At 69.4% G+C, this 92,479-nt stretch carries 82 protein-coding genes (1 of these 82 cut by a window edge); 32 read left to right on the top strand and 50 right to left on the bottom strand.

Features of this window, described 5'->3' with window-relative positions:
* Positions 1–109: 109 nt before the first annotated feature.
* The 3 genes from opgC (at position 110) to GGD82_RS11700 (ending at position 3,407) form a co-directional block, all read left to right on the top strand.
* The gene (gene opgC, locus GGD82_RS11710) at positions 110–1,345 is read left to right on the top strand and encodes an OpgC domain-containing protein (RefSeq protein WP_150061838.1); all 1,236 of its coding nucleotides are present in this window, start codon (positions 110–112) and stop codon (positions 1,343–1,345) included.
* 188 nt (positions 1,346–1,533) lie between these two features.
* Positions 1,534–2,334, top strand: coding sequence for a DsbA family protein (locus GGD82_RS11705; RefSeq protein ID WP_150061837.1), 801 nt, complete (start codon positions 1,534–1,536; stop codon positions 2,332–2,334).
* A 47-nt stretch (positions 2,335–2,381) separates the two neighbouring features.
* Positions 2,382–3,407, top strand: a complete 1,026-nt coding sequence (locus GGD82_RS11700; protein ID WP_246163784.1) for an alpha/beta fold hydrolase — start codon at positions 2,382–2,384, stop codon at positions 3,405–3,407.
* A gap of 31 nt (positions 3,408–3,438) precedes the next feature.
* Here the strand turns inward: GGD82_RS11700 and trpC are convergent, their stop codons facing one another.
* From trpC to GGD82_RS11650, 10 genes are all read right to left on the bottom strand, one after another.
* Entirely contained in the window at positions 3,439–4,254 is an 816-nt protein-coding gene (trpC, locus tag GGD82_RS11695; RefSeq protein WP_150061836.1) for an indole-3-glycerol phosphate synthase TrpC, read from the bottom strand.
* Positions 4,251–5,300 carry an anthranilate phosphoribosyltransferase gene (gene trpD, locus GGD82_RS11690; protein ID WP_150061835.1) on the bottom strand — a complete coding sequence of 350 codons (1,050 nt, stop codon included), beginning with the start codon at positions 5,298–5,300 and terminating at the stop codon, positions 4,251–4,253. Before trpD ends, trpC begins: the two co-directional genes overlap by 4 nt.
* Entirely contained in the window at positions 5,300–5,917 is a 618-nt protein-coding gene (locus tag GGD82_RS11685) for an anthranilate synthase component II (RefSeq protein WP_150061834.1), read from the bottom strand. The genes trpD and GGD82_RS11685 overlap by 1 nt, the downstream gene beginning before the upstream one ends.
* Before the next feature lie 141 nt (positions 5,918–6,058).
* The gene (locus tag GGD82_RS11680) at positions 6,059–6,997 is read right to left on the bottom strand and encodes a GGDEF domain-containing protein (protein WP_184013273.1); all 939 of its coding nucleotides are present in this window, start codon (positions 6,995–6,997) and stop codon (positions 6,059–6,061) included.
* 164 nt (positions 6,998–7,161) lie between these two features.
* Positions 7,162–7,833: a cob(I)yrinic acid a,c-diamide adenosyltransferase gene (cobO, locus tag GGD82_RS11675; protein WP_150061832.1), complete on the bottom strand. Its 672-nt coding sequence runs from the start codon at positions 7,831–7,833 to the stop codon at positions 7,162–7,164.
* Positions 7,834–7,857: 24 nt separating this feature from the next.
* A complete protein-coding gene (locus GGD82_RS11670) occupies positions 7,858–9,048 on the bottom strand; it encodes an ABC transporter substrate-binding protein (RefSeq protein ID WP_170284228.1) in 1,191 nt (396 codons plus the stop codon).
* Between the two features lie 314 nt (positions 9,049–9,362).
* On the bottom strand, positions 9,363–11,120 hold the full coding sequence (dacB, locus tag GGD82_RS11665; protein WP_170284227.1) for a D-alanyl-D-alanine carboxypeptidase/D-alanyl-D-alanine endopeptidase: 1,758 nt from the start codon (positions 11,118–11,120) through the stop codon (positions 9,363–9,365).
* Positions 11,121–11,233: 113 nt separating this feature from the next.
* Complete coding sequence (rsmD, locus tag GGD82_RS11660; protein ID WP_150061829.1) at positions 11,234–11,827, bottom strand: 16S rRNA (guanine(966)-N(2))-methyltransferase RsmD; 594 nt, start codon at positions 11,825–11,827, stop codon at positions 11,234–11,236.
* Positions 11,828–11,895: 68 nt separating this feature from the next.
* Positions 11,896–12,120, bottom strand: coding sequence for a hypothetical protein (locus tag GGD82_RS11655; RefSeq protein ID WP_150061828.1), 225 nt, complete (start codon positions 12,118–12,120; stop codon positions 11,896–11,898).
* Positions 12,121–12,353: 233 nt separating this feature from the next.
* Positions 12,354–14,546, bottom strand: coding sequence for a sensor histidine kinase (locus GGD82_RS11650; protein WP_170284226.1), 2,193 nt, complete (start codon positions 14,544–14,546; stop codon positions 12,354–12,356).
* 429 nt (positions 14,547–14,975) lie between these two features.
* Here GGD82_RS11650 and GGD82_RS11645 point away from each other — a divergent pair, with 429 nt between their 5' ends.
* From GGD82_RS11645 to GGD82_RS11630, 4 genes are all read left to right on the top strand, one after another.
* On the top strand, positions 14,976–15,722 hold the full coding sequence (locus tag GGD82_RS11645) for a YqaA family protein (protein ID WP_150061826.1): 747 nt from the start codon (positions 14,976–14,978) through the stop codon (positions 15,720–15,722).
* 265 nt (positions 15,723–15,987) lie between these two features.
* Positions 15,988–16,899, top strand: coding sequence for a PRC-barrel domain-containing protein (locus GGD82_RS11640; protein WP_150061825.1), 912 nt, complete (start codon positions 15,988–15,990; stop codon positions 16,897–16,899).
* 225 nt (positions 16,900–17,124) lie between these two features.
* Complete coding sequence (locus tag GGD82_RS11635; RefSeq protein ID WP_170284225.1) at positions 17,125–17,460, top strand: ElaB/YgaM/YqjD family protein; 336 nt, start codon at positions 17,125–17,127, stop codon at positions 17,458–17,460.
* Positions 17,457–17,933: a hypothetical protein gene (locus GGD82_RS11630; RefSeq protein WP_150061823.1), complete on the top strand. Its 477-nt coding sequence runs from the start codon at positions 17,457–17,459 to the stop codon at positions 17,931–17,933. Before GGD82_RS11635 ends, GGD82_RS11630 begins: the two co-directional genes overlap by 4 nt.
* 308 nt (positions 17,934–18,241) lie before the next feature.
* On the opposite strand, the gene mdoH is transcribed toward GGD82_RS11630, so the two are convergent.
* The 5 genes from mdoH to GGD82_RS11605 form a co-directional block, all read right to left on the bottom strand.
* A complete protein-coding gene (mdoH, locus tag GGD82_RS11625; protein ID WP_150061822.1) occupies positions 18,242–20,323 on the bottom strand; it encodes a glucans biosynthesis glucosyltransferase MdoH in 2,082 nt (693 codons plus the stop codon).
* 150 nt (positions 20,324–20,473) lie between these two features.
* Positions 20,474–20,947 (bottom strand): hypothetical protein, encoded by a 474-nt coding sequence (locus tag GGD82_RS11620; protein ID WP_150061821.1) that lies wholly within the window; start codon positions 20,945–20,947, stop codon positions 20,474–20,476.
* Between the two features lie 19 nt (positions 20,948–20,966).
* Positions 20,967–22,565 carry an OpgD/OpgG family glucan biosynthesis protein gene (locus tag GGD82_RS11615; protein ID WP_246163782.1) on the bottom strand — a complete coding sequence of 533 codons (1,599 nt, stop codon included), beginning with the start codon at positions 22,563–22,565 and terminating at the stop codon, positions 20,967–20,969.
* Between the two features lie 203 nt (positions 22,566–22,768).
* Positions 22,769–23,023: a hypothetical protein gene (locus tag GGD82_RS11610; protein ID WP_150061820.1), complete on the bottom strand. Its 255-nt coding sequence runs from the start codon at positions 23,021–23,023 to the stop codon at positions 22,769–22,771.
* A 315-nt stretch (positions 23,024–23,338) separates the two neighbouring features.
* Positions 23,339–25,093 (bottom strand): phospholipase D family protein, encoded by a 1,755-nt coding sequence (locus GGD82_RS11605; protein WP_150061819.1) that lies wholly within the window; start codon positions 25,091–25,093, stop codon positions 23,339–23,341.
* A 163-nt stretch (positions 25,094–25,256) separates the two neighbouring features.
* Here GGD82_RS11605 and GGD82_RS11600 point away from each other — a divergent pair, with 163 nt between their 5' ends.
* The 7 genes from GGD82_RS11600 (at position 25,257) to GGD82_RS11570 (ending at position 28,647) form a co-directional block, all read left to right on the top strand.
* Positions 25,257–25,469, top strand: coding sequence for a YqaE/Pmp3 family membrane protein (locus GGD82_RS11600; RefSeq protein ID WP_150061818.1), 213 nt, complete (start codon positions 25,257–25,259; stop codon positions 25,467–25,469).
* Positions 25,470–25,608: 139 nt separating this feature from the next.
* On the top strand, positions 25,609–25,779 hold the full coding sequence (locus GGD82_RS11595; protein WP_170284224.1) for a hypothetical protein: 171 nt from the start codon (positions 25,609–25,611) through the stop codon (positions 25,777–25,779).
* Positions 25,780–25,947: 168 nt separating this feature from the next.
* Positions 25,948–26,127, top strand: a complete 180-nt coding sequence (locus GGD82_RS11590) for a DUF1328 domain-containing protein (RefSeq protein WP_150061817.1) — start codon at positions 25,948–25,950, stop codon at positions 26,125–26,127.
* A 110-nt stretch (positions 26,128–26,237) separates the two neighbouring features.
* Positions 26,238–26,366 carry an entericidin A/B family lipoprotein gene (locus GGD82_RS11585; RefSeq protein ID WP_150061816.1) on the top strand — a complete coding sequence of 43 codons (129 nt, stop codon included), beginning with the start codon at positions 26,238–26,240 and terminating at the stop codon, positions 26,364–26,366.
* A 56-nt stretch (positions 26,367–26,422) separates the two neighbouring features.
* On the top strand, positions 26,423–26,572 hold the full coding sequence (locus GGD82_RS11580; protein WP_170284223.1) for a hypothetical protein: 150 nt from the start codon (positions 26,423–26,425) through the stop codon (positions 26,570–26,572).
* Between the two features lie 79 nt (positions 26,573–26,651).
* Complete coding sequence (locus GGD82_RS11575; RefSeq protein ID WP_170284222.1) at positions 26,652–27,233, top strand: HdeD family acid-resistance protein; 582 nt, start codon at positions 26,652–26,654, stop codon at positions 27,231–27,233.
* A 781-nt stretch (positions 27,234–28,014) separates the two neighbouring features.
* On the top strand, positions 28,015–28,647 hold the full coding sequence (locus tag GGD82_RS11570) for a sigma-70 family RNA polymerase sigma factor (RefSeq protein WP_150061814.1): 633 nt from the start codon (positions 28,015–28,017) through the stop codon (positions 28,645–28,647).
* A gap of 55 nt (positions 28,648–28,702) precedes the next feature.
* Here the strand turns inward: GGD82_RS11570 and GGD82_RS11565 are convergent, their stop codons facing one another.
* From GGD82_RS11565 to GGD82_RS11485, 17 genes are all read right to left on the bottom strand, one after another.
* The gene (locus GGD82_RS11565) at positions 28,703–29,647 is read right to left on the bottom strand and encodes a carbohydrate kinase family protein (protein ID WP_150061813.1); all 945 of its coding nucleotides are present in this window, start codon (positions 29,645–29,647) and stop codon (positions 28,703–28,705) included.
* 41 nt (positions 29,648–29,688) lie between these two features.
* Positions 29,689–31,281, bottom strand: a complete 1,593-nt coding sequence (locus GGD82_RS11560) for an FGGY-family carbohydrate kinase (RefSeq protein WP_150061812.1) — start codon at positions 31,279–31,281, stop codon at positions 29,689–29,691.
* Positions 31,281–31,979 (bottom strand): HAD family hydrolase, encoded by a 699-nt coding sequence (locus GGD82_RS11555; protein WP_150061811.1) that lies wholly within the window; start codon positions 31,977–31,979, stop codon positions 31,281–31,283. Before GGD82_RS11555 ends, GGD82_RS11560 begins: the two co-directional genes overlap by 1 nt.
* 149 nt (positions 31,980–32,128) lie before the next feature.
* Entirely contained in the window at positions 32,129–32,905 is a 777-nt protein-coding gene (locus tag GGD82_RS11550; RefSeq protein WP_150061810.1) for an SDR family NAD(P)-dependent oxidoreductase, read from the bottom strand.
* Positions 32,906–32,919: 14 nt separating this feature from the next.
* Positions 32,920–33,696, bottom strand: coding sequence for an L-iditol 2-dehydrogenase (locus tag GGD82_RS11545; RefSeq protein ID WP_150061809.1), 777 nt, complete (start codon positions 33,694–33,696; stop codon positions 32,920–32,922).
* Entirely contained in the window at positions 33,693–34,712 is a 1,020-nt protein-coding gene (locus GGD82_RS11540) for an ABC transporter ATP-binding protein (protein ID WP_150061808.1), read from the bottom strand. The genes GGD82_RS11545 and GGD82_RS11540 overlap by 4 nt, the downstream gene beginning before the upstream one ends.
* A gap of 21 nt (positions 34,713–34,733) precedes the next feature.
* A complete protein-coding gene (locus GGD82_RS11535; protein WP_150061807.1) occupies positions 34,734–35,564 on the bottom strand; it encodes a carbohydrate ABC transporter permease in 831 nt (276 codons plus the stop codon).
* A gap of 3 nt (positions 35,565–35,567) precedes the next feature.
* Positions 35,568–36,431, bottom strand: coding sequence for a carbohydrate ABC transporter permease (locus GGD82_RS11530; RefSeq protein ID WP_211364735.1), 864 nt, complete (start codon positions 36,429–36,431; stop codon positions 35,568–35,570).
* Positions 36,432–36,540: 109 nt separating this feature from the next.
* Positions 36,541–37,857 (bottom strand): ABC transporter substrate-binding protein, encoded by a 1,317-nt coding sequence (locus tag GGD82_RS11525; protein WP_150061805.1) that lies wholly within the window; start codon positions 37,855–37,857, stop codon positions 36,541–36,543.
* Between the two features lie 361 nt (positions 37,858–38,218).
* Complete coding sequence (locus tag GGD82_RS11520; RefSeq protein ID WP_150061804.1) at positions 38,219–39,178, bottom strand: sugar-binding transcriptional regulator; 960 nt, start codon at positions 39,176–39,178, stop codon at positions 38,219–38,221.
* A gap of 171 nt (positions 39,179–39,349) precedes the next feature.
* A complete protein-coding gene (gene katG / locus GGD82_RS11515; protein ID WP_150061803.1) occupies positions 39,350–41,545 on the bottom strand; it encodes a catalase/peroxidase HPI in 2,196 nt (731 codons plus the stop codon).
* 437 nt (positions 41,546–41,982) lie between these two features.
* Positions 41,983–42,915 carry a hydrogenase expression/formation protein gene (locus GGD82_RS11510; protein ID WP_150061802.1) on the bottom strand — a complete coding sequence of 311 codons (933 nt, stop codon included), beginning with the start codon at positions 42,913–42,915 and terminating at the stop codon, positions 41,983–41,985.
* Positions 42,916–42,927: 12 nt separating this feature from the next.
* Positions 42,928–43,233 carry a HypC/HybG/HupF family hydrogenase formation chaperone gene (locus GGD82_RS11505; protein ID WP_150061801.1) on the bottom strand — a complete coding sequence of 102 codons (306 nt, stop codon included), beginning with the start codon at positions 43,231–43,233 and terminating at the stop codon, positions 42,928–42,930.
* A 33-nt stretch (positions 43,234–43,266) separates the two neighbouring features.
* Positions 43,267–43,863 (bottom strand): HyaD/HybD family hydrogenase maturation endopeptidase, encoded by a 597-nt coding sequence (locus tag GGD82_RS11500; protein WP_150061800.1) that lies wholly within the window; start codon positions 43,861–43,863, stop codon positions 43,267–43,269.
* Positions 43,856–44,590 carry a Ni/Fe-hydrogenase, b-type cytochrome subunit gene (gene cybH, locus GGD82_RS11495; protein WP_150061799.1) on the bottom strand — a complete coding sequence of 245 codons (735 nt, stop codon included), beginning with the start codon at positions 44,588–44,590 and terminating at the stop codon, positions 43,856–43,858. Before cybH ends, GGD82_RS11500 begins: the two co-directional genes overlap by 8 nt.
* A gap of 93 nt (positions 44,591–44,683) precedes the next feature.
* Complete coding sequence (locus GGD82_RS11490) at positions 44,684–46,480, bottom strand: nickel-dependent hydrogenase large subunit (RefSeq protein ID WP_150061798.1); 1,797 nt, start codon at positions 46,478–46,480, stop codon at positions 44,684–44,686.
* 11 nt (positions 46,481–46,491) lie between these two features.
* On the bottom strand, positions 46,492–47,655 hold the full coding sequence (locus GGD82_RS11485) for a hydrogenase small subunit (RefSeq protein ID WP_150061797.1): 1,164 nt from the start codon (positions 47,653–47,655) through the stop codon (positions 46,492–46,494).
* A 413-nt stretch (positions 47,656–48,068) separates the two neighbouring features.
* On the opposite strand from GGD82_RS11485, the gene GGD82_RS11480 reads away from it, so the two are divergent.
* The 7 genes from GGD82_RS11480 to hypE are packed head-to-tail and all read left to right on the top strand — an operon-like array spanning position 48,069 to position 54,170.
* Complete coding sequence (locus GGD82_RS11480) at positions 48,069–49,340, top strand: hypothetical protein (RefSeq protein ID WP_150061796.1); 1,272 nt, start codon at positions 48,069–48,071, stop codon at positions 49,338–49,340.
* Positions 49,333–49,674 carry a hydrogenase maturation nickel metallochaperone HypA gene (gene hypA / locus GGD82_RS11475; protein ID WP_150061795.1) on the top strand — a complete coding sequence of 114 codons (342 nt, stop codon included), beginning with the start codon at positions 49,333–49,335 and terminating at the stop codon, positions 49,672–49,674. The genes GGD82_RS11480 and hypA overlap by 8 nt, the downstream gene beginning before the upstream one ends.
* Positions 49,674–50,513 carry a hydrogenase nickel incorporation protein HypB gene (gene hypB, locus GGD82_RS11470; RefSeq protein WP_150061794.1) on the top strand — a complete coding sequence of 280 codons (840 nt, stop codon included), beginning with the start codon at positions 49,674–49,676 and terminating at the stop codon, positions 50,511–50,513. Before hypA ends, hypB begins: the two co-directional genes overlap by 1 nt.
* Positions 50,510–51,652, top strand: coding sequence for a Kae1-like domain-containing protein (locus tag GGD82_RS11465; protein ID WP_170284221.1), 1,143 nt, complete (start codon positions 50,510–50,512; stop codon positions 51,650–51,652). The genes hypB and GGD82_RS11465 overlap by 4 nt, the downstream gene beginning before the upstream one ends.
* A 27-nt stretch (positions 51,653–51,679) precedes the next feature.
* A complete protein-coding gene (locus GGD82_RS11460; RefSeq protein ID WP_150061793.1) occupies positions 51,680–51,946 on the top strand; it encodes a HypC/HybG/HupF family hydrogenase formation chaperone in 267 nt (88 codons plus the stop codon).
* Positions 51,943–53,124 (top strand): hydrogenase formation protein HypD, encoded by a 1,182-nt coding sequence (gene hypD / locus GGD82_RS11455; RefSeq protein ID WP_150061792.1) that lies wholly within the window; start codon positions 51,943–51,945, stop codon positions 53,122–53,124. The genes GGD82_RS11460 and hypD overlap by 4 nt, the downstream gene beginning before the upstream one ends.
* Entirely contained in the window at positions 53,121–54,170 is a 1,050-nt protein-coding gene (hypE, locus tag GGD82_RS11450; RefSeq protein ID WP_150061791.1) for a hydrogenase expression/formation protein HypE, read from the top strand. The genes hypD and hypE overlap by 4 nt, the downstream gene beginning before the upstream one ends.
* Before the next feature lie 18 nt (positions 54,171–54,188).
* Here the strand turns inward: hypE and GGD82_RS11445 are convergent, their stop codons facing one another.
* A complete protein-coding gene (locus tag GGD82_RS11445; RefSeq protein ID WP_150061790.1) occupies positions 54,189–55,148 on the bottom strand; it encodes a hypothetical protein in 960 nt (319 codons plus the stop codon).
* Positions 55,149–55,224: 76 nt separating this feature from the next.
* Positions 55,225–56,184: an ABC transporter ATP-binding protein gene (locus GGD82_RS11440; protein ID WP_246163778.1), complete on the bottom strand. Its 960-nt coding sequence runs from the start codon at positions 56,182–56,184 to the stop codon at positions 55,225–55,227.
* Between the two features lie 142 nt (positions 56,185–56,326).
* On the opposite strand from GGD82_RS11440, the gene GGD82_RS11435 reads away from it, so the two are divergent.
* Positions 56,327–56,524 carry a zinc-finger domain-containing protein gene (locus GGD82_RS11435; RefSeq protein ID WP_150061789.1) on the top strand — a complete coding sequence of 66 codons (198 nt, stop codon included), beginning with the start codon at positions 56,327–56,329 and terminating at the stop codon, positions 56,522–56,524.
* A gap of 7 nt (positions 56,525–56,531) precedes the next feature.
* A complete protein-coding gene (gene polA, locus GGD82_RS11430; RefSeq protein ID WP_150061788.1) occupies positions 56,532–59,327 on the top strand; it encodes a DNA polymerase I in 2,796 nt (931 codons plus the stop codon).
* Between the two features lie 60 nt (positions 59,328–59,387).
* Here the strand turns inward: polA and GGD82_RS11425 are convergent, their stop codons facing one another.
* Positions 59,388–60,584 carry an FkbM family methyltransferase gene (locus tag GGD82_RS11425; protein ID WP_170284220.1) on the bottom strand — a complete coding sequence of 399 codons (1,197 nt, stop codon included), beginning with the start codon at positions 60,582–60,584 and terminating at the stop codon, positions 59,388–59,390.
* Positions 60,585–60,964: 380 nt separating this feature from the next.
* Between GGD82_RS11425 and ptsP the strand changes: the two genes are divergently transcribed.
* Genes ptsP through GGD82_RS11410 form a run of 3 tightly spaced genes read left to right on the top strand, consistent with a single transcriptional unit; the run spans position 60,965 to position 66,220 of the window.
* Positions 60,965–63,442 carry a phosphoenolpyruvate--protein phosphotransferase gene (ptsP, locus tag GGD82_RS11420; protein ID WP_150061786.1) on the top strand — a complete coding sequence of 826 codons (2,478 nt, stop codon included), beginning with the start codon at positions 60,965–60,967 and terminating at the stop codon, positions 63,440–63,442.
* An 11-nt stretch (positions 63,443–63,453) separates the two neighbouring features.
* Positions 63,454–64,410 (top strand): 1-phosphofructokinase, encoded by a 957-nt coding sequence (pfkB, locus tag GGD82_RS11415; RefSeq protein WP_150061785.1) that lies wholly within the window; start codon positions 63,454–63,456, stop codon positions 64,408–64,410.
* A 31-nt stretch (positions 64,411–64,441) separates the two neighbouring features.
* The gene (locus GGD82_RS11410; protein ID WP_150061784.1) at positions 64,442–66,220 is read left to right on the top strand and encodes a PTS fructose-like transporter subunit IIB; all 1,779 of its coding nucleotides are present in this window, start codon (positions 64,442–64,444) and stop codon (positions 66,218–66,220) included.
* Between the two features lie 96 nt (positions 66,221–66,316).
* Here the strand turns inward: GGD82_RS11410 and ppa are convergent, their stop codons facing one another.
* Positions 66,317–66,850, bottom strand: a complete 534-nt coding sequence (ppa, locus tag GGD82_RS11405; RefSeq protein WP_150061783.1) for an inorganic diphosphatase — start codon at positions 66,848–66,850, stop codon at positions 66,317–66,319.
* 362 nt (positions 66,851–67,212) lie between these two features.
* Between ppa and GGD82_RS11400 the strand changes: the two genes are divergently transcribed.
* Genes GGD82_RS11400 through GGD82_RS11385 form a run of 4 tightly spaced genes read left to right on the top strand, consistent with a single transcriptional unit; the run spans position 67,213 to position 72,436 of the window.
* Positions 67,213–68,472, top strand: a complete 1,260-nt coding sequence (locus GGD82_RS11400; protein WP_150061782.1) for a sarcosine oxidase subunit beta family protein — start codon at positions 67,213–67,215, stop codon at positions 68,470–68,472.
* Between the two features lie 31 nt (positions 68,473–68,503).
* On the top strand, positions 68,504–68,779 hold the full coding sequence (locus GGD82_RS11395) for a sarcosine oxidase subunit delta (protein WP_150061781.1): 276 nt from the start codon (positions 68,504–68,506) through the stop codon (positions 68,777–68,779).
* Entirely contained in the window at positions 68,776–71,841 is a 3,066-nt protein-coding gene (locus tag GGD82_RS11390; RefSeq protein ID WP_150061780.1) for a sarcosine oxidase subunit alpha family protein, read from the top strand. Before GGD82_RS11395 ends, GGD82_RS11390 begins: the two co-directional genes overlap by 4 nt.
* Positions 71,834–72,436: a sarcosine oxidase subunit gamma gene (locus GGD82_RS11385; protein ID WP_150061779.1), complete on the top strand. Its 603-nt coding sequence runs from the start codon at positions 71,834–71,836 to the stop codon at positions 72,434–72,436. Before GGD82_RS11390 ends, GGD82_RS11385 begins: the two co-directional genes overlap by 8 nt.
* Positions 72,437–72,487: 51 nt before the next feature.
* Here the strand turns inward: GGD82_RS11385 and GGD82_RS11380 are convergent, their stop codons facing one another.
* From GGD82_RS11380 to putA, 6 genes are all read right to left on the bottom strand, one after another.
* Positions 72,488–73,372, bottom strand: a complete 885-nt coding sequence (locus tag GGD82_RS11380) for a UTP--glucose-1-phosphate uridylyltransferase (protein ID WP_150061778.1) — start codon at positions 73,370–73,372, stop codon at positions 72,488–72,490.
* Between the two features lie 130 nt (positions 73,373–73,502).
* Positions 73,503–74,297, bottom strand: a complete 795-nt coding sequence (locus tag GGD82_RS11375) for a J domain-containing protein (RefSeq protein ID WP_150061777.1) — start codon at positions 74,295–74,297, stop codon at positions 73,503–73,505.
* Positions 74,298–74,300: 3 nt separating this feature from the next.
* Positions 74,301–75,080, bottom strand: a complete 780-nt coding sequence (locus GGD82_RS11370; RefSeq protein WP_246163776.1) for a VWA domain-containing protein — start codon at positions 75,078–75,080, stop codon at positions 74,301–74,303.
* Between the two features lie 121 nt (positions 75,081–75,201).
* A complete protein-coding gene (locus GGD82_RS11365; protein ID WP_150061776.1) occupies positions 75,202–76,758 on the bottom strand; it encodes a serine/threonine-protein kinase in 1,557 nt (518 codons plus the stop codon).
* Positions 76,759–76,836: 78 nt separating this feature from the next.
* Complete coding sequence (locus GGD82_RS11360) at positions 76,837–77,712, bottom strand: Tll0287-like domain-containing protein (protein ID WP_150061775.1); 876 nt, start codon at positions 77,710–77,712, stop codon at positions 76,837–76,839.
* Between the two features lie 230 nt (positions 77,713–77,942).
* Positions 77,943–81,734, bottom strand: coding sequence for a bifunctional proline dehydrogenase/L-glutamate gamma-semialdehyde dehydrogenase PutA (gene putA, locus GGD82_RS11355; protein WP_150061774.1), 3,792 nt, complete (start codon positions 81,732–81,734; stop codon positions 77,943–77,945).
* Positions 81,735–81,941: 207 nt separating this feature from the next.
* Here putA and GGD82_RS11350 point away from each other — a divergent pair, with 207 nt between their 5' ends.
* Entirely contained in the window at positions 81,942–82,430 is a 489-nt protein-coding gene (locus tag GGD82_RS11350; protein ID WP_150061773.1) for an Lrp/AsnC ligand binding domain-containing protein, read from the top strand.
* Positions 82,431–82,548: 118 nt separating this feature from the next.
* Here the strand turns inward: GGD82_RS11350 and GGD82_RS11345 are convergent, their stop codons facing one another.
* The 6 genes from GGD82_RS11345 to GGD82_RS11320 form a co-directional block, all read right to left on the bottom strand.
* Complete coding sequence (locus tag GGD82_RS11345) at positions 82,549–83,580, bottom strand: ParB/RepB/Spo0J family partition protein (protein ID WP_150061772.1); 1,032 nt, start codon at positions 83,578–83,580, stop codon at positions 82,549–82,551.
* A gap of 4 nt (positions 83,581–83,584) precedes the next feature.
* Complete coding sequence (locus GGD82_RS11340; RefSeq protein ID WP_150061851.1) at positions 83,585–84,406, bottom strand: ParA family protein; 822 nt, start codon at positions 84,404–84,406, stop codon at positions 83,585–83,587.
* 1 nt (position 84,407) lies between these two features.
* Positions 84,408–85,316, bottom strand: coding sequence for a 16S rRNA (guanine(527)-N(7))-methyltransferase RsmG (locus GGD82_RS21430; RefSeq protein WP_150061771.1), 909 nt, complete (start codon positions 85,314–85,316; stop codon positions 84,408–84,410).
* 125 nt (positions 85,317–85,441) lie between these two features.
* Positions 85,442–87,415: a tRNA uridine-5-carboxymethylaminomethyl(34) synthesis enzyme MnmG gene (gene mnmG, locus GGD82_RS11330; protein ID WP_150061770.1), complete on the bottom strand. Its 1,974-nt coding sequence runs from the start codon at positions 87,413–87,415 to the stop codon at positions 85,442–85,444.
* Positions 87,416–87,653: 238 nt separating this feature from the next.
* Positions 87,654–88,634 carry a quinone oxidoreductase family protein gene (locus GGD82_RS11325; protein WP_150061769.1) on the bottom strand — a complete coding sequence of 327 codons (981 nt, stop codon included), beginning with the start codon at positions 88,632–88,634 and terminating at the stop codon, positions 87,654–87,656.
* Between the two features lie 40 nt (positions 88,635–88,674).
* Positions 88,675–90,741: a thioredoxin domain-containing protein gene (locus GGD82_RS11320; protein WP_150061768.1), complete on the bottom strand. Its 2,067-nt coding sequence runs from the start codon at positions 90,739–90,741 to the stop codon at positions 88,675–88,677.
* Positions 90,742–90,953: 212 nt separating this feature from the next.
* On the opposite strand from GGD82_RS11320, the gene GGD82_RS11315 reads away from it, so the two are divergent.
* A complete protein-coding gene (locus GGD82_RS11315) occupies positions 90,954–91,238 on the top strand; it encodes a DUF6489 family protein (RefSeq protein ID WP_150061767.1) in 285 nt (94 codons plus the stop codon).
* A gap of 66 nt (positions 91,239–91,304) precedes the next feature.
* Here the strand turns inward: GGD82_RS11315 and GGD82_RS11310 are convergent, their stop codons facing one another.
* Positions 91,305–92,066 (bottom strand): TlyA family RNA methyltransferase, encoded by a 762-nt coding sequence (locus tag GGD82_RS11310; RefSeq protein WP_150061766.1) that lies wholly within the window; start codon positions 92,064–92,066, stop codon positions 91,305–91,307.
* Positions 92,059–92,479, bottom strand: the 3' portion of a protein-coding gene (gene dnaQ, locus GGD82_RS11305; RefSeq protein WP_150061765.1) for a DNA polymerase III subunit epsilon. 290 nt of this gene lie beyond the right edge of the window; only the last 421 of its 711 coding nucleotides appear in the window; the start codon falls outside the window, past its right edge; its stop codon occupies positions 92,059–92,061. Before dnaQ ends, GGD82_RS11310 begins: the two co-directional genes overlap by 8 nt.

Here is a 92,479-nt window from a genome sequence, read left to right as displayed (position 1 = left end):
GCGATCCAGACCCGGGTCCAGGCGGTGATCAGAGGCAAAAAGTGTTACCTATGTCATCGGTCCAAAACGTTACCAATGTTTCCGGTTGCTCAGGGGGAGGCTTAATCTCATGCGCAAAACAGGCGGATCGTCGCGTCTGGAAATTCTTGATGGCTTTCGCGGCTACTTTCTCATCTTCATGATGATTGTCCACACCGATATGGACTTCGACACCCTGATCGGGAAGCTCAACCACCACAGTTTTGGGTGGGTGGAAGATGCTCAGGGGTTTGTTTTCATATCCGGTGTGGTGGTCGGGCTCGTGTACGGGGGCCGTTTGCTCCGCCGGGGGTTTCCGACCTGCGTGCGGGCGGTCTTCAAGCGGATCGCGACGATATACTCCCATCAGGCGGGGCTGATTCTGATTTTTCTGGCGTCTACGCTGGCGTTCGTGACCGTCGTCGGCCCCCTGCCGGCCGGCCGCTATCTGGCACCGGTCGCCGCGGATCCGCTCACAACCACGGTCAGTTCCTTGCTGTTGGTTTCCGGCACCGCGAACATGGGCATCCTGCCCATGTATATCTGGTTCATGGTCCTGACGCCCTTCGCCTTGTGGATGATCCATCGCGGCAGAGGGCTGGCGGTGTTGGCGATCATGGTCTGCACGTGGATCCTGGGGCAGACTGGCGTGGCGGGGTACGTGATCGGGTTGGCGGAACAAGCGCTGAGCACGCCCGGCCATGCCGTAACATTCGGCATCTTCTTCAATCTGCTGGGTTGGCAGGTCGTGTACTTCTCGGGGCTTTTTTTCGGGTATCTGTACACGGTGGGCCGCCTCAACCTCGATACCCTTCGGGATCCGCAGTGGTACACCGTGTTCAAGATCGGTGTTGGTATGGTCGTCTTCCTGGGGATTCTCGACCGGCTCGTGTGGGGTCAGTACTTTGGGCCCGAGTTCTCCGCGTGGTTCCTGGAGAAAACATCCCGCCGCGATTTTACGAGCATCTACCTCTTTGCGTTCATGCTTGATGTGTTTCTGATCACGTGGCTTCTGGTGGCCGGCAAGACCTGCACGAATCGTCCCGTGGCCGCGCTCGCAATGTTGGTGGAGTGGATCTTCACGCGACGTTTTCTGGTTTTCCTAGGGCAGCACTCCCTTCATGTATTCAGCATGCATATGCTGCTCCTGTACGCCCTGAACACGTCCGGTCTTGCGGAAACCCTCAGTCCCGCGCTCAAGAATATCGTAGTCGTTTTGAGCCCTCTGCCGCTCTACCTCGCCGCGGCCGGTCACGCCTGGGTACAACAGCAGGACGTGCGCAAAACCCAGCGCAGCCAAGCGATCGGCTCTCAGTCCAGCGCCTGACTCCCCCGGTCCGGCTCGTCATGAGGCCGCCCGATCCCGTCCCGCCCGGTCCCGTCCCGCCCGGTCCCGTCCCGCCCGGTCCCTTGTTGCGTCCGGCGCGAACGCCCATTATTCACGGCATGCGCCTCGCGCCACCTATTGCCCGCCGCGCCGCTGGCCCCGGGCCGTCCAGGGAGACCCGAAGACCGATGACACAGCGTTCGACACACGCGCGATCACGCCGAATCCGGCACGGTGTGGCCACGTTCGCCCTGGTGGGCCTGTTGGCGGGCCTGGCCTGGAGCTCGACCGCCGCCACCGCGCCGGCCCTGGCCGATGAGCCGCTGACCGAGGCGCAGAAGCAGGCCGTGCGGGATCTGGTGCGCGAAACGCTGCTTGATGATCCCGAGATCATCGCCATGGCGCTGGAGGCGCTTCAGGACCGGCAGCGCGCGGACGAGACCGCCAAGGCGCGCGCCGCCATTCAGGAGCACATGGACGCCCTGACCGCCGCCGAGCCCGGAGCCGTGCTCGGCAACCCGGACGGCGACGTGACCGTCGTCGAGTTCTCCGATTATCAGTGCGGCTATTGCAAGCGGGTGTTCCCGGACCTGATGACGGCCGTGGAAACGGACGGCAATGTGCGCCTGGTGATCCGCGAACTGCCGATCCTGGGGCCGGACTCGGTGATGGCCGCGCGCGCGGCCGTGGCCTCCCGCGCCCAGGGCCAGTACCCGGCGTTCCACAAGGCGCTGATGGCCCTGCGCGGTGGGCTGAGCGAGGCGTCGGTCCTGCAGCTTGCCGCCGAGGTCGGCCTGGATGTGGAGCAGTTGCGCGCCGACATGGCGGATCCGGAATTGGATCAGAGGTTTCAGAGCAACGTAACGTTGGCCCGGGCGCTGGGCATCACCGGCACGCCGGCCTTCGTGATCGGCGGCGACCTCGTGCCGGGCGCGGTCTCGCTGGATCGCCTTAAGGAGCTGATCTCCGCGGCCCGCACCGACGGGTGAGGGCGGGGGGACCGGGTCTGAGCCGTCGCGGGCTCGCGCGAGTCGGCGTGGGCTCCGTTCTGCTGCTGGCCGGCTGCGCGACCCGCCGCCCGATGACGGCACGCCCGCACGTCACGCCAGCGGCGGGTCCGCGCCTGGACGAGGACGCCGTGGTCGCCGACGACGGGGCCCGGCTGCCCTTGACCCGCTGGTGCCGGGTGGACGAGCCCACCGCCGTCGTGCTCGCCCTGCACGGTTTCAACGACTACGCCAACGCCTTTCAGGAGGTCGGCCCGTTCCTGGCCAACCGGGGCCTGGAGGTCTGGGCCATCGACCAGCGCGGCTTCGGCCGGGGGGCTGGGCGCGGCCTGTGGGCCGGCCTGGGCCGACTGACCCAGGACCTGCGCCTGCTGGTCGCGCTGGCCCGCCGCGCGCGGCCCGGCCGGCGCGTCCTGGTGCTGGGGGAGAGCATGGGCGGCGCCGTGGCGATGGTCGCGGCGGCGGACCCGGCCCGGCCGCTGAACGCGGACGGCCTCGTGCTGAGCGCGCCGGCGGTATGGGGCCGCGATGCCATGCCCTGGCTGTACCGCGCCACCCTCGACGTGACGGCGGCGCTTCTGCCCGGCCTCCACGTCACGGGCGAGGGCCTGGACATCTGGCCATCGGACAACATCGAAATGCTGCGCCAGCTCGGCCAGGATCCCTTGATGATCCGGGAGACGCGGGCCGACACCATCCAGGGGCTGGTCGACCTGATGGACGCGGCGATGCACGCCGCCGCGCGGGTGCCGCCGCCGTTCCTGGTGCTGACCGGCCTAAACGATCAGATCATTCCGGCCGAGCCGACCCGCACCGCGCTCTCCGTAATGGTCGGCGCGGGGGACGATCCGGCGCGCCGGGCCGCGCTGTATCCGGACGGGTGGCACATGCTGTTGCGCGACCTGGGCGGGGTGGTGCCACTGGAAGACATCATCGCGTGGATCGGCGATCCGGGCGCACCGCTGCCCTCCGGCGCGGACGCCCGCGCGCGGGCGTGGCTGGCGGGCCGACTGGACCGGAGCCCGCGCACCCGCCCCGCCTATCCGGCGTATTGACGGCGATCCGCCGGGTTCCGAGAGGGGGGCGTCAGGCCCCGGTCGCGTTGGCGGGGGACGGCGACAGCAGCGCGCCCACCGCCGCCGCGACGTCGGGCTGGCGCATGAACGACTCGCCGATCAGGAAGCGCCGGGCGCCCACGGCGGCCATGCGGTCCAGGTCCGCGCGGGTCTTCAGGCCGCTTTCGCACACCAGATGACGGTCCGCCGGCACATGATTCGCCAACGCCTCCGTGGTGGCCAGATCGGTCACCAGGGTCTTGAGGTTGCGGTTGTTGACCCCGATCAACGGGCAGGGCAGGGCAAGCGCCCGGTCCAGCTCCTCCGCGTTGTGGACCTCGACCAGCGCATCCATGCCCCAGTCGGCGGCGGCGGCGGCCAAGTCTCCCGCCAGCGCGTCGTCCACGGCAGCCATGATGATGAGGATGGCGTCCGCGCCCATGGCGCGGGCCTCCGGCACCATCCAGGGATCGACCATGAAATCCTTGCGCAACACAGGCAGGGCACAGGCGGCGCGCGCGGCCTGCAGATAGGCCGGATCGCCCTGGAAGAACGGTGCGTCGGTCAGCACCGACAGGCAGGCCGCCCCCCCGGCCTCGTAGGCGCGGGCCAACGCCGCCGGATCGAAATCCGGCCGGATCAGCCCGGCGGAGGGCGAGGCCTTCTTGATCTCGCAGATCAGGCCGAACGAGCCAGCGTCGGCCCGCGCGGTCAGGGCGTCCGCGAACCCGCGCACCGGCGACGCGGCGCGCGCGGCGGCGTCCAGATCGGCCCCGGAGCGCGCCGCCTTGCGGATGACCAGATCGTCGCGGGTGCGGGCGCAGATGCGCTCCAGGACGTCGCTCACGCCTCCACCCCCTCGGGTTCGGGCCGGTGGGTGACGACGACCAACTGCTCCAGCGTCCGCCGGGCCGCACCGCTGTCGATGGCCTCCGCCGCCAGGGCCGCGCCGGCCTTCAGATCGGCGGCCTTGCCCGCGACCACCAGCGAGGCGGCGGCGTTCAGCACCACGATGTCCCGGTAGGGACCGGCCGCGCCGTCCAGCATGGCGTGGATCACGGCGGCGTTCTCCTCGGGGGTGCCGCCCTTCAGATCCTCCGGCCGGGCGCGCGGCAGGCCGGCGTCCTCCGGCTGGATGGTGAAGGTCTCGACGGTGTGGCCGTCCCAGGACGCCACATGGGTCACGTCCGTCGTGGTGACCTCGTCCAGGCCGTCGGCGCCATGGACGACCCAGGCCCGATCCGCACCCAGGCGGGCGAACACATGGGCCAGCGGCTCCACCCACGCCTTCGAGAACACGCCCAGCAGTTCTTTGCGGGCGCCGGCCGGGTTGGACAGGGGGCCGAGCAGGTTGAAGATCGTGCGCGTGCCCATCTCCACCCGCACCGGCGCCACATGCTTCATGGCGCCATGGTGACGCTGGGCGAACATGAAGCCGATGCCGGCCTCCCGGATGGCGGCCTCGATGACCGACATGGGCGCGTCCAGATTCACGCCCAACGCCCCCAACACGTCGGCCGAACCGGACTTGGACGACGCCGCGCGGTTGCCGTGCTTGGCGACCGGCACGCCGCAGGCCGCCACCACCAGCGCCGCGCCGGTGGACACGTTGTAGGTCCCGGCCGCGTCGCCACCGGTGCCGACGATGTCGATGGCATCGTCGGGCGCGCTGATCCGGGTCGCCTTGGACCGCATGGCGCGGGCCGCGCCGGTGATTTCCGCCACGGTCTCACCGCGCACGCGCAGGCCCATCAACAGGGCGCCCATCTGGGCCGGCGTGGCCTCCCCCGCCATCAGGGTGTCGAAGACCTGGGTCGCCTGCTCCTCATCCAGCGAGCGGCCCTCGGCCACCACCGCCAGGAGCGCACGGAAGGAAAGGGGATCGGTGGTCATCAGGCGGCCCTCCCGGCCAAAACCGAGTCGAGCGAACGCAAGTCGGCGATGCCCGCCATCTCCAGGAAGTTCCGCAGCATCTGGTGCCCGCCGTCGGACGCGATGCTTTCCGGATGGAACTGGACCCCGTGCAGCGGCAGCGTCTTGTGCGACAGCGCCATGATGAGCCCGTCTTCGGTCCAGGCCGTGACCTCCAGGGTGTCGGGCAGGCTGTCGCGCTCCACGATCAGCGAGTGGTAGCGGGTCGCGGTGATCGGGCTCGACAGCCCCGCGAACAGCCCGGTCCCGGTGTGGTGGATCTGATCGACCTTGCCATGCATCACGGCAGGCGCGCGCAGCACCCGACCGCCCATGGCCTGCCCGATGGACTGGTGGCCGAGGCAGACGCCCAGCACCGGCACGCGGCCGGCGGCGGCGCGAATCAAGTCCAGGCAGATGCCGGCCCGGTCCGGATCGCAGGGGCCGGGCGACAGGACAATCGCCTCCGGCGCGAGCGCCAGCGCCTCATCGACGGTCAGGGCGTCGTTGCGCCGCACCAGCACCTCGGGCCCGAGCTCGCCCAGGTAGTGCCACAGGTTGTATGTGAAGCTGTCGTAGTTATCGATAAGCAGCAGCATATCCGCGCACGCCCCTCTGCCGGCCGGAAGTGCGCAAGAATTGCAGGGGCCGGGGACAGGGTCAAGGCCAGGGTCTTGGGCCCCCGTCTTGGGCCCCGTCTTGGGCCCCGTCGGGGACGGGGCAAGAGGGTAGGGCACGCGCTACGAGGGCGCGAGCAGCTGCGGGGCGTCGGCCGCCCCCCAACAGACCCGGTTGCGCCCCTGACGCTTGGCGGCGTACAGGCGCTCGTCGGCCAGGGCCAGAAGGCGGTCGGCCACGCCCTCCACCTCCGAGGCCCGCGCCAGCCCGACCGAAGCGGTCAGGGACACGGTGCGGCCCTGGCTCACCAGCGGCGTCTCGGCGATGGTCTGCCGCACGCGCTCCGCGATGCGCAGCGCCTCCTCTCCGCGCACATCGGAGACCAGCATGATGAACTCCTCGCCGCCGTACCGGCAGAGCGTGTCGTTGTCCCGGCATTCCTGGCGCAGCACGGCGGCGACATGGCACAGCGCCAGATCGCCGAAGGGGTGTCCGAAGGTGTCGTTGATGCTCTTGAAGTGATCGAGGTCCACCATCAGAAGGGCGACCGAGTCGAGCCGCCGCCGCGCCCATGCCAGACGCCGCTCCAGCACCCCCATCAGATAGCGCATGTTATAGAGCTTGGTCAGCGCGTCGTGGACCGCGTTATCGAACAGGCGATCGAAGGAGAGCTTTTCCGCCGCCGTCACCATGGCGAACTTGAACGCCACACTCAGACCCAGCCCGACCACGTCCTGGTTGGACAGACCATGGCGTCGGACCCGCTGGCCGTTGACGAACAGGCCGTTGGAGGAGCGCAGATCGAAAATCTCCACGCCGTCCGGCGCGCGGACGCAGCGGGCATGGTGGCGGCTGACCGTCGATTCGAGAAACCGTATGTCGCACTCGTCGGCCCGGCCGATCAGCGTCTCGCCCCCATCGAGCACATGAAGCCGCCCAGCCTCGTGCCCAGCCAATACGATCAGACAGGGCACCAACGGGCCGATGTCAACCGTGTTCGCGATCCCCCGTTCCAACTGGGTGATCACGCTGTCGGTCATATCGTCAGTGGAGGAGATCACGTCACAAAACCCACCCTACCGCGTGGTCAATGAGACGCGACCGGCGGACACACCCCCAGCCATAATCCCACGGCCATCCCCGAGTCTATTCGTCTAGCATTCTATCTCGTCTAGCATTCCATCGCTTCGGTTTGAAAAGCGGCAGCCGTCGGCCCCGGCGACGGTTAAAATTCCACACCCTTTTGCCCCTTCACGCCGCTGCGAAAAGGGTGCTTGATCAGCTTCATCTCGGTGACGAGGTCGGCGGCCTCGATCAGCGGTTCGCCCGCGTGGCGGCCGGTCATCACAACGTGCTGCAAGGGCGGACGAGCGGCGATGGTGTCCAGGACCGGATCCATCTCCAGATAGCCATAGCGGAGGACCACGTTGATCTCGTCCAGCACCACCATGGCATAGGCCGGATCGGCCAGCATTTCCGCCGCCAGTCCCCAGGCCCGTTCGGCGGCCGCCACGTCACGGGCGCGGTCCTGGGTTTCCCAGGTGAAGCCCTCGCCCATGGCGCGGATGGTCACGAGATCGGGATAGGTCTCCAGCACGGTCCGCTCGGCGGTGTCCATGGCGCCCTTGATGAACTGCACCACGCCGACCCGCATGCCGTGGCCGAGGCAGCGCAGCACCATCCCGAAGGCGGCCGAGCTTTTGCCCTTGCCGGTGCCGGTGTGGACGATGAGCAGGCCCTTCTCGCCGCTCTTGGCGGCCATCATGCGGTCCCGCGCGGCCTTTTTCTTGCGCATCTTGGCGCTATGGCGCGCGTCGTCCTCGCCCTCCGGCGACGCGGTATCCGGCGCGTCGGGCTCCGGGGTCTCGGCGGGGGCGGCGGGAACATCCTCGGTCATGGGCGCGGTCCGGTGTGGTGGGGATCAGGGTCGCCCCAAGCCTAGCGGGTCGACCGGGCGCGCGTCCAGGAACTGACCGCCCCCCGTTCGCCCCGACCACAGGGGCAGGTTCGCCTGATGGGTGTCCGGGGCAAACCGCATCTCCCCTAACGGCGTGGAGAGGGTCAGGTCCGCGAGAGCCTCGGCGATGCGCGCCGGCTTCTCGGACCACGCACTGTCGATGGCGGTGGCGGCCGTGGTCATGGCGACGTAGCCGTACAGCGCCCCGAGCGTCGGGGTACGCCCTTGCGGGTCGGCCTTCTGATAGGCCTCGGCGAAGGCCCGGTGCGGCTGCCCACCGGTCGTGCAGCAGACGTAACCGGTGGTCAGCCAGCCGTCCGGCAGGTCGGCGCCCAGCGCCCCCAGAATCTCCGGCGAGCCCATGTGCGGCACCGCCACCGTCAAACGGTCGAGAATGCCCGTGCCACGCGCCGAGCGCACGAACGCCACCAGATCGCCGTCCCGCAGACCGACCAGCAACCCCTCGGCTTCGCTGTTGGCGACGGCCGCAAGGGCCGGGGCCACATCGCCCGACAGCGTCGGGACGTATTTCTCCACGGCCAGTTCGATCTCCGGCCGGCGCGCCCGCAGCGCGTTCCAGAAGGCGTGCGCCAACGCCCGACCGAAATAGTCGTCGCGCGCCACCACGCCCCACCGCACCGCCGGCGTCTCGGCCGCCTGCGCGGCCAGGACGCGCCCCAGCACCTCCGCCGACGGGCCGATCTGATACAGGTTCGGAACGTCGGAAACCACCGCAGCCGGCAGGCGGGCGTCGGCCGCCAGGACCGGAATGTCCCCGACGGCGCGGGCCACGGCCAGCGTGGTGTCCGACAGCAGCCCCCCGAGGAACAGAACGGCGCCCCGTTTGCGCAGATCCTCGGCCGCGCGGGCGGCGGCGGACGGATCGCCGCCGGGATCGATCGAGACGATCTCAATGCGCTTGTTGCCCATGACACCGCCGGCCATGGCGATGTAGTCGGCGGCCAGATCCCGCCCCCGCTGGTAGGACAGGGCGGGCTCGCCGATCCGCTCCACCGTGGTCAGGTCCCCGATCAGGACGGTTTCCTCGCCGCTCCGGCCCTGGGCTTTGGCCTCGCTTTGGGCCAGGACCGGCAGGGCCCCGGCCATCGTCAGCAGGACGAACAGACGGACGAGCAGACGCCGGGAGCACGGCATGGCGTGAGGACCCCTTGAGACGGACACACAGACAGGCACGGGCGCCGGCATCCTAGGGCCGAACGCGCGGGAACGGAATGGCCGGCCGAGCGCAGCCGCGCGCCCGGAAGGCCGTGAAAAACAAGATCAGGCCCCCCGAAAAGGAGGCCGGTGGGGATGGCGCCTGTCCGCGGTCGGAGGGAACACCGCAGCCCGTGACCGGAGAGGGTTGGGCCGGGAGCCGCCGCGTGCGGACGCAACGCACGCGGACACAACGGCTGAGCCGGGCCGCGGGTTCCCCGCACCGAACGCATCCGGTGGAGGGACCGACGGCCTCAGTGCTCCCGGCTCCACTTCAGCAGCAGGGCGTGTTCCAGGTCGCGGGCCCGCGTAAGCTCCCGCTTGGCGTCGCGCACGGCCCCGCGCGTATAGTGCAGGTATTCACCGTCGAAGGCGGCCCGAGCCTCCAGATCGGAGGTGAACACGGCGAACACGAGCCGGTTGCCGCTGGCCGCGCGCGCCACACCGGCCAGGCCGCGGCCATGGTACATGGTTCCGCTCTTGGCCCAAACGGCGGGCTCGAACCCACCGGCCCGGACCCGCGACGCCACCGGCTGTGCCTCCGCCTTCGGGAAGTGCCGGGCCGGCATCAGCGCCAGATAATCGACCGCGCGGGGATGTTGATCCACGGCATAGCGCAAGATGGAGACGATCTGTTCCGGGCTGGCGCGGCTGTCCGGGGACAGGCCGGAGTGGTTGGCCATGTGGAAGCCCGTCCAATCCACCCACGGGAACGTTTCGGCCAGCCAGCCTTCCAGGCGCGCCGCCGAGTCCGCGATGGGGAGCGGCCGGCCCTCCAGATGACGGGTGGTGGCGAGCCCAAGCAGCTCCGCCACCAAGTTGTTGCTGTGCTTCAGCCCGGCGGCCACGATGCTGTCGAGCCGGGGGCTGAGGTGCTGGGCGACGATGGGCCCCCGCGCCGGGGCCAGGGCCGGCGCGGGCTCGGGCAGGGCGATGTCGGCCTCATCGGCCAACGCCCGGAACACCGCCGCGACGAACGGCGCGGGCGCTTTCACGGGCAGCCACATGGCGCCCCGCGGCGGGGCCAAGGGGGCCATCGACCAGCGTTCGGTCACCGGGCCCTGCGCGTCGCGCGTGCCGGGCGGCGCGAAGGTGTGACGCAACATCGCCCCACCGGCCGGCCAGCGCACCGCCGGATTGTAGTCCCGCTCCAGCCGGATCGGCGCCACCGGGGGCGTCCCATGGGTCTCGACGAACCGGACGATGTCGCCGTCCCACTGCACCCGCACGCGGTTGAAATCGAGCGACAGCGCCGACAGACCGGGATTGTAGCTGAACTCCGCCGGCTGCGTCGGCTCCAGCGATGTGGCCGCGATCAGGGCCGAATCATCGTACACGAAGGCGCCGTCGAGCCGCTCCAGCCCGGCCGCCTTCAGGGTGGCGACCAACTCGCGCAAATCGTCGGAATCGAGCACCGGATCGCCACCGCCGACCAGGGTCAGGGTGCCGCGCCAGGTTCCGCCCTGCTGGACGCCATCGAAGCGAACCAACGTCGGGAAGGCATGGTCCGGCCCCAGCACCGACAGCGCGGCGACGGTGGTCGGCACCTTCATCACGGACGCGGGCAGGAAGTTGGCCCGGGTGGCGTTGTGCCCGGCCAGATACTCCCCGGTGTCGAGGTCATAGACCAGATACCCCACCTCATCCGGATCGAACCCGGCGGCGGCGATCAGGTCGGCCTCGGTCGCGCGCGGCACCGCTGGCTTGGCGCCCGGCGGCAACGGCAGCGCCGCCACGGGACGCATGGCCAGCGCGACATCGGTGATGGCGCCCGACACCAGAACGCGGGCCGTGCCGCTCGTGTCGCCGCTCTCAATGCCAGCGGCGGTCAGCGCCACATGCGTCACGTTGGGCTTGGCTGGCGGCGGCAACGGCGGATCGGCAACCTGCGCCGCCGCGGCCCCGGCCGCCAGCGCCACGGTCAGCGCCACGATCGGGGCGAGCGCGGCGCCCGGAATCGAGCGTCGCCAAACCCGAATCAACGCCGCCTGGGGGGGCCAGGGGGCCGGCATGGGTGTTCTCCTGCGTCTCCGAGGGCATGGCGGCCGAACATCGGCCGTGGGACGCTCGATTTCGATACGCCCTTGCATCCAATATGGCGGAAACGGGGCGCGGTTCCAAGAGATCATGCCACGATTTCGCCATTCTGACCCGCACGGCCCAGAAAACGCAGGCGGGCCCGGCCGTGGATCCGGGTGTCGTGCTCCTCGAACCCGGCGGGACCGTCGAAGGCTTCGTCCCGACCTGTCTCGACGACGCACAGCACCTTCGGCGCCAACCAGCCGGCGGCGTCCAGCGCCGCCAGGGTCGGACCGGCAAGCCCCTGGCCATAAGGCGGATCGAGAAACACCAGGCCGCACGGCGCCATATCCGCTGGGCATGGCGGCGGCCGGGTCGCGTCGGCGCGCCGCGCCCGTACGACGTCGGCCACCCCCCACTCGGCCGCCCGCCGGTCGAGGGCGCGGACCAGCGCAGGGTCGCGGTCCAGGAAGACCGCCTGCGCCGCGCCGCGCGACAGCGCCTCGAACCCCAGCGCGCCGGTGCCGGCGAAGGCATCCAGCACGCCGATCCCCGCCAGGGCGAAGCGGCCGTCGCGCTGGAACCGGTGGGTGAGAACGTCGAACAGAGCCGCGCGGACGCGCTCCGACGTGGGACGGACCGCATGGCCGGGCGGGGCATCAAGGCGGCGGCCGCGCAGATGCCCGCTGACGATTCGCATGAACAGACCTCTTGAACCGGGAACGACCGGACCCCGCCAGCAGGGGAGGGGACCCTCAGCGGGGACCCTCAGGGGGCCGTGGAGGAGTCGGGTGCAGCGCCCCGATCCAGCACGCGGTCGGCGGGAAACAGCCGGGTCACCGTCGTCCCGACGCCCACCGTGCTGGTCAGGCCCAGCGCGCTACCATGCCGCTCGATGATCCCCTTGACCAGATCCAACCGCACGGCGAGCAAAGCGGCCGGCGCCGAGACCCCACGGATGACGTTGAGCCGCGTGCGCAGGTCATAGCTCATGGTGGACAGAACGCGGGACGTGGAGGGGTTCGGGTCCTCCGCACGGTGGCGCGAGAAAACGGGGTTTTACGATACCCCGTCGCGCGCCCCATCCGCCGGAGCGCACGGCGCGATCCTCCGCGTCTGCGGTCTGCCCTCACCGTGGGGCCAGCCAAAATCAAGCCGCCCCCCAGATGAGGTCCAGGCGACGCATACCGGTGTCGCGGGCGGGTGTCGCGGGCCCATAGACGAGCCTAATCGCCAAACGAGCTTTCCGGCGCAGCACCGGGTGCAGCACGCTGGGCCCCTGCCATCTCGGGCGACGGTCCGGTTGACGTCCCGGGCACCACGCCGGATGCCATAGCGGGTGTCGGGTCCGGCACGCCCGGCGGCGTATTCGGGATGCGCACGGTGAACCGGCTGCCGACGCCCGGCGTACCGTCGGCCGTGATGGAGCCGCCGTGGCGCTCGACGATCCGTTTGGTGACCGCCAGACCGATCCCGGTGCCGGGAAACGCATCCAGGGCGTGCAACCGCTTGAAGGCCTCGAAGATGTGGTCCTTGAACTGGGGATCGAAGCCGATCCCGTTGTCCGCGACGGACAGCTCCCAAGCCTCGGGCCCCGACCGCACCGTGATGTCGACGGTGGGCACCACACCCGGGCGGCGGAACTTGATGGCATTGGCGACCATATTCTGGATCAGGGACGTGATCTGCGGTTCGTCGCCCACCACGACGGGGCAGGCGCCGACGGTGATGCGCGCCCCGGCATCCTTGATGGCCTGATCCAGGTTTCCGAGCGCCCCCGCCACGACGGCGTTCAGGTCCACCGCCGTGAAGGGATGGGCGCGGCTGGACACGCGCGAGTATTCCAGCAGGTCCAGGACCAGGGACCGCATACGCTTGGCGCTGGCGATGATGAACCCCAGGAACTCCCGTGCGTCCGAATCCAAGTGATCGCCGTACCGCCGCCCGAGGAGCTGGGAGTAGGCCACCAAATTCCGGATCGGCTCCTGCAAGTCGTGCGACGCCACATAGGCGAACCGCTCCAGATCGGCGTTGGAGCGCCGCAGCGCCATCACCATGGTCTGAAGGTCGGTAATGTCCTGCGTGGTGCCGGATATGTGGGTCGGCCCCTGGGAATCCCGCGCGGTCACCCGGCCCAGGCTGCGCAGCCAGCGCACCGTTCCGTCCGGACCCCGTACCCGAAACGTGTGGGCGTATTCATCGCCCGTGTCCAGCACACTCTGGATTTTCGAGGCTATCGGCTCGAGATCCTCGGGGAGGATGCGATCCGTGATGTCGCCGGTGAGAGGCCCCCCCTCCGTTATGCCTTCGGCAAGGCCGAACATTTGCGCATAGTCCCCCGACCGGATGATCCGGTTGGCGCGGATGTCCCAATCCCAGACGCCAATGGCGCTGGCTTTCACGGCCATGTCGAAGTTGCGCTTCTGCTCTTCGAGGTCGGCCTGAATCCGGTAGGCCTCGCTCACGTCGCGGAACACGATCACCACGCCGCGGGCCGGGCCGAATGCCCCGTCGGCCCCCATGTCCCGGATGGGCGCCGCGCTGTCGGCGATGTGAAATTCGCGGCCGTCGCGGGCAATCAGCGTGGTGTGCCGGTCCAGGCCAACCGTCGTACCCTCCGCCAAGGCCTGGGGAAGCGGCGCGTGGACCGGCGCGCGCGTCAGACTGTGGACCAGGCGCAGCACCTCCGCGAGCGGCCGGCCCCGCGCCTCCTCGGGCGTCCAGCCGGTCAGGCGCGCCGCCTCGGTGTTGACGCGCCGAACCACGCCGTCCGCATCCGTGACGATGACCGCGTCGCCGATAGACCGCAGCGTCACCTCCAGTTCGCGGCGCTCCCGGACGACGAGTTCATAGCTCCGCAGCATGGTCAGTCCCGCGGCGGAGATCGCGGCCACCAGCGCGGACTCCACCAGGAGGGTCTGGGCCAGCAGAAAGGTTTGGACGGACTCTTCCAGGGGAACACCCGACCGCACGGACTCAACGACACCGATGGCCACCATGACGATTTGGTAGTACAGCATTACGGTGGCGATCCAGAGAACCCCGAAGATCAGGGTGTTCTCCAAGCGCTCCAAAAGATGGCGGTACACCACCCGCAGGAGCACCATCAACGGCCCGTTGATGAGCATGTTGAGCGTCCAGGCCAAGGCCAGCGGCAAGGCGTGTTCGCCGACGGCCGCCAGCAGGGCGGTCAGCAGAAACGCCGTCCACCAGCGGCGCACCAGCACCATCCCCATGAGACCGAACGCATACCGCCCGGACAGGAAAATCTCGGTGTCCGGGACGTTGACGGTGACGTAGGCCGCGGCGGTACCGAGTCCGCCAAAGACCAGGAAGATCAGCAGTTCGCGCAACGCCGGCCTGGTCTCGGCCAGTCGACCGTGTGTCGACAGCATCTCCAGGATGCGTGCGTTGGTCATGGCATGGCTCCGACAGTGCCAAGCGTCGCCGTTCAAACGTGTCTGGCCAAGCATCCCTGGGCTGTGATCCGTATTTGTCGCGGGTCCGGAACGGCGGGGCCCAACGCGCCACGTGAACCCAAGGTATGCTCCGAAAAAAGCCTACTCGATTTTTGTGTTTTTCTACAGGTGTATTCGTGGGTTCATCTGCCGCAACGCGATCCTTGAGCCAACACGGACCATGACATAACTCCAGACTGTGTTGCCATATTTTTACCCGCAACGAAAAATGGTTGGGACGCACCCGGGAACGGGGGCCGCCCGTCAAACGATAGTGTGGGCACGTGGCGTCGGTGTCGGGCCGCCGCCGCGCCCTCGCGACCGGGTCACGCGAACGGACGCTCGTTGGCCACGGTCGGCGGGTCGCCTTCTGGTTCTGGAGATGCTGCCATGGCGGAGAAGCCGGCGCGAACGCCATCCGAGAGCACGCCGGAACGCACGGCGGACGGGCCTCAGTCCCCGTCCGAACACGCCCCGTCGGAACATACCCCGTCTGGCGACGCGCCGTCCGAAAAGCGCCCGCCACAACGGGGTCGGCGCGCCCGGGCGGCCGCCCTGCTGGACCGGCTCAAGACCAGTCGCCGTGCCAACGCGCTGCTGTTCACGGCATCCCTGCTGGAATCCATCATCGTCCCGATCCCGATCGAATTGGTCCTGATCCCCTACATGATGGCCCGACCGACCCGGGCGTGGCGCATCGCGACGGTGGCCCTGGCCGGCTGCCTGGTCGGCGCCGCCGTGGGGTACGGCGTGGGGCAGCTCGTGCTGGAGACTCTGGGCCGGTCAGTGATGGAGTGGGCCGGCTGGACCGAGGCCTACGCCACCTTCCACGACGTGTTCTCCACGTACGGGTTCTGGGCCATCGTCGCGGTCGGGGTTCTGCCGATCCCGTTCCAGGTGGCCATGCTGGCGGCGGGCGCGGCCGGCTACCCGTTCCTCTGGTTCCTGGTCGCGTCGGCGCTGGCGCGCGGTGTGCGCTACCACGGCCTGGCTCTTCTGGTGCGGCTGTACGGCCGGAAGGCGCTGGCGCTGTGGGACCGCCACCGGGGCGTGGCCATGGCCCTGGCCGCGCTGATCCTGGTGGCGCTGTGGGGGGTGACCCAGCTCCTCGCCCGGGTGATCGGGACGGCCCCCTGAATCGGGCCGTCTCCACCCCCCGTAAGATATTCGTAAACGAACGCCCGACATGGCGATGCCGTGGTCTGTGCATGGCAATATTATGGCCGCGATATAACACAGACATCATGCGAGAGCAGTCTTCTGAAACGTGAACGTCACGTCATTCTTTTTTAATCTGATCGTTTCTTTTTTTGGAAACGCGCGGCGGGGCCGTGCGTTGTTTAGGCAGGGGCCGACGGAGGCCCAGTGAAACCTTAGCGAAAACAGTGCGAGGAGACTATCCATGAGACGCCTGCTTGCGACGACCGCGATCGTCACGTTCGCCGCCTTTCCGCTGACTGCGACCGCCGCATCCATGAACGATGGCGCGCACAGCGACACCGGCACGGCCGAGAGCCCGACGCAGCACACCGCCACGCTCGGCCAGAGCATTCCGACGAGCGCGCTGATCGGCATGGCCGTCTACACCAACACCGCGACGGATCAGGGAGAGTCCGGCCCGGACCGCGACGCCACCGGTCAGGAAACCGTCGGGCCCGGTCTGGCCGACGTGCCCGAGACCTGGGAGGCCGTCGGTGACGTCGACGATGTGCTGATCGACAGCGACGGCACGGTGTCCGGTCTGGTCGTTGATGCCAGCGGGTTCTTCGAGTTGGATGAAAAGCTGATCCGCGTGGATATGGACACGCTGCGCTTCATCCCGGACAGCGACGACGAGGGCGACTTCTTCGTCTACTACACGGGGGATCGCGCGGTTCTCCAGGACCAGGACTATGAGCGGTCCGACGCCGGGACCTCCGCCGAGACGTCCGATGGCATGACCGCCAGCGAGATGATGGGCACGGAGGGTACGGCCAACGACACCGGGAACGAGCGCATGGGCGCGCTGGACCGGCCGGCCATGACGGACTCCGCGGTCCGCAACCTGAGCGCCGAAACGCTGGGGGCCGCTCGGGTCTACAGTCGGAACGGGGAATGGATCGGTGATATCGGCGATGTGCTGATCGACGAGAGCGGTCAGGTGACCAACGTGGTCGTCGACGTCGGCGGTTTCCTCGGCATCGGTGAGAAGCCGGTGGCGCTCGGCTTCGACCAGATCAAGGTCGTGCCCGGGGCGGACGGCGAGGATGACCTCTCCGTGCAGGTGATGCAGACCGAGGACGAACTGAAGAGTATGCAGACCTACAGCGAGTAACACCGTCGCGCTGGTCATCATGACCGGCGGGATCCGGCAGGAAGGGCCGCCCCGTGCGGCCCTTCCGTGCTGTCCCGCGATGGACACGCCACCCCCCCCGCCGGAACCCCCGTATCCGTCATGCGTTGGAAGGACAGGGGAACCGCGTTGGACCGGCCGCACGTCGGTCCCGATCCGGCGCGGCCCGCATCGCCACTCGTCACCCACAGGCAGGAGAACACCACCATGGCTGAGACCGACGCCCAGTTGCGCAAGGACCTCGACCAGCTTCGGAACGACATGACGCAGATCATGTCCGACGTCCGGACCCTGGCTCAGGAGCGCCGCGAACAGGCCACCAGCAGCGCGCGCGCCTACAAGGATCGCGTCAATGACACCGTCCGGGACTACAGTGAAAAGGCCGGTGACACCGTGCGGCACTACGGCGAGCAGGCCAGCGCCCAGGGCGCCCGCGCCGCCGACTACGCCAGCCGCCAGATCGAATCCCAGCCCTTCACCAGCGTGATCGCCGCGTTCGGCATCGGTGTGCTGGCCGGTCGGCTGCTGGACGGTCGCCGGTGAGCGGTCCCGTCCCACGCATCGCCGACAGCTTGGCCGTCGCGCTAATCCGAACCCTGCTGGGGGCGATCGCGTTGCTGATCGCCCTGGTGGGGCTGGGTGTGCTGACGTGGGGCGGTTACGTGGCCTTGACGCTGGTTGTGCACCCAGCGTGGGCCGCGGTGCTGACCGGTGTGGGCCTGCTGCTGGTGGCCGCCCTGATCTGTCTGGTGGCGCTGAGCCTGGGCGGATCGCGTCGGCGGACCGGCGCGTCCTCCGATCCGGCGGCGGCGCACGGTTCGGCGCGCGGGACCCGTGCGCCTGGTGGCGGCGCGTCCGGAACGCTGTCGCGGGAGATGGCCCTGGCCGCCGGGGAGACGACCATGGACGCCATCCGTCGCAACCCGAAGTCCGCTAGCCTTGCCGCGCTCGCCGCGGGGCTGGTGCTGGGCCTCAGCCCGGAACTGCGCCGCGCGGTCCGCGACGCCCTCGGCTGAGGCGCTTCCTCGGCCGAGGGCGCGCCCGGGTCCGACCTCCCCTCCCCGTCCCTCCCCTCGCCGTCCCCAAAACGCCACGCCGCCCGTGCTCCATCCGAGACGGGCGGCGTTCGTATGTCTGGGTGATGGGCCTGCGATTGGGTTTCGCATCTGGGATCGGGGGCGTGATCCCTCCCCTCGCCTCGTGCGGTCCTTCGGCCGGACGACATCCAAGAGGGACGGCGATGCCGGCCCCGCCACAGGGGACGCCGTTTTGGGGACGCGGCGTAGACCCGCGCCCAGCATCCACGACGGTTCGGCCGCGACGGTCAGTCGGCCGCGGCCACCGCCATGGGCGGCGGACCGGCGGCTTCCGCCTTCTCCAGCGCCTTGCCGGCCCAGAGCGCATCGTGCGCCTGCTCTAGGATCCCAGGGCGCTCCAGCAGCGCCCGGCGCTCGTCCCGCGTCAGCAGCTCCGGCCCCAGATGGACGGCCGTCACCTCGGCCCGCAGCGCCAGAGTCTCCGACAGGGTCGACTCGCTGCCATCCTCGGCGATCAGGGCGCGGTGCAGCGCGTTGGCGCGCGGGTCGCGCAGCACGGTCTCGAAGCGCGCCTCGGGACCCTCCGCCAACACCCCCGCGAACCGCGCCTCGTGCGGATCCAGGCGGGCGAGCACCGGCGGCGGCACCTGATCCTCGGGGATCCCCAGCGGCGCCCAGCGATTCACGGCGTCGTCGCTGCTGCCGTCGTCGAGCTTCAGGCTCAACAGCGGCGCGCCGATCAGGCCCGCCACCACCGGCACCAGCCACCAGCCCAGGCCGGGCGCGTACATCACCACCGCCACGCTCGCCGCCAGTCCCAGGATCAGAACGTCGAGGTTGCCCTTGACCGCCTCGACCAGGGTCAGCCGGCCGGCAATGCGCCGCTGCGGGGACCAGTCGACCTTGGAGCCGGTCAGGATCGCGACCACGAACCGGGAATGGCGCACCATCATGATGGGCGCGATCAGCGCCGACAGCACGGTCTCCACCAGCACGCCGGACACCAGCCGGCCGGCCCCGCCGCGCGCGGTCCGGCTCTCGGTGTCGGCCAGGGCCAGAAGCAGCCCCCACACTTTAGGCAGGAACAGCAGGCCCATCATGCCGGCCAGCAGCAGCGCGGCCTCGTCCTCGCGCGACACCGGCCAGGTCGCCCAGGGCGTGCCGTCGCGGAAGTACACCGGTTCGGCCACCGACAGCGTCCAGGCCTGCAAGCCCGCGAGGATCAGGAACACCAGCCACAGCGGCGAGGTCAGGTAGCCCATGATCCCGGTCAGCAGATGGATACGGCTCACCCAATGCAGCCGCCGCGCCATCAGAATCCGTCCGTGCTGCAGGTTGCCCTGGCACCAGCGCCGGTCCCGAACCACGAAGTCGGACAGGGTCGGCGGCGGCTCCTCATAGCTGCCGGAGAGATCCCAGGCCATTTCGATGCGCCACCCGGCGCGGCGCAGCAGGGCGGCCTCGACGAAATCGTGGCTCAGGATCTCGCCGCCCAGGGGCTCGCGCCCCGGCAGCCGGGGCAGACCGCAGCAGTCAGCGAACGCGCTCAGCCGGATGATGGCGTTGTGGCCCCAGTAGTTGCCCTCGCCGCCGGCCCAGAAGGCGATGCCGGCCGCGCTCAGCGGGCCATAAACATCGCCGGCGAACTGCAGCATGCGGGCGAACAGCGTCTTGCCGCGCACCAGCTTGGGCGCGGCCTGGATCAGGGCCGTTTTCGGATGGGCATCGAGGCGCCGGGTCATGTGCCAGATGGTGCGACCGTCGAGGATGCTGTCCGCATCCAGCGTGACCATGGCGCCATAGGCGCCGCCCCACCGCTCCACGAAGTCCTCGATGTTGCCGGTCTTGCGGCGCGTGTTGGCCAGCCGGCGGCGGTAGAACACCTGGGGTAGGCCGGTGCCCGGCTCGCGCGCCCGCTCCGCCTGCCACGCCACCGTTTCCGCCAGCCAGACGTCCGGATCCGTGGTGTCCGAGATCACGAACACGTCGAAACGCGCGCCCACGCCGACCGCCGCCAGATCGTCGCGCATGGCGGCCACCCCGGCGAAGACGCGCGCGGTGTCCTCGTTGTAGATCGGCATGATGAGGGCGACGCGGGGCAGCGACGGGTCCAGCCCGGCGGCGCGATCCTCCGCGTCCACCTTCATGGTGTTGCCGTACCGCAGCCGCCCCCACGCCAGCAGCAGCGCGCCGGCGGTCAGGGTGCAGAACGACTGCGCCAGCCAGGCGGCCAGGGGCAGGAACACGACGATCAGCGCCACATCCAGCGGCGACAGACCATTCGAGGCGACCACTCTCAGGAAGGACTGCGTGGCCAGAAGCGTGATCCCGAGCACGCACAGCAAAAACAGGCGACGTCGCATCACCATGACGAAGGGTCCTTATATTGATCGGTCATGAAACGGACGCGTCCGTTTCGTCGCCTCCGCCACGTCGCGGCACCGGGAGGGGACAGCAGGGGGCCGAGACCCGACCCACGCGTCGGGATCTCAGCCGGCCGGCCTCAGGATCCGCCCGCCTCAAACGACGATGCGCGGCATCGCCAGCAGGGAGAACGCCAGAATCGCGCCGCCGAAGGCCAGCGAGCGCGGCGCCGGAACCCGCCCCGCGAGCCGGCGCCCGCGACGGCGGGCGTGGATCCGCAGTTCGGTCAGGCTGTAGGGATCGAGCGGCTGGCGCCGCATGCTGCGGCGGTTGGCCGCCGGGATCATGTCGGCAAACGCGGCGGTCCCGGCGCATGCGGGCGCCGCAGCAATCCCCACGCCAACGGCGCCGGTCTCGGGCGCCATGACCAGGGTGCGCGCCATGCGGATGACCGACGGCGCGACCTGATCCATCTGGCGCGGCAGCGAGTCCTGCACGACATCCCGGACCGCTTGCGCGGCCAGGGCCTCGGCCGACTCGGCATCGATCCCATGCGCCTCGATCAGGTAGGCCCGCGCGCGTTTCACCAGCAGACGCTCAAGAATCCGGGGCGGAAGCAGCGGTGTCATGATGGGGGAGCCCTTCCGTCTATGCGACCGCGGGGGGTCGCCATTGCATGGTCCAGGTTTCCGAAACGGGGGTGTTCTCCCGCTCCAGATGACAGCGCAGATTGATCGGCGCATCGCCCTCGGCCACGGTGTCCAGGTAGACGCGCAGGCCGCCGGTCTGGGGATTGATGACGTGCGCGCGCGTGTCGATTCGCCCAGCGTCGGCGGACGCGACGACCGTCACGTCGTCCGGTGAGTTCAGACCGCGCAGCGGACCCTCGACGAATTCGATCACCCATTTCCGGCCGCGCCGGCGTATCCCGTCGTCCAAGGGGGCCCCAGGGACGCCATAGTGCCCGGCCCGGGTTTCCAGAATCCAGGCAACCTCGGTCGCGGGGCCGTCCAGGGTCCAGTCGATGTCGTAGTCGAGCGCCAGCGGCAGGCCGGGCTCGAACGGCACGGCGGGCTTCCAGAACGCGACGATGTTATCGTTGGTTTCGTCGGGTGTCGGAATCTCGACCAGGATGACCTCGCCCTCGCCCCAGTTGCCCCGGGGCGTCACCCAGGCGCTGGGGCGGCGGTGATACATCGTCTCCAGGTCCTGGTAGCGATCAAACTGACGCACCCGCTGCATCAGACCGAACCCGACCGGATTGGCCTGGCTGAAGACGTTCATCTCCACCTGACCCGGATTGCACAGCGGCCGCCACAGGCGCTCCCCGTTCTGGGTTCGCATGCACAGACCCTGCGAGTCGTGCACGCGCGGGCGGAAATCGTCGACGCCGACCCGGTCGGCGGGCCCGAAGTCGAACATGCTCGTCAGTGCCCCCACGCCCAGCTGGGCCACCGGACGGCGGGCAAACAGCCGCGCGCCGACCGAGGTCCGGGTGGTGGTGCCGGGCGTCACCTCGAACCGGTAGGCGCCGGCCAGGGACGGCCCGTCGAGCAGGCCGTACATCACGATGGACTGGGCGCCGGGCGTCGGCCGAACGACATACAGCTCGACGAACGCCGGGAATTCCTCGCCCTCGGAATGTGCGGTGTTGACCGCCACGCCCCGCGCGGACAGGCCATAGACCGCCCCCGCGCACAGAGCGCGGAAGTAGCTGGCCCCCTGGATCACCATCACCTCGTCCATCACGGCGGGATCGTTCAGGGGGTAGTGCACCCGCAGGCCCGAGAACCCAAGAGCATCGAACCCGGACGGGTCGACGTCGGCCTGGCTGAAGTCGAACAGGCTCGGACGATAGTTGAACGGCGTCTCGCGCCCGTTCTCCACCGTGTAGGCCCGGACCGGGGTCCGCAGATAGCCGCCCAGATGCAGGAGTTGTACGCTGAACGGCGCCTCGCCCTGCCACAACGCCATGTCCTTGCGAAACCGGATATGGCGGTACTCGTCGTAGGACAGCCCGCGCAGGCTGTCGGGCAGCGTATCGGCCGGCGGTTCATACGCCCGGCCAGCGCGCCCGGCGGCCTTGGTCACCAGACGGGAATACAGGCTTTCGGCCTCTTGGGCCTGAACGGCGCGAATCGGCGGCAGGCCGGTGGCCGCCATACCCGCCGCGCCGGCCAAACCGGCGAGAATGGCCCGGCGGCTCGGCTGCGCTAGGTGACCTGGGGTCTTGAACATATGGGCCATGTGCGGACGGTCTCTGTTTGTTTTGTGTAAGGGTTGGGTCGCGGAGAAAACGAGTACGCCTCATCACGGGATGTCACACAGACCCTCCACAGACCGGAGAGCATGGGGCCGAAACGCACGTGGCCGAACAGCACTTGGATGGGGCCCGCTCCCGCCGCGACCCGGAGACCGTCCGGGCCGGCCGACCGAACGGCCCACCTCCATCAATTCAGGCTGGACTCGGCATCGTCCGCCGCGTCCTCGGCATCGTCGGCCGCGTCCTCGACAGAGTCAGCGGCGTCACCCAGCGCGTCATTCACGGCGTCGCCGGCGTCCTCGACGGCGTCGCCCATTTCCTCAATGGCGTTCTCGATGTGGCTGCCGGCCTGCTCGCTGTCCGAAGGGATCACCTCGGACCCGATCAACACCGCGGCACCAATGGCCAAAAGAACGCCCACGCCGATCAGAAACGCTTTCATATCAACCTCCTTGTCGTCATCCGTATAAAGCTCGGGGTTTGCTGCACAGGCCCATACAACACCTGCACACACAACGCCGACGCCGGCCCCCGTGTTCCCTCATCCGGACCAAAACGCGCACCGCCACGGGATCCGACCGCGCACGTCCCACCCCCGACCGACGCAAACCGGCGCCCATCAGGGGAACGACACCGTTCGTCTAATCGGTGGATAAGGCAGTCTTGTGGCGAACTGTGACAAACCCGGACAAAGGATGACGATCCGGCGGTCGCGCCGGGGGATGACGATCCGGCGGGCGCGCCGGGGCGGGCGCCGTCAGACCATGCGGTCCGGCACCAGCCACGAGCGGCGGGCGTGCACCGTGGCGCGCTCGATACTCATGGGCACCACGAACCCGGTGCGCGCCTCCGGCGCGCGGCGGGCGTCGGCCCGGGCGTGTTCGTGCCAGAGGTCGAACGGATCGGCAGACCCTGTGATGGAGCGGCCAAGATGACGGCGCCACAAGGCCTTACGGAAATCCACGACACCCTCGGGATCGGTCCAGACCACGCTGGTCTCGGTGTCCACGCTCAGACTGCGGCCGTTCAGGTTGGCCGAGCCGATCATGGCGACGCGGTCGTCGGCAATCATGACCTTGGCGTGGACATAGATGCCGTCGCTGCCCCGTGCCGTGTCCTCCGCCCCCAGATCCGCGCGCAGAGGATGGTCGTTATCCGGGGGGGCGTGCCGGGTCAATAGGGTATAGAGACCGAATCGGGGACCGAAAGCCGCGCTCAGGCGCCGCAGCGCCTGCCGCTGGAGGTACTGGCCGTGGCGGTTGGCGGCGTTCCAGCCGCCGCCGAGTCGCTCCGGCGCCAGCGGCAGCACCACGATCAAGCGAAGATCGGGGCAGCGTTGCCCCTGTTCCGCGAGCCAGCCTGCCACACGGCCGGAGCGGAGGAACTGGTTCTCAATATACAAGTGCTCCCGGGCCTGGCGGATGATCGTCTCGACCGCCTCGGCGGTTCCCGACACCCGGCGTTTCGGCCCCAGGGCGAACAGACTGCGGCGATGGCCGGACACGGTGCGCACGATTCGGCCCTGCGCGGCCCGTCCCGGCACGGCCGGCGGGTCGATCGCCGACGTCAGCGGCTCCGCCTCCGGCAGGAGCACGCCAACCGGTCGGTGCGCGGCCGCCTCAGCGTGCCTCCGCCGGAACGCCGCGACCTCGTTGCTCCAGCGTTCGGCGAAATGCACCGCCAAATCGGCCACCATGGGGCCTTCGAGCCGAACCGCCACATCGTGCCAGGGTCGCAGCGATGTGTGCCGGCGCGTATCGAAGCGCACCCGGTCGATGTCCAGCCCCCCGACGAACCCGACCGCACCGTCAATGATGCAACTCTTTTCGTGATGCACCGCCGGATAGGCCGACAGAAAGGACGCAAATCGAGGCCGGGACGGCCCCCCGGCCGTGCGAGGGGGCTTCAGATGCGGCCACAGCATGGCGGCGTCGGCGAGCCGGTCCGGCCGCTCCGGATCCTCTTCAGGCCCCAGAGCCTTTACGGCACGCCGCAACCGCGCGTGCAGCAGCGGCTGGCCCAGAAGGCGCGGCACCGGCCCGACCGCCGCCGAATGGCGCGAGCACATGATCTGGAAGTTGGCGCGCCGATCCGCCGGCAAGGCATCCCGAATCTCGCAAAAGCGCCGATAGCTGTGCCAGGCCCGCCGGTGCTCCGACGGCACCAGGATGGGGTCGAAGTCGCTCAGAATCATGCGCACGACCACACCGCGCCGCGCCGCGTCGGCGAGCAGTTCGGCCCACGCGGGGCAATCCCGGTCGGGGGCATCGCTCTCCCCGCACACCGGGTTGGAATCGGGCCGGCCGGGCGGGCCGGGCTCATCCCGAACGGTATGCCCGTCCAGGGACAGATCCGGTTGTACCGACCAGTACGCCATATGAACGGTCTCGCGGGCCTCCGCCACCGCGTCGGCGAGGCACCGATAGGTCTCCGCCGCCTCGAACAGCGGTGTGACCGATGCGGGGCGATCGTCGACGGAACGCGCAGCGGATCCGGTGGCCGTGGGTGCCATCGTACAGCCTTTCACAGTGGGCCTTCAGAATGAGTCGGGGCGTTCCCTTGGAACTCTTCCAATCGCCGAACGTTCCAAATCCATGCGCCCAGGGCCCCGCCCCCCGTCTGCGGTGGCGGAGGTCCGGGCGTCCGCAGTGGATCGTTGGAAGGAGGCCCTACCGATGACAGCCCACAGTTCCCGGCTTGAACACCGGTCGCAGGACAGTCTCTTCGGCGACCTGATTCGCATCGCCCTGGCGGTCGTGCTGCCGCCCCTCGGCGTGCTCCTGGAGGTCGGCCCGGCCAACAAACATTTCTGGATCAACATCGTGCTGACGCTTCTGGGCGTCCTGCCGGGCATTATTCACGCGGTCTGGGTCATCGCCCGCTACTGAGCGCGAGCGTCCGCGGACCGGGGAACCAATTCTCACGGGAGACGTTTGGTCCACAGGAACCCATCGGTTTCATGGGCAATGACGCTCACGGACTGGCCGTGAAACTTTGAATGTTGCCGAACCGAAACAGGAGGTTATCATGACCGAGCAGACCGAAAACACGAGCACCACCAAGGATGTCAGCCAGAAGTACGACGAGGCCACGCGCCAGTTCCAGGACGGTGCTGCGGTGGCCACCCAGAAGGTCAACACCGGCGTCCAGTCCGCCTGGGGTGCGCTCCAGAAGGTGTTCAACGCCTCGCTGCGGTAACGGGCGGCGCTGAGCCCGGAAACGGATGGCGGGCCTTCGGAAGGGGTTCCGGGATCGCCCCCAGGCGGTCGTCGGGACCCCATCCTCGCTTTGTCTCGCCTTTCCACGCCGACACGGCCTAATCCGCGCCATGCGGCATGTCACGACAACAAAAAGGAGAAGGTTGCCATGCTGAGTTGGGCCGCCCTGTTCTTCATTGTCGCGCTGGTCGCGGCGGTGTTCGGGTTCGGGGGCATCGCCGGAGCGGCGGCTGGAATCGCCAAGATTCTGTTCGTCATCTTCCTGGTCTTGTTCGCCCTGTCCCTGATCGGGTCCGTCATGTCGGGCCGTCGTCCGCCGATACCGTGACGCGAGGCGGGCACGACACGGACCGTTGACCGCCCCCGGCAAGACGCGCCTAAGACGCTCGGCCCCACCACAGTCGGGACGAAGCAAAACCAAACGAAAGGAGTCCCCTGATGAAAAAGCTGCTGACGCTGTTCTCCATGCTCGGGGTCCTGGCCGTCGCGGCCTGCAACACCGCCGAAGGTGTGGGCGAGGACATGCAGGACGCCGGCGAGGCCATTGAGGACGAAGCCAACGACTAAGCCCGCGCCCCAACGCGGACCGGAGTCCACCCCACCCCTCGCGAGGGAGACGAACCATGGCCTTGACCCAAGAGACACAGACCGCGCACGCGGCGCATGAGGCCATGCGGGACACCGGCGACACCGCCTCGCGGGAGTTGCAAGACCGTTACGAGGCTACACGGGACCGGTTCCAGTCGCTCGTCGAGTCCCAAAGGCGGACGTGATCGTCCGCCGAACCGCCAGACGCCCCGCCGGCATGGACCGTGCGGGGCCACATGGTCGAAACCGACGGAGGAGCATCCCATGGGCTATTATCGCACGTACACGGCGGAACCCGCCCCATCCTATCGCGATGCCGAGGCGCGCGGCGCCTGGGGCGTGGATCCCGGTGATCTGACGCGAATCGGCGTCGTCTCCATGATTGCCGGGGCGGTGGCCCTGATCCTGCCCGGCTTTGTCACCACCACCATCGAATGGCTCGTCGGCCTCGCGCTGGTTCTGCTTGGCGCGTTCGAGGCCATGCACGCGCTGCCGTTCAACCGGGATCGCGGCTCCGTGTGGCATCTGACCCTCGGCGTCGTCGGCCTGGCGGCCGGGGTCCTGTTCATTGCGTCGCCGCTGACCGGCGCGCTGACTCTGACCATGATCGTGGGCCTGCTGTTCACCGCGTCGGGCCTGCTGAAGACGCTGTTCGCCTTCGCGATCCGGCGACTCGACGGGTGGACCTGGACGCTGGGCAGCGGCCTGCTCACCCTCGGCGTCGGCCTGATGATCCTGTTCATGCTGCCGGTGATTTCGCCCTGGTTCCTGGGCATCCTCGTGGCCATAGAACTGCTGCTCAATGGCGCCTGGATGGTGCTACTCGGGCGCCGGGGCGCCGTGTAGGAACCCGGTATCCGGGCCTGTCGTGCGGAACGGAACCAAGCCGCGATGAGGCCGCCTCATCGCGGCTTTGGTGTGCGCATCCGCCAGCCCCGATGGGCCCCAGCCCGGCAGGCGGATAAGGCCGACCGGCCGTCGCGCCGCCTGGCGTGAAAACGGGGCGGCGTTGAGTTCGGGTCGTCGCCGCCTGCTATTCCGCCGAATCTCCGATGTGCATGCGAATAGACCCAGGATCCATGCTGGCACTCGGCAGCCGCGTGTAATTCCTGTCACACTACCAATCTAAACGGGCACCCCGGCCGGGGTGCCTTTTTCTTGTCCAGATTCCGCCCCTGGATGCCCCCGATTGCGCCCTTCTTTTCCCCCGTTCCCGGCCTCCAATAAGAACTGCGGGGCCGACACAGCCGCGCGATGCCTGACCCACGCAGGCACCGCCTTCCCCGCCGGCAGACCCGGACCCGGGTTGGACACACCGACGCAACGGACCGCGTCGGACCCCGGGTTTCCCCGGTTCACGCGATCGTGAGGAGCCGTGAGCCAGGGGCGACATCCTGTCGCCTGGTGCAGAAGAAGAACGAGGGAGGACGCCGCTATCGCGACCCGCACGCCGTCACCGGTCTCCAAGACCCCCGCTCCGCGGGACGAGACCACGGCGCCCGCCGGATCGCGACGCAGACCGATCGGCCGGTTCAACGACCGGATCCCGGCTCCAGACCCGGTCCCCGGGCGGACATCCGATCGACTCCGCGAGGCGTCCCCTGCACGACACGAAAGGAGATCGCGCATGCCTCGCTTTGAAGACCTGCTCGTCGAAGCCTTGCCCCACATGCGAGCCTTCGCCCGCTCCCTGACCACCGACCACGCCCTGGCCGATGATCTGGTTCAGGAAGCCGCGACCCGCGCCCTTGCGAATCGGGACAGCTACGAGCCCGGAACCAACTTCCGGGGTTGGGTGTTCACCATTCTGCGCAACACCTTCTACTCCGAGCAGCGCCGCAAGTGGCGCAAGTCGGAAACCAACGACGACGTGGCCATGGAAGCCCACGCCGACATCGGCGGGCAGCAGGCCGGCCTGGAGATGGACGACTTCAAGCGCGCCTTCGCGCGCCTTCCCCCCGAACAGCGCGAGGCCCTGATCCTGGTTGGCGCCTGCGGATTCGAATACGAGCAGGCGGCGGCGGTCATCGGCTGCGCCCCGGGCACGGTGAAAAGCCGCGTCTCGCGCGCCCGCCGCGACCTGCGGGCCATGCTGGACCGGGACGACGTCGGCTCGCGCCGTGGCACGCCGCCGGCCGGCGCCAACGACACGATGGCGGAAATCGAACGCCAGATCAGCTATGCCTTCAAAAGCTCCTGCCCCGAGCCGGGCGAGACGCCCCCGGCCGAGACCCGTCGCGCCCGCGCCGTGGCCTCGTGAGCCCGGACGCAGGGCTCCGGCCGTCTCAGGCCGAAACCACGGTTTCGGGGTGTTCTCAGGCCGAAACCACGGTTTCTGGCAGGGCGTCGCGGCGCGGCAGATCGGCGCCGCGACGGGAACAGGTCAGAGCCGCGGCCCGGCCCGCGAAGGTCAGGGCCGCCTCCAGGGCCGGCGCATCCAGCCCGGCCACCCCGGCGGGCCACAGCCGGTCCATCTCCGCCAGCGCCGCCAGAAGGCCGGCCTGAAAGCTATCCCCCGCCCCCACCGTATCGACCACGGTGACGGGATGGGGCGGACAGGTCACGGATCCGGCGCGCGTCCAGCCCGCCACGCCGTTGCCGCCGTCCGTCACCACGACCAGCCCCGTGCCCGCCGCCAGCCAGCGCGCCGCCGCATCGGCCGGGCTCAGACCGGGATACAGCAGGTCGAGATCCTCCCGCGAAATCTTCACCACATGGGCCAGCCCCACCAGATCGGCCAGGGACTGGCGCCAGACCGCCAGCGAGGGCTCGACGGTGGGCCGCACGTTCGGATCGTAGCTGATGAGGCGCGCCCCCGACTCGCGTCGGGCCAACGCCTTCAGGGCCGAGGCCACCGGCTCCAGCACCGTCGCGATGGAGCCCATGTGCACCGCCCGGATATCCGGCGCCAACGGCGGCAGCGTGTCCGGCGTCAACGCCCGGTCCGCCGTATCCGTTCCGCTGAAGGAGTAGGTCGGCACACCGTTCGCGTCGAGGGCGACAACGACCAGCGTGGTCGGCTTCGGCGTGGTCATGGCATACGCCGCCCCCACCCCCTCGCGCGCCATGAAGCCGCGCAGATATCCACCAAACGTGTCGGTGGATAGCCCGGTCAGCAGCTCCGCCCGCTGCCCCAGCCGGGCCAGCCCAAACGCGACGTTGAAGGGCGAGCCGCCGGGCCGGGCGTCCAGGGCGACACCATCCGCCCGCTCCTCGGTCACGAAGACATCGAACAGGGCTTCGCCGCAGATCAGGAACATGGCGTCGGGCTCCCCGTCGTCTGGTTGATCCGGACCCGGCGTCAGGCCGTGCCGGACGCGATCCGGTCCAGCTCCCGCCGATGCTCGTGCATACGCAGGAACACGGCGTAGTCCCGATCAAACCTCGCCCGCGCGGCCGGGTTCGGGGCCCGCGTCCGCGCGCCCGCCTGCATCGCCTGCGCCGCCGCCGCCAGGGTCGGGAACAGGCCCGCCGCCTTGGCCGCGACCATCGCCGTGCCCAACAGCACCGCGTCATCCGTCTGCGGCTCGATCACCGTGCAGCCGGTGGCGTCGGCGTACAGCTCCATCAGCACCGGGTTCTTCAGGTGGCCGCCGGTCACATGCAGCGTATCGATGCTGTAGCCGCAGGCGTTCAGCGCCTCCAGGATATGGCGCACCCCCAGCGCGATGGCGACGGCGGTGCGCCAGTACAGCCGGCACAGGCTGTCGAACGAACTGTCCAGGTCCAGGCCGCTGATGACGCCCAGGGCATGCGGATCGGCCAGGGGCGAACGGTTGCCGTGGAAGTCCGGCAGCACATGCAGCCGCGCCGCGAGATCCGGGCCACCCGACTCCCGCAACGCCGCGATGCGCTCACAGATTCGAGCATGCAACGCGCCGTTCGGCTCGCCCCCGGCGCCGTGCAGCCGGATGACATGGTCGAGCAGCGCGCCGGTGACCGACTGACCGCCCTCGTTCAGCCAGCGGCCCGGCACCACCGCACCGTCGTACGGCCCCCAAACACCGGGCGTCGGCCGGGGGTGCGGCGACAGCGCCATCAGGCAACTCGACGTTCCGGCGATCAGGGCGAGGTGGTGGTCGATGCTGTCCTCGCCGGCGGACGCCCCCATGACGCCAAGCGCCCCGGCGTGCGCGTCGATCAGGCCGGCGCCGACCCGGCAGGCCGTGCTCAGGCCCATCGCCGCAGCGGCCTCCGGCGTCAGCGGGCCCAGGTCATCGCCGATCGGCGTGGCCCGGTCGGGCAGCCGGCCGCGCTCCAACAGGTCCCCGACGCCCACCTGCTCCAGAAAATCGGCCTGCCAGCCCGGATCCTCATGCGCCAGATAGGTCCACTTGCAGGTCACGGTGCACTGGGAGCGCGCCAGCGAGCCCGACGCCTTCCAGGTCAGGAAGTCGGTCAAATCAAAGACATAGCCGGTGTCGGCCCAGCGGTCGGAAAACTGCCGCTTCAGCCACATCAGCTTGGGGATTTCCATCTCCGGCGACATCACCCCGCCGATATAACCCAACACCTTATGCCCGGTGTCGGTGCAGACCTGGGCCTCAGCGATCGCGCGATGGTCGAGCCAAACGACGGTGTCCCACCGGGTCTCTCCGGTCGTCGAGACGCACCACGGGCCGCCGTCGCGGTTCCGCACCACCAGGGAACAGGTCGCGTCGAAGCTGATGCCGGCGACCCGGTCGCCAGGCACGTTCGCGGTATCCAGCACCGCGCGGACCGCCTCGCAGACCGCCGTCCAAATCTGTTCGGAGTCGTATTCGGCGTGGTTGGGCCGCGGTTGGCCCATCTCGATCGGGCGCTCCGCCCGGCCCAGCAGCGCCCCAGAGGTATCCAGCACGCCCGCGCGAGCGCTGCCCGTGCCCACATCCACACCGATTATCAGGTCTTGCATCACACCACCCTCGTCGCTCCGTGCTCCGCCAGCCGAGCGGGCAGGTCCGCCATATCCTCGAACATCAGGGTCGGGTGCCGCGCCGCCAGCGTCGCGCGATGCCGCGCCAAACGAGCGTGCGTTCCGCCGACGAATCCGAACACGCGCATCCCTGCGCTCTGCCCGGCCGTGACTCCCGCCTCGCTGTCCTCGACCACGACGCAGCGGTCGGGCGCCACACCCATCTGCTCCGCCGCATACAGGAACAGGTCCGGCGCGGGCTTGCCGCGCGTGACCATGGAGGCGCTGAACAGCCGGCCCTCAAACGCCGACAACAGACCGGTGACCTCCAGCGCCAACCGCATCCGCTCCACCAGACTGGAGGACGCGACGCAGAACGGCACCGGCAGGCGCGCCAACGTCTCGGCCATGCCGGCCATGGGGCGCAGCTCCTCGCGAAACGCCGCGAACAGCCGGGCGCGCATCCGGTCCAGCATCCCCGCGTCCACACGCAGACCGTGGTCCCGCCGCAGGATCGCCGTGATGCTGGCGAGGCTCTTGCCGAGGAATCGGCTGTAGATCTCGTCTGGCGTCAGCTCCAGCCCCGCCTCGGTCAGGCTCTCCAACAGAATGCGGGTGGAAATCGGTTCGCTGTCCACCAGCACGCCGTCGCAGTCGAAGATGACCAGATCCACCGGTTCCGCTTGCTGTTGAGACATGGCTGTCACGTCACCACCTGACCGTTGCTATGGGGTTTGCGCTCATGGGGTCCGTGTGCCCGGCTCGGTCCCGGCCCCCCGTGCCATATATGCCCCCTCCCCCGCATGGGGAGGGGGCGGAGCGCACAACGCCAAACGGGCCGCGCTCCCTACCAGCAGGTGTACCCGCCGTCGGTGCTCAGGATCGCGCCGGTGATCAGGCTGGCCGCGTCGGAGGCCAGGAAGTGCACGGCGGAGGCCACCTCGTCCGGCTGCCCAACCCGGCCCATGGGGGTCATGTCGAGCCACACCTTGTACATCTCAGGATTCTCCTTGATGCCGAAGGCGGTCAGGGGCGTTTCGATGTAGGTGGGGGCCACGCTGTTGACGCGCACACCCCGCGCCGCCCATTCCGCCGCCAGCGACTTGGTGAGCTGGTGCACCGCCGCCTTGGAGGCGTTGTAGAAGGACTGCGGCTGGGGCTTGTTGACGATCAGGCCGGACATGGAGCCGATGTTGACGATGGAGCCCTTGCCCTGCGCCAGCATGATGCGACCGAACGCCCGGCAGCACCAGAACAGGCCGTCCACGTTCACATCCATATGAAAGCGCCAGTGTTCGTCCGACGTCTCCTCCGCCGGCACGTCGCTTTTGGCCACGCCGGCGTTGTTCACCAGGATGTCGATGCGGCCGTGCTCCGCCTTGATGGCGGCGGCGGCGGCGTCCACCTCGGCCGACTTGGTCACGTCAACGGTCACGCCCTGCGCCTTCAGACCTCGCCCTTTCAGCGCGGCGACGGCGGCCTCGGCCCGGTCCGCCAGCATATCGGCGACGATCACGGTCGCGCCGGCCTCGCCCAGCGCCTCCGCGCAGGCGGCCCCGATGCCCTGCCCGCCCCCCGTGACCACGGCAACCTGCCCGGCGAGGCTCAGCTTCTCCATATACATGACGTGTTTTCCTTTCAACTCAACACGTTACCGCCATCGACGTTGTAGGTCTGGCCGACGACGTAATCGCTGTCAGCACTGGCCAGGAACACCGCCATGCCGGTGAGGTCTTCGGCCCGCCCCATGCGGCCATGGGGCACGGCCTGGCCGACCAGGCGCTTCTTCTCGCCGATCGGCCGAGTCTCGTAGCGCGCGAACAGGGCATCGACGCCGTCCCAGTGCTCGCCGTCGACGACCCCGGGCGCGATGGCGTTCACGTTGATGCCGTGCTCGATCAGCGCCAGCCCGGCGGACTGGGTCAGGCTGATCACCGCCGCCTTGGAGGCGCAGTAGACCGCCACCAGGGCCTCGCCCCGGCGTCCGGCCTGACTGGCCATATTGATGATCTTGCCGCCCCGCCCCTGGGCGATCATGACCCGGGCGGCGGCCTGGAGGGTGAACAGCGCCCCGGCCACGTTGATGGAAAACACGCGGTCATAGCTCTCCCGCGTGATGTCCGGGATCGGCGCCATGTCGAAGATGGCGGCGTTGTTCACCAGGATGTCGAGCCCGCCCAGTTCGGCGCAGGTCATCTCGAACGCGCCCGCGATCGAGAGCTGATCCGTGACGTCCATGGGCACGGCGCGCGCCGAGGCCGCCCCGATCTCGGATGCGGTCTGGCGGGCGCGCGCGATGTCGATATCCGCGATGGCGACGCGCGCCCCTTCCGCCACGAAGGCTTCGGCGAAGGCGCGGCCGATGCCCCGGGCGGCGCCCGTGATCAGGGCGACCTTTCCCTCCAGCCGGGTCACGACACGGCCCCGGACGCCGAAACGATTTCGCCGTTCTGACCGAACAGGTGCATCTTGCCCGGCTCCGGCGACAGGAAGATCTTCTCCCCGTGGCGCAGGTCGATCTCGCCCGGCGCCCGCGCGGTGATCTGGCCGATACCGTCCACCTTCACATGCAGGAACGTGTCGGAGCCCAGATGCTCGGCCACGCCGACCTCGCCGCACCAGCGGCCGTCGTCGGGTGACATGGTCATGTGCTCCGGCCGCACCCCGATGACCGAGGCCCCGACCTTGGCCGCCTCGTTGCCGTTGATGAAGTTCATGCGCGGCGAGCCGATGAACCCGGCGACGAACAGGTTGGCGGGCGTGCGGTACAGCTCCATCGGGCTGCCCACCTGCTCCACCACGCCCTTGTTCAGCACCACGATCTTGTCGGCCATGGTCATGGCCTCGATCTGGTCGTGGGTGACGTAGATCATGGTGGTGCCAAGCTGCTGGTGCAGCTCGCTGATCTCCAGGCGCATGTTCACGCGCAGGGCGGCGTCCAGGTTGGACAGCGGCTCGTCGAACAGGAACGCCGTGGGCTCGCGCACGATGGCGCGGCCGATGGCGACGCGCTGGCGCTGGCCGCCCGACAACTGGCGCGGCTTGCGGGTCAGGTAGTCGGTCAGGTTCAGGACCCGCGCCGCCTCCGCCACCTTGCGATCGATGGCCGCCTTGTCCAGCCCGGCCATGCGCAGCGGAAACGCGATGTTGGAGCGCACCGACATGTGCGGGTACAGCGCGTAGGACTGGAACACCATCGACAGCCCGCGCCGGGCCGGGGCCAGGTCGGTGACGTCCGCGCCGTTGATCTCGATGCGGCCGTCGGACACGTCCTCCAGCCCGGCGATCAGCCGCAGCAGCGTGGACTTGCCGCAGCCGGAGGGACCGACGAAGACGACGAACTCCCCGTCCTCGATGTTCAGGTTGAGGTCTCGAATGACCTCTTGGGTCCCGAATGTCTTGCTGACATTGCTCAAACGGATGTTACCCATCTTTGGAGTCCTCCCCGCGTGTTACTTCACGGCACCAAAGGTCAGGCCGCGCACCAGTTGGCGCTGCGAGAACCAGCCGAGGATGAGAATCGGCGCGATCGCCATGGTCGAAGCCGCCGACAGCTTGGCCCAGAACAGCCCCTCGGGACTGGAGTAAGAGGCGATGAACGCGGTCAGCGGCGCCGCGTCGGCGGCCGTCAGGTTCAGCGTCCAGAACGCCTCGTTCCAGGCCAGGATGATGTTCAGCAGGCAGGTGGACGCGATGCCCGGCACGGCCATGGGGGCCAGCACGTATAGGATCTCCTGGCCCAGCTGGGCGCCGTCCATGCGGGCGGCCTCCAGGATGTCGCCGGGGATCTCCTTGAAGTAGGTGTAGAGCATCCAGACCATGATCGGCAGGTTGACCATGGTCATGACGATGGTCAGACCCAGCAACGTGTCGAGCAGCCCCAGATCCCGGAAGATCAGGTAGATCGGCATCATGACGCCGACCGCCGGCAGCATCTTGGTGGACAGCATCCACATCAGGATGCCCTTGGTCCGCTTGGTCGGCGAGAATGCCATGGCCCAGGCGGCCGGCACCGCGATCAGCAGGCCGATGGCCGTGGAGCCGAACGAGATCACCACCGAGTTGATGACGTGCCGCAGGTAGTTCGAGCGCTCCTGAACCTCGGTGTAGTTCTCCAGCGTCCAGTCGAAGAACAGGAACGACGGCGGGTTGGCGATGGCCTCGCCCTCGGTCTTGAAGCTGGTCAGCACCGTCCACAGGATCGGGAAGAAGATCAGCAGACCCAGAACCCAGGCCAGGACCGTAAACGCCACCTTCCGTTTGGGTGTGAGTGTGCGCGCCATGGCTCAGGTCTCCAGATTCTTGCCGATCAGGCGGATCAGGAAGATGGCGACGATGTTGGCCAGGATGACGGCGATGATGCCGCCGGCCGACGCGCCACCCACGTCGAACTGGAGCAAGGCCTGCGTGTAGATCAGGTAGCTCAGGTTCGTGCTGTCGTAGCCGGGGCCGCCCGAGGTGGTGACCAGGATCTCGGCGAACACGGACAGCAGGAAGATGGTCTCGATCAGGATCACAACCGTGATGGCCCGCGCCAAATGCGGCAGCGTGATATGCGCGAACCGGCGCACGGCGCTGGCGCCGTCCATCTCGGCGGCCTCCATCTGCTCCTCGTCGAGCGATTGCAGCGCGGTCAGCAGGATCAGCGCGGCGAACGGCAGCCACTGCCACGACACGATCAGGATGATCGACAGCAACGGCGCCGAGGACAGCCAGTCGATGGCCGGCAGCCCCAGGCCGTGCGCGAGGGAGGCGAACAGTCCATACACCGGGTGCATGAACATGTTCTTCCACACGAGCGCGGAGACGGTCGGCATGACGAAGAACGGCGCGATGACCAGCAGCCGCACGATGCCCTGGCCGAAAATCGGCTGATTCAGAAGCAACGCCATCAACAGCCCGCCGCCGACGCTGATGACCAGAACGCTGCCCACCAGGACCAGCGTGTTGACCAGCGCGGTGACGAACGCGGGATCGGTGACGAAATACTCGTAATTAAAGACTCCGGCCCAGTCCTCCATCCCCGGCATCAGCAGGTTGTAGCGGAGGAAGGAAAAATACAGGGTCATCGACAGGGGGATGAGCATCCACCCCAGCAGCAGGATGACGCTGGGCGCCATCATCAGCCGCGCGATGGAGCGCGTGTGCATCGTCGCCACGGCGGGCCTCACCTCGATCGAGCAGCGGGAGAGGGCGAAGGCACGGCGGGCCGGTCGGCGCACACCGGGATCGGGCGCGCCGCCGGGCCGTGCGGACCGGCTACTGGATGTAGCCGCCCTTCGTCATCTCGCGCTCGGTGAAGCGCTGGGCGTTCTGCAGCGCCTGATCGACGGTGATGTTGCCCGCCAGCGCGGCCGAGAACTGCTGGCCGACGGCGGTGCCGATGCCCTGGAACTCCGGAATGCCGACCCACTGGCCGCCCACATAGGGCACGGGCTCGACGGCGGGGTTCTCCGGATCGGCCGCGTTGATGGCCTTCAGGGTGACGTCGGCGAAGGCCGCCGCCTCCTGGTACTTCGGGTTCTCATACAGCGAGGTCCGGGTGCCCGGGGGCACATTGGCCCAGCCGTCCTTTTCGGCGACCATCTCGGTGTAGGCCTTGCTGGTCGCCCAGGCGATGAACGCCTTGGCCGCATCCACCTTCTCCGAGCCCGCCGGAATGCCCAGGTTCCAGGTCCACAGCCAACTGCCGTGCTTGTCGATGCCCTCGCCGTGCGGGGTCAGCGCGAAGCCGACATCCTCGGCGACCTTGGACTCGGCGGGGTTGGTCACGAACGAGGCGGCGACCGTCGCGTCGATCCACATGCCGCACTTGCCGGACTGGAACAGGGCGAGGTTCTCGTTGAATCCGTTGGTCGAGGCCCCGGGCGGGCCGGCGTCCTCCATAAGGTCGACGTAGTACTGAAGGGCCGCCTTCCATTCCGGCTGATCGAACTGCGGATGCCAGTCCATGTCGAACCAGCGCGCGCCCATGGAGTTGGCGAGGGTGGTGATGAACGCCATGTTCTCACCCCAGCCGGCCTTGCCGCGCAGGCAGATGCCGTAGACCCCGTCGTTGGTGTCTGTGATTTTGCGCGCCGCCTCGCCGATGAAGCTCCAGGTCGGGTCGTCGGGCATGGTCAGCCCCGCCTTCTCGAACAGGTCGGTGCGGTACATCAGCATGGAGCTTTCGCCGTAGAACGGCGCCGCGTAAAGCGTGCCCTCGTAGGTCAGGCCCTGGCGGATGGCGGGCATGATGTCGTCGGCGTCGTAATCGTCGCCCAGATCGTCCAGCGGCAGCAGCCAGCCCTGCTTGGCCCAGATGCGGACCTCATAGTTGCCGATGGTCATCACGTCGTACTGGCCGCCCTTGGTCGCAATGTCGGTCGTGACCTTCTGGCGCAGCGTGTTCTCTTCCATCGTCACCCATTCCAGGGCGATGCCCGGATTCTTCGCCTCGAAATCACCGGACAGCTTCTGCATGCGGATCATATCGCCGTTGTTGACGGTGGCGATGGTCAGCGTGGTGTCCGCCAGCGCCGGCGCCGTCAGGGCCACCGCCGCGCACGTTCCGAGCAAGAGTCGCGAAAGCTTCATGGATCCATCCTCCCGAGCGCCCGTTTTCGGGCAATTGCCGCGTTATCGGGCAATTACCCGCTTAAAATGCGACAGAGTCAAGAAGCTTCGATGCTGCGCCGCAACCAACGCATTGCATCCCGACCGCCGTACGCCGCCCGCCCGGGGGCCCCAGGATCCGCACGGAAGAGCGGTCGTGCGGGGGCCCCTCGCGCGTCGGACGAGACGCCCGCACGGATCTTTTCTTCTTTGACCTGAGTGTGTTAAGGGAGCTGCGGGATCGGATTGCGGGGCCTGCGGGGCCGCTGCAAAGGGCGGACATGCCGCCCCAGTCGGCGCCCGGCTTTCTGCGTCTTAAGAACGGAGGCAACCACCTTTCGGTTTATTCCTCGCCCAAAAGGGCGATAGCCGTTCCTTCATCCGTAATCAGTCCATTGACGAGCTTGCCCCGGATCACCGCGTGCAGGCCCGGCACCTTACGTTCGCCCTTGGCCATCGCAATGACGAGCGTCTCGTCCGGCCAATCCAGCGCCGCGCTAACCACGCGGGCGTTGCTGTCGCAGGCGATCAGGCGGCCGTCGCCATCGAAGGCCCAGCCGATGATCTCGCCCACCGCGCCGGCATCCCGCAGCGCCTGAAGGTCCCGGGGCGTGATGAACCCATCCACGAACAGCGGCGCCTCCGGCCCCAGGTCGCCCAGGCCGACGAACACCACATCGGCGTGCCGCGCCAGGGAGAGCGAGGCGCGGATCACCGGCTGATCCCGCAGCCGGTCGCGCTCCTCCACCGAGGCCGCCACCACCGGACAGGGCATCAGGTAGTGCCGGGCCGTGACCAGCTCCGCCATCGAGAAAATGGCGCTGTAGAACGCCAGCGACCCGTCCGGCGCGATGTTGCCGGTCAGCGAGACGACCTGCTTGTCCGGCGCGGTGATCGGCGGCAGCAGCCCGATGGCCGCCTTCAGCGTGCGGCCGGTGCCGATCGCGATGACCCGGCTGTCCGGCGACAGCAGATGACGCTCGATCTCGGTCGCGCCGGCCTCGGCCACCCCCAGCGTGGACGATTCGGTGTCCGGGTCGGTCGGCACGACCTCGCAGAAGCGCAAACCGCAGCGGTCCTTGACCCGGGCCGCCAAGTCAAGACAGCGGGCGATCGGGTGATCGAGCCGAACTTTCACCAGCCCTTCGGAGACGGACAGAGAGACCAAGCGCTGGACCGCCTGACGGGACATACCCATTTTCTCGGCGATGTCTTCCTGGGTATTGCCGGCGACATAGTACAGCCACCCGGCGCGCGCGGCGTCGTCCAGGCGGGTGCCATTGCTGGCCTTCTTTCGACTCATCGCCCCTGTCTCAACACGGGAAGGGTGAAGTTGGATACCCCCACAGTGTGACGGAGCACGCCAGCCGGGCCTAGCGGAATCGGGACGGCCCAGCGCTTCACCCCACGACGGGCGGCGAAGGGCCGGAGCCCCCGCCGCCTCGCCCCGCCTTGCCCCAGGCGTCCCCGCCGATCAGACCAGATCGAACCGGTCGGCGTTCATCACCTTGGTCCAGGCGGCCACGAAGTCCGTGACGAACTTCGTCTGCGACGGGTCCTCGGCATAGACCTCCGACAGCGCGCGAAGCTGGGAGTTGGAGCCGAACACCAGATCGACCCGGGTGCCCGTCCACTTGATTTTCCCGGTCTTGCGGTCGCGCCCCTGGAACTCGTCTTCCGCCTCCGAGGTCGGCACCCACACCGTCCCCATGTCGAGCAGGTTGACGAAGAAATCGTTGGTCAGCGTCTCCGGCCGGTCCGTGAAGACCCCGTGCGGCGACCGGCCGACGTTGGCGTTCAACGCCCGCATGCCGCCGACCAGGACCGTCATTTCCGGCGCCGTCAGGGTGAGAAGCTGGGCCTTGTCGATCAGCAGGTGCTCCGGCGGCACGGTGTACGCGGTTTTCTCGTAGTTCCGGAAGCCATCGGCCATCGGCTCCAGCACGGCGAAGGAGTCGACGTCGGTCTGCTCCGCCGTGGCGTCGGTGCGGCCCGGCGTGAACGGCACCGTGACGTCGTGACCGGCCGCCTTGGCCGCCTTCTCGATGGCCGCGCCACCGCCCAGGACGATCAGATCGGCCAGCGAGACCTTCTTGCCGCCCGAGGCGCCGCCATTGAACGCGGCCTGGAGGCCCTCGTAGACGCCCAGAACCTTTTGAAGCGGCTCCGGCTCGGCGGACGCCCAGTCCTTTTGCGGCGCCAGACGGATACGCGCCCCGTTGGCCCCACCGCGCTTGTCCGAGCCCCGGAACGTGGCGGCCGAGGCCCAGGCCGTGGACACCAGTTCCGGGATGGTCAGGCCGGACGCCAGGATTTTCGCCTTCAGGTCCGCGATGTCCGCCGCGTCGATCAGCGCATGATCGACGGCCGGCACCGGGTCCTGCCAGATCAGGTCCTCGTCCGGCACCTCGGGGCCGAGGTAGCGGGCGATGGGTCCCATATCGCGATGGGTCAACTTGAACCACGCGCGGGCGAAGGCATCGGCGAACGCCGCCGGGTCCTTGTGGAACCGGCGCGCGATCGGCTCGTAGATCGGGTCCATGCGCATCGCCATGTCGGCGGTGGTCATCATGGTCGGCACCCGCTTCGACGGATCGTGCGCGGCCGGCGCCAGATCCGCCTCGGCGACGTCCTTCGGCGCCCACTGCCAGGCTCCGGCGGGGCTCTTGGTCAGCTCCCACTCGTAGCCGAACAGCATGTCGAAGTAGCCGTTGTCCCACTGGATCGGATTCGGCGTCCACGATCCCTCGATCCCGCTGGTGATCGCGTCACCGCCGTGGCCGCTGCCATGGGTGCTGATCCAGCCAAGCCCCATGTGCTGCATTCCGGCCCCTTCCGGTTCGGCGCCGACCAGCGCCGCATCGCCCGCGCCGTGGCACTTGCCGAAGGTATGGCCGCCGGCGGTCAGCGCGACGGTTTCCTCGTCGTTCATGGCCATGCGGGCGAAGGTCTCGCGAATGTCACGGCCGGAGCGGACCGGATCCGGTTCCCCGTCCGGACCTTCCGGGTTCACGTAGATCAGGCCCATCTGCACGGCGGCGAGGGGGTTCTCCAGCTCCCGGTCGCCGCTGTAGCGCTTGGCGCCCAGCCACTCGGTTTCAGCCCCCCAGTAGATATCCTCCTCCGGCGCCCACACGTCCTCGCGGCCACCGCCGAACCCGAAGGTTTTCAGGCCCATCGACTCGAGCGCGCAGTTGCCGGCCAGGATGATCAGATCGGCCCAGGAGAGCGCGTCGCCGTACTTCTTCTTGATCGGCCACAGCAGCCGGCGCGCCTTGTCCAGGTTAGCGTTGTCGGGCCAACTGTTGAGCGGCGCGAAGCGTTGCGTGCCGGTGGCGCCACCACCCCGGCCGTCGGCCGTGCGGTAGGTGCCGGCGCTGTGCCACGCCATACGGATAAACAGGCCGCCGTAATGGCCGTAGTCCGCCGGCCACCACTCCTGAGAGTCGGTCATCAACGCATGCAAGTCTCGCTTGACCGCCGCCAGATCGAGGGTCTTGAACGCCTCGGCGTAGTTGAAGTCCGGGCCCAGAGGGTTGGACAAAGACGAATGTTGATGCAAAATCTTCAAGTTAAGTTGATTGGGCCACCAATCCGCATTTGACAGGGCTCCGGCCGAAACGTGACTATGAGCCCCACCCGACATCGGGCATTTGCTTTCACCGTCCATTTCTTCTCCAATCGCTCTGTGGGGTTCCGTGGATTTGCTTCTGATCGTGGGGCGATTGTTCGTTTTGGTTGCGTCGCCCGCTCTCTTACTCTTTGGAACCATAGACCGGGTTCGGAGACCTGGCTACATTGGAGTCGTTCTAGGATGTGGCGTGGGCGCCGGAGTCCCGTTCGGTTCGACGGTCCACCGCGGCCCCGGTCGCCCATACGGCGCGACACCGGACCCGACCGCGCATCCCCGTTCACCCACCCGGGCGCGGCTTCTATAGAGTTGATATAAATTAATAAAAACGCTGACGGGCCGAGGGTCGGGCGGCCGGCGGCCCCCAGACAGATCCGCTCCGGCCCCAACCCCACGCCCCTCGATCAATCGTTAAATCCGATGATTTGGCGCAAAATTATTCGTCGATGTCGGGGAGAAGCCTGGAACCGGGATGCCTACAGATAGGCGTCCCGGATGTCCGCCAGACGGACGGCCGCGTCCGCGAAGTCCTCCGACGCGGCCCGGGCGGCATCCGGGACCCCGCCGATCTCCAGGGTATCCAGGATGACGACCCCGGATGCGTTGAGGAACCGCACCGACCACACGTTCGCGACTCCGGTCGCGTCGATGTCGCAGGTGCCATAGCCGCGCGAGTGCAGCGCCACCGGCCCCGGTCCCAGAGTCTCGCGCAGGCACGCAAGGTCGGCAGCCGTCACCGGCAGGTTCGTGAGCGCGATGACGTGGTTGGGTTTGTTGGACCTGCGCGCATCGGGGGTGCGCGCATCGGGCCGATAGCGCCGCGCCCGGTCCAGGATCTCCACCAACAGCGAGGGCGCGACCCGCAGGCCCGCCGACCCGGGTTCGGGCTCCACGGTGCGCGCCGGACGCGCGGTGGCGGCGGCCCGGACGACGGCGTCCGGCACCGCGCTCACCTCGATCCAGCGTCCCCGACACATCCCATCGGTGCCCCGCCGTTGCAGCCGCCAGACCCCGGTCAGGACCGACTCCTGCACCATCACGGTGGCGCCGTCCGCCTCCCGCACCAGCCCGGACACCTCACCGTGGCCGAGAATCTGGTCCAGCAGGGTGGCCCCGGCTGAGCCGACCCCTTCCAGGCTGAAGATGGCGGGCGGCGTCTTGGGATCGGCCGTCGCGCGGGCACGCAGCGTGATCTCCAGGGCATCGACCAACGCCAGGGCCTCGGGCGCCGCCGCGACCAGGGCCTCCGCGCCGATCAGGGCGCGGCGGCGGTCCCCAGGCGAGGGGATGTCGAGGTCCGCATCCTCCGGCCCACCCCCCACCGCAGGCACGGCCGGACCGGCGGCCCAGGTGGCGGAGTCCGTCCCGACGGGGGGCTGCGGACGGCGGTGCGGATCGAGGTCCCTCATGAACGGTGCTCCCTACCCGGTCCCAGGCGACCGCAGATGCGGGGGCAGCGTGGGCTCCCGCTCGACCAGGTCGGCGAACAGAGGATCGACCGACCCGCCCCGGCGCGCCGCCTCGACCCCGTCCAGGGCGAGGTCGATCAGCCGCGCCTCGTCCGCCGTCAGGGTCATATGCGCGGTGTCGCGGTGCACCAGCACCCAACTGCCGAGCGGCGGCGGGTCGATCAGGGCGAGGGAGACCGCCCGCCGGCCTTCCCGGCTGCTACAGGACGCAACGGACCCGTGGATCTCGACAACACGCATCGGAAGCCCAAGGCACATAAGCCATAGCCCTTCACACACATCCAGGTTGGGTCAGGAGCCCATGCCCCGATGGCCCTCGAACCCGGCGATATCGAGGCCATGGCGCAGCAGGCCCGACCCCGTATCGGCCAACGGCGGATCCCGGGCCTCGACCGCGATGCCCCAGGCCTTCAGTTCGGTTACCGCCCGCTCCACGACATCGTCGAGACGGTCGCGCACCGGGGCGCTGAGGGGCCCGCCCCAGGTGCTCAGGTCGGCCGCCTGCACCCCGATCAGGGTGAGCCGCGTGGGGCCGCCGCCCAGCAGGTCGGCGGCGGACAGAACGTCCTGAAAGCCGGTCTGGTGCAGGCTCATGGCCTTAGCCCCGGTGAAGCGCGGCACGTCCGCGCCGCGCACGATCACGACCTCGCCCGGCTCCCGACCGAAGTCCACGGCGTCCAGCACGAGCAGGCTGCCGGCGGCGCGCACGTCCTGCACGAGATACAGGCCCTGGGTGCCGCCATCCATGATGTCGACGCCCTCGGGCAGGGCATAGCGGCGGTGCAGGGCCTCGACGGCCCGCACACCGAAGGCTTCGTCGGCCCACAGGATGTTGCCGATCCCGAGGACCAGAGTCCGCCCGGACTCCGTCCGTCCACCCCTAGTCATCGCGGTTATCCTTGAACATGCGCTCCCCCGAAATCATGGTCGAGATCATGGACTGTCGAGACAGGATATCCTCGCGCACGACGGCGTAGATGTGCGTCATGCTATAGATTACAAGTGCCCACATCCCAAGATGGTGCCACGTGTGGACGGACTGGCTGTTGGGAAAGACAGCGAAGACCCAGCCGAACAGCGCGTAAAGCAGGCTGTCGGTGCCCTCGCCTTCCGCGTACAGGGCGAAGCCGGTGGCAATCATGAAAACCATCCCGAGCATGAAGACCCAGAACATGACGAACTGAGCCAGCGGGTTATGCCCGACGTACTTCTTCGGCTCGGCGCGGCGGAAGGCGTACCAGTTCGCTTCCCAGATCACGCCGCGCCAGTAGCTGCGGCGCCAGAACGGGAAGGTGAAGAGCTGGCGGGCGTGGTGGTTGCCGACGAAGGCCCAGTAGATACGCCCCAGCCATCCCACCGCCAGCACGTAGCCGGCGGCGAAGTGGATGAACCGCACGGTGCCCATGACGAACGACTCGGAGGCCTCGCCGGGCACGCTGGGCAAGGGGCTGGCGATCAGGTAGCCGGTCACGGCCAGCACGGTCAGCGTCAGGGCGTTGACCCAGTGCCAGACCCGCAACGGGGCCTCGTAGACATAGATGGACGTGCGATCCACCGAGGCATCCCCGGCGGTCGCGTCGGCGGCATGAATGCCGGTCCCGATGTGCATGGACATGGTTCCATCTTCCTCCCTGTTCCTCCGGACCGTCCGGCCGGGCTCTTGATGGCCCGATCCGGAGAGTCCGGTTCCCATGTGCCGGGCGACGCCTTACCGGACGACCACGCTCGCCCGCTCCTGGCCGTCCGGGCTCATGACGTGCGTTGAGCAGGCTAGGCAGGGGTCGAACGAATGAATGGTCCGCAGCACCTCCAACGGCTGCTCCGGATCGTGCATCGGCGTATCCAGCAGCGCGGCCTCGAACGCGCCGATGTTGCCGGCCGGATCGCGGGGCGAGCCGTTCCAGGTGGTCGGAACCACACATTGGTAGTTGTGGATTTTGCCGTCCCGGATCTCGACCCAGTGGCCGAGCGCACCACGCGGCGCCTCGGTGAAGCCGACCCCGCGCGCCGTGGTCGGCCAAGCCGAGGGCTCCCACAGGTCCGTGTTCGCGGTGGCGGTGTCGCCGGCCTTCAGGGTGGCAATCAGCCGGGCGAACTCGCCCTTCAGCGCACGGGCGGCCCACTGGCATTCCAGCCCACGCGCCGCCGTCCGGCCCAGGGTGGAGAACAGCGCGCCGATCGGCACGTCCAGGTGGCGCAGGGTGGCATCCACCGGTTCCTTGAACTCCGGACGCCCCAAGGCGTAGCCGATCACGAAGCGAGCCAGCGGACCCACCTCCATGGCATGGCCGCGCCAGCGCGGCGCCTTCAGCCAGGAGTACTTCGCCGATTCGTCCAGCGCCTCGATCCGGGTGGCGGGATCGCCCTTGGTGTTCGGCCCGACGGCGAAGGCGGGCTCCGTCACGCCGTCAAAGGGATGCAGGCCCCGGCTTTCGTCCTCGTAGGTGTACCAGGAGTGGGTCACGAACTCCTGGATCTGCTCCGGGTCGGTCAGGTCCACCTCGTGCACCGTGGACAGATCGCCGCCGACGATGGCGCCGCGCGGCAGCATCAGGCTGTCGTTGGTGTGGACGTTGGCGCGCACCGGCATGTCGCCGTAGGAAAGCAGGTTCTGCGACGACAGGCCGCCGCCGTGCATCCAGTCCTTGTAGAACGACGCGATGGCCAGCAGGTCCGGGATGTACACCTGCTCCACGAACGTCACGCTGCGGTCGATGATGGAGCCGACGAGGTTCAGCCGCTCCATGTTCACCGCGCCGACGGCACCGGTGCCGTCCAGGTTGATGGCGCAAGGCACGCCGCCGACCAGCCAGTTCGGGTGCGGGTTCTTGCCGCCGAAGACGGTGTGGATCTTCACGATCTCCTTTTGGAAATCGAGCGCCTCCAGATAGTGCGCCACGGCCATCAGATTGGCCTCCGGCGGCAGCCGGTAGGCCGGATGCCCCCAGTAGGCGTTGCGGAACGGCCCGAGCTGGCCGGACTCGACGAACGCCTTCAGCCGGCCCTGGACGTCCCGGAAGTAGCCGGGCGAGGACAGCGGCCAGGACGAAATGGACTGCGCCAACGCCGACGTCGCCTTGGGGTCGGCGTTCAGCGCCGACACCACGTCCACCCAATCCAGCGCGTGCAGGTGATAGAAGTGCACGAGGTGATCCTGCACATACAGCGTGAGCTGCATGATGTTGCGGATCGTGTTGGCGTTGGCCGGAATCGCGATGCCCAACGCATCCTCGACCGCCCGCACCGAGGTCAGGGCATGGGTGCCGGTGCAGACACCGCAGATGCGCTGCGTGAAGGCCCAGGCGTCGCGCGGATCGCGGCCGCGCAAGATCAGCTCCAGCCCGCGCCACATGGTGCCGGTGGACACCGCGTTGCGCACCACGTTGTCAGCGTCGACGTTCAGTTCCAGCCGCAAATGCCCTTCGATCCGGGTGACGGGGTCCACCACCACCCGGCGCCCGCCGGAGTCCAGGGAAAAGCCGTTCGGAGTGCTCATCGTGGTCATGAAAGCCGTCCTTATCCGCGCGTCGCCGAGTCGCCGGTGTCGGAATGTCCGGGTCCCTGGCCTTTGCCGGTGCCGGTGCCGGTGCCGTTGCCGGTGCCGTTGCCGTTCCGCCGCTGGGCGGTGCGGCGGGCGATGCTGACGCCGGCGTGCGCGGCGATGGCCCCGCCGGCGACGAGCGCGGCGGTGCCGCCGACGGTGTCGGCGTCGGCCTCCACGAACAGCGGATCGAGCGTGGTCAGACGCTCATAGAACGGTCCCTTGTCCCAGAAGTCCTTTTCGGAGCAGCCCAGGCAGCCGTGCCCGGACTGGATCGGGAACGACACGCCGTCGTTCCAGCGCACGGTGGAGCAGGCGTTGTAGGTGGTGGGGCCCTTGCAGCCCATCTTGTAGAGGCAGTAGCCCTTGCGGGCGCCCTCATCGTCCCAGCGTTCGACGAACTGGCCGGCATCGAAGTGCGGCCGACGGTAGCACTTGTCGTGGATGCGCTGGGAATAGAACATCTTCGGTCGGCCATGCCGGTCCAGCTCCGGCAGGGTGCCGAAGGTGACCATGTAGCTCAGCACGCCCGTCATCACCTCGGCGATGGGCGGACAGCCCGGCACCTTGATGACCGGCGTTCCGGTGACGACCTCGTGCACCGGCGTGGCCTGCGTCGGGTTCGGGTGCGCCGCCTGCACGCAGCCCCACGACGCGCAGGAGCCCCAGGCGATCACCGCCTTGGCGTCCGCCGCCATGGTGGTCAGCGTGTCCTTGAACGGCCGCCCACCCGGCAGGCAGTAGACGCCGCCGTCCTTCAGCGGCGGGTTGCCCTCGACCGCCAGGATGTACTCGCCCCGGTGCGTCTCCCGCACCTCGTCCAGGATGGCCTCGGCCTGATGCCCGGCCGCTGCCATGATGGTGTCGTCGTAGTCCAGCGAGATCATCGACAGGACCACGTCCTTCACCAGCGGATGCGCGGAGCGGATGAAGCTCTCCGTGCAGCAGGTGCATTCCAGCCCGTGCAGCCAGATCACCGGAATGCGCGGCTGGGTCTCCAGCGCCTCGGCGACCTTCGGCGCCCAGGCCGGCCCGAGCCCGAGGGCGGCCGACGTCAACCCGCAAAACTTCAGGAAGCTGCGCCGGGAAATCCCCTGACGCCGCATCACGTCATAGAATGTTTCGGTTCGCGACGCCATGGCCGGACCCCTCCCTGTTCGATCGGCCTCTCCCGCCACGAACCGGATCCCCAGCGCACGGATGGCGTCCTTCGCCGCCACCACGCCGGCCTCCGCCATCCCCGGTTCGCCACGTACGCTTTTTTCGCGCTTAGATCGCAGAAACCTCGCCTTTGCCGTGCTACTCCCCGTGAGACCGCGGGATATGAGCAAGACAATTGCGTGAAGATGGAATTTTCCGCAACAGGATTGACAATCCTCAATTGCTCAGAGAAAACCATATTACGTGTAGGGTCCACAAGAGGCATCTTAACCGCTTGGGATGGTTCAGCGCCAGGACCCTGTTTTTTCAAGACGGAGGCCCGGCTTGCCAGGGTTCTGGCACCGGGGATCCGTCTTCAGCCCTGCTGCGGTGCAACAGAACAATGGGCAATATGATTCAGTCTGGTCTTGCATACGCGGCGGAGACCGACACCCTTCGATTGAGCATTGTGCGGCGGGCCGGCCGAGTCGACGCCGTGCGCCTGTCGCCGTCCGTCCGGACCGGCGCCACCGCCGCCCTGGTCGGGCGCCCGGTGCCGGACGCTCTGCGGCTGACGCAGGTGCTGTTTGCTCTGTGTGGCCGGTCCCATGTCGTCGCCGCGCTGCACGCGATCGAGGCCGCGACCGCCCGCCCGGCCCCCGCCTCCGTCCAGGCCGCCCGCCGGATGCTTGTTCTGGTCGAAGCGGTGGAGCAGATGGCCCGCACGCTGCTTTTGGAGGCCACGGCCACGGCGGCCGGATCCCCCGATGTGGAGACTCTTCGAGCTGTGCGTCGCGATGTCGCGGCGATCATGGCGTGTGTGGCCGCGACGGGATGGGATCAGGTCGGGGGTGGCGTCAGGGATAACGGCGGGGGTGACGGCGGGGGTGACGATGGGCCCGGAACGGCGTGGCCCGCGCCGGGCCTCGCCGCGCGGGTGGCCGCGCTGGTGGCGCGCTTTGACGCGCTGCGCGCCTGGACCAAGACCCTGCCGGACCGGGCGGAGTTCCTGCCCGCGGCGGTCTGGACCGGGCCGGCGCCCGTCGGCCGTCTGGTCGGCACGGCGCTCGCCCACCGCTGGCCCGATCCTGGTCCCCCGCGTCCCCTTGCCGAGTGGACGCTGGGCGCGTTCCGCGGTCCGCTCGGGGCGGCCGATGCCGACGCCTTCGCCACGCGCCCGTCCTGGCACGGCGCGCCGGCCGTGACCGGGGCCCTGGCCCGATTCGCGGGGCACCCGCTGGTCAGCGACCTGTGGCGCCGAGGGCTGGTGGCCGCGGCGGGATTCGTGGCCCGCACGCTCGACCTGGCGCAGGCGCTCGACCAGGTGACCGAGTCGGTTCGGGGCGGCGCACAGGGGACCGCGCCCGACCGTGGAGCCGCACCCGGCGCCCTTGGCACCGGGCACGGTCTGGCCGATGGCCCGGGAATCGGGCTCGGCGCCGTCGAAACCGCGCGCGGGCTGCTGCTGCACCGGGTCGTCCTGGCGGGCGGCCGCGTGGCGGCCTGGCGCCTCGTGGCGCCGACCGAGTGGACGTTTCATCCGGACGGCGTGGTACCGCGCGCCATCCTCGGCGCGGCGGCCCCGAACCGGGACACGCTGGCCCGGCGGGTCCGGCTGCTCCTGGCCGCCCTCGATCCCTGCGTGGCCTGCGATCTAAGAATCGAGGACGCCGCCCATGCATGAACTGGCGCTGACGGAAAGCATCCTGCGCATTGTGGAAACGGAAGCCGAGCGCCAGGGCTTTTCCAGCGTGCGCGCGGTGTGGCTGGAGTTGGGGGCGCTGTCGCACGCCGATCCGGATGCGATCCGCTTCTGCTTCGATACCGTGACCCGGGGATCGCTGGCCGAAGGGGCCCGCCTGACCATCGAGCGCCCGCCCGGACAGGGCTGGTGCATGATCTGTTCCGTCACCGTGCCGCTGGCGCGGCGGTTCGACCCCTGCCCGCACTGCGGGGGGCATCAGGTTCAGGTGACGGACGGCGACGACATGCGACTCACAGAACTGGAGGTGGCGTGATGTGTGGCATCTGCGGCTGCGGCTCGACGACCATCGCGGGAGGGATCGTGCCCCGGGACTCCCAGTCTCATGGTCATGATCATCATCACCACGACCATCATCACCATCACGAGAGCGGCGCCGTCGGCTCCGCCGCCGAGGACGCGACACGCCGCCTGAGGGTGGAGCGCGACATCCTGGAGGACAACAACCGCGCGGCGGGGGCCAACCGCGTCTGGTTCACCGAACGCGGCGTGCTGGCGCTGAACCTGCTGTCCGCGCCGGGCTCCGGCAAGACCACGCTGCTCGTGCGCACCATCACCGACCTGATGACCGCTGGAACCGCGGCCGACCGCCCGATCACGGTGATCGAGGGCGACCAGCAGACCGACCTGGACGCCGCGCGCATCCGGGCCACGGGCGTTCCGGCGATCCAGATCAACACCGGCAAGGGCTGCCACCTCGACGCCGCGATGGTGACCCGCGCCGCCACGTCGCTGGCCCTGGCCCAGGGAAGCGTGCTGTTCATCGAAAACGTCGGCAACCTTGTGTGCCCGGCCGCCTTCGACCTGGGCGAGACGCATCGGGTGGTGGTCGTCTCCGTCACCGAGGGCGAGGACAAACCCCTGAAGTACCCCGACATGTTCCACTCGGCCGACCTGATGCTCATCAACAAGGTCGATCTGCTGCCCCACGTCGCGTTCGACGTGGAGCGTTGCGTGGCACTGGCCCGCACGGTCAACCCAAGCCTCGTGGCCCTGCCTGTCTCGGCCACCACCGGCGAAGGACTGGACGCCTGGTACGGCTGGCTCCGGGCGCATCATCCCGCCCCGCGTCTGGCCCACGCGAAGCCGATATGAGCCCCCTGGGGACCGCCCTCGCGGCGGAGGACGGGTTCGCCTGGCGGGGCACGCTGCGCACCGCCCCGCCCGCTCCGGTCATGGGTCTGGGCGCCTATCTGAAGGCCACCGTGGCGACCATGAGCCACGGTCGGGCCACGCTGTCCACGTCCACCGGCGACCTGGGCGACGTGGAGACGCGGCGCGCCTATGACGCCGTCGTGCGGGCGATGCGGACCCATCTGGGCGCCGCGCCCCGCGTGGTGGCGCACGACCTGCACCCGGACTTCCACTCCACCCACGCCGCGCGGGCCCTGGCGGCGGAGACCGGCGCCGTCGCCCTGCCCGTGCAGCACCACCATGCCCATATCGCCGCCGTGGCCGCAGAGCATGGTCATACGGGGCCCGTGTTGGGGTTGGCTCTGGATGGCTTCGGGCTCGGCCCCGGTGGCGCGTCCTGGGGCGGGGAGCTGCTGCGGGTGGAGGGCGCGGCGTTCACGCGCCTCGGCCATCTGCGTCGCCTGCGCCAGCCCGGCGGCGACGTCGCGGCCCGCGAGCCCTGGCGCATGGCGGCGGCGGCGCTGCACGCACTGGGCCGGACGGACACCATTGCCGACCGATTCGCCGGCCAGACCCACGCCCGCATGCTCGGCCCGATCCTGGAGCGCGGCCTGAACTGCCCGGAGACCAGCTCCGCCGGGCGCCTGTTCGACGCCGCCTGCGGCCTGCTGGGCGTACATCCGGTGGCCGACTTCGAGGGGCAGGCGCCGATGGCGCTGGAGGCCCTGGTCACGACCCCCCGGGTGCTGCCGGACGGCTGGATCCTGAGGGACGACGGCGTGCTTGACCCGATGCCCCTGCTGGATGCGCTCAGCGCCCCGGGGCGGACGCCGGAGGACGGCGCCGACCTGTTCCACGGCACCCTGGCCGCCGCCCTGGTGACCTGGGCCGCCGACGCGGCGGCGCGCACCCGGGTGCGGACGGTCGGCCTGTCCGGCGGCTGCTTCTTCAACCGCGTGCTGACCCGTCTGGTGGCGGATGGCCTGCGCGGGCACGGCCTGACGGTCTTGACGCACCGCGCGGTCTCCCCCGGCGACCCGGGCCTGAGCCTGGGGCAAGCCTGGATCGCGGCCCATCACGCCGAAACCCTTCCGGCCTGACCCGCCCCCGTCTCAAGGATCCGTTTCATGTGCCTAGCCGTGCCCGCCCGTGTCCTCGACCTGCTGCCCGACGCCATGGCCCGCGTGGACATCGGCGGCGTGGGCAAGACGATCTCCGTCGCGCTGGTCGAGGACCTGTCGGTGGGGGACTACGTCATCCTGCATGTGGGCTACGCCCTGGCCCGCCTCGACCCGGAGGAGGCGGAGACCACCCTGGCCCTGATCCGCGACATGGCCGCCCTGGCTGCGACCGACACCACCAATACCCCCGACCCCGCCGGCCCCGCGTCATGAGGTTCATCGACGAGTACCGCGACCCCGCTCTCGGGCGCGGGCTGACGCGGGCGATTGCGGACGCCGTGCAACCCGGTCGGCGCTATCACCTGATGGAGTTCTGCGGCGGCCACACCCACGCCATCGCCCAGCACGGGCTGGCCGACCTGCTGCCGGAGGCGGTGCGGCTGATCCATGGCCCCGGCTGCCCCGTGTGCGTGCTGCCGGTGGGGCGGCTCGACATGGCGCTGGCCCTGGCCCGCAGCCGCCCGGACGTGATCCTGTGCACCTACGGTGACCTCATGCGCGTGCCGGCCAGCGGCGGCGACAGCCTGTACACGGCCCGCGCGGCCGGCGCCGACGTGCGCATGGTGTATTCGACCCTCGACGCCCTGGCCGTCGCCCGCGCCAACCCGCACCGCGAGGTGGTGTTCCTGGCCATCGGGTTCGAAACCACCACCCCGCCGACCGCGCTGGCCCTGGTGCAGGCGGAGAGGGAGGGGCTGCGGAACCTCTCCGTCTTCTGCAACCACGTCCTGACCCCGCCGGCCATTGTGGCGATCCTGGCCGACACGGCGGACGCGCCGCCGCTGGACGGCATCATTGGGCCGGCGCATGTCTCCACCGTGATCGGCAGCGACGCCTACGCACCCTGCGCCGCGCGCTTCGGCGTCCCCGTGGTGATCGCCGGGTTCGAGCCGCTGGACGTGCTGCGCGCCATCGTCATGCTGATGGCGCAGATCAACGCCGGCCGTGCGACGGTGGAGACCGAGTACACCCGTGCCGTAACCGCGACCGGCAACCGCACGGCGCAGGCGCTGATGGAGCAGGTGTTCACGGTGCGCGAGTCGTTCGAGTGGCGCGGCCTGGGGGCCCTGCCCGCCTCCGCCCTGCGGATCCGCGACGCCTACGCGGCGTGGGATGCCGAGGCGCGGTTCAGCATGCCGCCCCGGACCGGCCGGGAGCATCCCGCCTGCGCCTGCGGGTCCGTGCTGCGCGGCGCGCTCGCCCCGCACGACTGCCGCCTGTTCGGCCGCGCCTGCACGCCCGAGCGGCCGCAAGGCGCCTGCATGGTTTCCTCCGAGGGCGCCTGCGCGGCCGCCTGGACCCGCCGCCCCCGTCTTAAAGACGCCCGGCCCAAAGACACCCGGCCCAAAGCCCAGCCCGCCGCCGTCGGTTCCGGAGGAGGAGACTCATGAACAGTCCTGTCCGGCCCTTCCCGCCCCTTGATCACACCCATGGCTTGGTGGAAATGGTCCACGGCGCCGGCGGGCGCGCGATGACCCAGTTGGTGCGGGAGATCTTCGTAACGGCCTTCGACACGCCGGCGCTGCGCCGGGGCGACGACACCGCCCGGGTGCCGATTCCCCCGGGGCGGCTGGTCCTGACGACGGACAGCTACGTCATCACGCCGCGCATCTTCCCGGGCGGGGACATCGGGTCCATGGCCGTCCACGGCACCGTCAACGACGTCGCCATGTCCGGCGCCCAGCCGCTGTATCTGTCGGCGGGCTTCATTCTGGAGGAAGGCCTGCCCCTGTCCGAACTGGCCTGGATCGCCGGCACCATGGCGCGGGCGGCGCACGAGGCGGGCGTGGCCATCGTCACCGGGGACACCAAGGTGGTGGAGCGCGGCGGCTGCGACGGCCTGTTCATCACCACCACGGGCGTCGGGGTCCTGACCGACGACCGGGTGGACATCGCGGGCGACCGCGCCCGGCCGGGCGACGCCATCCTGATCAGCGGCACGCTGGGCGATCACGGCATCGCGGTCATGTCCCAGCGGGAAAACCTGTCGTTCGACACGCCGATCCTGTCCGATTCGGCCGCGCTCAACGGGCTGGTCGAACGCATGGTGGCGGCGGTGCCGGACATCCATGTGCTGCGCGACCCCACGCGGGGCGGGCTCGCGGCGACCCTGAACGAGCTGGCGGACCAGTCCGGCGTGGGCATGGTCGTGCGCGAGACCGCCCTGCCCGTCCGGCCGGAGGTGCGCGGCGCCTGCGAGCTGCTCGGTCTTGATCCGCTGTCGGTCGCCAACGAGGGCAAGCTGATCGCCATCGTGCCGGCGGAGCACACGGACACCCTGCTGGCCGTCATGCGCGACCATCCGCGCGGCCACCACGCGGCCCTCATCGGGGAGGTGATCGCGGATCCGGATCACATCGTGCAACTTGAAACGGCGCTGGGCGGGCGACGCATCATCGACTGGTTGGCCGGCGATCCCCTGCCGCGCATTTGCTGAGCACGGGCGAAGGGGATATCAGCCGGCGCGCCCACCATGCCCCAGGGCGTGGCCCCGCGTCTGGTCCGTGACGCCGGACGCTGCGGGGGCGAGATCGGCCGGGGTTTCCTCCGGCACGGCATAGCCGCGCAGCCAGCCGCCGACCACGCGATGGCGCACGTCGTGGCGCCAGCTTTCCTCCGGACGCGGCGCGATGCGCCACCACCACGCCGGCCCGTCCACCTCGGGCTCGACCCCGTGCAGCAGGTCCTCGGCGGCGGTCGGGCGGTCGCCGGTCATCTCCTGACGCTCGGTGTCCGTGACCAGACAGACCGGGCACGGCACCGCCGCCAGCGCCCGCAGGTGATCCGCCACCAAAGCGCGGCGGAAGGCCTCCAGCTCCTCGGGCGCGCGGCCGTGCTGGCGCTCCAGCCAGCGGCACGGCAACAGCGGAAGCTGGGACAGCACGTTGCAGGAGACCACCAGATCGGCGGACTCGATCGCCGGGATCGCCGCGTTCGGGGTCGGCAAAGCGGCGCCCCGGGGCAGGGTCCGCACGGCCTCCACCACGCCGGTGACGTCACAGGGCATCAGTTCGACCGGCCCCATGCGCAGGCCGGAGACGCGGACCGACGGCATGAACAGCAGGTCGACCAGCACGACCCGGCGGAACAGCAGCGCCAGCGGCTCCAGCGGGACATCGCTGGCGAGCCCGGCCCCGATCACCACCACCGTGTCCCAGCGGTCCAGGCGCACCGCGCGGTCCAGAATGATATGGTGGGTGGCGCGCAGGTGTGGCGCCCAGGCGCGCCGGTTGCGGCGTCGCCGCGCGTCCGTGGCGATCAGCTCGCGCAGATAGCCCATCTGCCGCAGCGACCGAGGGGCTGGGGTAAGGCGGTGGCGAATCCACTCGACGATCATGACCGCTGCGTACTCTTCGACCGGAGTCCGATGGAACGCGGCCGGCGTTCCGCCCGTACCCTTAGAACCGATCGGCACAAATTGAAACCATGTCTGTTTCGGGGTGGTTCCCGACCTGACTCCCGGCGCGGGACCGGAGCGGGATCCACCGCCCTTAGGCCGCCTTGCGGGTAAGCTGAAGGAAGATGTCCTCCAGGTCGGTTTCCTCGGTGACCAGATCGCGAATGTCCAGGTCGGCGGTGTGCAGCGCCTCCAGGATGGTCCCGATGGAGGTCACGCTGGGTTGATAGCGGATCACGATCTGATCGCCGCCGCGCGCGCAGGCGCCCACAGCCGCCAGCCCGGCCGGCAGCGGATCGGGCACGCCCCCGCCCAGGGTCACGATCACCGCCTTGGAATCGAGCCGACGCAGCAGATTTCGGGTGGAGTCGCAGGCCGCCACCGTTCCGTTGTTGATGATCGCGGTCTGATCGCAGAGGGTTTCCGCCTCTTCCAGATAGTGTGTCGTCAACAGGATCGTGGTGCCGCGCGCGTTCAGCTCCTTCACATAGCGCCAGAGCTGCTGGCGCAGTTCGATGTCCACGCCGGCCGTCGGCTCGTCCAGCACCAGAATGGGCGGCTGGTGCACCATCGCCTTGGCCACCAGCAGCCGGCGGCGCATGCCGCCCGACAGGGTGCGGGCGTAGGCATCGGCCTTGTCCGCCAAACCGACCGCGTCCAGGATCTCCAGCGTGCGCCGTTCGCGCCGGGGCACGCCATAGAGGCCGGCCTGCACCTCCAACAGCTCGCGCGGGGTGAAGAACGGATCCAGGTTCAGCTCCTGCGGCACGATGCCGATGGCCGCGCGCGCCTGCCGGTCATCGCGGTCGATGTCGGTGCCCCAAACGCGCACCGTGCCGCTCGTCTTCATAACGAGCCCGGCCATGATGTTGATGAGCGTGGACTTGCCCGCCCCGTTCGGCCCCAGCAACGCGAAGAAGCCGCCGCGCGGAATGGTCAGGGACACCCCGTCCAGCGCCGTCTTGGCCGGCTGGCCGTTGCGGGCCTTGTAGACCTTGGTCAGATTTTCGATCTCGATGGCGTTGGCCGGAACGGGAAGCGGAGCGGGGGTCACGGGAACCTCGGCGTGCAGGGAAGACAGGCCGGATCCGGCATTCGGATCTGGAATGCGCCGGGGCCGGGCGGGTATGATCCGGATCCCGTTCGGGCGCCCCCCCAACATAGGGCGCCGCCGCCAGAAGTCGAGGACCGCCCGCATGGCTCATACGCCCACGTATCCCGTCACCGAGACGGTGGAAACCACCAACCCCGAGGTCGCCTGCGACGGCATCGGCACCGCCTTGGGTCACCCGCGCGTGTTCCTGCACATCAAGCCGGGCGAGACCGACGTGGTCTGCCCGTATTGCTCCCGCCGGTTCGTGCTGACGGCCGGTGCCACGGCGGCGGCGCACTGACGCCCTCATGACCGATACACACACCGCCACCGCCCCCGACCGCCTCTATCTGGTGGACGGGTCGGGCTATATTTTCCGCGCCTACCACAGCCTGCCGCCGATGACGCGGCCGGACGGGACGCCGGTCAACGCCGTGCTCGGCTTCACCAACATGCTGATGAAGCTGCTGGCTGACATGGACGCGGAGCGGGTCGCCGTCATCTTCGACAAAGGCCGCAAGACCTTCCGCAACGAGATCCACCCGGACTACAAGGGCCACCGCCCGGACGCGCCGGAGGATCTGATCCCGCAGTTCCCGCTGATCCGCGACGCCGTGCGCGCCTTTAACGTCGCCTGCGTGGAGATGGAGGGGTTCGAGGCCGATGACCTGATCGCGACCTACGCCAAGCAGGCCGCCGCCCAGGGCATCGCGGTGACCGTGGTGTCGTCGGACAAGGACCTGATGCAGCTCGTCCGCGACGGTGTGGCGCTGTTCGACCCGATGAAGAACAAGCCTATCGGGCCGGAGCAGGTGCGCGAGAAGTTCGGCGTCGGCCCGGACAAGGTGGTGGACGTGCAGGCGCTGGCCGGGGATTCCTCCGACAACGTGCCGGGCGTGCCGGGCATCGGGATCAAGACCGCCGCGCAGTTGATCGACCAGTACGGCGACCTTGAAACGTTGCTGGACCGCGCCGAGGAGATCAAACAGCCCAAACGGCGCCAGAACCTGCTGGAGTTCGCCGATCAGGCCCGGATGTCACGCGACCTCGTGCTGTTGCGCGACGATGTGGACGTGCCGGAGCCGCTGGAAACCTTTGGCGTCAAGGCCCCCGAAAGCGAGGCCCTGCGCGCCTTCCTGACCGAAAACGGCTTCAAGTCCGTGCTGGCCAAGGTGGAGGGCGACCTGATCGCCAAACCCGACGATGGTGCCGGCGCGGCCGCCGATCCGGTCGCCGAGGCCACAACGGCCGACGCGGACTACACCCTGATCCAGGACGTCGAGACCCTGCGCGCCTGGGTGGCGGAGGCCCGGAACGTCGGCGTGGTGGCCATCGACACGGAAACCGACGCCCTATCCGCCATGCGCGGCGGGCTGGTGGGTATCTCGTTGGCGACGGCCCCGGGCCGCGCCGCCTACATCCCGCTCGCCCACCGCAGCGGCGGCGAGGGCCAGCTGGACCTGGGCGGCGCCGGACCGGAGGCCCCACCGCAGATCCCGCTGGAAGACGCCGTCGCGGAACTGAAGGACCTGCTTCTCAACCCGGGGGTGCTGAAGGTCGGGCACAACATCAAGTACGACCTGCATGTGCTCGCCCGCGTCGGGCTGGAGGTGGCACCCGTCGACGACACCATGGTGCTGTCCTACGTGCTGGACGGCACCCGCCTCGGCCAAGGCACGCATGGGCTCGACGATCTGGCGAAGCGCCACTTCGACCACACCATGATCACGTTCAAGGACGTCTGCGGCTCCGGCAAAACCCAGATCACATTCGATCAGGTGACGCTCGACCGCGCGCTGGATTATGCCGCCGAGGATGCAGACTACACCCTGCGCCTGCACCGGCTGCTGAAGCCCCGGCTGGTCGAGGAGCGCATGGTCGCGGTCTACGAGACCCTCGACCGCCCCATGGTGCCCCTGCTGGCGGATATGGAGCGGGCCGGCATCGCGGTCGATCCGGCGGTGCTGAAGGACCTGTCCAAGACCTTCGCCGCCCGCATCGGGGATCTGGAAGACGAGGTGCACCGCCTCGCCGGGCACGCCTTCAACATCGGCTCGCCCAAGCAGCTCGGCGAGGTGCTGTTCGACGAAATGGGCCTGCAGTCCGGCCGCAAGAGCAGCAAGACGGGCGCAAAATCCACCGGCGCCGACGTGCTGGAGGATCTGGCCGCCCAGGGCCACGACCTGCCGGCCCGCGTGCTGGACTGGCGCCAGTTCTCCAAGCTGAAGAGCACCTACACCGATGCGCTGGTGGAGGACATCAACCCCGACACCGGCCGGGTTCACACCACCTTCGGCCTGACGGGCACATCCACGGGCCGGCTGTCGTCCAACGACCCGAACCTGCAGAACATCCCGATCCGCACCGAGGAGGGCCGGCGCATCCGCGAGGCCTTCGTTGCCGCGCCGGGGCACGTGCTGCTGTCGGCGGACTATTCGCAGATCGAGCTGCGACTGGTGGCCCATGTGGCGGACATCAAGGCGCTGAAGGAAGCCTTCCACCACGGCGCCGACATTCACGCCCTGACCGCCAGCCGCATGTTCGGCCAGCCCATCGAGGGCATGGACCCGATGCTGCGCCGCCGGGCCAAGGCCATCAACTTCGGCATCATCTACGGCATTTCGGCGTTCGGGCTGGCCCGCCAACTGTCGATCGGCCGGGGCGACGCGCAGTCGTTCATCGACGCCTATTTCAAGGAGTTCCCGGAGATCCTGGACTACATGGAGCGCACCAAGGCGGAGGCGCGCCAGTATGGCTTTGTCCGCACCCTGTTCGGCCGCAAGTGCTGGACGCCCGGGATCACCGACAAGAACCCGAACATGAAGGGGCTGGCCGAACGCGCCGCCATCAACGCCCCGATCCAGGGCGGGGCCGCCGACATCATCAAGCGCGCCATGATCCAGGTCCCCGACGCCCTCGCCGAGGCCGGATTGGCGGCGCGCCTGCTGCTCCAGGTGCACGACGAACTGATCCTGGAGGTGCCGGAGGCGGAAACGGACGCGACCACGGCCCTGGTGAAGCGGGTGATGGAGGGGGCGGCGTCCCTGTCCGTGCCGCTGGTCGTCGACGCGGGTACGGCGTCCACCTGGGCGGCGGCGCACTGAGGCGCTGCGCCGTGGGCGCGGCAACGTCACCCCATCCGCCCATTTTGCGCGCCTGGTGGCTTACACGACGCGGATGCCGCCGGTCACGCGCAGGCTGTCCGGACTCGGACGCCCCTTCCAAGGCGTGGGGGCACGGCCGTCACGCTTGGGGACGCAGTACAGAACCGTGCTCATACACATCAGAGAGTGGACCCGAAGGTACATATCGTAGTTCTTCTGCATGCTGTGTATCAGTATGGGAATCTCCCACAAATGTTCCGGCTCGTGATATAGGCAGATCGCGAGAATGGGCGCCGTTTCTGAAATAATAGACGACGCTCCTTTCAGGGCTTCGATTTCAGCCCCCTCAATGTCCATTTTGATCATGGTGGGTGGCGTGTCTTGAAACACGGCATCCAACGGCATTGCCGGGACACGGATCTGAGTCGGTGAGGCCGTCGGCTCCGCCGCTGAGGCGCCACCTTCGGCGCCCTCGGCGCCCGGCACGACCGAACTGCCCATGCCCATGGATCCATCAAACGTCAACGTCGTGTTCGAAGACCATGTGGCCATCGGACACAGGTAAAAGTGCGTCTCGGGTGTCTTGGATGCGTGCTCTGTCAGGCAGGCTTCCAGATTTTCGCGTTCGAAACGGTTCGCCTCGAAACAGCACACGGCCTGCTTCGGGCCTTTCCAGTTCTCAAGAGCGGCCGCCACGGTTTCGCCCCGGAACGCGCCGCAATCCGCAAAGATCAACGGTATGTTTTCATTGTGAAATGGCACATCGCTTGGAAAGTATTCAACCTCGTTGTCGGATTCAACGTAGTTCATATGATGAAAATTACTCCGGAATCGAATGATACGATTCAGAAGCATCTGACTTTTTGGATCCTTCAGAAGAGAACGCAGCGCCTTAATACCGCTCGTATCGACGCGGCCATCCGCGCTGCCTTTGTACCATACGACGGGTTTTTCGGAAAAATTAAGAAAGACGGCTTCATAGTTTCTTAAAATATAATCGATATCATATATTTCACGGAATCCGGCGGATCGCAGGACCCCATCAATGCTCTGGCCATATGTTACATTGTCCGAAATCGCCACGAACACCTGAACACTATCCGGGTTTGGGACATCCTTTATTCTGTATACTTTGAGTCCGCTGACTTCTGTGTTCGGTGTATAGGAATCAATGAAAAAATCGGCGTCGAGTCCGTGCTTGCGCAGCCCTTCAAGACAAAACTGGCCCTGCCGGCCGGCACCATAAATAGCCCGCATAGCGCGTGTTCTCCTCGCCCTCATCGAAAACCGTTTGCCGACCGCCCCCGCTCCTATCGTTCTCTACACCTCAAAAAACTAATAATCTGTGAATCGCGACCATTTGAGATAGGCCCTGCTTATCTTTTAATAACAGACCGCTAGCGCCACTTGCATATCTAGTTTTTGGTGAGTCTGAATCCTCAGGACGTGCGTCGCGCGCTGTCTCATGATACCCCAGTCGTGACGAGGTCGTAAGGACCCGCGGCGCCCCCGGCGCACCGGCGCGGGCGCCGCATCGGCTGGGGTCTTGGGGCACCGGCCGCGAGCGCAACACGACCAACGCCCGTCGGACAGGACCCAGGCAGGACCCTGATAGGTTTAGGACCGGGAGGACACCGATGGCTCTGTTGACCCCGGCACTGGTGAAGACCGGTGCCACCGCCGCCAGCAAGGCAGAGGCGATCCGCGCCGTCGTCGCGCTGCTGGCCAAGGCCGGCAAAGTCGATCCGCGCTACGCCGACAGCATGCTCGGCCGGGAGAAGGTCGCGAACACCTATCTGGGCAACGGAATCGCCATCCCGCATGGCCTGCCGAAGGATCGCGGCCTGATCCACGACACCGCCATTGCCGTGCTCCAGCTTCCGGACGGGGTGGAGTGGGGCCCCGGCGACCGCGTCCATCTCGTCGTCGGCATTGCCGCGCGCAACGACGAGCATCTGGGCATCCTGACCAATCTGACCGACGTCCTGGGCGAGGAGGCGGACGCCCGCCGGCTGGCCACCACCCCGAACGCCGCCGAGATCGTCGCCCGCCTGACCGGCGCGCCGGCCCCGACGGCGCCGCCCCGGTCCGCTACGCTGACAGAGTTCGCCGACGGATTCGAGATCACCGTCCCCGGCGTCCACGGCCTGCACGCGCGCCCAGCCACCGCCCTGGTGGACCTCGCCAAAGGGTTTCCCGCCGCCATCCGGGTCGCACACGGCAACCGGATCGCCGACGCCAAGAGCCTCGTCAGCCTGCTGCGCCTGGGCGCCGGTCCGGGCGCCCGTGTCCGCGTCACCGCCGAGGGACCGGACGCCGACATAGCCTTGATCACCCTGCGCAACGCCATCGCCGACGGCCTTGGCGAGGACGGCCGCGGCGAACCGGGCCCTCGCGACGGGCCGCCGACCTCGACGGGGCCGTCCGCCGACTACGAGGGGCGCACCATCGCGGGCGTCGCCGCCTCACCCGGCTGCGCCGTGGGAGCGCTGTTTCCATTCGCCCGCGACCGGATCGTTTACGCCCCCACCGCCAAGGACCCACAGCGCGAGCTGGCGGCCCTGGACCAGGCGCTGCACACGGCCGGGCGCCAGCTCAACACCCTGTACATGGATGTCTGGAAGACCTCGGGAGCCGCCCGCGCGGGCATTTTCCGCGCCCACGAGGAGTTCCTCAACGACCCGGAGATGCTCGACGCCGCCCGCGTTCTGATCCGCAAGGGGCGCAGCGCCCCGGCCGCCTGGGAAGAGGCGTACGAAGAGCGCGTGGGCTTCCTCGCCGGCCTGAAGGACGCCGTGCTAGCCGGGCGGGCCGTGGACCTGCGCGACGCCGGCCGACGGGTGCTCAGGCTGCTGGCCGACACCGTCGAGGACGAGTCCAGCCTGCCGACCGAACCCTGCATCCTGGTCGCGGAGGATCTGACCCCGTCCGACACGGCGCGCTTGGATCCCACGCTCGTGCTGGGCCTGTGCACGGCCGGAGGCGGACCGACCTCGCACACCTCGATCATCGCGCGTTCGCTGGATATCCCCGCGGTGGTCGGGGCCGGCAACTCGGTTCTCGATCTGGCCCCGGGCACGCCGGTCCTGCTGGACGGGGGCAGCGGCCTGCTGGTGGTCCAGCCGACCGACACCGACCGCGCCCGGGCCCAGACCCTCTGCCAGGCCGTGGATACCCGGCGCGCGGCGGAGCGCCAGGACTGCTTCAAACCCGCCCTGACGACGGACGGCCACCGGATCGAAGTCGTAGCCAACATCAGCGATGGGGCCGAAGCGGTTCACGCCGTCGACGCCGGCGGCGAGGGCGTCGGCCTGCTGCGCACCGAATTCCTGTTCGTGAACCGCGACGCCGCGCCGACCGAGGACGAACAGGCCGAGGCCTACACCGCGATGGTGCAGGCCATGAACGGCCTGCCGATGATCCTGCGCACCCTCGACGTGGGCGGGGACAAGGCGATCCCCTATCTGTCCATGCCGGCGGAACAGAATCCCTTCCTCGGCGAACGCGGGATCCGGTTCTGCTTCGCCCACGAAGACCTGTTCCGCACCCAGCTCCGCGCCATGTTCCGGGCCTCGGCCCGGGGACCGGTCCGCATCATGTTCCCGATGATCGCCCTGCTGGAGGAGTTGCACCGCGCCCGCGCCATCGCCGAGGCGGTGCGTCTGGAGATCGGCGCCGGCCCGGTCGAGATCGGCATGATGATCGAGGTTCCCTCCGCCGTCGTGATGGCCCCCGAGTTCGCCCGCGCGGTGGACTTTTTCTCCATCGGGACCAACGATCTGACCCAGTACACCCTGGCGATGGACCGGATGAATCCGGTGCTCGCCCGGCAGGCCGACGGTCTGCATCCGGCGGTGCTGCGCCTGATCGACCAGACCGTGAAGGCCGCCGACGCCGCCGGGATCTGGGTGGGCGCCTGCGGCGGCATCGCCGGGGACCCCCGGGGCGTCACCATCCTGACCGGGCTGGGTGTGCGGGAACTCAGCGTCTCCATTCCCAGCATCGCCGCCGTGAAAGCCCAGATCCGAGACCAATCCCTGGCCGCCAACCGCGCCCTCGCGACGCGCGCGCTGGCCTGTACCGACGCCGCCGCTGTCCGCGCGCTGGTGTCCTGAGGAGCCCAAGCATGGCTACTGCCCCCCGTATCATTACCCTGTCGCTCAATTCCGCCATCGATCAGACGATCACGGTCCCGGGCTTCGCGCTCGATTCCGTGAACCGGGTCGTCGCCACCCAGACGGACGCCGGCGGCAAGGGCGTCAACGTCGCCTGCTTCCTGGCCCATGTCGGCCATGCCGTGGCGCTGGCCGGACTGCTCGGCCGGGACACCTCCGCGCTGTTCACCCGCCACTTCGCCGCCACCGGCGTGACGGACATCACGGTGCATGTGCACGGCGCCACCCGCACCAACCTGAAGATCATCGACCCCGACGGCGGCAGCATCACGGACCTGAACTTCCCCGGCCCGGGCGTGTCCACCGCCGACGTCGACGCCGTGCTGCGGTCGATGGAGCGCGCGGCCTCGGGCGGGCTCGACTGGCTGGTCCTGTCCGGCAGCCTGCCGGCCGGCCTGCCCTCCTCGATCTATGCCGAGCTGACCACCTGGGGCCAGAAGCAGGGCGCGCGAGTGGTGCTGGACACCAGCGGCGCCCCGCTGGCCGACGCCCTGGCGGCGCGACCGGACATCATCAAGCCGAACCAGGACGAGTTGGAGGCGCTGGTCGGCAGCCCGATGTCCGACCAGGACGCGGTCGCGGCGGCGGCGGGCCGGCTGGTGGCGGACGGAATCGGGTTGGTGGTGGTCTCGCGCGGGCCGGAGGGCGCCATTCTGCGCGACCGTCACAGCGCCTGGCTCGCCGTGCCGCCCGACGTGCCGGTCGCCAGCACGGTCGGCGCCGGGGACGCCATGGTGGCCGGACTGGTCCACGCCGCCATCCGGGGGCTCCCCCTCAACGAGACCGCCCGGCAGGCCACGGGCTTCGCCCTGGGGGCGCTGGGCGAGATCGGCCCCCGCCTGCCCGACCCGGACCGCATCGAGGCCCTGGCGCGTCAGGTGACCGTGACGCCGCTGGATGTCGGCTGATCCAAAAAACCACGCAACCGGAGGACATGTCTTGGCCACGATCGTCGCCATCACGGCTTGCCCCACGGGGATCGCGCACACCCACCTCGCGGCGGAGGCCCTGGAGGCCACCGCCCGGCGCAAGGGCCACGCCATCCGGGTTGAACGTCAGAGCGCCCAGGGCGTCGAGCACACGCTGACCGAGGCCGAGATCGCCGCCGCCGACCTTGTCCTCATCGCCGCCGACGTGCGGGTGGATGAGTCGCGCTTTGTCGGCAAGCCGATCTACGGCTGCTCCAGCAGCGAGGCGATCCGCCGCACCGAGGCCATCCTGGCCGACGCCCTCGGCCCGCTGTGGGCGCCAACGGCGGAGCCGGCCCCCGCACCGCCGTTACCGACCGGCGAAGAGGCGGCCACCGGCCTCAAGATCGTCGCCATCACCGCCTGCCCCACCGGCATCGCCCACACCTTCATGGCCGCCGACGCCCTGAAGAAGGCCGCCACCGCCGCCGGGCACAGCCTGCACGTGGAAACGCAAGGCTCGGTCGGGGCCAAGACCCCGCTCGACCCGGCGGAGATCGCGGCGGCCGATCTCGTCATCATCGCCGCCGACACCCATGTGGACGACAGCCGATTCATCGGCCGCAAGGTCTACAAGACCTCCGTCGGCGCGGCGGTGAAACACCCCGCCGACGTGCTGCACACCGCCATCGCCGAGGGCGCCGTGCTGGGCGGAACCGGCAGCGCCGGTGCTTCGGGTGGCGCGGGCGGCTATCAGGAGTCCGTGCAGGCGGCCAAGGCCGCGCAACGACGCAGCCGTAGCGGTCCCTACAAGCACCTGCTGACCGGCGTGTCCTACATGCTGCCGATCGTCGTGGCCGGCGGTCTGCTGATCGCGCTGTCGTTCGTGTTCGGCATCAACGCCTTCGAGGAGGAGGGCACGCTGGCCGCCGCGCTGATGAGCATCGGCGGCGGTGCCGCGTTCCAGATCATGGTGCCGGTGCTGGCCGGCTTCATCGCCTATTCCATCGCCGACCGGCCGGGGCTGGCGCCGGGTCTGATCGGCGGCATGCTGGCGGTCAATCTGAACGCCGGGTTCCTGGGCGGCATCGTCGCCGGGTTCCTCGCCGGCTACCTCGCGCGCTGGATGAGGGACCAAATCAAGCTGCCGCGCAATCTGGAGGGCCTGAAGCCGGTCCTCATCATCCCGCTGCTGTCCACGCTGGTGGTGGGTCTGCTGATGGTCTACGTGATCGGCGCGCCCGTGGCCTACATCCTGGAAACGCTGCGCGCGTTCCTGTCCAACCTCGGCACCACCAATGCCGTCGTCCTGGGCCTGATCCTGGGCGGCATGATGGCCGTGGACATGGGCGGGCCGGTCAACAAGGCGGCCTATACCTTCGCCGTCGGCTTGCTGACCAGCGAGACCTACGCGCCCATGGCCGCCGTCATGGCCGCCGGCATGACCCCGCCCCTGGGCGTGGCGCTGGCGACCATCGTGGCCCGCAACCGGTTCACCCGCGACGAGCGGGACGCCGGCAAGGCCGCCGCCGTGCTGGGCCTCGCGTTCATCACCGAGGGCGCCATCCCCTTCGCCGCCCGGGATCCGGCACGCGTGATTCCGTCCTTCATCGTCGGCTCGGCGGTGGCCGGCGCGCTGTCCATGGCGCTGGGCTGCACGCTGTTGACGCCGCACGGCGGCATCTTCGTGCTCGCGATTCCCAACGCGGTCGGCCATCTGGCCTTTTACGCGCTGTCGATCGTGATCGGGACTCTGGTCACCACGGCCCTGCTGGTGGGGCTCAAGAAACCGGTGCCCGAAACGGCGTGAGACCGACGGCCTCCCCCGAACACACCACGGGCGGACGAAGGTGTCCCCTCGCCCGCCCGCTGTATCGTCGACGTCGGAGCGCCGAATCCCGCCGTGTTATTTGGCGGTCTTTTCGGCCTCGATCGATTTCATGATGATCTCGGCCGCCTCATCCGGATCGCCCCAGCCCAGGATCTTGGTCCACTTGCCTTCTTCCAGATCCTTGTAGTGGGTGAAGAAGTGCTCGATGCGGTGCAGCTCGGTCGGGCGCACATCCTTATAGTGGTTCACGTTGTCGTGATAGGGATGCAGCTTGGAGTGCGGCACGCCCAGGATCTTCTCATCCATGCCGCTTTCGTCTTCCATCTTCATCACGCCGATGGGACGACAGCGCAGCACCGACCCGACCGCGACCGGAATACGGCCCAGGACCATCACGTCCGCCGGGTCGCCGTCCGCCGCCAGCGTGTGCGGGATGAAGCCGTAGTTCAACGGGTAGTGCATGGCCGTGTGAAGGAACCGGTCCACGTACATGGCCCCCGATTCCTTATCGACCTCGTACTTCACCGGGTCCGCGCGCATCGGAATTTCGATGATGACGTTGATGTCTGTCGGCGGATTCTTGCCGACGGGAATCTTGCTCAGATCCATGGTGTGTCCCGCGCCCCTCGTTTTGGGTGAACCAGGTAAAGTGGGCGCACTTTACCCGGTTTGGCACCAGGGTCAATCGCCCGTCCCGATACGGTCGCGAGGAACGGAGACGCGTTTAACGGAGGCGACCGACCGACCCGACGCGGAGGTCGGCGCGCGGGCCGGCTTGATTTCGGCGCGCAATTTGCTACGGTTCAATAGTTTTTCTTTACAGGAAATCCTTCTTCGTCGTCCGGCGCAAAACCCCCGTGGGAGCACCCATGAATGTTGTGTGACTTTCCAGCGCCATCGCGTCATGATGGTGCGGTGCCGAACCCGGCGTAGCACGGCACATCCGCGTTCCAAAAACCCGGACCTGCCCGATGACCCGATATTCCGCGCTGTCCCTCATCCGTCAGGGCTTCGCCGGCCACAATGGCTGGCCCCGCGTCTGGCGCGACGCGACGCCCCGTTCCGGCTATGACATCGTCATCATCGGCGGCGGCGGCCACGGCCTCGCCACCGCCTACTATCTCGCCCGCAATCACGGCCTGACGAACATCGCCGTCCTGGAAAAGGGCGGACTGGGCGGCGGCAACGTCGGGCGCAACACCACCATCGTGCGCTCGAACTACCTGCTGGACGAAAACGCCGCCTTCTATGAGCACGGCATGAAGCTGTGGACCCGGCTGTCCCGGGACCTCAACTTCAACGTGATGCTCAGCCAGCGCGGCGTGCTGAACCTCGCCCACACCGATGCGCAGATGGAAGCGTTCGCCCGCCGGGGCAACGCCATGCGGCTGAACGGTATCGACGCGGAGCTTCTGGACGTCGCGGCGGTGCAGCAGGCCGCCCCGCTGCTCGATACGTCGCCGGACGCGCGCTTCCCCATCGTCGGCGGCCTGATCCAGCCGCGCGCCGGCACCGCCCGCCACGACGCGGTCGCCTGGGGCTACGCCCGCGCCGCCGACGCCCTGGGCGTGGACATCATCCAGAACTGCGAGGTCACCGCCATCCGCCGCGACCGCTCCGGCGCGGTGCTCGGGGTGGAGACCACGCGCGGCCTGATCGGCGCGGAGAAGATCGGCCTGTGCGTCGCCGGGCACACCAGCCAACTGGCGGCGATGGTGGACCTGCCGCTGCCGCTCGAAAGCCACCTGTTGCAGGCCATGGTGACCGAGCCGGTCAAGCCCTGCCTGGACACCGTGGTGACCTCGGGCGCGGCGCACTGCTACATCAGCCAGACCGACAAGGGCGAGCTGGTGTTCGGCGGCGACCTGGACGGCTACCCCAGCTTCGCCCAGCGCGGCGAAACCCCGCGGATCGAGCACATCTGCGCCAGCGCCGTGGCGCTGTTCCCGGCGTTCTCCCGCCTGCGCCTGATGCGCACCTGGGGCGGGGTGGTCGACATGTCGATGGACGGCAGCCCGATCATCGACCGAACCCCGGTGCCGGGCCTGTACCTGAACGGCGGCTGGAACTACGGCGGCTTCAAGGCCACCCCGGCCGCCGGCTGGTGTTTCGCCCACACCATCGCCCACGACGCGCCCCACCCGCTGGTGCGGCCGTTCGCGCTCGACCGCTTCGCCCGGGGCGCGACCCTGGACGAGAAGGGGGCCGGCCCGACCCCCGCGCTTCACTGATCCGACCCGGCCCGCGAGGACGCCTGTTGCCATGATGCTGATCCCCTGCCCCTGGTGTGGCCCCCGCCCGCGCGTTGAGTTCACCTATGGCGGCCCCGACCCCTCCACCCATCCCCGTCCCGCCGACACCGCACCCTTGGACGTCTGGACCCGCTACGTCTACGAGCGCGACAACCCCAAGGGGGAGGCGCGCGAACTGTGGCGCCACGGCGCCGGCTGCCGCCAGTGGTTCGTGGTGGAGCGCGACACGGTCACCCACGCCGTTGCCGCCAGCGAGCCCCTGCCAGGCGTGGAGGATCCGCGATGACCAAAGCACCGGATGAAACCGGGATCGCGCCCCAAGCGTGCCGCCTGGAGACCGGCGGCCATATCGACCGCGACCGCACCCTGCGCTTCCGCTTCGACGGCCGGACCCTGACCGGCCACCCGGGGGATACCCTGGCCTCCGCGCTGCTGGCGAACGGGGTGCGGCTGGTGGCGCGCTCCTTCAAATACCACACGCCGCGCGGCATTCTCGCCGAGGGGGCGGAGGATCCGTCCGGGCTGGTCGCACTCGGCCGGGGCGCCCGGCACGAGCCGAACACCCGCGCCACGATGACCACCCTGACCGACGGCCTGGAGGCCCGGTCCCAGAACGCCTGGCCCAGCCTGCGCTGGGACGCGGCGGCCCTGATGCGACCGTTGAGCGCATTCATGCCGGTGGGGTTCTACTACAAGACGTTCCAGTGGCCGCCGCAGGTCTGGCCGCTGGCGGAGCCCGTGCTGCGCCGCATGGCCGGTCTGGGGACCAGCCCCCGGCAACCCGACCCCGACACCTACGAACACCGCACCGCCCATTGCGACGTGCTGGTGGTCGGCGCCGGTCCCGCCGGCCTCATGGCGGCCTGGGCCGCCCTGGCGGCGGGCGCGCGGGTCATCCTGGCCGACGAGCGCGCGAGCCTGGGCGGTTGCCTGCTGAAGGAACGCACGGTCCTCAACGACGCCCCGGCGGCCGACTGGGTCCAGACGGTGCTCGGCGAGCTGACCAGCGACTCCCGGGTCACCGTGCTGCCCGCCACCACCGTGACCGGCCAACACGATCACGGCTTTTGGCTGGCAGCGGAGCGCATCTATGACCGCCCCGACACGGATCCCGCCGCCGCGGGCCCGCGCCAGCGGCTGTGGCACATCCGCGCCAAGCAAACCGTACTGGCCACCGGCGCCATCGAGCGCCCGCTGGTGTTCGCCGGCAACGACCGGCCGGGCGTGATGCTGGCGGGCTCGGTGCGTGCCTATCTGAACCAGTACGCCGTGGCGCCCGGCCACAAGGCCGTGGTGTTCGCCAGCCACGACGAGGGCTATCGCACCGCCCTGGACCTCGTCGCGGCCGGCATCCCCGTGGCCGCCGTGGTCGATCCGCGCGCCGACGTGCGCGGCCCCCTGCCCGACCGTGTCCGCGCCCTGGGCGTGCCGGTGCGCGACGGCTATGTGATCGGCGACACGCGGGGCACCGCCTCCGGCGGCCTGTCCGCCGTCTCGGTCCACCGCTACCGCACCGGCGGCGACATGGTCTCGGTCGGCGAGTGGCTGGACATCGATCTGCTGGCCACCTCCGGCGGCTGGAACCCGACCCTGCACCTGCACGCCCACACCGGCGCACGGCCGATCTGGGACGCCGAGACGCTGGCCTTCCAGCCCGACCCCGACCGGGGACCGGCATGGCTGGCGGGGGCCTGCGGGGGCCTGAAGCCGCTGGATGCCGTGCTGCTCAGCGGGCGGGAGGCCGGACGCGGCGCCGCCGAGGCCGCCGGCTTGCGGCTGCCCGAAGGGGGATCGCCCTGCCCCACGGTCGCCCCCGACGATCCGGCGCAGGCCACCGCCGGCACGCGGCGCGCCGCCTTGTGGGCGGTGCCGAAGCCCGCCGTCGCCAACGGCAAGCGCTTCGTCGACCTGCAAAGCGACGTGACGGTGGAAGACGTCGCCCTCGCCCACCGCGAGGGCCTGGAGAGCGTCGAGCACCTGAAGCGCTACACCGCCCTCGGCATGGGCACCGACCAGGGCAAGACCAGCAACGTGACCGGCCTCACCCTGTTGGCGGCGGCCCGCCACCAGCCCATCCCCGAGGTCGGCACCACCACCTTCCGCGCCCCCTACACCCCGATCACCCTGGGCGCCCTGGCCGGCACCGCCACCGGTGAGCAGTTCGCGCCCGTCCGACGCTCCCCCCTGCACGACGTCCAGGCGGAGGCCGGCGCCGTGTTCCAGGCCACCGGCCTGTGGCTGCGCCCGCGCTTCTTCCCGCGCGACGGCGAAACGCTGGCGGAGGCGGTGCAGCGCGAGGTGCGGACCACGCGCGAGCGCGTGGGCATGGTGGACGTGTCCTTCCTGGGCAAGATCGACATCCAGGGCCCGGACGCCGCTGAATTCCTCAACCGCGTCTACGTCAACGGCTGGACCGGCCTGCCCGTGGGCAAGGTCCGCTATGGCCTGATGCTGCGCGAGGACGGCATGGTGTTGGACGATGGCACCACCGCGCGGCTGGCCGAGGATCATTTCGCCATGACCACCACCACGGCCAACGCCGGCCGGGTCATGGAGCACCTGGAGCACGCCCTTCAGGTCTATTGGCCGGAGCTTGACGTGCGGCTGGTGTCCACCACCGACGCCTGGGCCGCCATCGCCCTGGCCGGGCCGCGCAGCCGCCAATTGCTCACCTTCGTGACCGACCTGGACGTCTCCAACGACGCCCTGCCGTTCATGGGCGTGGCGACCGGGGACGTGTGCGGGATTCCGGCGCGCGTGTTCCGCATCAGCTTCTCGGGCGAACTGGCCTACGAGATCAACGTCCCCGCCGGGTATGGCGAAACCCTGTGGCGGCGCCTGAGTCAGGCGGGCTCGGCACTGGGGCTGACGCCCTATGGCTCCGAGGCGCTGGGCGTCATGCGGATCGAAAAGGGCCACGTTGCCGGGCCGGAACTGGACGGCCGCACCACGCCCCACGACCTGGGGCTCGGCCGCATGGTCTCGACGAAGAAGAGCTTCATCGGCCACCGCCTGCTGGAACGCCCGGCCTTGACCGATCCCGACCGGCCGCGCCTGGTCGGGCTGGTGCCGGAGGATGGGCGCACGCGCCTGCTGGCCGGCAGCCAGATCATCGCGGTCGAGCACGCCGGGGCGCCGCCTCCGATCCCGCGCCTCGGTCATATCTCGTCGGCGTGTTCAGGGCCGTCCGTGGGCCATCCGGTCGCGCTGGGGTTCCTGACCGGCGGCCTGGAGCAGTGGGCCGATCAGACCGTGCTGGTCACCTACCCGCTGAAGGGCACGCAGGTGCGCGCCCGCGTCGTGCCGCCCCAGTTCTACGATCCGGAGGGGAGCCGCCAGAATGCCTAAGCCCGCCGCGAATCCCGCCCCGCTGTTCGACCGCCCGGCGCCGGTCTCCCCCTTGGCGGGGTGTGCGCAGCCCGCCCACCTTCCCGACGCCCTCCTGACGGAACGGCACGGCCTGACGCTGTGGCATGTGGATGCAGGACGCGCCTCGGCACCAGAAACACTCGCCGGCCTAAACCTGCCGCGCACACCCAACACGGTAGACGCGCCGAAGGGCCCCAAAGGTCCCGCCGCGCTGTGGCTGGGGCCGGGCCGGTGGCTCCTGGCGCTGTCGGCTTCGGGACCCACCCCCGACGACGCCCCGGAGCTCACGCTCGTGGATCAAACGCACGCCCGTTGCGCGCTGCGCCTGGTCGGCGCGGGCGCGCGCACCGAACTCGCCAAGGGCTGCGCACTCGACCTAAGCGAAGCCACGTTCGAGGAGGATCAGTGCGCCCAAACCCTGCTGCACGACATTCCCGTGCTGCTGCATGCGGCGGACGACGACGTCATCGACCTGTACGTCGCCCGCAGTTTCGCCCGGGCCCTCTGGGAGACCTTGGCCCATCTCCCTTCCGGCAAGGGCGTTCGGGCGGCTCCCACCGCCCGAACCGGATGACCGAACACCGCAAGGACCTCATCCTCCGGAGACCGGATCAGAGATCCGGTCTCAGAGCCCGGCGGCCATCTCCTTGACGAAGCCGGCGACCTGCTCGCCCATATCGGGGCGTTGCAGGGCAAAGGCGATGTTGGCCTTCAGGAAGCCGACCTTGTCGCCGCAGTCGAAGCGCGTACCCTCGAACCGCAGGCCGTGGAACGGCACACCATCCTGGATGGTCGCCGCCATGCCGTCGGTGAGCTGGATTTCGCCGCCCGAGCCCTTGCCGATGCTGCCCAGCTTGTCCATGACCGTGGAATCCAGCACATAGCGGCCGATGATCGATAGCGTCGAGGGCGCGTCCTCCGGCTTCGGCTTTTCGACCAGCCCGTCGGCGCGGGCCAGACGGCCATCATCGGATTGGACCTTCAGGATGCCGTACTTGTTGGTCTGGTCGCGCGGGACCTCCTCGCTCGCGACGACGTTGCCCCCGACCTGGGCGTGCGCCTCGATCAGCTGGCCGATCGCAGGGGTCTCCGACAGGATCAGGTCGTCCGGCAGGATGACCGCGAACGGCTCACCCTCGGAAATGAAGGAGCGGGCACACCACACCGCATGTCCCAGGCCGAGAGGGTTGTGCTGGCGGGTGGCAATGACACGACCCGGCTCCGGGATCGCCTTGCGCAACTCCTCCAGAACGTCGGTCTTGCCGCGCTGGCTCAAAAGCTGTTCCAGCTCGAACGCATGGTCGAAATGCTCGACCAGCACATGCTTGCCGCGCCCGGTGACGAAAATGAAGTACTCGATGCCGGCGGCGGCGGCTTCTTCGACCGCGTACTGAATCAGCGGTTTGTCGACCACCGGCAGCATTTCCTTGGCCATCGTCTTGGTCGCGGGCAGGAACCGCGTGCCCAGACCAGCGACAGGGAAGATGGCTTTCTTGACGGGTTTGGTCATCTGACGTGCTCTCCCTTTGCGCCGTCGCGCGTCGGTGTGCGATGCGGCACGCTGGGTTGTGCCACGCGGTGACGGCGTCCGGCAACCGGCATCGCCGGTCTCTCATGAACCCAAAACGGGCGCGCGGCCTTCAGCGCGAAGCCCGCCGCCCCAACAGAATGTCGCGCGCCTGATTGAGGCGCGCGGCCAGATACGGGGTACCGCCTCGGTCCGGATGGACCAGGACGATCAGGCGCCGGTGGGCGGCCTTCACCGCCTCGGCATCGGCGCCGTCGTCCAGACCGAGAACGGCCAGCGCCTCCGCCCGGCTCATGGCCCCCGATATGGGACCGGAGCCCGCCGAACCGGCGGACGTGCCTTCCGAGTGAAACGCCTCATCGGCCTCCGCCGTTCCGTCCGGGCGCCAGTCCGGGTGGACCCGATCCAGCCAGGCATCGAGGAGACGCGCGCTTTCCGGATCCTCTTGCACAGAATGCCACAGGAGGGCGATGTCGTCCCGGCTCAGATCGTCCAGGGCGCGACCGGCAAACGGCCCCTCGCGCACGGTGCCGGTCATGCGGCCGGTGGCATGGGACAAAGTCATGGCGAGGAAGCGGGTGGCGACATCGGACCGATCGTCCGGGTCTGGATCGGCGCGCGAACCGCGCCCGCCCCCGCCCCCGCCCCCGCCAACGGACCGGAAGCGCCGCCCCTGCGCCAGGGTCCGGCGCAGCGTCACGACCCACGGCGCCAGCGTCAACAGGACACCCAAGGCCCAGGTCAGACGGCTGGTGACCACCAGAAGCACGAACACGACCACCAGCACACCGCCCAGCGTCCAGCCTAGCACGCGCAGCAACTGGCCGGTGGGCGCCGCCGCGACGCCGCGCAGCAGCAGCACGACCAACAGGGCCAGGATCACGCCGAGGATCAGCAGGGGCAGCATGGTTCAGAGGCCCTCCGCCCCGCCGCCCATCTGGTGGGTCAGGCGGAGCACCGCCCCGCCCGCCCGACGGGCGTGGTCCTCCAGGGCGGGCCGGCCCCCGGCGGCGTAGACCGCGACCGCGCCCAACAGACGGCGCAGTTCGTCCGGCCCATGGGCGTCGAACGCGCAGCAAGCCCCGCCGCTCAGGCGCGCCATATGGGTCAGGACACGGGCCGCCACGGGTTCGTGCCCTTCATGAAAGATGAACGCCGGCAGCTTGCGGAGCCCCATCTCGCCGGCCAGGGCGTACAGATCGTCCGGCTCCTCCTCCACGCAGTCGCCAATGAAGACCAGCGCCGCGACCGGGGCGGTGTCGTGGACCGACAGGGCGTGACGGAGCACGCGGGCGATCTGGGTCCGGCCCGCGCGGCAGGTGACCCGCGTCATGTGCCCGATCATGGCGTCCGCCCGGGTCACGAACGGGCCGGCCTTGCACTCGCCCACCCCGCGATAGAACACGAGCTGCACGGCCAGATCGCCGACGCCGGTGGCGGTCGCGAACATGGCCGCCTGGGTGTCCATGGCAAGGTCCCAGGTCGGCTGTCGGCTGGCGGTGGCGTCGAGGGCGAAGATCAGCCGGCCGCGCCCGGCGGACGGCGTGGCCCGAACCTGCTCCAGGAAGGCATCGACGGCGCCGGCCTCCGGGCCGGACGGCGCGGCGGGCACGGCGCGGGCACGGTCCAGAAAGGCCGCGACATCGCGCGACGGCGGTCGGTTCGGCGGCGGATCCTTGGACGACGTCACACCCCTGTCCCTGTTCCGTGACCTCTCGCGTCGGTGTGGATCAGAGATAAGGGCGACCGCCCGCCCGCGAAAGGGATAACCGGGCCGCCGCCGAGCGCCCCCCCCGGCCGGACGGAAGACGTTAGCCCCGCATCTGGGACAGAAACGTCGCGCGGATGACCGGATCGTCGATGTGCTCCGCCAGCAGGGCGGCAAACTGATCTGTGGTGTCCACCTTGGCCGCCGCCTTCTTGACCAGCACCCCGGCGATCGGCCCAAGGTGCTCGGCCAGCAGGCCGCGGGCGCGGGTCTGATCGGCCTCCGTCAACGCCGGAGCGCGTCGGGCGCCACTTCCCTCGCCCCCCACGGAGCCCGATCCGGCCCGCGTGCCCGCGCGCGCCCCGGCGCGGGTCCCGCCCGCCTGGGTGCCCCCCGCCTGGGGTCCACTGGCCTGGGTCCCACTGGCCTGGGTGCCGCCGCCGGCCTGGCTGGGCAGGCCGAGGGCGCGGCGCGCCACCTTGCCAAGGAAGGCAGCCCGTTGTTTCTCGTCCGGGATGTGCGTGGCGAGCACGTCGTAGAGGTCGCGAATCCCGCTGGCGTGGCGGGCCGCGTCGCGCACGATCACCGAGGCGACCGGCCCCAGATAACTCGCCAGATGCGCGCTCGCCTGCTTCAGGGCTACGCCGTCCAGTTCGCCGCGCTCCCCGGCCTCCGCCTGCGCGTCGGCCGCCGCGGCCATGGACGGCGACAGGACCCGCGTTCCCTCCGCGTCGTCGGACCCCAGCTCCGGGGCCTCCAGCATCGTTTCGCCGGGACCGGCGTCGGCGGACGGCAGGGCCGCGAGCCCGCCCTTCAGCGCGTCGCGGAACGCCGCCGCATCCGGGAACCGCTCGTCCGGGCGCCGTGCCAGGGCGGTCTGGAGGATCGACACCAGACCCCGGGGCAACGGATCGCCCCGGCCGACGGGCGGCGGCGGGTCCTCGTTCAGCACCTTGTACATGGCCTCCGGCACACTTTTCGCCGCGAACGGCCGGGTGCCGGTCACCAACTCGTAGAGCATCACCCCGACCGCGAACAGGTCGGTGCGGCCGTCGATCGCGCCGCCCGTGAACTGCTCCGGCGCCATGTAGCCCGGCGTGCCGACCATGGTGCCGTGCCGCGACAGGCTGACCGAGTCCAGCCGCGCGATGCCGAAATCGGTCACCTTCACGGTGCCCGAGTCCAGGATGATGATGTTGCTGGGCTTGATGTCGCGGTGGACGATACCGGCGGCGTGGGCCGCGCCCAGGCCCGCCAGCACCTGCATCACGATGCGCACCGACACCCGCAGGCCGAAATCGACGCCATGCGCTAGGAAGGACTGCAACGCCCGCCCGCGCACATATTCCATCGCGATGAAGGTCAGGCCTGCGTCCTCGCCGTATTCATAGACGGTGACGATGTTGGCGTGGGAACAGCGCGCGGCGGCGCGGGCCTCCTGCCGGAAGCGTTCCAGCCAATCCACGCCGTCGTCGGTGTCGAGCAAATCCGCCCGCACCGTCTTGAGCGCCACCGGCCGGTCGATGGTCTCGTCAAAGCCCTGGTAGACGACGCCCATAGCCCCCCGGCCGAGCTCGCCGTCCACACGATAGCGTCCGATGCGCGCCGGACATGCGGGGTCGGTCCGCCCCCCCGCTCCGATGTCCTGATCATCTGTCACGGTCCCGCGATCCTCGCCGTCCTGGCTGTCCGAGAGAAAATCCCGCGCGATCCGGTCCCGGACCGCGCAGGCGGCGCGCTAGTCGTTCAGCATGCGCAGCGCCGTCTCCAGACTGCGCCGCATGCGGTTGAACGCCGCCGACAGCGCCCCGATCTCGTCCTTGCTGTCGATCGTCACCTCGGGCACGTCCATGTTGCCCAGGCTGACGTCGCTGGCCGTGCGGGCGATCCGCACCACGGGCCGGATGACCATCGCGGACAGCAGCACGTTCAGCACCAGCGCAATGGCCACGAACACAGCCGCCAAAGTGCCGATGAACACCAGGAAGGTGGTCCAGGCCCGGTCCAGCGGCACCGACATCGGCACGCTGACCACCTGGGCGCCGATGGTCTCGTTCAACTGCCAGCCGAAGCCGTTGCCCGGCCCGTACAGCGCCAGCATGGCCTCCGGCGCCTGATCGACCGCGCTGTGGCAGGTCAGACAGCTTTCGTCGCTGACCACCAGCGGACGCGCGAGAACCAGGGTCTGCCCGGTCGGACTTTCACGCACGGTCACCAGTTCCGACAGGCCATCGCTGCGCCGGAAGGCGTTGATGATATCCGCCTCCCAGTCGGTGGCGCGGTCCGTCGGGTTGGTCGGGTTGAGCGCCGCCTCCTTGTAGGCGTAGTTCGGATAGGACTCCGCCATCATGCGAAAGTTCGTCTGGGCCGCGAACGAGGGCACGATATGGGGAAGAAAGACGTCGTTGCTGGTGCCGGCGTTCAGCAGCGGCCGGATCTCGCTGGTGGTGTAGTTCCGGACCGCCAGCGCGTTGGCCATCATCAGGCGCGCCTTGGCGAGGACTTCCTCGCGCGCGTTGTCCTGAAGGATTTGATAGGAAAACACACCCGCGACCGCCAGACCGACCGCAAAGGCCCCCGCCAGCACCAGATTGAATTTCAGTCCCAGCCCCATCGCCGTCTCCCCTGCCCCATTCCAGACCCCATCGCTGGGTCTTTTATGGCATGGTAGCCGGGCCGGGCCCTTCCTGAAATTGAAAAGAATCTAAAAAAGCGTCCGCCCACGTCCTATTGGGCGGGACCCCCTGAGTATTTAGGGCGCGCCCGCCTCTTTTATTCGACGGGCCCCCCGCGCCTTTCCTAGGTGGGCGCCCCCATGCCCTATTCGGTGGGCGCCCCCATGCCCTATTCGGTGGGCGCCCCCACCTGGGCCAACAGGCTGGCGTTGCCGCCCGACGCCGTGGTGTCGATGCTGAGCGCGCGCTCGTGCACGAACAGGGCAGCGTCATCCGGATCGTCGGAGAGCGGCACCAAGGGGCCCGCCCGCTCCGCCAGGGCCGCGCGGACCGCCCGGGCGCTTTCCGCCGTCGCGCCGGTCAAGGCGACCCCCGCCAGCGCCGCGTGCTCGGGCCCACCGCGCGCGCCCAGCGCCTCGGGCGCCGGCCAGCCATCGAGCGTCGCCAGCGGGGCATCGACCCCCCGCAGCGCGGCCCGCAACGGCCGCAGCGGTGCCAACGGTCCGACCACCGCGCATCCGCAGGCCAGGGCACACACCGCCTGTTGGACCGCCGGCGCGGCGGCGTCGGATCCATCGCCCAGGCAGAGCACCGCACCGCGCGGAGACAGCGAAAGCTGGTTCGACTCCCCCGTCGGCCCCGGAAGCGTCACCGGCCCCGGCTCCAGCCGTGCGGCCGCCGCCAGACCGGCCCGCGCCGCCGCCGCCAGCTCGGCGTCCTCCGCCGCCAGCCGCTCCACCACCGGCGCCAGCCGCGCCGCCCGATCCGTCCGCGTGGCCCAGCCCACGGCCGCCTGGGCGCAGGCCGCCAACGCGCCGGCCAGCACATCGGCCGATTCCGTGCCCTGCGCCAGAACCGGCTCCGACCGCGGTGCGGTCAGAGCACCGGCCGCGCGGGTGAAGCGCATCAGATAGTGCGGACCGCCCGCCTTCGGACCGGTGCCCGACAGGCCCTCGCCCCCGAACGGCTGCACACCCACGATGGCGCCGATCTGGTTGCGGTTGACGTACTGGTTGCCGATGTGGGCCGATTCCGTCACCCGCCGCACCCGGGCCTCGATCCGGCTATGCAGGCCGAGCGTCAGGCCGTAGCCGAGGGCGTTGATCCGCCGCACCAGCTCCGCCAGGCCCTCGTCCGGCCCGGCTTTCCCGCCGGATCCGTCCACCGACCACGTGACCACATGCAGAACGGGGCCGAACACCTCGCGCGTCAGGTCCTCCAACCGGTCCAGATGCAGCGCCACCGGTGCCACCACATGCCCGTCGGCGTCGTCCGGCACCCGTGTGCGGTGGATCAGGTGGCCCTCCGCCTCCAGCGCCGCCACATGGGCGTCGATCCCGGCCTTGGCCTCGGCGTCGATCACCGGCCCGACGTCGGTCGCCAGCGACCAGGGGTCGCCCACGGCCAGCAGGTCCATGGCCCCTTTCAGCATAGTCAGGGTGCGCGCCGCGATGTCCTCCTGCAAACAGAGCACGCGCAGCGCCGAACAGCGCTGCCCGGCGCTCTGGAACGCGCTGGCGAGGATGTCGCGCACCGCCTGCTCCGGCAGCGCCGTGGAGTCCACGATCATGGCGTTGAGGCCGCCGGTCTCGGCGATCAGGGGCGCGGCGGCGTTGCCGGTGCGGGCCAGCGTGGTCTGGATGGCGCGCGCGGTCTCCAGCGAGCCGGTGAAGCATACCCCCCCGACGCGCGGATCGGCCGTCAGGGCGCCGCCGACCACCGCGCCGTCGCCGGGCAGCAGGGCCAACACGTCCGGCGGCACACCGGCCTCGCGCAGCAGATCGACCGCGCGGGCCGCCATCAGCGCCGTCTGTTCGGCCGGCTTGGCGATCACCGTGTTGCCGGTGACCAGGGCGGCGGCGATCTGTCCGGTAAAGATGGCCAGCGGGAAGTTCCAGGGCGAGATGCACACGAACACACCGCGCGCGGCGCGGTCCTGCGGCAGCGCCCGTGCCTGAGCCGCGTAGTAGCGCAGGAAGTCCACGGCCTCCCGCACCTCACCCACGCCGTCGAGCGGCGTCTTGCCCGCCTCGCGCGTCGCCAGAGCCATCAGCTCCGGCATATGGGCCTCGTACAGGTCGGCGGCGCGTTCCAGGCAGGCCGCGCGCTCCGCCACCGGCCGCGCGGACCAGTCCGGCAGCGCCGCCAGGGCGCCGTCGACCGCCAGTCCGGCCAGATCGGGCCCGGCCTCCACCACCGTGCCCACCGTTTCCGACGGGCGGGCCGGGTTGGTCACCGTCCGGGTCGGGCCGTCGAACACCCCGGCGCCGATGCGCGGTCGGGCCTCCCAGGTGTAGGGCGGGCGGAACGGGGCGCGCGCCGCCTCCAGCGCCGCCACGGCCTCCGGGTCGGTCAGATCCAAGCCCCGGCTGTTGCGCCGTTCGGCCCCATACAGCGCCGGGGGCGCCGGGATCGACGGATGCGGCACCGGGTCGAGCCGATCCACCATCGCCACCGGATCGCGAACCAAGGTATCCACCGGGATGCTCGTATCGAGGATCTGGTTGACGAAGCTGCTGTTGGCGCCGTTCTCCAGAATGCGGCGGACCAGATACGCCAACAGGTCCTCATGCACGCCCACCGGCGCGTAGATGCGGCACGGCCGGCCGTGTCGCACCCGCACCTGCTCGTGCAGGGCTTCCCCCATGCCGTGCAGGCGCTGGACCTCGAACCGGGCATCCGGCCCGGCCAACTCCAGCACGGTCGCCAGCGTTCGGGCGTTGTGGGTGGCGAACTGCGGAAAGACGCGGTCCGTGCGCGCCAGCAAGCGCTTCGCCCCGGCCACATAGGACACGTCCGTGGACACCTTGCGGGTGAACACGGGGTACGCCTCGAGCCCCAGCACCTGCGCGCGCTTGATCTCCGCGTCCCAATAGGCCCCCTTGACCAGCCGCACCGTAATGCGCCGGTCCAGCCGGTCGGCGAGCGCGATCAGGGCGTCGATCATCGCCCCGCTGCGGGGCCCATAGCTCTGCACCACGACGCCGAAGCCGTCCCAGCCGGCCAGGGCGGGGTCGGACAGCACGCCCTCGATCACATCCAGCGACAGGTCGAGGCGCTCCTGCTCCTCGGCGTCGATGGTCAGGCCGATGGTGGCGGCCTTGGCCTGGGCGCTCAGGCGCCGCACGCGCTCGACCAGCGCCGGCACGCAGCGCGCCGCCTGTTGGGGTTCGTACCGGGGATGGAGCGACGACAGCTTGATGGAGATGCCCGGGTTGCGCACAACGTCCGGCGAACCCGCCGCGCCCGCAATGGCCGCGATGGCGCGGGCATAGCTGTCGAAATAACGCCGCGCGTCGGCGGCGGTGCGGGCCGCCTCGCCCAGCATGTCGTAGGAGTAGGTGTAGCCCTTGGCTTCCAACGTCCGCGCGCGCTCCATCGCCGCGTCGATGTCGCGGCCCAACACGAACTGGCGGCCCATGCGCTTCATGGCCTCGCCCACGGCCCGGCGGATGACCGGCTCGCCCAGGCGCCGCACGGAGCCGCGCACCGTTTCCAGCACGTCCCAGCCCGCGCCGCCCTCGCGCAACACCCGGCCGGTCAGCATCAGCCCCCAGGTGGAGGCGTTCACCAGCGCGGACTGCGATTGTCCCAGGTGGCGACTCCAGGCCGCCGGGGCCAGCTTGTCGCGGATCAGGGCGTCGATGCTGCGGGTGTCGGGCACGCGCAGCAGAGCCTCGGCCAGGCACATCAGCGCCACGCCTTCCTGATTGCTCAGCCCGTATTCGGCCAGCAGCGATTCCATCAGGCCCGGCGTGTGCTCGTCGCGCAGGGTCTGGACCAGGGCGCGGGCCTCGGCCGTCACCCGGCCTTGGGCGCCGGGGTCAAGGCGCGCGACGTCGGCCAGACCGCGGACCGTCGCGGTCTCGTCGGTCAGCCGTGTGGCCGCGCGCAGGGCCGCGCGGGCGTCCGACCAGACGGTCGAGGGATCAGGGGCGGCGGCGACTTTGGCGGGCTCCATGGCGCGATCCTCCTGCGGGCGATCTGGCGGCGGGTACCGTGTTGTGGGGTGGACGCCCAATGTGGAGCCTCGAGGTCTCGGGCATCGGCGTCCAGACGTCTACCCTAGCGGGTCCGAAGCCGTCTTTGGGACTGAAATTTACCTCGCGGACAGACGGATCGTCTGCCATGCTGAGCGATCCTGATCGTCTGGACGGAGGCGCGGCCCGTGACCCGAACGCTCGACCGGATCGACCGGCGCATTTTGGCGGAGCTGCAGGCCGACGCCCGCCTGACGCTGGTGGACGTGGCGCGCCGCGTCGGCCTGAGCAAGACCCCCTGCCTGGATCGGGTGCGCCGTCTGGCCGAGACGGGCTACATCACCGGCTACACCGCCGTCCTGGACCCGGACCGTCTGGGGGTCGGCCATCTCGCCTTTGTGCAGGTCACCCTGGGGGCCACGACGTCGGAAGCGCTGGCGACCTTCAACCGGGCGGTGACGGCGATTCCAGAGATCCAGGGCTGCTACATGATCGCCGGGGGATTCGATTATCTGCTGAAGGTGCGGACGGCGGACGTGCGGGCGTTCCGCGTGCTGCTCGGCGACCGCATCGCCACCCTGCCCCATCTGGTGCAAACCAGCAGCTTCGTCGTCATGGAGACGGTCAAGGACAGCCTGACGGTGCCGATCGAGGACGTGTTTACAGATCGGCCATAGGCCGGACGTGTCCGCTCTATGGCCTCCGCCGCTTCGCGGCGCCGGCGCGGTCGCGCCGGTGGGGCACGGAAGGACGGTCCTTCGGAAGAACAGTCCGTGATAAGCGGTCGCGGTGGGCTCAATCGGCCGCCGAGGGTCCCGCCGACAGCCGGGCCAGGATCTCGTCGAGCTGGGCCAGCGACTGCCACGCGATGGTCACCGCGCCACCGCCGTTCGGCTTCGGGTCGATGGACACCGCCATGCCGAGCTGGGCGCCCAGGTCGCGCTCCAACGCCAGGGTGTCGGCGTCCTTGTCCGCCGCGTCGGCGCCGGACCCGCGCGCCTTGCGCGGCCGGGTCTGGGCCGGCCGGCTGGCGGCCTGCCGCGCCAGCGCCTCGGTCTGGCGCACGCTCAGGCCCTTGCGGACCACCTCCTCCGCGAACACGGTCGGATTGTCGAGCGTCAGCAGGGCGCGGGCGTGGCCGGCGCTCAAGGCCCCTTCCGACACCATGTCCCGCACTCCGCTGGGCAACTGGAGCAGACGCAGCGTGTTGGCGACGTGGCTGCGGCTCTTGCCGACGACCTCGGCCAGAATCTCCTGGCTGTGCTCGAACTCCTCGATCAGGCGGCGATAGCCGTCCGCCTCTTCGATCGGGTTGAGATCCTGACGCTGGAGGTTTTCGACCAGCGCGACCTCCAGGGTCTCGCGGTCGGTCAGGTCGCGCGTCAGGACCGGCACCTCGTGCAGGCCGGCGCGCTGCGCCGCCCGCCACCGACGTTCGCCGGCGACGATCTCGAAGTGCCCGGGGTGCGACGCCGACGGGCGCGCCAACAGGGGCTGCAACACACCGCGCGCGCGCACGCTCTCCGCCAGTTCCTCCAGGCCGGCCTCGTCGAAGGTCCGGCGCGGCTGGTAGGGGCTGGGGGCCAGGCGGTCAACGGCGATCAGGCGCACACCGCGTCCGGCCGGTGCCCCGGCCGCCCCGGTTTCGCCGTCGGCCAGCGCACCCGCATCCGGCCCGTCGTCCGATGAACGGGGGTCCGACGAATGGGGGCCCGACGAATGGGGGCCTGCCGAAGGAGTGGCCGGCACATCATGCGCCACGCCGGGGCCGTCGTCCTCGCCGAACAGGGCGGACAGGCCGCGCCCCAGGGTCTGTCGTTTCGCCATCGGGTTACGCCGCCAAAGTCTTGTGCTGGCGGAGCAGCTCGCCCGCCAATTGGATGTAGGCCTTAGACCCGGCACAGCTGGTGTCGTACAGCAGCACCGGCTTGCCATGCGAGGGCGCTTCCGACACCCGCACATTGCGGGGAATCACCGTGCGGTAGACCTTATCGCCGAAATAGCCGCGCACATCCTCGGCCACGGTCTCGGACAGGTTGTTCCGCCGGTCGAACATGGTCAGGACGATCCCCTGGATGGTCAAGCCCGGATTAAAGCGCGCCCGCACGCGCTCGATGGTCTTGGTCAGATGGCTGATGCCTTCCAGGGCGAAGAACTCGCATTGCAGCGGGATCAGCACCGCGTGGGCGGCCACCAACCCGTTGATGGTCAGCAGGCCGAGCGCGGGCGGGCAATCGATCAGGATATAGTCGACGTCCGCGTCCCCGACCCCCGGGGCCAGCGCGTCGGCCAAGCGGTGCTCCCGGCGTTCCGAATCCACCAGCTCCACCTCCGCGCCCGCCAGATCCGGACCGGCGGGCACCAAGGTCAGGCCCGGGACCTCGGTGGTCAGGGCGGCGCGCGCCAAGGGGATTTCTCCCGCCAGCAGGCGGTAGGTGCTCTGGCGGCGGCCTTCGTGCGGAATGCCGAAGCCGGTCGATGCGTTGCCTTGGGGGTCCAGATCGATGACCATCACGCGCTTGCGCGTGGCGGCCAGCGCGGTGGCGAGGTTGATCGCGGTGGTCGTCTTGCCGACGCCTCCCTTCTGGTTGGCGATGGCCAGGATGTGGGGGCGGCTCCCGGGACGGCCGGCGGATGCAACATCAGATGGGATATTAGGTGTCTGGGACGACACGACGGATCTCCCGAAGGATAAGGATGGGGCCGGAGCCGAGCGTTTCGTCCGCCGCCTCGTTCCCCGCCGCGTTCGATGCGGCGGCGGAGGGCGAGGACGGAGCAGACGACTCGGGCGGGACAGAACGTGGGCACCGATCGACGCGCATGATCCACTGATCCGCGCAGGCGGTCAATTCGTCCGCCGCGGTGCGGCCCTTCGGCAGCAGCGCGACCCCCTCCGGTGTGAGGTGACGGGTGACCAACGGCAGCAGATCCGGCAACGGTGCCAACGCCCGCGCGGTCACCACGGCGGCCTCAAGGGGGGCGACGGCCTCGATCCGCTGGGCGTGCAGGGTAACGGGGGTGTCGGTCACCCGCGCGGCCTCGCGCAGGAACGCGACCTTGCGCTGATCCGACTCGACCAGATGCACATCAAGGGGTGCGCCGTCCGACACGCCGTCCGACGCCCCCAGAATCGCCAGCACCAGACCGGGAAAGCCGGCCCCGGAGCCCAGGTCGGCCAGCCGGGTGGTCCCGGGCGGGATCAGCGGCACGAGGCGGGCCGAGTCCAGCACATGCCGCGCCCAGGCGTCCGGTACGGTGGCCGGCCCGACCAGATTGATCCGCCGGGTCCAGGTCTCCAGCAGCTCCAGCAGCGTGGTCAGCCGATCCAGAGCCGTCTCCGGGATGGTCTCGGGCGACCGGCCCAGCACCGCCGCGAGACCGGCGCGGCGCGCCTCCGGCGCGGGCAGAGCCAGCGCGGGCGCCGACCGTCGGGCGGGAGGCCGGGACGGGCTCTCAGCCGACGCGCGGTCGCGGCCGGCGCGGGTATGCGGTTCGCGGGGCGGCGCCGATCCGCGACGCCCGCGCGGGGCACCCGGGCCGGGGGGTCGGGAACGAGAGGCCATGCGCGCCGGGATCCTTCGCTTAAACCAAACGGGTGGGGAGCAGCCCTCGGGGAACCGTGCCCCGTCTTACCCCAGACGAACGCCGCTGTCGCCCCTTTCGCCCCACGCGCTGTGCGACGGCGCCGTCACGACGCGCGGCGGCGGGCGTGCGCCAGCAGCGCGGTGACCGCCGCCGGAGTCATGCCGGGCAGCCGCGCGGCCGCGCCCACCGTTGCCGGACGGGCCCGGGCGAGAAGCTGGCGGACCTCCGTCGACAGACTGCCGATGGCGTCCAGATCCAGGTCTGGCGGCAGGCTCAGGTCCTCGTCGCGGCGATAGGCGGCAATGTCCCGCTCCATGCGGGCGAGGTAGCGGTCGTAGCGGGCGGCGACCTCGACCTGTGCGGCGGAGGCCGGGTCGATGGCGGCCAGCTCCGGCCAGAGCGTCACCAGCCGCGCCACGGTCACGTCGGGCTGGGCCAGCAGGTCAAACGCCGTGCGCCGCTGACCGTCCTGGGTGACCGTCCAGCCGGCCCGGCCCAGCTCCGCCGGGGTCATGGACAGGCGGCGGGTCAACGCCTCGGCCTCGGCCCGGCGGGCACGCGCGTCTGCCCAGGCGGCGGCACGCGGGGATCCCACGACGCCGATCGCGACGCCCCGATCGGTCAAGCGCGCATCCGCGTTGTCCGCGCGCAGGCGCAGGCGGTACTCCGCGCGGCTGGTGAACATGCGATACGGCTCGGCGACCCCCCGGGTTACCAGGTCGTCGACCATGACGCCGAGATAGCCCTCGGCCCGGTCCAGGGTGAACGTCGGCGGCGCGGCCGCGCAACCCGGGTCGGCGGCCGTCGTCGCGCCCCCCTGCCCCGCCGTCAGCGCCGCGTTGATCCCGGCCAGCAGGCCCAGCGCCCCGGCCTCCTCATAGCCGGTGGTGCCGTTGATCTGCCCGGCCAGGAACAGCCCCGGCACGTCCGCCACCGCCAGCGTCGGCGTCAGCACGCACGGGTCCACATAGTCGTATTCGATGGCGTAGCCCGGCTGACGGATCACCGCCCGCTCCAGGCCCGGCAGCGTCGCCACCAGCGCCGCCTGGACGTCGGCCGGCAGGCTGGTCGAAATGCCGTTGGGGTAGACTGTGGGATCGTCCAGGCCCTCCGGCTCCAGGAAGATTTGATGGTGATCGCGATCCGCGAAGCGGACCACTTTGTCCTCGATGCTCGGGCAATAGCGGGGCCCAACGCTGTCGATGCGGCCCCCGTACAGGGCGGAGCGGGACAGGTTGGCGCGGATCAGGGCATGGGTCTCGGGCGTCGTGGTGGTGATATGACACGACACCTGGGGCGTGGTGATGCGGTCCGTGAGGGTCGAGAACGGCTCCGGCGGATCGTCGCCCAGCTGCTCCTGGAGCACAGCCCAGTCAATCGTCCGGCCGTCCAGGCGGGGCGGCGTACCGGTCTTCAGGCGGCCCAGGGGCAGCCCCAACCCGGCCAGCGCGCCGGACAAGCCCACGGCCGGAGGGCAGCCCAGGCGCCCCCCTGGCTCCGTCTCATGCCCGCGATGGATCTGGCCGCGCAGAAACGTGCCGGTCGTCAGCACGACGGCGCCGGCCCGCAACACCTGCCCGTCCGCCAGCACGACGCCCGCCACGCGCCGGGCGGCGGGGCCTGTTGCGGTGGGCGCCGGCTCGGTCCACAGATCCGCGACCGCACCCTCGACGATGGTCAGGGTGGGCGTCTCGGCCAACAGGGTCTGGATCGCGAGGCGATACAGCCGCCGGTCCGCTTGGGCCCGGGGCCCCCGCACCGCCGGCCCCTTCGACCGATTCAGCACCCGGAACTGAATGCCGCCGCGATCGATCGCCCGCGCCATCAGGCCGTCCAGCGCATCGATCTCGCGCGCGAGGTGGCCCTTGCCGAGCCCGCCGATCGCCGGGTTGCAGGACATGACACCGATGGCCTGCCGGTCGTGGGTGACCAGAACCGTGCGCGCACCCATACGGGCCGCCGCGGCGGCGGCTTCGGTGCCGGCGTGCCCGCCCCCGACCACCAGCACATCGGCCGTCCGGGCGGCGGCCTCGGCCGAGGACAGCGTACGGTCACGAAGGGGATCGGGATCGGTCATGGCGGCGCCGTGCGGTCGGTTGGGGGATGTGTCGGATGAGGCGGACAGGACCCTGGTTCGGGGCGGCCGTCAACCCCCCTCTCCTCTCGTGTTTCACGTGAAACAGCGCACCGTCGGGACTCCGGCCGCATCCTTGTTTCACGTGAAACAGATCCATCGGCCCCCCACCCCTGTTTCACGTGACACATCCCCAGCCACCTTGGCGGCTCCGTTTCACGTGAAACAGCGTTGGCCGTCCTTACGGCAACAGGACCGTCGAGCCGGTCGTCTTGCGGCCCTCCAGGTCACGCTGCGCCTGGGCGGCCTCCGCCAGCGGATAGGTCTGATTGACCCCGATCTTGACGATCCCCCGGCCCACCACATCGAACAGATCCTCGGCCGCCGCCACCAGTTCGGTACGCGTTGCGGTGTAATCCTGCAGCTTCGGCCGCGTCAGGAACAGCGAGCCCTTCTGGTTCAGGAGCAGCGGCGAGATCTCCGGCACCGGCCCGGACGCATTCCCATACGTCACCATCATGCCCCGCCGGCTCAGGCAATCGAGCGAGCCGTCGAACACATCCTTGCCCACGCCGTCGTAGACCACGGGCACCCCGGCCCCCTTGGTGATCTCCTGGACCCGAGCTACGAAGTCCTCGTCCCGATACAGGATCGTGTGCTCGCAGCCGTGCGCCCGCGCCAGCTCCGCCTTTTCCGGCGAGCCCACCGTGCCGATCACGGTCGCCCCCAGGTGCTTCAGCCACTGGCAGGCGATCAGGCCGACGCCCCCGGCGGCGGCATGGAACAGCACCGTCATGCCCGGCTGCACCGGGAACAGCCGCCGAATCAGATACTGCACCGTCATACCCTGGAGCATCATGGCGGCGGCCGTCTGATCCTCGACCGTCTCTGGCAGCGGCACCAACGTGTCCGCCGCCATCACCCGGGCCTCGCTGTACGCCCCGATCGGGCCGGTGCCGTAGGCCACCCGGTCGCCCACGGACAGGCCCCGGACCCCCTCGCCCACCGCCTCGATCATCCCGGCGGCTTCCAGGCCGATCCCGGACGGCAGCGGCATCGGATACAGGCCACTGCGGTGATAGGTGTCGATGAAGTTCAGGCCGATCGCGGTGTGCCGCACCCGCACCTGCCCCGCGCCGGGATCGCCGATCTCGACCGGCTCATAGCGCAGCACTTCAGGGCCGCCGGTCTCGTGGAAGCGGATGGCGTGTACGGTCGTCATGAATCGGGTTCTCCTCGGACTCAGGGACAGCAACCGCCGGCTACGCCACCAACCGGGCGGCCAGCGTTTCGGCATCGGTCACGGGCGCGGAACACACCGCGCCCCGACAGACATAGGCCGTCGCCCGGCCCGCGACCATGCCCTTTCCGTGGGCCGGGTGCCCCGCTGGCACCGGCGTGTCCGGATCGTGCCGTGCCAGAACGATCCCATCGGCCGGGCTTTCCACCACGGAGCGCACCAGCGCCTGCACATCGGCATCGTCCGAGGCCCCGACCAGCACCACGTGCTGGCCGCGCTCCAGCAGCTCCAGCGCCTCCAGCAGCGTGGCGGTGTGGGGGAACAGCCGGGTGAGCACCCCCGCGAAGGCTCGCACGGTCCCTTCGGCCAAATCCCGATACCGGGCTTCCCCGGTCAGCAAATACAGCCGGGCCAGCGCCACGGCGAGGGTCCCGTTGCCTGACGGCGTCGGGTTGTCGACCGCCGTCTTGCTGCGCACAATCAAATCATCCGCATCGGCGGCGGTGAGGTAGAACCCACCCGCCTCCGCGTCGTGATACAGCGCCACGGCCGTCTCGACCCATGTTTCCGCCCAGGTGCGATAGCGCGCCTCGCCCGTGGCCTCCTCCAGCGTCAGCGCCGCCTGCGTCATATGGGCGTAGTCGTCCAGCACGGCGGCCCGCTTCAGCTTGTCCAACCGCCAGGCATGGCCGAGCCGCGATCGCCCCTCGGCATCCGTCCAGGTCATGGTGTCGGTCACACCCTGGAACGCCTCCGCGGCGCGGGCCACCCAGTCCGGCCGGTCGAACGCCAGCCCCGCGCGCACCAGCGCCGTGATGGTCAGCCCGGTCCAGTCCGCCAGAACCTTATCGTCGCGAGAGGGGTGCACGCGCGTCTCCCGCCGCTGCCACAGCACGGCCCGCGCCGCCGCGAGCCGGGCCTCCACCGCGTCTTCGGTCTCGTCCACCGCCGGCGTCGGTTGCGACCCCGAGCGGTTGAGGATCACCTTGCCCTCCCAGTTGCCGCCGGGCGCCACATCGTAGGCCTGCTTGAACAGCGCGAGCGTCGCGGGATCGTCGCCCAGAACGGCGTCAATCTCGGCCTCGCGCCAAACGTAGAACCGACCCTCCTCGCCCTCGCTGTCCGCATCCAGCGCCGCCGCGAAGGCCCCGTTTGCGGCCCGCATTTCCCGGTCCAGCCACGCCACCGTTTCCTCGACACGAGTGCGGAACAGCGGCGTCCGGTCGGCCGTCCACAGCCGGGTCAGCAGGTCGATGTGCTGGGCGTTGTCGTAGAGCATCTTCTCGAAGTGCGGCGCCAGCCAGCGGTCGTCGGTGGAATAGCGCGCCAGCCCGCCGCCCAGGTGATCCCAGATGCCACCCTGGCACATCCGCTCCAGGGTGCGGCGCACGGCGTCGCCCAGCATCGCCTCCCCCGTCCGGCGATGCGCCCGCCACAGAAAGGCAAAGGCGTAGGCCATGGGGAACTTCGGCGCCCCGCTCAATCCGCCATGGTCCGGGTCGACATGCCCGGCCAGCGACCGCGCCCAACCATCCAGATCGGCCACCGTCGGCACGGGAGCCGACCCACCGTCGGCCCCCACCCGAGCGTTGGCGGCCAGCCCATCGCGCAGGCTGGCGGCGGCGGAGTCTACCCGGCCGTCCCCGGCGTGGAAGATCGCCGCCACCCGGTCCAGAACCTCGGGGAATCCGGGGCGCCCGAACCGCGCCGTCGGCGGAAAGTAGGTGCCACCCGTGAACGGCGTCCCGTCCGGCGTCAGGAACATGGTCATCGGCCAGCCGCCCTGCTCCCCCATCAGGCCCAGGGCCGCCATGTACAGGGCATCGACGTCCGGGCGCTCCTCCCGGTCCACCTTGATGTTGACGAACATCGCGTTCATGCGCGCCGCGATCTCGGGATGTTCGAAACTCTCGTGCGCCATGACGTGGCACCAGTGGCAGGCCGCGTAGCCGATCGACAGCAGCACCGGCACGTTGCGGGCGCGCGCCTCCGCGAAGGCCTCGTCCCCCCAGGGCCACCAGTGCACCGGGTTGTCCTTGTGCTGCAAAAGATAAGGACTCGTTTCCGTTCCCAGACGATTGTGACTCATGTCGATCCGACCTCGCAGGCTGCGACGGTCCCCGTGCTCCATCGCCCGGACGCCAGGTTCCGCCCCAAAAGGAAAGCGTGAGCGGTCTTTGACTCCCGCCCCGTGTTGGCTAAGGTTGGGTGATGGCCGGATGGATACAACCGCTCCGCCCGCCGGACCCAGGATCCGCCTCACGGAGTCGTTCGCATGAGGCGTAAGGGAGGCGTTTGCCCATGAAGCTGCATATCGACGTGGATTGCACCCCGGAGGAGGCCCGGACCTTTCTCGGCCTGCCCGACGTCCAGCCAATGCAAAGTGCCTTGATGACCCAGCTTCAGGATCGACTGGAAGCCAATCTCGCGGCCACCGACCCTGAGGTGTTGTTCAAGACCTGGCTGCCGCATCAGATCGGCAATCTGGAGCAGTTGCAAAAATTCTTCTGGCAGCAGTTCGCCCAGGCCGCCAGCCGGGCCACCGGAGGCCCCGGCTCCGGGAGCGCGGGCGGCGATCGCAGCTGAGAGAGCGGCGCCCAAGGACCGGCACGGCACCGGCCCGTCACTGGCCCGGGGGCGATCCGGCAGTGATCAGACGGTGCGGCGTCCGCCGATCAGGAATTCGACATTGCCCTCGGGGCCCGTGATCGGGCTCTCGGTGACCCCGAGCACGGTCCACCCCGGGCGTTCCGTCAGCCATGCGGCGATCGTGTCGCAGACCTCGGCGTGCAAGGCGGGATCGCGCACCACACCGCCCTTCCCCACCCGCTCCTTACCGACCTCGAACTGCGGCTTGATGAGCGCGACCAGCGCCCCGCCGTCCCGCACCCGATCCAGCGCCGCCGGCAGTACGGTGCGCAGGCCGATGAAACTGGCATCGCAGACCACCAGATCGACCGGCTCCGGAATCTGTTCAGCCGTCAGATGGCGCGCGTTGGTCCGTTCCAGCACCACGACGCGGTCGTCGGTGCGCAGTTTGTGGGCGAGCTGGCCATAGCCGACATCGACGGCGTACACCCGCGCCGCGCCCCGGCTCAGCAGCACGTCGGTGAACCCGCCGGTCGAGGCCCCGACGTCGAGGCCGATACAGCCGGTCGGGTCCAGCCCGAACGCATCGAGCCCGGCGACCAGTTTCAGGCCGCCGCGCGAGACCCAGGGGTGATCCTGCCCCTTCAGGGTCAACGGCATGTCGGGGCGCACCCGCTGCCCCGGCTTGTCCAGACGTCGCGTCTCCGTGAACACCAGCCCGGCCATCACCAGGGCCTGAGCCCGGGTGCGGCTGTCCACCAGCCCGCGGTCGACGAGAAGCTGATCCAGACGCGGCCGGTCTGCCTTTGCCGAACCCTCAGCCATGCTCGTCGCGGGTCCAGATCGGATTTTTAAGGGTCGCGATAAACGCCGCGTGCGCCGCGCGCTCGGCCTCCGTCTCGCTGTGCGGGCGCGGCTCCCGGTATGGCCGATCGGTGCGGATCAACGGGCGGGCGGAGCGGTCCTCATCCGACCCGCTGCCGTCGCCCTCGCCAGCCAGATGAAGCCCGGGTTCGCGACCGCCGATCAGCTCCAGATACACCTCGGCCAGCAGTTCACTGTCGAGGAGTGCGCCATGCAGCGTTCGATGCGCATTCTCGATCCCGAACCGCCGGCACAACGCATCCAGCGACGCGGGCGCGCCCGGATATTTGCGCCGCGCCATCTGCACGGTGTCGATAGCCCGGTCCATGGCCAACGGCGGATACCCGGCGCGGGACAGTTCGGCGTTTAGGAAC

Origin of the sequence: Roseospira marina (assembly GCF_014197855.1) — a bacterium.
GTDB classification, from domain to species: Bacteria; Pseudomonadota; Alphaproteobacteria; order Rhodospirillales; family Rhodospirillaceae; genus Rhodospira; species Rhodospira marina.
Note: the sequence above shows the minus strand (reverse complement) of the source record. Positions and strands in the feature narration are given on the sequence as shown.

What these genes read in the sequence shown, in the direction of transcription:
- GGD82_RS11375 (WP_150061777.1), bottom strand. Translation starts at nt 74,297, where the DNA reads ATGCTGCCCCTGCTGATCCTCGGCGTGATCCTGGCCCTGTTGGTCGTG.
- GGD82_RS11510 (WP_150061802.1), bottom strand. Translation starts at nt 42,915, where the DNA reads ATGAGGGACCTCGATCCGCACCGCCGTCCGCAGCCCCCCGTCGGGACG.
- GGD82_RS11505 (WP_150061801.1), bottom strand. Translation starts at nt 43,233, where the DNA reads ATGTGCCTTGGGCTTCCGATGCGTGTTGTCGAGATCCACGGGTCCGTT.
- GGD82_RS11570 (WP_150061814.1), top strand. Translation starts at nt 28,015, where the DNA reads ATGCCTCGCTTTGAAGACCTGCTCGTCGAAGCCTTGCCCCACATGCGA.
- GGD82_RS11640 (WP_150061825.1), top strand. Translation starts at nt 15,988, where the DNA reads ATGAGACGCCTGCTTGCGACGACCGCGATCGTCACGTTCGCCGCCTTT.
- GGD82_RS11705 (WP_150061837.1), top strand. Translation starts at nt 1,534, where the DNA reads ATGACACAGCGTTCGACACACGCGCGATCACGCCGAATCCGGCACGGT.
- GGD82_RS11550 (WP_150061810.1), bottom strand. Translation starts at nt 32,905, where the DNA reads ATGTATATGGAGAAGCTGAGCCTCGCCGGGCAGGTTGCCGTGGTCACG.
- GGD82_RS11580 (WP_170284223.1), top strand. Translation starts at nt 26,423, where the DNA reads ATGGCCTTGACCCAAGAGACACAGACCGCGCACGCGGCGCATGAGGCC.
- GGD82_RS11585 (WP_150061816.1), top strand. Translation starts at nt 26,238, where the DNA reads ATGAAAAAGCTGCTGACGCTGTTCTCCATGCTCGGGGTCCTGGCCGTC.
- putA (WP_150061774.1), bottom strand. Translation starts at nt 81,734, where the DNA reads ATGGAGCCCGCCAAAGTCGCCGCCGCCCCTGATCCCTCGACCGTCTGG.
- GGD82_RS11635 (WP_170284225.1), top strand. Translation starts at nt 17,125, where the DNA reads ATGGCTGAGACCGACGCCCAGTTGCGCAAGGACCTCGACCAGCTTCGG.
- GGD82_RS21430 (WP_150061771.1), bottom strand. Translation starts at nt 85,316, where the DNA reads ATGGCCTCTCGTTCCCGACCCCCCGGCCCGGGTGCCCCGCGCGGGCGT.
- polA (WP_150061788.1), top strand. Translation starts at nt 56,532, where the DNA reads ATGACCGATACACACACCGCCACCGCCCCCGACCGCCTCTATCTGGTG.
- GGD82_RS11485 (WP_150061797.1), bottom strand. Translation starts at nt 47,655, where the DNA reads ATGGCGTCGCGAACCGAAACATTCTATGACGTGATGCGGCGTCAGGGG.
- GGD82_RS11610 (WP_150061820.1), bottom strand. Translation starts at nt 23,023, where the DNA reads ATGAAAGCGTTTCTGATCGGCGTGGGCGTTCTTTTGGCCATTGGTGCC.
- GGD82_RS11465 (WP_170284221.1), top strand. Translation starts at nt 50,510, where the DNA reads ATGAGCCCCCTGGGGACCGCCCTCGCGGCGGAGGACGGGTTCGCCTGG.
- dacB (WP_170284227.1), bottom strand. Translation starts at nt 11,120, where the DNA reads ATGCCGGCCCCCTGGCCCCCCCAGGCGGCGTTGATTCGGGTTTGGCGA.
- GGD82_RS11480 (WP_150061796.1), top strand. Translation starts at nt 48,069, where the DNA reads ATGATTCAGTCTGGTCTTGCATACGCGGCGGAGACCGACACCCTTCGA.
- GGD82_RS11685 (WP_150061834.1), bottom strand. Translation starts at nt 5,917, where the DNA reads ATGCTGCTGCTTATCGATAACTACGACAGCTTCACATACAACCTGTGG.
- hypA (WP_150061795.1), top strand. Translation starts at nt 49,333, where the DNA reads ATGCATGAACTGGCGCTGACGGAAAGCATCCTGCGCATTGTGGAAACG.
- GGD82_RS11460 (WP_150061793.1), top strand. Translation starts at nt 51,680, where the DNA reads ATGTGCCTAGCCGTGCCCGCCCGTGTCCTCGACCTGCTGCCCGACGCC.
- GGD82_RS11560 (WP_150061812.1), bottom strand. Translation starts at nt 31,281, where the DNA reads ATGCAAGACCTGATAATCGGTGTGGATGTGGGCACGGGCAGCGCTCGC.
- GGD82_RS11380 (WP_150061778.1), bottom strand. Translation starts at nt 73,372, where the DNA reads ATGACCAAACCCGTCAAGAAAGCCATCTTCCCTGTCGCTGGTCTGGGC.
- GGD82_RS11360 (WP_150061775.1), bottom strand. Translation starts at nt 77,712, where the DNA reads ATGGGGCTGGGACTGAAATTCAATCTGGTGCTGGCGGGGGCCTTTGCG.
- GGD82_RS11575 (WP_170284222.1), top strand. Translation starts at nt 26,652, where the DNA reads ATGGGCTATTATCGCACGTACACGGCGGAACCCGCCCCATCCTATCGC.
- GGD82_RS11490 (WP_150061798.1), bottom strand. Translation starts at nt 46,480, where the DNA reads ATGACCACGATGAGCACTCCGAACGGCTTTTCCCTGGACTCCGGCGGG.
- GGD82_RS11655 (WP_150061828.1), bottom strand. Translation starts at nt 12,120, where the DNA reads ATGAGCTATGACCTGCGCACGCGGCTCAACGTCATCCGTGGGGTCTCG.
- GGD82_RS11605 (WP_150061819.1), bottom strand. Translation starts at nt 25,093, where the DNA reads ATGGCACCCACGGCCACCGGATCCGCTGCGCGTTCCGTCGACGATCGC.
- GGD82_RS11645 (WP_150061826.1), top strand. Translation starts at nt 14,976, where the DNA reads ATGGCGGAGAAGCCGGCGCGAACGCCATCCGAGAGCACGCCGGAACGC.
- GGD82_RS11565 (WP_150061813.1), bottom strand. Translation starts at nt 29,647, where the DNA reads ATGTTCCTGATCTGCGGCGAAGCCCTGTTCGATGTCTTCGTGACCGAG.
- hypD (WP_150061792.1), top strand. Translation starts at nt 51,943, where the DNA reads ATGAGGTTCATCGACGAGTACCGCGACCCCGCTCTCGGGCGCGGGCTG.
- GGD82_RS11595 (WP_170284224.1), top strand. Translation starts at nt 25,609, where the DNA reads ATGACCGAGCAGACCGAAAACACGAGCACCACCAAGGATGTCAGCCAG.
- trpD (WP_150061835.1), bottom strand. Translation starts at nt 5,300, where the DNA reads ATGACCACCGATCCCCTTTCCTTCCGTGCGCTCCTGGCGGTGGTGGCC.
- GGD82_RS11435 (WP_150061789.1), top strand. Translation starts at nt 56,327, where the DNA reads ATGGCTCATACGCCCACGTATCCCGTCACCGAGACGGTGGAAACCACC.
- GGD82_RS11315 (WP_150061767.1), top strand. Translation starts at nt 90,954, where the DNA reads ATGAAGCTGCATATCGACGTGGATTGCACCCCGGAGGAGGCCCGGACC.
- GGD82_RS11425 (WP_170284220.1), bottom strand. Translation starts at nt 60,584, where the DNA reads ATGCGGGCTATTTATGGTGCCGGCCGGCAGGGCCAGTTTTGTCTTGAA.
- GGD82_RS11400 (WP_150061782.1), top strand. Translation starts at nt 67,213, where the DNA reads ATGACCCGATATTCCGCGCTGTCCCTCATCCGTCAGGGCTTCGCCGGC.
- GGD82_RS11525 (WP_150061805.1), bottom strand. Translation starts at nt 37,857, where the DNA reads ATGAAGCTTTCGCGACTCTTGCTCGGAACGTGCGCGGCGGTGGCCCTG.
- GGD82_RS11670 (WP_170284228.1), bottom strand. Translation starts at nt 9,048, where the DNA reads ATGCCGTGCTCCCGGCGTCTGCTCGTCCGTCTGTTCGTCCTGCTGACG.
- pfkB (WP_150061785.1), top strand. Translation starts at nt 63,454, where the DNA reads ATGGCTACTGCCCCCCGTATCATTACCCTGTCGCTCAATTCCGCCATC.
- GGD82_RS11590 (WP_150061817.1), top strand. Translation starts at nt 25,948, where the DNA reads ATGCTGAGTTGGGCCGCCCTGTTCTTCATTGTCGCGCTGGTCGCGGCG.
- hypB (WP_150061794.1), top strand. Translation starts at nt 49,674, where the DNA reads ATGTGTGGCATCTGCGGCTGCGGCTCGACGACCATCGCGGGAGGGATC.
- GGD82_RS11555 (WP_150061811.1), bottom strand. Translation starts at nt 31,979, where the DNA reads ATGTCTCAACAGCAAGCGGAACCGGTGGATCTGGTCATCTTCGACTGC.
- GGD82_RS11310 (WP_150061766.1), bottom strand. Translation starts at nt 92,066, where the DNA reads ATGGCTGAGGGTTCGGCAAAGGCAGACCGGCCGCGTCTGGATCAGCTT.
- GGD82_RS11530 (WP_211364735.1), bottom strand. Translation starts at nt 36,431, where the DNA reads ATGCACACGCGCTCCATCGCGCGGCTGATGATGGCGCCCAGCGTCATC.
- GGD82_RS11520 (WP_150061804.1), bottom strand. Translation starts at nt 39,178, where the DNA reads ATGAGTCGAAAGAAGGCCAGCAATGGCACCCGCCTGGACGACGCCGCG.
- GGD82_RS11325 (WP_150061769.1), bottom strand. Translation starts at nt 88,634, where the DNA reads ATGACGACCGTACACGCCATCCGCTTCCACGAGACCGGCGGCCCTGAA.
- GGD82_RS11600 (WP_150061818.1), top strand. Translation starts at nt 25,257, where the DNA reads ATGACAGCCCACAGTTCCCGGCTTGAACACCGGTCGCAGGACAGTCTC.
- mnmG (WP_150061770.1), bottom strand. Translation starts at nt 87,415, where the DNA reads ATGACCGATCCCGATCCCCTTCGTGACCGTACGCTGTCCTCGGCCGAG.
- GGD82_RS11540 (WP_150061808.1), bottom strand. Translation starts at nt 34,712, where the DNA reads ATGGGTAACATCCGTTTGAGCAATGTCAGCAAGACATTCGGGACCCAA.
- GGD82_RS11390 (WP_150061780.1), top strand. Translation starts at nt 68,776, where the DNA reads ATGACCAAAGCACCGGATGAAACCGGGATCGCGCCCCAAGCGTGCCGC.
- opgC (WP_150061838.1), top strand. Translation starts at nt 110, where the DNA reads ATGCGCAAAACAGGCGGATCGTCGCGTCTGGAAATTCTTGATGGCTTT.
- GGD82_RS11500 (WP_150061800.1), bottom strand. Translation starts at nt 43,863, where the DNA reads ATGACTAGGGGTGGACGGACGGAGTCCGGGCGGACTCTGGTCCTCGGG.
- GGD82_RS11615 (WP_246163782.1), bottom strand. Translation starts at nt 22,565, where the DNA reads ATGGCCCATATGTTCAAGACCCCAGGTCACCTAGCGCAGCCGAGCCGC.
- GGD82_RS11535 (WP_150061807.1), bottom strand. Translation starts at nt 35,564, where the DNA reads ATGGCGCGCACACTCACACCCAAACGGAAGGTGGCGTTTACGGTCCTG.
- ptsP (WP_150061786.1), top strand. Translation starts at nt 60,965, where the DNA reads ATGGCTCTGTTGACCCCGGCACTGGTGAAGACCGGTGCCACCGCCGCC.
- GGD82_RS11385 (WP_150061779.1), top strand. Translation starts at nt 71,834, where the DNA reads ATGCCTAAGCCCGCCGCGAATCCCGCCCCGCTGTTCGACCGCCCGGCG.
- GGD82_RS11320 (WP_150061768.1), bottom strand. Translation starts at nt 90,741, where the DNA reads ATGAGTCACAATCGTCTGGGAACGGAAACGAGTCCTTATCTTTTGCAG.
- GGD82_RS11650 (WP_170284226.1), bottom strand. Translation starts at nt 14,546, where the DNA reads ATGACCAACGCACGCATCCTGGAGATGCTGTCGACACACGGTCGACTG.
- mdoH (WP_150061822.1), bottom strand. Translation starts at nt 20,323, where the DNA reads ATGGTGATGCGACGTCGCCTGTTTTTGCTGTGCGTGCTCGGGATCACG.
- ppa (WP_150061783.1), bottom strand. Translation starts at nt 66,850, where the DNA reads ATGGATCTGAGCAAGATTCCCGTCGGCAAGAATCCGCCGACAGACATC.
- cobO (WP_150061832.1), bottom strand. Translation starts at nt 7,833, where the DNA reads ATGACCGAGGATGTTCCCGCCGCCCCCGCCGAGACCCCGGAGCCCGAC.
- hypE (WP_150061791.1), top strand. Translation starts at nt 53,121, where the DNA reads ATGAACAGTCCTGTCCGGCCCTTCCCGCCCCTTGATCACACCCATGGC.
- GGD82_RS11345 (WP_150061772.1), bottom strand. Translation starts at nt 83,580, where the DNA reads ATGGCGAAACGACAGACCCTGGGGCGCGGCCTGTCCGCCCTGTTCGGC.
- katG (WP_150061803.1), bottom strand. Translation starts at nt 41,545, where the DNA reads ATGGACGGTGAAAGCAAATGCCCGATGTCGGGTGGGGCTCATAGTCAC.
- rsmD (WP_150061829.1), bottom strand. Translation starts at nt 11,827, where the DNA reads ATGCGAATCGTCAGCGGGCATCTGCGCGGCCGCCGCCTTGATGCCCCG.
- GGD82_RS11620 (WP_150061821.1), bottom strand. Translation starts at nt 20,947, where the DNA reads ATGACACCGCTGCTTCCGCCCCGGATTCTTGAGCGTCTGCTGGTGAAA.
- cybH (WP_150061799.1), bottom strand. Translation starts at nt 44,590, where the DNA reads ATGTCCATGCACATCGGGACCGGCATTCATGCCGCCGACGCGACCGCC.
- GGD82_RS11395 (WP_150061781.1), top strand. Translation starts at nt 68,504, where the DNA reads ATGATGCTGATCCCCTGCCCCTGGTGTGGCCCCCGCCCGCGCGTTGAG.